Annotated in this window: 102 protein-coding genes and 2 pseudogenes (2 of these 104 running past the window's edge); 57 read left to right on the plus strand and 47 right to left on the minus strand. The window is 72.5% G+C overall.

What is annotated here, in order from left to right; all coding sequences use genetic code 11:
- The 7 genes in view from ccrA to FXF65_RS05895 are tightly spaced (at most 26 nt apart) and all read right to left on the minus strand, a layout consistent with a single transcriptional unit that may run on beyond the window.
- Positions 1-574: the 5' end (the start) of a crotonyl-CoA carboxylase/reductase gene (ccrA, locus tag FXF65_RS05865; RefSeq protein WP_148348662.1), read on the minus strand. 776 nt of this gene lie to the left of the window's left edge; only the first 574 of its 1,350 coding nucleotides appear in the window; its start codon is at positions 572-574; the stop codon falls past the left edge of the window.
- Between the two features lie 15 nt (positions 575-589).
- On the minus strand, positions 590-1,927 hold the full coding sequence (locus FXF65_RS05870; RefSeq protein ID WP_148348663.1) for an NAD(P)/FAD-dependent oxidoreductase: 1,338 nt from the start codon (positions 1,925-1,927) through the stop codon (positions 590-592).
- Positions 1,917-2,204: an acyl carrier protein gene (locus tag FXF65_RS05875; RefSeq protein ID WP_148348664.1), complete on the minus strand. Its 288-nt coding sequence runs from the start codon at positions 2,202-2,204 to the stop codon at positions 1,917-1,919. The genes FXF65_RS05870 and FXF65_RS05875 overlap by 11 nt, the downstream gene beginning before the upstream one ends.
- Positions 2,194-3,678 carry an amino acid adenylation domain-containing protein gene (locus FXF65_RS05880; protein ID WP_148348665.1) on the minus strand — a complete coding sequence of 495 codons (1,485 nt, stop codon included), beginning with the start codon at positions 3,676-3,678 and terminating at the stop codon, positions 2,194-2,196. The genes FXF65_RS05875 and FXF65_RS05880 overlap by 11 nt, the downstream gene beginning before the upstream one ends.
- Complete coding sequence (locus FXF65_RS05885) at positions 3,675-4,820, minus strand: acyl-CoA dehydrogenase family protein (RefSeq protein ID WP_148348666.1); 1,146 nt, start codon at positions 4,818-4,820, stop codon at positions 3,675-3,677. The genes FXF65_RS05880 and FXF65_RS05885 overlap by 4 nt, the downstream gene beginning before the upstream one ends.
- On the minus strand, positions 4,820-5,857 hold the full coding sequence (locus FXF65_RS05890) for a ketoacyl-ACP synthase III family protein (protein ID WP_148348667.1): 1,038 nt from the start codon (positions 5,855-5,857) through the stop codon (positions 4,820-4,822). The genes FXF65_RS05885 and FXF65_RS05890 overlap by 1 nt, the downstream gene beginning before the upstream one ends.
- Positions 5,858-5,883: 26 nt before the next feature.
- Complete coding sequence (locus FXF65_RS05895) at positions 5,884-7,113, minus strand: aminotransferase class I/II-fold pyridoxal phosphate-dependent enzyme (protein ID WP_148348668.1); 1,230 nt, start codon at positions 7,111-7,113, stop codon at positions 5,884-5,886.
- A gap of 192 nt (positions 7,114-7,305) precedes the next feature.
- Here FXF65_RS05895 and FXF65_RS43530 point away from each other — a divergent pair, with 192 nt between their 5' ends.
- Positions 7,306-8,652, plus strand: a complete 1,347-nt coding sequence (locus FXF65_RS43530; protein WP_187412116.1) for an NDP-hexose 2,3-dehydratase family protein — start codon at positions 7,306-7,308, stop codon at positions 8,650-8,652.
- A gap of 11 nt (positions 8,653-8,663) precedes the next feature.
- Here the strand turns inward: FXF65_RS43530 and FXF65_RS05905 are convergent, their stop codons facing one another.
- The gene (locus FXF65_RS05905) at positions 8,664-9,365 is read right to left on the minus strand and encodes a FadR/GntR family transcriptional regulator (protein ID WP_148348669.1); all 702 of its coding nucleotides are present in this window, start codon (positions 9,363-9,365) and stop codon (positions 8,664-8,666) included.
- A gap of 111 nt (positions 9,366-9,476) precedes the next feature.
- Here FXF65_RS05905 and FXF65_RS05910 point away from each other — a divergent pair, with 111 nt between their 5' ends.
- The 3 genes from FXF65_RS05910 to FXF65_RS05920 all read left to right on the plus strand — a co-directional run bounded on the left by FXF65_RS05910 (position 9,477) and on the right by FXF65_RS05920 (position 13,107).
- Positions 9,477-10,316: a fumarylacetoacetate hydrolase family protein gene (locus FXF65_RS05910; protein WP_148348670.1), complete on the plus strand. Its 840-nt coding sequence runs from the start codon at positions 9,477-9,479 to the stop codon at positions 10,314-10,316.
- A 90-nt stretch (positions 10,317-10,406) separates the two neighbouring features.
- On the plus strand, positions 10,407-12,158 hold the full coding sequence (locus FXF65_RS05915) for a protein kinase domain-containing protein (RefSeq protein WP_222868387.1): 1,752 nt from the start codon (positions 10,407-10,409) through the stop codon (positions 12,156-12,158).
- Positions 12,159-12,285: 127 nt separating this feature from the next.
- On the plus strand, positions 12,286-13,107 hold the full coding sequence (locus FXF65_RS05920) for an FHA domain-containing protein (RefSeq protein WP_222868388.1): 822 nt from the start codon (positions 12,286-12,288) through the stop codon (positions 13,105-13,107).
- Between the two features lie 9 nt (positions 13,108-13,116).
- Here the strand turns inward: FXF65_RS05920 and FXF65_RS05925 are convergent, their stop codons facing one another.
- Both FXF65_RS05925 and FXF65_RS05930 read right to left on the minus strand, forming a co-directional pair.
- Positions 13,117-14,937 (minus strand): serine/threonine-protein kinase, encoded by a 1,821-nt coding sequence (locus FXF65_RS05925; RefSeq protein ID WP_148348672.1) that lies wholly within the window; start codon positions 14,935-14,937, stop codon positions 13,117-13,119.
- Positions 14,867-16,432 carry a B12-binding domain-containing radical SAM protein gene (locus tag FXF65_RS05930; protein ID WP_246198378.1) on the minus strand — a complete coding sequence of 522 codons (1,566 nt, stop codon included), beginning with the start codon at positions 16,430-16,432 and terminating at the stop codon, positions 14,867-14,869. Before FXF65_RS05930 ends, FXF65_RS05925 begins: the two co-directional genes overlap by 71 nt.
- A gap of 105 nt (positions 16,433-16,537) precedes the next feature.
- Between FXF65_RS05930 and FXF65_RS05935 the strand changes: the two genes are divergently transcribed.
- Entirely contained in the window at positions 16,538-17,251 is a 714-nt protein-coding gene (locus tag FXF65_RS05935; RefSeq protein WP_148348673.1) for a response regulator transcription factor, read from the plus strand.
- Here the strand turns inward: FXF65_RS05935 and FXF65_RS05940 are convergent.
- The 10 genes from FXF65_RS05940 to FXF65_RS05985 all read right to left on the minus strand — a co-directional run bounded on the left by FXF65_RS05940 (position 17,178) and on the right by FXF65_RS05985 (position 29,645).
- Positions 17,178-18,425: a sensor histidine kinase gene (locus FXF65_RS05940; RefSeq protein WP_148348674.1), complete on the minus strand. Its 1,248-nt coding sequence runs from the start codon at positions 18,423-18,425 to the stop codon at positions 17,178-17,180. The two genes, FXF65_RS05935 and FXF65_RS05940, sit on opposite strands and share 74 nt — an antisense overlap.
- Positions 18,426-18,432: 7 nt before the next feature.
- Entirely contained in the window at positions 18,433-19,131 is a 699-nt protein-coding gene (narI, locus tag FXF65_RS05945) for a respiratory nitrate reductase subunit gamma (protein ID WP_148348675.1), read from the minus strand.
- A complete protein-coding gene (gene narJ, locus FXF65_RS05950; protein WP_148348676.1) occupies positions 19,128-19,643 on the minus strand; it encodes a nitrate reductase molybdenum cofactor assembly chaperone in 516 nt (171 codons plus the stop codon). The genes narI and narJ overlap by 4 nt, the downstream gene beginning before the upstream one ends.
- Positions 19,640-21,268: a nitrate reductase subunit beta gene (gene narH, locus FXF65_RS05955; protein ID WP_222868389.1), complete on the minus strand. Its 1,629-nt coding sequence runs from the start codon at positions 21,266-21,268 to the stop codon at positions 19,640-19,642. The genes narJ and narH overlap by 4 nt, the downstream gene beginning before the upstream one ends.
- Positions 21,268-24,984, minus strand: coding sequence for a nitrate reductase subunit alpha (locus FXF65_RS05960; RefSeq protein WP_148348677.1), 3,717 nt, complete (start codon positions 24,982-24,984; stop codon positions 21,268-21,270). Before FXF65_RS05960 ends, narH begins: the two co-directional genes overlap by 1 nt.
- Positions 24,985-25,069: 85 nt before the next feature.
- The gene (locus FXF65_RS05965) at positions 25,070-26,050 is read right to left on the minus strand and encodes an ABC transporter substrate-binding protein (protein WP_187412117.1); all 981 of its coding nucleotides are present in this window, start codon (positions 26,048-26,050) and stop codon (positions 25,070-25,072) included.
- A gap of 25 nt (positions 26,051-26,075) precedes the next feature.
- A complete protein-coding gene (locus tag FXF65_RS05970; protein ID WP_148348679.1) occupies positions 26,076-26,423 on the minus strand; it encodes a 4Fe-4S dicluster domain-containing protein in 348 nt (115 codons plus the stop codon).
- Positions 26,420-28,042: an FAD-dependent oxidoreductase gene (locus FXF65_RS05975; protein WP_148348680.1), complete on the minus strand. Its 1,623-nt coding sequence runs from the start codon at positions 28,040-28,042 to the stop codon at positions 26,420-26,422. The genes FXF65_RS05970 and FXF65_RS05975 overlap by 4 nt, the downstream gene beginning before the upstream one ends.
- Positions 28,039-28,785 carry an ABC transporter ATP-binding protein gene (locus FXF65_RS05980; RefSeq protein WP_148348681.1) on the minus strand — a complete coding sequence of 249 codons (747 nt, stop codon included), beginning with the start codon at positions 28,783-28,785 and terminating at the stop codon, positions 28,039-28,041. Before FXF65_RS05980 ends, FXF65_RS05975 begins: the two co-directional genes overlap by 4 nt.
- Positions 28,782-29,645: an ABC transporter permease gene (locus tag FXF65_RS05985; RefSeq protein ID WP_148348682.1), complete on the minus strand. Its 864-nt coding sequence runs from the start codon at positions 29,643-29,645 to the stop codon at positions 28,782-28,784. Before FXF65_RS05985 ends, FXF65_RS05980 begins: the two co-directional genes overlap by 4 nt.
- Before the next feature lie 598 nt (positions 29,646-30,243).
- On the opposite strand from FXF65_RS05985, the gene FXF65_RS05990 reads away from it, so the two are divergent.
- The 5 genes from FXF65_RS05990 to FXF65_RS06005 are packed head-to-tail and all read left to right on the plus strand — an operon-like array spanning position 30,244 to position 36,960.
- Entirely contained in the window at positions 30,244-31,674 is a 1,431-nt protein-coding gene (locus tag FXF65_RS05990; RefSeq protein ID WP_148348683.1) for a sulfatase family protein, read from the plus strand.
- Positions 31,675-31,720: 46 nt separating this feature from the next.
- Positions 31,721-33,424, plus strand: coding sequence for an ABC transporter substrate-binding protein (locus FXF65_RS05995; protein ID WP_148348684.1), 1,704 nt, complete (start codon positions 31,721-31,723; stop codon positions 33,422-33,424).
- A gap of 10 nt (positions 33,425-33,434) precedes the next feature.
- Positions 33,435-34,388 carry an ABC transporter permease gene (locus FXF65_RS06000; protein WP_148348685.1) on the plus strand — a complete coding sequence of 318 codons (954 nt, stop codon included), beginning with the start codon at positions 33,435-33,437 and terminating at the stop codon, positions 34,386-34,388.
- On the plus strand, positions 34,370-35,374 hold the full coding sequence (locus FXF65_RS44415) for an ABC transporter permease (RefSeq protein WP_222868390.1): 1,005 nt from the start codon (positions 34,370-34,372) through the stop codon (positions 35,372-35,374). Before FXF65_RS06000 ends, FXF65_RS44415 begins: the two co-directional genes overlap by 19 nt.
- A complete protein-coding gene (locus tag FXF65_RS06005) occupies positions 35,371-36,960 on the plus strand; it encodes a dipeptide ABC transporter ATP-binding protein (protein WP_222868391.1) in 1,590 nt (529 codons plus the stop codon). The genes FXF65_RS44415 and FXF65_RS06005 overlap by 4 nt, the downstream gene beginning before the upstream one ends.
- On the opposite strand, the gene FXF65_RS06010 is transcribed toward FXF65_RS06005, so the two are convergent.
- The 3 genes from FXF65_RS06010 to FXF65_RS06020 all read right to left on the minus strand — a co-directional run bounded on the left by FXF65_RS06010 (position 36,957) and on the right by FXF65_RS06020 (position 39,100).
- Entirely contained in the window at positions 36,957-37,451 is a 495-nt protein-coding gene (locus tag FXF65_RS06010) for a beta-class carbonic anhydrase (RefSeq protein ID WP_148348687.1), read from the minus strand. The two genes, FXF65_RS06005 and FXF65_RS06010, sit on opposite strands and share 4 nt — an antisense overlap.
- Before the next feature lie 119 nt (positions 37,452-37,570).
- Positions 37,571-38,440, minus strand: a complete 870-nt coding sequence (locus tag FXF65_RS06015; protein WP_148348688.1) for an LLM class flavin-dependent oxidoreductase — start codon at positions 38,438-38,440, stop codon at positions 37,571-37,573.
- 12 nt (positions 38,441-38,452) lie between these two features.
- On the minus strand, positions 38,453-39,100 hold the full coding sequence (locus FXF65_RS06020; RefSeq protein ID WP_246198380.1) for a DsbA family oxidoreductase: 648 nt from the start codon (positions 39,098-39,100) through the stop codon (positions 38,453-38,455).
- Positions 39,101-39,188: 88 nt separating this feature from the next.
- Here FXF65_RS06020 and FXF65_RS06025 point away from each other — a divergent pair, with 88 nt between their 5' ends.
- On the plus strand, positions 39,189-39,671 hold the full coding sequence (locus FXF65_RS06025; protein WP_148348689.1) for a MarR family winged helix-turn-helix transcriptional regulator: 483 nt from the start codon (positions 39,189-39,191) through the stop codon (positions 39,669-39,671).
- A gap of 7 nt (positions 39,672-39,678) precedes the next feature.
- Here the strand turns inward: FXF65_RS06025 and FXF65_RS06030 are convergent, their stop codons facing one another.
- Positions 39,679-40,242 carry a VOC family protein gene (locus FXF65_RS06030; protein WP_148348690.1) on the minus strand — a complete coding sequence of 188 codons (564 nt, stop codon included), beginning with the start codon at positions 40,240-40,242 and terminating at the stop codon, positions 39,679-39,681.
- 80 nt (positions 40,243-40,322) lie between these two features.
- Here FXF65_RS06030 and FXF65_RS06035 point away from each other — a divergent pair, with 80 nt between their 5' ends.
- The 20 genes and pseudogenes from FXF65_RS06035 (at position 40,323) to FXF65_RS06130 (ending at position 60,541) form a co-directional block, all read left to right on the plus strand.
- Positions 40,323-40,949 (plus strand): TetR/AcrR family transcriptional regulator, encoded by a 627-nt coding sequence (locus tag FXF65_RS06035; protein ID WP_222868392.1) that lies wholly within the window; start codon positions 40,323-40,325, stop codon positions 40,947-40,949.
- 127 nt (positions 40,950-41,076) lie between these two features.
- Positions 41,077-42,201, plus strand: a complete 1,125-nt coding sequence (locus FXF65_RS06040; protein ID WP_148348692.1) for an alpha/beta hydrolase — start codon at positions 41,077-41,079, stop codon at positions 42,199-42,201.
- Positions 42,198-42,752 carry a DoxX family protein gene (locus FXF65_RS06045; RefSeq protein WP_148348693.1) on the plus strand — a complete coding sequence of 185 codons (555 nt, stop codon included), beginning with the start codon at positions 42,198-42,200 and terminating at the stop codon, positions 42,750-42,752. The genes FXF65_RS06040 and FXF65_RS06045 overlap by 4 nt, the downstream gene beginning before the upstream one ends.
- 95 nt (positions 42,753-42,847) lie before the next feature.
- Positions 42,848-44,104 carry an ABC transporter substrate-binding protein gene (locus FXF65_RS06050; protein WP_148348694.1) on the plus strand — a complete coding sequence of 419 codons (1,257 nt, stop codon included), beginning with the start codon at positions 42,848-42,850 and terminating at the stop codon, positions 44,102-44,104.
- A gap of 17 nt (positions 44,105-44,121) precedes the next feature.
- A complete protein-coding gene (locus tag FXF65_RS06055) occupies positions 44,122-44,997 on the plus strand; it encodes a branched-chain amino acid ABC transporter permease (protein ID WP_148348695.1) in 876 nt (291 codons plus the stop codon).
- Positions 44,997-46,100, plus strand: a complete 1,104-nt coding sequence (locus tag FXF65_RS06060; RefSeq protein WP_148348696.1) for a branched-chain amino acid ABC transporter permease — start codon at positions 44,997-44,999, stop codon at positions 46,098-46,100. Before FXF65_RS06055 ends, FXF65_RS06060 begins: the two co-directional genes overlap by 1 nt.
- Positions 46,093-46,899 (plus strand): ABC transporter ATP-binding protein, encoded by an 807-nt coding sequence (locus FXF65_RS06065; RefSeq protein WP_148348697.1) that lies wholly within the window; start codon positions 46,093-46,095, stop codon positions 46,897-46,899. The genes FXF65_RS06060 and FXF65_RS06065 overlap by 8 nt, the downstream gene beginning before the upstream one ends.
- Positions 46,896-47,684, plus strand: coding sequence for an ABC transporter ATP-binding protein (locus FXF65_RS06070; RefSeq protein WP_148348698.1), 789 nt, complete (start codon positions 46,896-46,898; stop codon positions 47,682-47,684). The genes FXF65_RS06065 and FXF65_RS06070 overlap by 4 nt, the downstream gene beginning before the upstream one ends.
- Positions 47,685-47,704: 20 nt before the next feature.
- Positions 47,705-48,472 (plus strand): SDR family NAD(P)-dependent oxidoreductase, encoded by a 768-nt coding sequence (locus tag FXF65_RS06075; RefSeq protein WP_222868393.1) that lies wholly within the window; start codon positions 47,705-47,707, stop codon positions 48,470-48,472.
- Positions 48,469-49,254 (plus strand): enoyl-CoA hydratase/isomerase family protein, encoded by a 786-nt coding sequence (locus FXF65_RS06080; protein WP_148348700.1) that lies wholly within the window; start codon positions 48,469-48,471, stop codon positions 49,252-49,254. The genes FXF65_RS06075 and FXF65_RS06080 overlap by 4 nt, the downstream gene beginning before the upstream one ends.
- Positions 49,255-49,291: 37 nt before the next feature.
- Positions 49,292-49,807 (plus strand): VOC family protein, encoded by a 516-nt coding sequence (locus FXF65_RS06085; RefSeq protein WP_187412118.1) that lies wholly within the window; start codon positions 49,292-49,294, stop codon positions 49,805-49,807.
- Complete coding sequence (locus FXF65_RS06090) at positions 49,804-51,009, plus strand: acyl-CoA dehydrogenase family protein (RefSeq protein WP_148348702.1); 1,206 nt, start codon at positions 49,804-49,806, stop codon at positions 51,007-51,009. Before FXF65_RS06085 ends, FXF65_RS06090 begins: the two co-directional genes overlap by 4 nt.
- 56 nt (positions 51,010-51,065) lie before the next feature.
- Complete coding sequence (locus FXF65_RS06095) at positions 51,066-52,109, plus strand: phosphotransferase family protein (RefSeq protein WP_222868394.1); 1,044 nt, start codon at positions 51,066-51,068, stop codon at positions 52,107-52,109.
- Positions 52,110-52,153: 44 nt separating this feature from the next.
- Positions 52,154-53,683, plus strand: coding sequence for an AMP-binding protein (locus tag FXF65_RS06100; RefSeq protein WP_148348703.1), 1,530 nt, complete (start codon positions 52,154-52,156; stop codon positions 53,681-53,683).
- A 30-nt stretch (positions 53,684-53,713) separates the two neighbouring features.
- Positions 53,714-54,880, plus strand: coding sequence for an enolase C-terminal domain-like protein (locus FXF65_RS06105; protein ID WP_148348704.1), 1,167 nt, complete (start codon positions 53,714-53,716; stop codon positions 54,878-54,880).
- Positions 54,880-55,839: a ketopantoate reductase family protein gene (locus FXF65_RS06110; protein WP_222868395.1), complete on the plus strand. Its 960-nt coding sequence runs from the start codon at positions 54,880-54,882 to the stop codon at positions 55,837-55,839. Before FXF65_RS06105 ends, FXF65_RS06110 begins: the two co-directional genes overlap by 1 nt.
- A gap of 108 nt (positions 55,840-55,947) precedes the next feature.
- On the plus strand, positions 55,948-56,253 hold the full coding sequence (locus tag FXF65_RS06115; RefSeq protein ID WP_148348705.1) for a CU044_2847 family protein: 306 nt from the start codon (positions 55,948-55,950) through the stop codon (positions 56,251-56,253).
- Between the two features lie 10 nt (positions 56,254-56,263).
- A complete protein-coding gene (locus FXF65_RS06120; protein ID WP_148348706.1) occupies positions 56,264-57,136 on the plus strand; it encodes a S1 family peptidase in 873 nt (290 codons plus the stop codon).
- A 1,414-nt stretch (positions 57,137-58,550) separates the two neighbouring features.
- Positions 58,551-59,645 (plus strand): annotated as a pseudogene (rpsA, locus tag FXF65_RS06125) (30S ribosomal protein S1); the annotation flags it as partial.
- Positions 59,646-59,773: 128 nt separating this feature from the next.
- Positions 59,774-60,541, plus strand: coding sequence for a peptidoglycan recognition protein family protein (locus FXF65_RS06130; protein ID WP_148348707.1), 768 nt, complete (start codon positions 59,774-59,776; stop codon positions 60,539-60,541).
- A gap of 33 nt (positions 60,542-60,574) precedes the next feature.
- On the opposite strand, the gene FXF65_RS06135 is transcribed toward FXF65_RS06130, so the two are convergent.
- Positions 60,575-61,198, minus strand: a complete 624-nt coding sequence (locus FXF65_RS06135) for a class I SAM-dependent methyltransferase (RefSeq protein WP_148348708.1) — start codon at positions 61,196-61,198, stop codon at positions 60,575-60,577.
- A gap of 28 nt (positions 61,199-61,226) precedes the next feature.
- A complete protein-coding gene (locus tag FXF65_RS06140) occupies positions 61,227-61,961 on the minus strand; it encodes an SDR family oxidoreductase (protein WP_148348709.1) in 735 nt (244 codons plus the stop codon).
- Between the two features lie 229 nt (positions 61,962-62,190).
- Between FXF65_RS06140 and FXF65_RS06145 the strand changes: the two genes are divergently transcribed.
- The 7 genes from FXF65_RS06145 (at position 62,191) to FXF65_RS06175 (ending at position 70,005) form a co-directional block, all read left to right on the plus strand.
- Entirely contained in the window at positions 62,191-63,459 is a 1,269-nt protein-coding gene (locus FXF65_RS06145) for an ABC transporter substrate-binding protein (protein WP_187412119.1), read from the plus strand.
- Complete coding sequence (locus tag FXF65_RS06150) at positions 63,449-64,309, plus strand: carbohydrate ABC transporter permease (protein WP_222868396.1); 861 nt, start codon at positions 63,449-63,451, stop codon at positions 64,307-64,309. The genes FXF65_RS06145 and FXF65_RS06150 overlap by 11 nt, the downstream gene beginning before the upstream one ends.
- A complete protein-coding gene (locus FXF65_RS06155; RefSeq protein ID WP_148348711.1) occupies positions 64,306-65,142 on the plus strand; it encodes a carbohydrate ABC transporter permease in 837 nt (278 codons plus the stop codon). Before FXF65_RS06150 ends, FXF65_RS06155 begins: the two co-directional genes overlap by 4 nt.
- A complete protein-coding gene (locus FXF65_RS06160) occupies positions 65,139-66,191 on the plus strand; it encodes an SIS domain-containing protein (protein ID WP_148348712.1) in 1,053 nt (350 codons plus the stop codon). Before FXF65_RS06155 ends, FXF65_RS06160 begins: the two co-directional genes overlap by 4 nt.
- Positions 66,192-66,193: 2 nt before the next feature.
- Positions 66,194-68,230, plus strand: coding sequence for a glycoside hydrolase 5 family protein (locus tag FXF65_RS06165; protein ID WP_148348713.1), 2,037 nt, complete (start codon positions 66,194-66,196; stop codon positions 68,228-68,230).
- A 44-nt stretch (positions 68,231-68,274) separates the two neighbouring features.
- A complete protein-coding gene (locus tag FXF65_RS06170) occupies positions 68,275-69,084 on the plus strand; it encodes a GntR family transcriptional regulator (RefSeq protein WP_187412120.1) in 810 nt (269 codons plus the stop codon).
- Positions 69,085-69,165: 81 nt separating this feature from the next.
- A complete protein-coding gene (locus FXF65_RS06175) occupies positions 69,166-70,005 on the plus strand; it encodes a LysR family transcriptional regulator (protein WP_148348715.1) in 840 nt (279 codons plus the stop codon).
- Here FXF65_RS06175 and FXF65_RS06180 read toward each other — a convergent pair.
- Positions 70,002-71,174 carry an ROK family transcriptional regulator gene (locus FXF65_RS06180; protein ID WP_148348716.1) on the minus strand — a complete coding sequence of 391 codons (1,173 nt, stop codon included), beginning with the start codon at positions 71,172-71,174 and terminating at the stop codon, positions 70,002-70,004. The genes FXF65_RS06175 and FXF65_RS06180 overlap by 4 nt on opposite strands.
- 120 nt (positions 71,175-71,294) lie before the next feature.
- On the opposite strand from FXF65_RS06180, the gene FXF65_RS06185 reads away from it, so the two are divergent.
- The 5 genes from FXF65_RS06185 (at position 71,295) to FXF65_RS06205 (ending at position 76,428) form a co-directional block, all read left to right on the plus strand.
- The gene (locus tag FXF65_RS06185; protein ID WP_148348717.1) at positions 71,295-73,160 is read left to right on the plus strand and encodes a glycoside hydrolase family 9 protein; all 1,866 of its coding nucleotides are present in this window, start codon (positions 71,295-71,297) and stop codon (positions 73,158-73,160) included.
- 176 nt (positions 73,161-73,336) lie between these two features.
- Positions 73,337-74,134: a hypothetical protein gene (locus FXF65_RS06190; protein ID WP_148348718.1), complete on the plus strand. Its 798-nt coding sequence runs from the start codon at positions 73,337-73,339 to the stop codon at positions 74,132-74,134.
- Positions 74,131-74,457, plus strand: a complete 327-nt coding sequence (locus tag FXF65_RS06195) for a winged helix-turn-helix domain-containing protein (RefSeq protein ID WP_067898336.1) — start codon at positions 74,131-74,133, stop codon at positions 74,455-74,457. Before FXF65_RS06190 ends, FXF65_RS06195 begins: the two co-directional genes overlap by 4 nt.
- A gap of 106 nt (positions 74,458-74,563) precedes the next feature.
- Positions 74,564-75,628 carry a Dyp-type peroxidase gene (locus FXF65_RS06200; RefSeq protein ID WP_246198381.1) on the plus strand — a complete coding sequence of 355 codons (1,065 nt, stop codon included), beginning with the start codon at positions 74,564-74,566 and terminating at the stop codon, positions 75,626-75,628.
- Positions 75,625-76,428, plus strand: a complete 804-nt coding sequence (locus FXF65_RS06205; protein ID WP_148348719.1) for a family 1 encapsulin nanocompartment shell protein — start codon at positions 75,625-75,627, stop codon at positions 76,426-76,428. Before FXF65_RS06200 ends, FXF65_RS06205 begins: the two co-directional genes overlap by 4 nt.
- Here the strand turns inward: FXF65_RS06205 and FXF65_RS06210 are convergent.
- Genes FXF65_RS06210 through FXF65_RS06225 form a run of 4 tightly spaced genes read right to left on the minus strand, consistent with a single transcriptional unit; the run spans position 76,425 to position 82,134 of the window.
- Entirely contained in the window at positions 76,425-77,762 is a 1,338-nt protein-coding gene (locus FXF65_RS06210; protein WP_148348720.1) for an amidohydrolase family protein, read from the minus strand. The two genes, FXF65_RS06205 and FXF65_RS06210, sit on opposite strands and share 4 nt — an antisense overlap.
- 19 nt (positions 77,763-77,781) lie before the next feature.
- Positions 77,782-79,647 (minus strand): dipeptide/oligopeptide/nickel ABC transporter permease/ATP-binding protein, encoded by a 1,866-nt coding sequence (locus tag FXF65_RS06215; RefSeq protein ID WP_148348721.1) that lies wholly within the window; start codon positions 79,645-79,647, stop codon positions 77,782-77,784.
- Positions 79,644-80,588 carry an ABC transporter permease gene (locus FXF65_RS06220; protein ID WP_148348722.1) on the minus strand — a complete coding sequence of 315 codons (945 nt, stop codon included), beginning with the start codon at positions 80,586-80,588 and terminating at the stop codon, positions 79,644-79,646. The genes FXF65_RS06215 and FXF65_RS06220 overlap by 4 nt, the downstream gene beginning before the upstream one ends.
- 13 nt (positions 80,589-80,601) lie before the next feature.
- Positions 80,602-82,134 (minus strand): ABC transporter substrate-binding protein, encoded by a 1,533-nt coding sequence (locus FXF65_RS06225; protein WP_148348723.1) that lies wholly within the window; start codon positions 82,132-82,134, stop codon positions 80,602-80,604.
- Between the two features lie 540 nt (positions 82,135-82,674).
- On the opposite strand from FXF65_RS06225, the gene FXF65_RS06230 reads away from it, so the two are divergent.
- Positions 82,675-83,640 (plus strand): LysR family transcriptional regulator, encoded by a 966-nt coding sequence (locus tag FXF65_RS06230; protein ID WP_187412122.1) that lies wholly within the window; start codon positions 82,675-82,677, stop codon positions 83,638-83,640.
- Between the two features lie 5 nt (positions 83,641-83,645).
- Here the strand turns inward: FXF65_RS06230 and FXF65_RS06235 are convergent, their stop codons facing one another.
- From FXF65_RS06235 to FXF65_RS06260, 6 genes are read right to left on the minus strand one after another with little or no spacing between them, the layout of a single operon-like run.
- Positions 83,646-84,788: a CaiB/BaiF CoA transferase family protein gene (locus FXF65_RS06235; RefSeq protein ID WP_148348725.1), complete on the minus strand. Its 1,143-nt coding sequence runs from the start codon at positions 84,786-84,788 to the stop codon at positions 83,646-83,648.
- Entirely contained in the window at positions 84,788-86,491 is a 1,704-nt protein-coding gene (gene hutU, locus FXF65_RS06240) for a urocanate hydratase (RefSeq protein ID WP_148348726.1), read from the minus strand. The genes FXF65_RS06235 and hutU overlap by 1 nt, the downstream gene beginning before the upstream one ends.
- 33 nt (positions 86,492-86,524) lie before the next feature.
- Positions 86,525-87,403 carry an enoyl-CoA hydratase/isomerase family protein gene (locus FXF65_RS06245; RefSeq protein WP_148348727.1) on the minus strand — a complete coding sequence of 293 codons (879 nt, stop codon included), beginning with the start codon at positions 87,401-87,403 and terminating at the stop codon, positions 86,525-86,527.
- 12 nt (positions 87,404-87,415) lie between these two features.
- A complete protein-coding gene (locus FXF65_RS06250) occupies positions 87,416-89,701 on the minus strand; it encodes an acetate--CoA ligase family protein (protein ID WP_148348728.1) in 2,286 nt (761 codons plus the stop codon).
- The gene (locus tag FXF65_RS06255) at positions 89,691-90,842 is read right to left on the minus strand and encodes an ABC transporter ATP-binding protein (RefSeq protein ID WP_148348729.1); all 1,152 of its coding nucleotides are present in this window, start codon (positions 90,840-90,842) and stop codon (positions 89,691-89,693) included. Before FXF65_RS06255 ends, FXF65_RS06250 begins: the two co-directional genes overlap by 11 nt.
- Positions 90,839-91,696, minus strand: a complete 858-nt coding sequence (locus tag FXF65_RS06260) for an ABC transporter permease (RefSeq protein ID WP_148348730.1) — start codon at positions 91,694-91,696, stop codon at positions 90,839-90,841. Before FXF65_RS06260 ends, FXF65_RS06255 begins: the two co-directional genes overlap by 4 nt.
- A 98-nt stretch (positions 91,697-91,794) precedes the next feature.
- Between FXF65_RS06260 and FXF65_RS06265 the strand changes: the two are divergent.
- Positions 91,795-93,012, plus strand: a pseudogene (locus tag FXF65_RS06265) (RNA-guided endonuclease InsQ/TnpB family protein).
- Between the two features lie 8 nt (positions 93,013-93,020).
- On the opposite strand, the gene FXF65_RS06270 reads toward FXF65_RS06265, so the two are convergent.
- From FXF65_RS06270 to FXF65_RS43535, 4 genes are all read right to left on the minus strand, one after another.
- Entirely contained in the window at positions 93,021-93,890 is an 870-nt protein-coding gene (locus FXF65_RS06270) for an ABC transporter permease (RefSeq protein WP_187412123.1), read from the minus strand.
- 133 nt (positions 93,891-94,023) lie between these two features.
- Entirely contained in the window at positions 94,024-95,130 is a 1,107-nt protein-coding gene (locus FXF65_RS06275) for an extracellular solute-binding protein (RefSeq protein WP_148348733.1), read from the minus strand.
- 1 nt (position 95,131) lies between these two features.
- The gene (locus FXF65_RS06280) at positions 95,132-96,604 is read right to left on the minus strand and encodes an amidase (protein WP_148348734.1); all 1,473 of its coding nucleotides are present in this window, start codon (positions 96,602-96,604) and stop codon (positions 95,132-95,134) included.
- Positions 96,601-96,816 (minus strand): hypothetical protein, encoded by a 216-nt coding sequence (locus tag FXF65_RS43535; protein WP_187412124.1) that lies wholly within the window; start codon positions 96,814-96,816, stop codon positions 96,601-96,603. Before FXF65_RS43535 ends, FXF65_RS06280 begins: the two co-directional genes overlap by 4 nt.
- A 72-nt stretch (positions 96,817-96,888) precedes the next feature.
- On the opposite strand from FXF65_RS43535, the gene FXF65_RS06285 reads away from it, so the two are divergent.
- The gene (locus FXF65_RS06285) at positions 96,889-97,608 is read left to right on the plus strand and encodes an enoyl-CoA hydratase/isomerase family protein (RefSeq protein ID WP_187412125.1); all 720 of its coding nucleotides are present in this window, start codon (positions 96,889-96,891) and stop codon (positions 97,606-97,608) included.
- Between the two features lie 7 nt (positions 97,609-97,615).
- Here the strand turns inward: FXF65_RS06285 and FXF65_RS06290 are convergent, their stop codons facing one another.
- The 4 genes from FXF65_RS06290 to hutI all read right to left on the minus strand — a co-directional run bounded on the left by FXF65_RS06290 (position 97,616) and on the right by hutI (position 102,260).
- Entirely contained in the window at positions 97,616-98,596 is a 981-nt protein-coding gene (locus FXF65_RS06290; RefSeq protein ID WP_187412126.1) for a TauD/TfdA family dioxygenase, read from the minus strand.
- 31 nt (positions 98,597-98,627) lie between these two features.
- Entirely contained in the window at positions 98,628-99,614 is a 987-nt protein-coding gene (locus tag FXF65_RS06295; protein WP_187412127.1) for a TauD/TfdA family dioxygenase, read from the minus strand.
- Positions 99,615-99,763: 149 nt separating this feature from the next.
- Positions 99,764-100,927, minus strand: coding sequence for an acyl-CoA dehydrogenase family protein (locus FXF65_RS06300; protein ID WP_148348738.1), 1,164 nt, complete (start codon positions 100,925-100,927; stop codon positions 99,764-99,766).
- Positions 100,920-102,260: an imidazolonepropionase gene (gene hutI, locus FXF65_RS06305; protein WP_148348739.1), complete on the minus strand. Its 1,341-nt coding sequence runs from the start codon at positions 102,258-102,260 to the stop codon at positions 100,920-100,922. Before hutI ends, FXF65_RS06300 begins: the two co-directional genes overlap by 8 nt.
- A 148-nt stretch (positions 102,261-102,408) precedes the next feature.
- Between hutI and FXF65_RS06310 the strand changes: the two genes are divergently transcribed.
- The 8 genes from FXF65_RS06310 to FXF65_RS06345 all read left to right on the plus strand — a co-directional run bounded on the left by FXF65_RS06310 (position 102,409) and on the right by FXF65_RS06345 (position 109,379).
- A complete protein-coding gene (locus tag FXF65_RS06310; protein WP_187412128.1) occupies positions 102,409-103,113 on the plus strand; it encodes an IclR family transcriptional regulator in 705 nt (234 codons plus the stop codon).
- 19 nt (positions 103,114-103,132) lie between these two features.
- Complete coding sequence (locus FXF65_RS06315; protein WP_148348741.1) at positions 103,133-103,912, plus strand: hypothetical protein; 780 nt, start codon at positions 103,133-103,135, stop codon at positions 103,910-103,912.
- Entirely contained in the window at positions 103,905-104,735 is an 831-nt protein-coding gene (locus tag FXF65_RS06320) for an alpha/beta hydrolase (RefSeq protein WP_148348742.1), read from the plus strand. Before FXF65_RS06315 ends, FXF65_RS06320 begins: the two co-directional genes overlap by 8 nt.
- Positions 104,732-105,898, plus strand: a complete 1,167-nt coding sequence (locus FXF65_RS06325; protein ID WP_148348743.1) for a thiolase domain-containing protein — start codon at positions 104,732-104,734, stop codon at positions 105,896-105,898. The genes FXF65_RS06320 and FXF65_RS06325 overlap by 4 nt, the downstream gene beginning before the upstream one ends.
- Positions 105,895-106,371, plus strand: coding sequence for a Zn-ribbon domain-containing OB-fold protein (locus tag FXF65_RS06330; protein ID WP_222868397.1), 477 nt, complete (start codon positions 105,895-105,897; stop codon positions 106,369-106,371). Before FXF65_RS06325 ends, FXF65_RS06330 begins: the two co-directional genes overlap by 4 nt.
- Positions 106,372-106,545: 174 nt before the next feature.
- Entirely contained in the window at positions 106,546-107,094 is a 549-nt protein-coding gene (locus tag FXF65_RS06335) for a hypothetical protein (protein ID WP_148348744.1), read from the plus strand.
- A 90-nt stretch (positions 107,095-107,184) separates the two neighbouring features.
- Positions 107,185-107,796 carry a class F sortase gene (locus FXF65_RS06340; protein ID WP_148348910.1) on the plus strand — a complete coding sequence of 204 codons (612 nt, stop codon included), beginning with the start codon at positions 107,185-107,187 and terminating at the stop codon, positions 107,794-107,796.
- A gap of 77 nt (positions 107,797-107,873) precedes the next feature.
- Complete coding sequence (locus FXF65_RS06345) at positions 107,874-109,379, plus strand: amidohydrolase (RefSeq protein ID WP_148348745.1); 1,506 nt, start codon at positions 107,874-107,876, stop codon at positions 109,377-109,379.
- Here the strand turns inward: FXF65_RS06345 and FXF65_RS06350 are convergent.
- The gene (locus FXF65_RS06350; RefSeq protein ID WP_187412129.1) at positions 109,357-109,788 is read right to left on the minus strand and encodes a hypothetical protein; all 432 of its coding nucleotides are present in this window, start codon (positions 109,786-109,788) and stop codon (positions 109,357-109,359) included. The genes FXF65_RS06345 and FXF65_RS06350 overlap by 23 nt on opposite strands.
- Before the next feature lie 2 nt (positions 109,789-109,790).
- Positions 109,791-110,189, minus strand: coding sequence for a rhodanese-like domain-containing protein (locus FXF65_RS06355; protein ID WP_148348746.1), 399 nt, complete (start codon positions 110,187-110,189; stop codon positions 109,791-109,793).
- A gap of 100 nt (positions 110,190-110,289) precedes the next feature.
- On the opposite strand from FXF65_RS06355, the gene FXF65_RS06360 reads away from it, so the two are divergent.
- From FXF65_RS06360 to FXF65_RS06370, 3 genes are all read left to right on the plus strand, one after another.
- The gene (locus FXF65_RS06360) at positions 110,290-112,725 is read left to right on the plus strand and encodes an ATP-binding protein (protein WP_148348747.1); all 2,436 of its coding nucleotides are present in this window, start codon (positions 110,290-110,292) and stop codon (positions 112,723-112,725) included.
- 164 nt (positions 112,726-112,889) lie between these two features.
- Positions 112,890-114,926: a phosphocholine-specific phospholipase C gene (locus FXF65_RS06365; RefSeq protein WP_148348748.1), complete on the plus strand. Its 2,037-nt coding sequence runs from the start codon at positions 112,890-112,892 to the stop codon at positions 114,924-114,926.
- A 34-nt stretch (positions 114,927-114,960) separates the two neighbouring features.
- Positions 114,961-114,969, plus strand: the 5' portion of a protein-coding gene (locus FXF65_RS06370) for a class I SAM-dependent methyltransferase (RefSeq protein ID WP_148348749.1). 804 nt of this gene lie beyond the right edge of the window; only the first 9 of its 813 coding nucleotides appear in the window; it begins with the start codon at positions 114,961-114,963; its stop codon lies beyond the right edge, outside the window.

Genomic DNA, 114,969 nt, shown 5'->3' on the forward strand with positions numbered 1-114,969 from the left:
GCATGAGCTGGTTGGCCTTGACGAGGGCGATCTCCGCGAGGCCGCCGTAGTTCGTCTCGAACCCCCAGATCCGCTGCTCCGGGTCCAGCATGGTGTCGTCGTGCCCGTCCGGGCTCTGCATCTCCACGGACAGGCAGTGCGCCACCACCCGGTCCCCGGGGCGCCAGTCCTGCACCCCGGGTCCGGTCCGCAGCACCACGCCGGACAGGTCCGAGCCGACCTGGTGGTACGGCCGGTCGTGGTGCGAACTGAGCGGGGAGCGCTTGGCGTAGCGCTCCAGGAACGTGAACGTCGGAAGCGGCTCGAACAGCGCCGTCCACACGGTGTTGTAGTTGATCGCGCTCGCCATGACCGCGACGAGCGCCTCACCCGGCCCGACCGGGGGCAGCGGCACCTCCTCCAGCCGCAGCGACGCCCGGGGGTCCTTGTCCGCGGTCGCCTGACCGGCGAACATCTCCGTGTCGTCCCGGTGCACCGTCGCCGCCCGGTACGAGCCGGGCAGTGGCAGCGCCTCGAAGGCGCGCGGCGACGTCTCCCCGGCGAGGATCGCGTCCAGGAACTGCCGGACTGCCATGAGCGGACCTCCCGGTCAGACGACGGTGTTGATGCGCAGCGATCCCAGGTACGGGTGCCACAGGTGCTCGGGGTCGTTCTCGACGGCCTCGACCACCTCGCGCATGGCGGCGAGGGCCTTCGGCTCCTCCTCGTCGTAGACGTCGCCCTGCAGCATCTTCAGCACGTCGACGCGGTACTGCGGGTCCTTCACGAAGGCCGTGAACAGCACGTTCAGCCGGTAGTAGATCGTGATGAACTCGTACCAGTTGCGGACGGCGCGGCGGAGCCGCCGCTCGTACGTCGCGAAGCGCTCCTTGCTGAAGTCGTTCGCCTTGTGGGCCTCGATGATGTCGTAGGACGCGATCCGCGCGCTGTTGACGGCGACGCTCACCCCGCTGGAGAAGATCGGGTCGACGAACCGGGCCGCGTCCCCGATGAGGACGAACCGGTCGCCGCAGATCTCCTTCATGGAGTAGCTGTAGTCGCCCTCGGTCTTGAGCGGGCGGACCTGCTCGCACTTCTGGAGCTCCTTGTGCAGCTCCGGACGGCTCTGGATGTAGTCCCAGAAGAACGTGTCGCGGTCGACGCCGGACTCGCGGAACCGCTTCTTCTGCGTCACGACCCCAACGCTGGTGATCGTGTCGGTGATGGGGATCTGCCAGACCCAGCTGTCGTTGATGGGCAGGTAGTGGATGAAGATGAAGTCGGCCTCGGACGGGTCGGACGACAGCGCGTTCCGGTCCAGCCCGTCGAACCAGGCGTGCACGGCGTACTGGTCGAACACCGGGTCGGGGACCTTGACCTTCATCTGGCGGCCGAGCAGCGTCTGCCGTCCGGACGCGTCCACGACCATGCGGGACGTGAACGTCGTCTCCCGCGGCCCGATGCGCGTGGTGAGCGTGACGATCTCGGGGTCGGAGAAGTCGACGTTCAGGACGCGGACGCCGTTGAACACCCGCGCGCCGCGGCTCTGCGAGTGCTTCAGCAGGATGGAGTCGAAGCGTCCGCGGTCGACGTGGAAGGTGTAGTCGCGGTCGACGCCCGGCTGGTCGCGCTCGCTGAAGAGGATCTCCGCCGACCGGATGTGCTCGAGGTTCTTGGTGAAGTTCGTCCGCTCGGTGTAGCGGGACTCGGCCGTCGTCCAGGCCGCGCCGTACTTCTTCGGGAACTTCGCCTCCTCCAGCTTCTCCATGACGCCGATCTCGTTGAACACGGGCGTCGTCGCCGGGATCAGCGACTCGCCGACGTGCTCGCGGGGGAAGATCTCGCCCTCGAACACGACGACCGACAGCCCGGCGCCGGCGAGGTAGGAGGCGGCGGTCGAGCCCGCCGGGCCGCCGCCGATGATCGCGACGTCGAAGTCAGGCTCCATGGTGGGCTCCGTCCGCCTTGGCCGTCTGGGGGAGGTCGTCGATCATCTCGGCGATGCTGCGCACGTCCTTGAAGAACCGCGCGCTGACCTTCGCCGGGGGGATGGCGATGCCGAGGTCGTCCCGGATGTGGGTGAGCAGCACCGCCGTGTTGAGGGAGTCGAGCACGCCCCACTCCAGGAGCGGGGACGTCGCGGTCAGCTCGCCGCGCGGGTCGCCGGCGAGGAACCTGTCCCTGATGAAGGAGATCAGGTGCTCGGACAATTGATCATGTGACACTGACTGTCCTTTCGACGTGCCTTTCGACGAGCAGGGTCCGGTCGACCTTGCCGTTGCGCGTGCGCGGGAGTTCGGGCACGAGATGGAACCGGTCGGCGATCATGTAGCGGGGCAGTCGCCGCGAGCTGTGCTCCTTGAGTTCGAGGACGCCGGGCGCCCGCCCCGGCCCGGGCACGATGAAGGCGACGAGCCGCGCGTTCACGGCCGTGCCGGCGACGACGACCGAGACCTGGTCGACGTCGGGGTGGGCGGCGAGGGCGGCCTCGACCTCGCCGAGCTCGATGCGGTGCCCGCGGACCTTGACCATGTGGTCGCGGCGGCCGACGTAGTCGAACGCGCCGCCGGGCAGGACGCGGACGACGTCACCCGTCGCGTACGCCCCCCGCTGCGGTTCGCCGCCCCAGTAGCCGAGCATGACCGTGGGGCCGTCGACCATCAGCTCGCCCTCGTCGCCCTCGGCGGCGGGGGCGCCGTCCGGGCGGACCGCCCAGACGTCGTCGCCGCAGCTCGGACGCCCGATCGGGACGGGGCGGTCGCGGCCGAGGTCGGCGGGTTCGACCCGGTGGAAGGTGCAGACGTTGGTCTCGGTGGGGCCGTAGAGGTTGAACAGGGGCGCGCTCGTCCAGTCGGCGAGCCGCCGGACGTAGGGGATCGGGAACGGCTCGCCCGCGAACAGGACGGCCCGGAGCGCGGCCGAGGGCGCGCGGTCCAGCAGCCCGCCGTCGCGCATCATCAGGATCAGCACGGACGGGACGGAATACCAGACGGTGATCTCCCGCTCGTACAGCAGGTCGACGAGCTGCCCCGGCGCGTACCCGAGCGCGGCCGGGATGAGGTGCACCGAGGCGCCGACGGTGAGCGGCGCGTACAGGTCGAGCACCGACAGGTCGAAGGTGAACGGGGCGTGGTTGGCGAACCGGTCGGCGGACGTGGCGTCCAGCAGCCCGACCGCCCAGTCGACGAACGCGAGGGCGGCGCGGTGGCTGATGCACACGCCCTTGGGCGTCCCGGTGGAGCCGGACGTGTAGAGGATGAACGCGAGGTCGTCGGGCTCGCACGTCTCGTCCGGCGACGGGCCGTCCGCGGCGAGCGGAACGTCGAGGTCGAGGTATTCGGCGTCCGCGCCGAGCTCGGCGCGGAGCGCGCCGAGGCGGGCGTCGCCGACGCAGACGGCGCGCGCGCCGCAGTCCCGGGCGAGGGCGGCGACGCGCCCGGCCGGGGACGCGCCGTCCACCGGGACGTAGGCCGCGCCGAGCCGCAGGACGCCCTGCATCGCGGCCACGACGGCGGCGGACTTGTCCGCCCACAGCACCACCCGGTCGCCGCGCCGGACGCCGAGCGCCGCGAGCCGCCGGGCGATGGCGCCCGCCAGGTCGTCCAGCTCCCGGTAGGTGCGCGTGCCGGCCTCGTCGACGACGGCGGGCGCGTCCGGGCGCCGGGCCGCCGAGTCGATCAGCCGCCGGTGCAGGTTCACAGCCCGGCCCCCTTCGCGATGATCTCCCGCTGGATCTCCGACGTGCCGGAGAAGATGGTGCTCGGCACCGAGTCGCGGAGCTGCTGCTCGATCCCGGCGGGGCTGAGGTAGCCGGAGCCGCCGAAGATCTGGACGGCGTCGAGGCTGTTGGCGACGGACGCCTCCGACACCGACACCTTCGCGACCGCCGCCGCCGTGGTGGCGTCCCGCCCCTGGTCGAGGAGCCAGCACGCCCGGTAGAGCAGCAGGCGGCAGCCCTCGAGACGCTGCGTCATGGTGGCGAGCCGGTGCGAGACGGCCTGGAACTCGCCGATGCCGTGCCCGAACTGCCGCCGCTCCCGCGCGTGCTGGACGCAGTCGCGGAGCTGCCGGTCCATCAGCCCGACGTAGGCGGCGAACAGGCACGCCCGCTCCCAGCCCATCGAGTGCTGGAAGATCGCGCTGCCGTCGCCCTCCTCACCGAGCCGGTACCGCTCCGGCACCCGGCAGCGGACGAACTCGACCCGTCCGGCCGGGCAGCCGTGCAGGCCCATCTTCCGCAGCGGCGGCCCCACCACGACGCCGGACAGCTCGCGCGGGACGGCGAACGCGCTGATCCCGAGGAACCCCGCGGCCGGGTCGGTGACGGCGTAGGTGACGAACACGTCCGCGGCGGGGGCGTTGCTGGCGAACGACTTCACGCCGTGCAGGACGTAGTCGCCGCCGTCGCGCTCCGCCGTCGTCGCGAGGCGTCCGACGTCGGAGCCCGCGCCCTCCTCGGTCATCGCGTTCGCGGCGATGAGGCCGCCGCGGGCGAGGCCGCCGAGCATGCCGTCCCGGACCGGGGCCCGCCCGAAGTCGCGGACGGGCACCGCGCAGGCGAGCAGGTGCGCGGCGACCGCGAAGACGAGGCCGGTGTCGGCGCAGCCGCGGCCGAACGCCTCCAGGGCGAGCGCCGTGTCGAGCGCGCCGAGCCCGCGGCCGCCGTTCTCGGCGGGCAGGCACAGGCCGGTGAGGCCGAGGCGCCCCGCGGTGGCCCACTCGTCCGGGGCGAAGTGGTCGGCGGACGACTCCCGGCGGCGGGCCCCCGGCAGGTCCCGGGTGACGTCGGCGAGGATCCCGTCGTAGAGCCGCCGCTGGTCCGCGCTGAGGCCGAAGTCCATCAGGCCGCCCACGGGGGCGTGTCGACGACCTTCACGACGGCGGCCGAGAGGGTGATGCCGGGCGCGACGCCCATCATCAGCAGGTGGTCGCCCGGACCCAGCTCGCCCGCGGCGAGGAGGTGGTTGAACGACATGATCTGGTCGCACGTGCCGTGGCCGATGCCGCGTCCGAAGTCCCAGGTCGACTTCGACAGCGGCAGCCCGAGCGGCGCCATGATCCGCTGCTCGACCATCTCCCTGGAGAAGTTGTTGAACGCGACGCGGGCGAGGTCGTCGGGCTCGATGCCCGCGTCGGACAGGCAGCGGTGCACGATCTCCGTGGTCTTCTTCTGCACCTCGAACAGCGGGGCCGCGCCGTCGGGGTTGCCCCTGAGCGTCTCGCGGAACGACAGCAGGCGGCCGTTGAAGTCCACGGACCTGCCGACGGTCACGCTCGGCGGGAACAGCGGCTCGTCCCCGCGGTGGACCTGCTCGGCGGCGGCGACCGTCACCGTGCGGGCCGCGACGACCTGTGCGAACGAGGGCCGCTTCGTCAGGACCAGCGCGCTCGACCCGTCCGCCGGGACGTACCCGACGCCCGAGTTCCAGCGGTCCATCAGCGGCGTGCCGAAGTTGTCGGCGGTGACGACCAGCGCGCTGCGGCGCTCGTCGGCCCCGCGCAGGTAGCCGATCGCCAGCTCCAGCGCCGTGAACATCCCGTTGCAGCCCGAGCGCACCTCCACCGAGAGGCAGTCGCCGCCGAGGTGGTGCTGGAGGTAGGACTGCGGCAGCCAGCCGTCCGGGCCCTGGTGCCAGGAGTCGGCGTAGAGCTGGACGTCCAGCTCGGCCGCGGGCTGCCCGGCGCGGGTCAGCGCCTCCCGGGCGGCGTGCAGCGCCATCTCCGGGGCCGGGGTGTCACCGGCGACGTGCACCCCGAGCAGCCCGGCGCTCTCGGCCTGCTCGGCCGGGTAGCTCCCCTCGGCCACCGCGTCCGCGATGGAGACGATCGGCGGCTCGTACACCCCGACCCCCGAGATGAAGATGTCGTCTGCTGGCACGGAAGCCTCCTCGGTCTGGCTGCGGATCAGTGGTCTGCGCGGGCGGCGGTCAGGCGGCGGCCCGCGCGCACGGCGAGCCGGAGCACGTCGCAGACGCGGTCGACGTCGGCCGGCCGGACGGCCGTGCCCGTCGGCATCACGAGGACGCGGCGGCCCAGCGACTCGGTGCGGGGGAGCGGCGCCGGCGCGTGCGTCTCCGGCCGGTCCCGGTAGGGGGCCAGCCGGTGGCATCCCGGGTGGAAGTAGGTCTGGGCGAGGACGTTCTCCGCCCGCAGCGCGGCGAGCAGGTCGTCCCTGGGCGGGCCGCCCGGGTCGCCGGGATCGCGGGAGCCCTCGTCCAGCTCGACGACCGCGTACTGGAGGTTGTTGAGCTCGCCGGGCCCCGGCACGCGGACCGTGAGGCCGGGCACGTCGGCGAGCGCCTCCCGGTACCGGACGTGGTTGCGCCGGTTGGCGTCCATGACCTCGTCGAGGTGCGCCAGCGAGGTGATCGCCATCGCGGCGCAGATCTCGTTCATGCGGGCGTTGACGCCGACGCCGCGGACCGTCCCGGCGGCGTCGTTGCCGAAGTTGCGCATGGCGCGGATCCGGTCGGCGAGGTCGTCGTCGTCGGTGACGATCGCGCCGCCCTCGAAGGAGTTGACGGCCTTCGTCGGGTGGAAGCTGAAGGTGGCGGCGCGGCCGAGCGCGCCGACCGGGCGGCCGCGGAACCGGCAGCCCGCGGCGTGCGCCGCGTCGAACAGCAGCGGGATCCCGTGCTCGGCGGCGATCTCGTCCAGGGCCGGGACGTCGCACGGCCGCCCCCACAGGTGCACGCCCATGACGGCGCTGGTCCGGGGGGTGATCAGCGCGCGGACGCGGGCCGGGTCGAGGTTGCCGGTGGCGGCGTCGATGTCGCAGAACACCGGGGTGATGCCGTGCCACTGCAGCGCGTGGGCCGTGGCGACGTAGGTGAAGGAGGGGACGATCACCTCGCCGGACAGCCCGAGCGCGCGGGCGAGGACCTCGATCGCGACCGTCCCGTTCGCGACGGCGAGGCAGTGCCGCACCTCGGTCAGCTCGGCGAAGCGGCGCTCCAGCTCGGCGACCAGCGGGCCGCCGTTGGTCCAGTGCCGCCCGTCGAGCGACGCGGCGATGCGGCGGAGGGCCTCGTCCCGGGCGGGCAGGCTCGGCCTGCCGGTGACGAGCGGAGTGTCGAACGCCGGCGGCCCCCCGAAGATCGCCAGCTCGCTGACGTCGCTCTTGGCGGTCGGCATCCTCGCCTCACAGAGGGTCGATGGCCTTGTGTCGCATCGGCCATATGGGGGTTGCGGTGTCGGAACTCAGGCTCAGACGGGACGCTAAGCGGGCGCTGAACGACCGCTAAAGCATGTGATTTGTCGCCGCGTTGCCGGGAATTCAGCGGGCGGCGCTGGGGTGGGCTGAACCGAACCGAAGGAGTGCCCGCCATGCCCGGAGCGCAGTCCGCCGCGACCGACGCGAACCGCTCCGCGGGTGTCCGCGAATGGCTGGCCGACCGGGGCCGCGCCATTCGCTGCTCGGTGACCCGCGTGCCTTTCGCCGAGCTGGACGCGTGGGGATTCGACTCCGGCACCGGAAATCTCGTGCACGACAGCGGGCGGTTCTTCGCGGTGGCGGGCGTCCGGGTCGACGACGACAGCGGGCTCCGCGCCGCGCAGCCGATCTTGAATCAGCCGGAGATCGGCATTCTCGGCCTCCTGACCAGGGAGGCCGACGGCGTCCGGCGGTATCTCGTGCAGGCGAAGATGGAGCCGGGCAACATCAACACGCTGCAACTCGCGCCGACCGTCCAGGCGACGCGCAGCAACTACACGCGCGTTCACGGCGGCCGGAAGACACGTTATCTAGAGCATTTCCGAGGCGCGGGACGGGGCCGTCCCGTGGTCGACGTCCTGCAGTCCGAACAGGGCTCGTGGTTCCTGCGGAAACGGAACCGCAACATCGTCGTCGAGGCCGCCGGGGACATACCCGAGCATCCCGACTTCCGATGGATGACACGCGCCGAGATAGACGAACTGCTGGTCCTGGACAACGTCGTCGGCATGGATATCAGGACCGTCCTTTCCTGCCTTCCGACCGACGCGGACGACGGCGCTCCGCGCGACGAATTCACCGACGCGCTGCGCCGTTCCCACGACCGCGCGGCGGCGCTGTTCGGCCGGGCGGAGATCCTGAGCTGGTTCACCGAGGCGCGGAGCGCCTGCGACTGGCGGGTGGCGGCCGTCCCGCTGAAGGACGTCCCCGGCTGGACGGCGGGCCCCGACGAACTGGCCGCGGACGGCGGCGGCCCCTTCCGCGTCGTCGGCGCGCGGGTCACGGCCGGGAGCCGGGAGGTCGCCTCGTGGTCGCAGCCGCTGCTCGAACCGCTCGGCATCGGGATGTCGGCGTTCCTCGCGCGCCCGATCGGCGGCGTGCTGCACCTGCTGGCGCGGGCCCGGCCGCAGGCGGGGCTGCCCGACCTCGTGGAGATGGGGCCGACCGTCCAGCTGCCCACGGACGGCGAGCCCGGCCGCACCGCGCCGTTCGCCGCCGAGGCGGCGACCGAGGACCCGGCGCGGGTGCGGTTCGACACCGTCCTGTCCGAGGAGGGCGGGCGGTTCTTCCACGCGCAGACGCGGTACCGGGTGATCGACGTCGGCGCTGACTTCCCGCTCGACGTGCCGCCGGACTTCCGCTGGGTGACCGTCCGCCAGCTCATGGACCTGGTCGAGCACAAGCACTACCTCAACATCGAGGCGCGCACCCTGCTCGCCTGTGTCCACAGCCTCCGTTAGGACGGCGCCGTTCAGGAAGAGGGCTCGCCCGTCTTGTGGTCGTGGATCAGGTGCATCGCCGCGTCGCGGTCGTGGCGGGCCAGGGCGTCCACCAGATCGGTGTGCAGTCGGTGGCGTTCGCGCAGGTACGGGGGCAGCGGGCGGACGCCGTCCGGCAGGACGCGCAGCGTGTGGCCCTCGATGAGGTCCAGCAGGTTGGCGTAGAGGGCGCGGAGCAGGACGTGCGGGCTGACCGCCGCGATCCGCGCGTGCAGCCGCCAGTTGGCGCGGGTGAACGCGGTGGCGTCCGCGGCGTCGGCGGCGACGCCCATCTCTTCGAGGATCGCGCGCATGTCGGCGACGTCGGCGGGGGAGGCGTGCCACAGGGCGTCCTCGATGAGGAGCGGGTCGAGCGCGTCGCGGATGCGGATGGCCTCGGCGACGGACGTGCGGTCGGCGTTCAGGGACAGCATCGAGTTGCCGAGCCGCACCATCGGCGACTGCTCGGCGGCGAACAGCCCGCCGCCGGGACCCGGCCGGACCGACACCAGCCCGCGCGCCTGGAGCAGCCGCAGCGCCTCGTTGAACGTGCTGACCGAGACGCCGCACAGCGCGCGCAGCTCGTTCTTCGTGCCGAGCCGCGCCCCCGGCTCGGCGGACCGGACGAGGCCCGCGACGCGGTCGGCGGCCAGCTCCGCTCGCCCGCCGGCGGGTGAGGGGGTGTCAGCGCGCACGGAGTCCTCCTCCCCTTAATTCAGCATGGACATTATCAGGGACGGGGCTTGACGTCGTGTCTGATCAGGGAGCATTATCACCCTAATCATCATGACGAATTAGGAGGACGGGTGCGCGTCGGCAACCTCGAATGTCGCTCGGTCGTGATCGTCGCAGAGCGCGCGGTGGACGTGGAGACGGCGAGCGGCGGCCGGTTCGGCCCCGACCCGCAGGCCGTCTACCAGGACTGGGACGCCTTCCGCGATTGGGCGGCCACCGTCTCGGAGGCCGAGGGCGCGGCCTTCGACCCGGCGGATCTCGGCGCGCCCGTGCCCGAGCCCCGCCAGGTCTTCGCGATCGGCCTCAACTACCGCGACCACGCGCTCGAGTCGGGGTTCGACGTCCCGGACGGCCTGCCCCCGGTGTTCACCAAGTTCGCGACGAGCATCACCGGCCCGGTCACCGAGGTGGCCCTGCCGCCCGGCGGCGACACCGACTGGGAGGTCGAGCTGGTCGCGGTCATCGGACAACGGGCGCGCAACGTCCCGGCGGCGGACGCCTGGGACCACATCGCGGGCCTGACCGTCGGCCAGGACATCTCCGAGCGGGTGTCCCAGCTCGCCGGTCCCGCGCCGCAGTTCAGCCTCGGCAAGTCGTTCCCGGGCTTCGCGCCGACCGGCCCGTGGGTCGTCACGCCGGACGAGTTCGCCGACCCCGACGACCTCGCGCTCGGCTCGGCGATCAACGGCGAGGACGTCCAGAAGGCCCGCACCCGCGAGCTGATCTTCTCCATCCCGCTGCTGGTCGAGCGGCTGTCGGCGGTGCTGCCGCTGCTGCCCGGCGACCTCGTCTTCACCGGGACGCCCGCCGGGGTCGGCCTCGGCCGCTCCCCGCAGCGCTGGCTCGCCCCGGGCGACGAACTGGTCAGTTACGTCGAGGGCATCGGCGAACTCCGCCAGCGCTTCGTCTGACCCGGGGAGCCGAAGAGCCGGGGACGAGTGGTCGCCCGAATGCCGGACACTCCGGGCGTTTCGGGAGCCGCTCGTTCTAGGCTGTGCGCCGTGACGGCTGAGCGGGTGGTGATCGACGGGCGCTTCGAGCTGCGCGGACGGCTCGGCAGCGGGGGCATGGGCACCGTCTGGCGCGCCTTCGACCTCGCGCTGGAGCGCGAGGTCGCGCTGAAGGAGGTGCGCCTCGCCGACGCCGAGCCGTCCCACCAGGACCCGGGCGTCGCGGCGATGATGCGCGAGCGCGTCATGCGGGAGGCGCGGGCGCTCGCCCGCCTCGACCACCCCAACGTGGTGACCATCCACCACATCGTGGACTCGCCGGACATGCCGCACCCGTGGCTGGTGATGGAGCTCGTCCGGGGGAAGTCGCTGCAGGACAGGCTCGGGTCCGGGCCGCTCACGCCCGGCGAGGGCGCGGTCGTCGGACGCGGCGTCCTCGCCGCGCTGCGGGCCGCGCACGAGGCCGGGATCTGCCACCGCGACGTCAAGCCCGCGAACGTCCTGATGCGGACGGACGGCACGCCCGTCCTCACCGACTTCGGCATCGCGGTGCTGGAGGAGGCGTCCCGCGTCACCGCGACCGGCGGCCTCGTCGGGTCGCCGGAGTACATCGCGCCGGAGCGGCTGCACGGGACGGAGGGCGACCCCGCCTCCGACCTGTGGTCGCTCGGCCTCCTGCTGTACGTCGCGGTGGAGGGGCACAACCCGCTGCGCCGTCCGACCGCCGCCGCGACGCTCGCCGCCGTCATGACCGCGGCGATCCCGCCGCCGCAGCGCGCCGGGCAGTTGGCGCCCGTGCTCCAGGCGCTGCTGGTGCGGGAACCGGCGGCGCGTCCGGCGGCCGCGCAGCTCGACCGGATGTTCGCCCAGGCCGCCGACGCCGTCACCACCGCGCCGGGCCTGGCGTTCCCGCCGCCGCCCGCCTTCCCCACGCCGCCACCGCCCGGCCCCGGCACCAACCCGAACGCCCTGCACGCGCCACTGCCCGGCCCCGGCACCAACCCGAACGCCCTGCACGCGCCACTGCCCGGCCCCGGCACCAACCCGAACGCCCTGCACGCGCCTCCGCCCGGGCCCGGCACTCACCCGAACCCCTTCCACACGCCTCCGCCGCACACCACCACGGGCTCCATGCGGCGGCAGCGCCACAACGGGGCGCGGTGGCTGGTCGGGATCGCGGCCGGGATCGCGGTGTCCGCGGTCGTGGCGCTCATCGCGACGCTGGTCGTCGTCGTCCCGAAGATCATGGACGCGACCCGGGACACGGCCGCGGCCGGTCCCGGCGGCCGGACCGGGGCGGCGCCCACGACCACCGCCCGGGGGAGCGGGGGCGGCGGCGCGCGGGTCGCCACGCTGCTGACGCCCGCCGCGATCCGCGACGTGATCAAGAAGTTCGAGGCGGCGTCGGGCAGCACGAAGTTCGCCGAGTTCTCCGTCTATCCGGAACGTGCGTCCGCCGACGCGCCCGTCGCCGGGCGCCGCTCCGCCTTCGACAACTACACCTACGAGAAGGGCGCGGACGCGGCGGTGCGGAGCCGTCCGAGCGTCGCCATCACGACCGGCGACGCCAAGGTCGACCTCAAGACGTTCAACTGGGAGGCGCTGCCGTCCTTGCTGAACCGCGCCGCGCGCACACTGAAAGTGCCGAAGCCCACCAACCGGTACATCATCGTCCGGGCCGCCTGGACGTTCAACGGCGACGCCCCCACCATGCTCGTCTACCTCACCGACGACTACGGCGGCGGCTACCTCGCCGTGAACCTGAAGGGGAAGGTCATCAGCACCGTCCCCGCCAACTCCTGACCGCGCTCACCCCGGCGTCCGGGACGGCGTCGAGGGCGGGACCCCTCCCGCGGCCGGGGGTTACGCTGAGCGCGGACGCGCGTGCGGAGCGGACGCGCGGGCACGACGCGCGGAGAGGACGGGTCGCATGCCGATGACGACGCGCAAGCCGCCGGGCAAGGTCGACATCCTGCCGAGGGGTTTCGGGAGCCTCGCCACCGGCCTGCCCCCGGCCGAGCCCGGCACGTTGTTCGTCCGGGGCGCGAACGGCGGGATGCGGGTGTCCCCGGACTCCCGCTTCACCGTCGTGTTCGGACGCTGCGAGCCCGACGTCCACGTCTGCGTCGGCGGCGACGACAAGCGCGTCAGCCGCCGCCACGGCGTCATCACCCGCGAGCACTCGCGCTGGGTGCTGTACAACGAGGGCAAGCTCGCGATCCGGTTCCCCGGCGCGCGGCTCGTGCTCGGCGGGCACCGGGCGGAGTTGCCGGTCACGTACCTGCCGCTGTTCATCGTCGCGCCGGGGCGGGAGCACCTCCTCGAAGTGCGCATCGCCGCGGGGTCGGCGGGGGCAGGGCCGGTCGACGTATACGAGGTCGAGACCTACGACCCGCGGCTCGACCCGGAGGAGGAGCACGGCGGCATCCCCTGGTACCTGACCGAGCAGGAGAAGCTCGTCCTCGTCTGCCTTGCCCAGCGCTACCTGCGGCAGGAGCCGTGGCCGCAGCCGCTCACCTGGGCGCAGGTCGCCGACGAGCTCGGCCGCCTCCGCCCCGAGGAGACGTGGAACGACAAGCGGGCGGCGCGGGTCGTCACCGGCGTCCGGATGCGGCTCAGCCCGTACGTCGGCGGCCTCCGCGAGGAGGACATCCCGCCGCCGATCGGCAACGCGCTCAACCACAACCTGATCAACGTGCTGCTCGTCCACACGATGCTCCGCACGTCCCACCTGGACGACATCGGCGGGTAGCGGGCGGGTTCACGCGGGGAGCTGGGCGGCCGCCGCGTCGGCGAGGGTCGTCGCCATCGCGCACAGCTCCTTCACGGGCGGCGCGCCGCGCGCGACGAGGTACAGCAGCTCGGCCGCCTCGTCGCCGTGCTGGTCGGAGTAGGTCCGGTGCACGACGCGGACCACGCACGTCCCGTCCCCGTCGCCCTTCGGCTGGACGAACGCGGGACGCCCCCGCAGCCGGGTGGGGTTCCCGTCGTCGGCGGCCGTGGGCGGCTGGCCGCGGTCGAAGAACAGGTGGACGTCGATGTCGCGGGTGGTGCTCCCCCACTCGCAGCCCCAGCCGCCGAAGCCGACGTCCGGCTCCGCCGCGTCGACGCCGGGGACGATGTCGAGCGCGCCCGGCCCGATCATCGCGCAGGCGTTCCGGTGCGCCAGCGACCGCGCCGGGAACGGCGGCGACCGCCGCGCGAGCGGGGCGCGGTTCAGCGCCGCGACCGCGCGGACGGCGGCGGTCTCGGCGATGGGGCAGAGCGGCACGGGACGGCCCTGCGTCTGGTGCGCGTCGACCACGATGGTGGTGCCGGCGTCCGGGGGAGGCAGGACGAGGATCCGGCCGCAGAAGTCGTCCTCGGCGCGGTCCTCGACGACGCGGACGCGCCCGATCGTCCTCGCCGGTCCGGCCGTCTCCGGCCCGCCGCCGGTGTCGAGGTCGAACTTGACGTCGACCTCGCCGTCGCCGCCGGTGGACACGAGGACGTCGCACCGGTCGAAGTTGCCGTAGTCGTTGTCGAGCTCCGTCCCGCCGAACTTGCGAAGCGCGGACGGGTCGGTCAGCGCGCACGGGTCGGCGGTGCGCGGGTCGCCGATCAGCGACACGGGCTTCGGCTTGGGCTTCGCCGGGGCCGTGCCGCCGGACGACGGGATCACGATCGCGAGCGCGACCCCTAACGCGACGACCGCGCCCGCCGCCGAGACGGCCACCGGGTGCCGCCGCGCGAACGCCACCGGACGGCGCCACGGCTGGGTCGTCCGGACGGCGGCGGACGACTCGTCCTCGGTCGGGGCGGCGTAGCCGGGACGCTCCGGCTCGGCCGGGCCCGCCACCTCCTCCAGCAGCCGCCGCGCCTCGGCGGGCGCGGGCCGGGCGCCAGGCTCGGGCCGCAGCAGCGCCGCGACGACCCCGGCCAGCGGCCCGAGGTCGGCGGCGCGCGCCGCCGGGTCTCCGGGCGGCGCGCCGGTGACCAGCGCCTGGACGGTCGCGCCGAGCGAGAACACGTCCGAGGCGGGCTCGGGACGGCCGCGCACGACCTCGGGCGCGGCGTAGGCGGGCGTGTGGCTGACCGCCCCGTTCCGCGTGACCGTCTCCCGGCCGCCGAACCGGTAGGCGGCGCCGAAGTCGGTGAGCTTGGCCGTCCCGTCGTCGGTGACGACGATGTTGCCCGGCTTGACGTCGCAGTGCACGATGCCCTCGGCGTGCAGGGCCGACAGCGCCGACGCGATCTGCGCGCCGACGCGGGCCGCGCTCTCCGGCCGCATCGGGGGCCAGGCGTCCAGGCTGCCGCCGGGCACGTACTCAAGGACGAGCCACGACGTGTCCTCGTCGCCGGTGCGCACCCGGACGGCGTCGTACAGCGTGACCACGTGCGGATGGCTGAACCGCGCCAGCGCGCGGGCCTCCGACCGCAACCGGTCGAACGCGCCGGGCCCGACCCCGTCGAGCCTCGCCCGCTTCAACGCGACGCGGCGCCCGAGTTCGGGGTCGTCGGCGAGCCAGACCTCACCCGTCCCCCCGCGGATGGGCCCCTTGATCAGCCGGTACCGGCCGCCGACCTCCGCTCCGAGACGCACCGCGACTCCTCTCACCCGGCGACCCACCCGGCGATCCACCCGGCGACGCCCAGCGCCGCGCGCGGCCCAACCTACTGCGTGACGGCGCGGGCACACACCGTTCCTCGCCAATGGAATCGGCCGTTCGCGCGGGACGCGCGCCGAATCCCGAGAGGACCGCCTCCAGGATCGGCAGCGCGCGGCCCGCCCTTTTCGCGCGGATGACCAGGTCCCAGGCGGGTTCGAATTTCTTCCACCCCCCGGCGTAGGCGGCGTGCCTGGCCTTTGCGCGCAGCGTCGGCTTGGTCGCGGCGCCGCGCAGGATCGACCCCCACCGGTAGAAGTCGCGGTAGGCGCGCTGGTAGCCGTCCTCCAACTGCCGGGGGGTCATCTTCGCGGGCTTGAACACGACCGTCCGGGTGTCGTAACCGGACCAGTCGGAATGGAGGAGGCGGCCCGCCTTCGCCATGCGGTCGTAGAGCCGCGTGCCGGGGTAGGGCGTGAGGATGTGGAAGGTGGCCGTCTCGATCCCCTGGCCGACCGCCCATTCCACGGTGCGGTCGAAGACGCCGGGGTCGTCCTCGTCCATCCCGAAGACGAAGCTGCCGTTGACCATAACGCCGTTATCGTGCAGCCGGCGGACGACTGCGTCGTAGTCGCGGTCGATGTTCTGCCATTTCCGCTGCTCCGTCAGATTGGCGGCGTTGATCGTCTCGAAACCGACGAACAAACTGCGCAGACCCGATTCGACCGCCTTTTCGAGGAGGCCGGGGCGGAGCACGGCCTGCACCGTTCCCGCGGCCTGCCAGAGCCGTCCCATCCCGCGCATCCCGTCGAAGAGCGCGGACGCGAACCTGGCGTTGCCGAACAGGTGGTCGTCGAGGAAGTACAGGTGGCGTCCGGGCAGCCGGTCGATCTCGGCGAGCGCGGCGTCGACGGTCTGGGTGTAGAACGACTTCCCGCCCTCGAAGAACGCCTCCTTGTAGCAGAAGTCGCACACGTGCGGGCAGCCGCGCGACACGACGATCGAGTTCGGCACCAGGTACCGCTCGCGGGCGATCAGGTCGCGGCGGATCGGCGGCAGCGCGGCGAGCGTCCGCTCCGTCGACTCGTACCGCGGCGCCGGGCGCCCGGCGCGGAAGTCGGCGAGGAACCGCGGCCAGGTGTCCTCGCCGGGGCCGAGGAAGACGGTGTCGGCGTGCGCGGACGCCTCGTTCGGGAGCGAGGTGACGTGCAGTCCGCCCAGGCAGACGTAGGCGCCGCGGGCGCGGTAGAGGTCGGCGAGCTCGTAGGAGCGCCGCGCCGAGGTGATGTAGACCTGGATCACCACGAGGTCGGGCTCGTCGGAGGTGTCGACCCGCTGCACGTGCTCGTCGGTCAGCGTCACCTCGTCGTCCGGGTCGAGGTAGCCGGCCAGCGTGGCGAGGCCGAGCGGCGGGAACAGCGAATACTTGATCGGCCGGAAGAACGGCGAGGTCGCCTCGGTCAGGGCCGGAAGGATCATCTTCACGCGCATGCTCCATTGCACGCCGCCGCGCGTCCGAGCGGGCGTCCGTCCTGTGCGGATAGTGTGCGGATACCGTGTCGGTCGTCCGTAATTCAATCGTTCTAGAATGTCTTTGTGACCTACGGACTTCTGATCGTCGAAGACGATTTCGATATCGGTTCGGACTTGGTCGCCGTGCTCGGCGCGCACGGATACACCACGGCCCTGACCGCCAAGGGGGTCAGGGCGGTCCAGCTCGTGCGGAGCGACCCGCCGCAGATCGTCCTCGTCGACCTGGGGCTGCCCGACATGGACGGGCTCGCGCTGTGCCGCCGGCTGCGCTCGCTGCGTCCCGAGCTGGCGATCCTCGTGGTGACCGCGCGTTCCCGGGAGTTCGACGTGGTCATGGCCCTGGACGCGGGCGCCGACGACTACCTCACCAAGCCGTTCCGGATCGACGAGCTGCTCGCCCGGCTGCGCGCCCTGACGCGCCGGCGGAAGAGCCGTTTCGGTCCGGCCGTGGTGAGCGTCGGTGGCCTCAGCGTGAACCCGGCCGCGCGGCGGGTGCTGCTCGGCGGGCGCGAGGTGGGCCTGCGTCCCCGGGAGTTCGATCTGCTGGAGATGCTCGTGTCCCGCGCGGGTCAGGTGGTGTCGCGCGAGGAGCTGATGCGGGAGGTGTGGGGGACGGAGTGGCTCGGCGCGACCAAGACGCTCGACGTCCACGTGTGCGCGCTGCGCCGCAAGCTCGCGGTGTACGGGCACGACCCGCGGCGGATCACGACGCTGCGCAGGATCGGCTACCGGTACGAGGCCGAGGCGGCGGAGCGCTGGTCGGCAGCAGGAGGGTGAAGACGGCCGGGTCGGTCCGGCTGAGGTAGAGCCGCCCGCCCTCGGCGTGGGCGAGCGAGCGGGCGATCGACAGGCCGAGCCCGTGGGCCTCGCCGGAGCCCGTCGCCGGGCGCCGCTCGAACACGTCGTCGCCGGGACGCGGCCCGGGTCCCTCGTCCATCACGTCGACGGCGAGCGCGGGGTCGGAGTGGTAGGCGGTGACGGTGATCGTCCCCGCGCCGTGGGTCAGCGCGTTGTCGAGCAGGACGTCGAGGATCTGCGTGACGGCGGCGGACGACGCGACGACCGGCGGCAGCGGGCGGCGGACGGTGAGCGCGAGGCTCCGTCCCGCGGCCCGCACGTCCGGCTCGTGCCGGTCGCGGACCCGCTCCAGGACGCGCACGACGTCGAGGGGCTCGCGGTCGTCCTCGTCCCGGGCGAGCCGCAGCAGCTCCTCCACGGTGTCGACGAGCGCCCAGCCGCGGCCGATCGCCGTCCGGATCGCGGTGTGCGGGTCGTCGTCCGGCCGGTGCAGGCCCGCTTCGAGGCCGAGCAGGAGGCGGGTGAGCGGCGTCCTGAGCTGGTGCGCGACATCGGTGCTGAACGCGCGTTCCCGCGCGACGGCCTCGTCCAGCCGCCGCAGGGCCTGGGCGAGCTGCTCGACGGGACGCTGGGCGCGCCCGGCGATCCGGCGGGCCGCGACGGCGGCGAGCGCGAGCAGGGCGAGCGCGGCGAGCGCCGTCGCGGCCCAGGCCCGCTCGGTGCGATGGCGGATCAGCGTGCCGGGCACGCCGACGCGGACGACGGTCATCGTCCCGCGCGGGTGCACGAGCGGCGCGGTGGCGGTGAGCTGGCCGTCCTCGAACGTGTCGTGGATGTGCCCGTCGCCCGCGCTCGCCGCCGCCGCCGAGCTGGACGGCCCCTCGCCGAGCAGGCGCTGCCCGCCCGGCCCGTACAGCCCGACGATCCGGGACGCGTCCCCGATCACCGGCAGCCCGCCCCTGCCGCCGGCGGGCGGGGCGGTCTGCAACCCGCTCACCAGCCGGTCGAGGTCGGCGGTGGCCTCGTCCACGTAGAGGCGCCGCACGGTGAGGCCGAGCGGCACGGCGCACGCGAGGACGGCGAGCGCGGTTATCCCGACGATCCAGCCGAGGAGGTAGCGGTGCTGCGGGACCGAGCGATCGCGGGGACTCATCGATGCCTCACTGCCGTGAAGGGGCCCGGACGCCGCGCGACCGGTAGACCACGTACGGACGGACGACGTATCCGAGCGGCGCCGCGAACGCGTGCACCAGTCGGCTGAACGGCCACAGCGCGAACAATGCCATGCCGATGAGCGCGTGCACCTGGTAGACCAGCGGCGCGCCGTTCATCGCGTCGACGTTCGGGTCGAGGCCGAAGAGGCTGCGGAACCAGATCGAGACGCCGAGCCGGTAGTCGTAGGAGCCGCTGCGCGCCCCGGCGAACGTGGCGGCGAGCCCCGCGCCCAGCACGATCGCGAGGACGGGGTACAGCAGCCGGTCGCTGCGCTGGGACGACACCCGCACCGCGCGCGTCCGCAGCCGCCGCCAGATCAGTGCGGCGAACCCGAGGGCGGCGGCGACGCCCGCCGTCCCGCCGACGATCAGCGCGTTGGCCCGGTACACCGACTCGGGCACCTGGAGGCGCTCCGTCAGCGACTCGGGGACGATCAGCCCGACGACGTGCCCGGCGATGACCATCAGCAGGCCGAGATGGAACACCGGGCCCGCGACGCGCAGGATCCGGCTCTCGTGGATCTGGCTGGAATGGGTGGTGATCCCGAACCGGTCGTAGCGGTACCGCCACACGTTCCCGCCGACGAAGACGACGAGGGACAGGTAGGGCAGCACGCCCCACAGCGCGATGTGCAGGTGCTTCACCGTCGTCGTCCTTCCGGGACGGCGGCGCACACCGCGTCGAGGACGTGCTCGTAGTCGCTGCCGTACGCGCGCAGCCCGCGCCGGAGCATGTCCAGCCCGGGGCGGTGGTCGGCGAGGAGCGGACGTCCCGCGTCGGGGTCGCGCGCCGCGAACTCCAGCATCAGCGGGAGGAAGTCGGGCAGTTCGCGGTCGGGTCCGACCCAGCCGTGCCGGCGGTAGTACGCCTTGAGCGACGCGAGCCGCCCGCCGCGGGTGCGGGTGTCGCCGTCGGTGTAGTAGGTGAGGTACAGGGTCCGGCGCCGGGTCCGGTCGAAGGTCGCGACGTAGCGGGCGCCGAGGTCGAGGGGGGTGCCGGTCCCGGCGGCGCGCTCGCAGAACCGCGCCAGGGACCGCGCGGCCGCCCCGCGCACCGCCGCGAGCGACCGGCTGACCAGCGATAACGTCTCGGGCCAGTCGTCACTGGGATAGCAGAGCAGCAGCGACGCCGACTGGTAGACGATCCGGTCGGTCACGCTCCCTCCCCGGCCTGCTCGCTCTCCTCGGTCGGCTCGGGGAAGAGGCCCGAGGGGCGCCCGTGGCCGTTCCAGTTCAGGAGGTTGACTCGGCGGGGTTCGGTGTCGCGGCGCTCCATCATGCCGGGGCCGCCGGGGCCGTCCAGGCTGCATCCGCTGTGCGCGAGGGGGTCGGGGTGGTCGTGGCCGTTCGCCGTGTACGCGGTCGGGATGACGTACCGCTCCTCGTACTTGGCGAGGGCGAGCAGCCGGTACATGCCGCGCAGGTCGTCCACGCTCATGCCGACGCTGTGGGCGATCTCGGGGTCCTCGTCCTCGCCGAGGTTGACGCGGCGCATGTGCGCGCGCATCGCCGCGAGCCGGTGCAACGAGTACAGCACCGGGTCCGGGTCCCCGGCGGTGAACAGCTCGGCGAGGTAGGACACCGGGATCCGCAGCGACTCGATCGCGCCGAACAGGTTGCCCGCGTCCTCGCCGTCGTTGCCGGTGCCGGCGAGCGCGTCCACGATCGGGGACAGCGGCGGGACGTACCAGACCATCGGCATCGTCCGGTACTCCGGGTGCAGCGGCAGCGCGACGCGGTACCGGCTGATCAGCGCGTGGACGGGCGACCTGCGCGCCGCGCTCACCCAGTCGTGCGGGACGCCGGACGCCTCGGCGGCGGCGGCGACGTCCGGGTCGTGCGGGTCGAGGAAGCAGCCGAGTTGCGCCGCGTAGAGGTCCTTCTCGTCCTCCACGGACGCCGCCTCCCCGACCCGGTCCGGGTCGTACAGGATGACGCCGAGGTAGCGGAGCCGTCCGACGCACGTCTCCGAGCAGACCGTGGGCTCGCCCGCCTCGATCCGCGGGTAGCACAGCGTGCACTTCTCGGCCTTGCCCGTCTGGTGGTTGAAGTAGACCTTCTTGTACGGGCAGCCGCTGACGCACATCCGCCAGCCGCGGCACCGGTCCTGGTCGACGAGGACGATGCCGTCCTCGATCCGCTTGTACATCGCCCCGGACGGGCAGGCCGCGACGCACGACGGGTTGAGGCAGTGCTCGCAGATGCGCGGCAGGTAGAACATGAAGGCGTTCTCGTACTCCAGCCGCACGTCGTCGCTGACCTTGCGGAGGACGGGGTCGTTCGCGGCGTGCTCGGGGCCGCCGCCGAGGTCGTCGTCCCAGTTCGGCCCCCACGTGATCGCCGTCGGCCGCCCGTCGATCAGCGAGCGCGGCGGCGCGGTCGGGACGTCGTCGCCGAGCGGCGCGTTGGTCAGGTTCTCGTAGTCGTAGGTCCAGGGCTGGTAGTAGTCGTCCAGGCCGGGGAGGTCGGGGTTGGCGAACAGGCGGGCGAGCCGCGCGAACCGCCCGCCCGCGCGGGGGACGAGCCGCCCGTGCTTCAGCGCCCAGCCGCCGCGCCAGGCGTCCTGGTCCTCGTAGCCGCGCGGGTAGCCCTGGCCGGGACGGGTCTCGACGTTGTTGAACCACGCGTACTCGACGCCGGGCCGGTTCGTCCACGTCTGCTTGCACGTCACCGAGCAGGTGTGGCACCCGATGCACTTGTCCAGGTTCATGACCATGGCGACCTGGGCCATCACCCGGCGGGGCGGCGTCTTCGCGCGGCCCGCGCGCTTCGTGCGGGGCATCAGTAGCTGACCTCCTGGGAGCGGCGCCGGATGACGGTGACGGCGTCCCGCTGGTTGCCGGTCGGACCGTGGTAGTTGGGCGCGAACGACTGCTGGGCGTAGCCGCCGATGAGGTGCGTCGGCTTGATCAGGAGTTTGGTCAGCGCGTTGTGGACGCCGCCGCGCCGCCCGCCGGCCTGCGCCCGCGGGACGTTCACCAGCCGTTCCTGCACGTGGTACATGAACACCGTGCCGGGCGGCATCCGGTGCGAGACGATCGCGCGGGCGACGACGACGCCGTTGGCGTTCACCGCCTCGATCCAGTCGTTGTCGGCGACGCCGACCGCCGCCGCGTCCTGGACGCTCATCCAGATCACCGGCCCGCCCCTGGCGAGCGTCTGCATCAGCAGGTTCTCCTGGTACTCGGAATGGATCGACCATTTCGAGTGCGGGGTGACGTAGCGGACCGCGACCTCCCGGCCGTCCCCGGCGTCGTGCCGGCCGGGGCCGCTCTCGCCGAGCGCGGCGAGGTCCAGCGGCGGCCGGTAGATCGGGAGCTGCTCGCCGTACTCGATCATCCAGTCGTGGTCGAGGAAGAAGTGCTGGCGGCCGGTCAGCGTGTGCCAGGGCTTGGCGTGCTCGGTGTTGACGGTGAACGGCGAGTACCGCCGGTCGGGCGCCTCCTTGCCGGACCACTCGAAGCTCGCCCCCACCTGGACGGGACGGTCCTGCGTGTCGGAGAACACGACCCGGCGCTCGGCGACGGACGCGCCGAGCTCGTCCAGGCCCGACTTCGGGCCGCAGCGTTCGGCGAGCCGCGCGAAGCCCTCGGCGGCGATGCGGCCGTTGGTCGTCCCCGACAGCGCGAGGATGGCCTCGCACAGCTTGACGTCGGTGTCCAGGAGGGGGCGGCCCTCCGCCGGGCCGTGCGCGACGGTCCCGGCGCGGGCCGCGAGCCAGGCGTCCTCGTGCTCGGCCCCGACCGTGATGCCCTTGGTCGTCAGGCCCTTGTCGCGGGTGAGCGGCCCGAGGGCGGCGAGCCGGTCCGCGACGGCGGTGTAGTCGCGTTCGACCACGGCGACCTGCGGGAGGTTGCGGCCGGGGCGGGCCGGCCGGCCGTCCCGCCAGTCCGGCACGGTCCCGCCCGGCTGCGCGGTCTCGCCGGGCGAGTCGTGCTGGAGCGCCGTCACGACCAGGTCGTGGACGACCTCCAGCCGCCCGCGCGCCAGCTCGCCGAGCCTGCGCGCCAGCCCGTGGAAGATCTCGAAGTCGGTGCGGGCCTGCCAGGGCGGGTTGATCGCGGGGGAGAAGGCGTGCACGTAGGGGTGCATGTCCGTGCTGGACAGGTCGTGCTTCTCGTACCACGTCGCGGCGGGCAGGACGAGGTCGGCGAACAGCGTCGTCGAGGTCATCCGGAAGTCCAGCGCGACCATCAGGTCGAGCTTGCCGCGCGGGGCCTCGTCCCGCCAGGCGACGTCGCGGGGGCGGCGGCCGGACGGGGCCTCGCCCGCGGTGGCGGAGTCGTCCGCGCCGAGCAGGTGCCGGAGGAAGTACTCGTTGCCCTTCGCGGACGAGCCGATCAGGTTGGCGCGCCACACGGTGAGGACGCGCGGCCAGTTCTCCGGGGCGTCCGGGTCCTCGACGGCGAAGCCGAGGCGTCCCGCCTCGACCTCGTCGGCCACCCACTCCGAGGGGTCCCCGCCCGTCTCGTGGATCGTCCGGCCGAGGTCGATGGGGTTGCGCGCGAACGTCGGGTAGGACGGCATCCAGCCGAGCCGCGCGGACTGGGCGACGAGGTCGGCGGGGTGGCGTCCGGCGAACAGGCCAGGGCCGGTCGCGGACGACAGGGCGTCCGCCGAGTAGCTCTCGTACCGCCACTGGTCGGTGTGCAGGTACCAGTAGGGCGTGCCCGCCATCTGCCGGGACGGCCGCACCCAGTCGGCCGCCGTGGACATCTGCTGCCAGCCCGCCAGCGGGCGCACCTTCTCCTGCCCCACGTAGTGGGCCCAGCCGCCGCCGTTGACGCCCTGGCATCCGGTGAGCAGCAGCAGGGACAGGAACGACCGGTAGATGGTGTCGGAGTGGTACCAGTGGTTGGTGCCCGCGCCCATCACGATCATCGACCGGCCGCGGGTGCGCTCGGCGTTGTCGGCGAACTCGCGGGCGATCGCCGCCGCGCGGGCGGCGGGAACGCCGGTGATCTGCTCCTGCCAGGCGGGGGTGCAGGGCGTGCCGGGGTCGTCGTAGCCGTCCGGCCACTCGCCGGGGACGCCGGGACGCGGCACGCCGTACTGGGCGAGCAGCAGGTCGAACACGGTGGTGACCGTCCGGCCGGCGAACCGCCGCACCGGCACCCCGCGCCGGACGCTCTCCGCGCCCTCGGGCAGGTCGAACCGGGGCATCGCGATCTCGGCGTGCTCGCCCGACCCATGGAGCGTGAGGGCGGGCTCGATTCCGTCGAGGTCGAGGTTCCAGCGGCCCTCGCCCTCGGGCCCCCAGCGGTCGGCGAGCGTCCCGCCGGGCGCGACCGGCTCGCCGGTCCGCTCGTCGATCAGGAGCGGCTGCCACCGCCGGTCGTCCGCGGCCGCCGCCGTCTCCAGCCCGAGGTCGGCGGCCGTGACGAACTTGCCGGGGACCAGCCCGCCGGTCCCGTCGTCCCGCAGTTCCACCAGGAAGGGCAGGTCGGTGAACCGTTTGACGTAATCCTCGAAATAGGGGGTCGAGCGGTCGACGAAATGCTCGCGGAGAATGATGTGGCCCATCGCCATCGCCAGTGCGCCGTCCGTTCCGGGATGCGGATGAAGCCATTCATCGGCGAACTTCGTCGCGTCCGAGTAGTCCGGCGAGACGACCACGACCTTCTGCCCGCGATAACGTGCCTCGGTCATCCAGTGCGCGTCCGGAGTGCGCGTCACGGGGACGTTCGACCCCCACAGCAGGAGATATCCGGCATCCCACCAGTCGGCCGATTCCGGGACGTCGGTCTGGTCGCCGAAAACCTGCGGGGAGGCGACCGGAAGGTCGGCGTACCAGTCGTAGAACGACAGCATCGGCGCGCCGATCAGCGACATGAATCTCGCGCCCACCGCGTGCGACGCCATGGACATTGCAGGAATCGGTGAGAATCCCGCGACGCGGTCCGGGCCATAGGTCTGGATCGTGTGGAGATGGGCGGCGGCGGCGATCTCCAGGGCCTCGTCCCAGCCGATCCGGACGAGGCCGCCGTGCCCGCGCGCCGACTGGTACCGGACGCGCCGCTCGGGGTCGCCGGTGATCTCCGCCCAGGCGGCTACCGGGTCGCCGAGCCTGTCCCTGGCCTCCCGGTACATCTCCACCAGCACGCCGCGCGCGTGCGGGTAGCGCACCCGCGTGGGCGAGTATGTGTACCAGGAGAACGAGGCCCCGCGGGGGCACCCGCGGGGCTCGTACTCCGGACGGTCGGGCCCGACGCTCGGATAATCCGTCTGCTGGGTTTCCCAGGTGATCAGCCCGTCCTTGACGTATACCTTCCACGAACAGGAACCGGTGCAGTTCACCCCGTGGGTGGAGCGGACGACGCGATCGTGCGCCCATCTCTCCCGATACGGAGCGTCATTCACGCCCTGATCGTCGCGATACACGGCTCGCAAGTCGCTCGTCGTCGGCGTATTCCTCAGGAACCGTCCCGCTTCCAGCAGCCGGGCCTCGACCTCCGCCGCCGCGCGTTCGGCGCGCCCACGCTTTCCCCGTACGACCAAAACGCGCTCCTCCGCTGAGCCACGACGATCACACGAAGAAATTTCACGCGCCTTGACCAGTCAAGTCAATGGGTTTTGCCCAACGCTAACCTTGACGTGCTCCGGACTGCGGAGCGAACCACGAGTCGAGCGTGAAGTCCTTCCCGACGAGCTTTTGCTCGACGAGGAATGCCTTCGTCCCGTTGAGGAGCTTCAGCCCTTCCGGGGTGAACGGCGCGTCCGGAAGTTGTTCCTTCAACGTCGTCTTGACGGAGATGTCGGGCGCGTAGCCGCCGGTGCGCGCGACGAACGCGGTGTAGGCGGGCCAGTTCGCCTTCGCGACGGCGGCCGCCTTCGTCTCCGCCCGCTGCCACACCTTGACGATGTCCTTGTGCCCGGCCAGGTACTTCTCCGTCACCACCGTGGCGGACGTGCCGAGCAGGTCCGGGTGGTCGCGGGAGGCGACGTCGATCGACCGGTAGCCCTTCTTCTCCTCGGCCGCCTGGTCGGCGGAGACCAGGCCGCCCGCGTCGATCGAGTTCTTCTCCAGCGCCGCGATGATCGCGGGCGTGTACATGTGGATGATCTGCTTCGGCTTCACCCCCGCCTTCTGGAGCGCGCCGAGCAGGTAGCGGTGGATGTACGAGCCGGTCTGCACGCCGATCCGCTTGCCCTCAAGGTCCTTGAGGGACGCCGGCCCGCCGTCCTTCTTCGCGACGATCGCGGCGTCCAGCCGGACGGAGTTCAGCGACACGAGCCGGGTCGGCAGCCCCCGGCCCCGGCCGATGATCGCCGGGGTGTCCCCGTACATGCCGATGTCGAGGGACCCGCCGGCGAGCGCCTGGTTCAGGTCGGGGCCGTTCTGGAACGTCGCGACCTGGACCTTGCCGATCCCGGCCGCCTTCAGCTCGGGCAGCAGCTCCCCGCGCTCGTCGAGGAATCCGACGGCGCGGGTGAGCTTGTTGCCGACGCCCGAGCCGATCACGCCGACGCGGAGCGTCGCGGAGTCCCCGCCGCCCGCGGACGAGCCGCACGCCGTCGCGGCCAGGACGAGCAGGCCGGCGGTCAGGACCCGGGTGATTTTCACGATGATGCCTTTCTCGGAGGGGGTGTCAGGAGGTGAGGGGCGCGCGGGCGGCCCGGTCCAGGGACGGGCCGACCGCGAGCTTGGCGCCGGGGACGCGGCCCCGGCCCCAGCCGATCTGCTTGCGGTAGCTGCCGAGCAGGCCGTCCGCGGCGAGTTCCGCCTCGTCCGGCGGCTCGGGCAGCGGATGCGAGCGCGGGTCGACGAACAGGGCGTCGACCGGGCAGTACGCCTCGCACATGAAGCAGGTCTGGCAGTCGCTCTGCCGGTCGATCACCGGGATGCCGTCGGCGCCCCGGTCGAACACGTTCGTCGGGCACACCTCGATGCACTTGTCGCAGGCGATGCACCGCTCCCGCGAAACGATCTCGATCACGACGCCACCGCCAGTGCCTTCTCGGCGGGCGCGGCCTGCTCGGCGGGCGCGGCGGGGGCCGCTTCGGCGGTCTCCGGGCGGGTCCAGACGTCGTCGAGGCCGCCGGTGACGAGGCGGTGGTGCTGCGCCGGGTCCTGGTCGGGCAGGTCCTGGCGCTTGTGCATGCCGCGGGTCTCCGTCCGCGCGAGGGCGGCGGTGTACATCCAGCGGGCGTGCGCGGTCATCGCGGCGGCCGACCGCGCCCGGACCGCCCCGGCGCCGTCCTCCACGAGGGATTCGCGCAGGTCGCGCCACGTCCCGTCGAGGGACTCCAGGGCCGGCGCGAGGCGGTCGCCGTGCCGCAGCAGGTTCTTCTCGTACGGCAGCACCTCCGCCTGGACGGCGGCGACGTACTCCGCGTGCCCACCGGCCGGACGTCCGGCCGGGCGGATGCCCGCCTCGCCGAGCGGCCGCACGGACCGGCGTCCGGCCCGTCCGCCGAGCGCCGTCGCGTGCCGCGCCGCGCCCTGCCCGGCCCACGTCCCGGACGACATCGCCCACGCCGAGTTGTGGCTGCCGCCGCCGGTGAACCCGCCGCAGATCAGCTCGCGGGTCGCGGCGTCGCCCGCCGCGAACAGGCCGGGGACGGTCGTCGAGCAGTCCGGCCCGGTGATCCGGATGCCGCCGGTGCCGCGCACGGTCCCCTCCGCGAGCAGCGTCACCGGGAACAGGTCGTGGAACGGGTCGATGCCCTGCCGGTCGAACGGGAGGAAGAAGTTCGCCTGCGCGAGCCGCATCGCGAGCTGCTCCTCCGGCGTCGCCCGGTCGATGCGGCACAGGACGGGCTCGGTGAGCAGCGTCCGCGCGATGACCGACCGGCCGCGCTGGCTGCCCGCGCCCTCCAGGACCGTCCCGTCCGCGTGGTAGAAGGTGGCGAACGAGTAGAACGCCGTCTTCGTCACGGACGTGAACGCCGGGGCGATCGCGTAGGCGTTGGAGAACTCCATCCCCGACAGCTCGGCGCCCGCCTCGGCGGCGAACAGCGCGCCGTCGCCGGTGTTGACGTCGCAGCCGAGCGCCTTGCTGAGGAACGCGCAGCCGCCGGTCGCGAGCACCACCGCACCGGCCTTGACCTGGAACGGGCGGTCGTCGCGCAGATGGTGCCCGGCGGCTCCCGCGACGGCGCCCGAGCCGTCCGCGAGCAGCTCGGTGACCGGGCTGTGGTCGAGGACGCGCACGCCCGCGCGGCGCACCCGCACGCGCATCCGCCGCATGTACTCGGGTCCTTGCAGGCCGCGCCGGATCTGGCGTCCGTCCGCGTCCACCGGGAACGGGTACCTGGAGATCTCGGCCAGCTCGTTCATGTTCGCGTACGTCTGGTCGAGGACACGGGCCATCCAGTCCCGGTCGGCGAGGTAGCCGCCGAGCCCCTCCCGGCTGGCCATCGCCTTCTCCCGGTCCTCCGGCCGCGGCTCGACGTACCAGACGCCGGTGCCGCCGGACGCGGTCGCGCCGCTCGTCCCGAGGTAGCCCTTGTCGGCGAGGACGACGCTCGCGCCCGCCTCCGCCGCCTTGATCGCGGCCCACGCACCCGCGGGCCCGCCTCCCGCGACGAAAACATCGGTGGTCAGATCGGTCATCGTGCCTCCTTGGAAGTGACGGCTCGGGATGTCGCGACGGCGCGCACGCCGAGCCCGTCGAGCAGGTCGCGCCGCAGCGCGATGAACCGGGGGTCGTCCAGCGACCGGGGCCGGGGAAGGTCGACGACGTACTCCCGCGCGATCCGGCCGTCCGCGAGCAGCAGCGCGCGGTCGGCGAGCAGGAGCGCCTCCTCGACGTCGTGGGTGACGAGCAGGACGGCGGGCCGGTGCTCGGCCCACAGGTCGGCGACGAGCGCCTGGGCGGTGAGCCTGGTCAGCGCGTCCAGCGCGCCGAACGGCTCGTCGAGCAGCAGCAGGTCGGGCGTCCGGACGAGGGCGCGGGCGAGCGCGACCCGCTGCGACTCGCCGCCCGACAGGGTGAGCGGCCAGGCGTCCGCGTGCGCCGCGAGGCCGACCTCGCCGAGCGCGGCCTCGGCGCGTTTGCGCAGGTCCCGGCCTTGCAGTCCGAGGACGACGTTGTTCCACACCCGGCTCCACGGGAGCAGCCGGTGCTCCTGGTAGACGACGGCGCGCTTGTCCGGGACGTCGATCTCGCCGCCGCCCTCGCCGTCCAGCCCGGCGAGCGCCCGCAGCAGCGTGCTCTTGCCGGAGCCGCTCGCGCCGAGCAGCGCGACGAACTCGCCGGGCGCGATGTCGAGGTCCACGCCGTCCAGGACGGCCCGCTCCCCGAACACCCGCCGCAACCCGCGAACCCGCACCTCGTTCCGCACCGCCGTGGTCATCGGGCCACCAGCCCCCGCCGCCAGGCCAGGGCACGGCGTTCGATGAGGCGGACGAGCAGGTCCGTGGACACGCCGAGCAGGGCGTAGACGACGAGCACCAGGAAGACCGTGTCCATCTGGAGGAACTGGGTGGCCTGGTTGATGACGAAGCCGATCCCGCTCGCGGTCGCCGACTGCTCGACGACGACGAGCGTCAGCCACGCGACGCCGAGCGACAGCCGCAGCCCGACGAGGATCTGCGGCAGCGCCCCCGGCAGCACGACCTTGCGCACCAGCCCGAGCCGCCCGAGGCCGCAGGTGCGCGCGGACTCGACGAGCCGCTCGTCCACGCCCCTGATCCCGTGGAACACGTTGATGTAGAGCGGGAACACGACGCCGACCGCGATCAGCCCGACCTTGGACGTCTCGCCGATCCCGAACCAGATGATGAACAGCGGGACGAGCGCCAGGTGCGGCAGCATCCGGACGGCCTGGACGGGCGCGTCGATGACGTCCTCGCTGATCCGGAACAGCCCGGACAGCAGGCCGAGCACCAGCCCGAGCGGCAGCCCGATCGCGAGCCCCTTCAGCACGCGCAGCAGCGAGACGCCGAGGTTCTCGAACAGCTCGCCGGACGACGCCATCTCCCAGCCGCGCGCGGCGACGTCGCTGAGCGGCGGCGTCGTGCTGCCGAGCCAGCCCGCGCGGGCGGCGATCTCCCACAGCGCTAGGACGGCGACCAGCCCGCTGATCTTGCGGGCCCGGCGCAGCGGCCCGAGCGCGGCGGCCAGTACGGCGGCCGGGCCGGAACGCGCGGCGGGCGCCGGTTCGGCGAGGTCGGGAAGGGCGGAACGGGGCGGGTCGAGCAGGTCGGCGGACATGCGTCACCTCCGGAGGTGCGAGGGAAGAAGGGCAGGGGTCGTCCGGCAAAGGGCGGAAGTCGTCCGGCAGGCGGAGTCGTCCGGCGGGCGGGGGTCGTCCGGCGGGCAGGGATCGTCCGGCAGGGCAGGGGTCGTCCGGCGCCGATGCCGGTGACAAGGGGGGATGGGCGGCCGGTCAGCGGCCGCGAGCTGCGGAGGTGCGGGTCAACAGGACGCGCTGCACACGCGAAGCAGGTCGATGTGGCGCCTCGCCACCAGTGCCGCCGTCGCGTTCATGTGGTCCAGGATGCACACCGGACCGGCCGCTGTGAAGCCCCCGGAAAAGCCCGCTCGACCTGCGGAGACGTCCTCGGTGGCAGACAAAACATGTAAAACCTACCGATTTACCAGGGAATATGTCCTTTGCGGGCACCGCACGCGGACGGGTTCGAAGGTTACACAGATCACACTGTCCGGAAACCCTGATGTGGACGTTCTGTAATGCGTCCCGAACGGAGTGTCCGCGTCCTGACCTGGGCTCGACCTGGGTATGGACGAAGACCGCCAGATTCCATACTATTCCAGTCGGATTTACTTGATATCGAGAAGAGGCACACGGATGGCGGACGGACGCGGGCCCCAGGGCGGCGGGCTGAGCAGGCGGGAACTGGCCGGGGCCGGGGCGGCGGTCGCGGGCGGGCTCGCCGCGAGCGCGGCGCTGCCCGGCGGGACGGCCGAGGCGGCGACCAAGACGGCGGAGCGGGAGTTCCGGGCCGCGCCCGGCGGGCGGCGTCCGGCGCGCCCGAACGTCCTGGTCATCCTCGGCGACGACCTCGGCTGGGCGGACCTCAGCAGCTACGGCTCACCGAACATCCGGACGCCGAACCTGGACCGCCTCGCCCGCCAGGGCCTGCGCTTCACCCAGGCGTACTCCGCCGCCGCCGTCTGCTCGCCCACCCGTTTCGCGCTCTACACCGGCCGCTACCCGGGACGCCTGCGCGGCGGCCTCGAAGAGCCGATCGCGCGACCGGACGAGCTCGTGGGCATCCCGCCCGAGCACCCGACGCTCGCGTCCCTGCTCAAGTCCGCCGGCTACGCCACCGCGATGTTCGGCAAGTGGCACTGCGGCTTCCTGCCCTGGTACAGCCCGATCAAGTCCGGCTGGGACACCTTCTTCGGCAACCTGTCCGGCGCCGTGGACTACTACTCCAAGGTCTCGGGCACCACCGCCGACCTCTACGAGGGCGAGGTGCCGGTCGAGTCGCTCGACTACTACACCGACACGATCGCCGACCGGGCCGCCGCGTTCGTCCGGCGCGACCACGGCCGCCCGTGGCTGCTGAACCTCAACTTCACCGCGCCGCACTGGCCGTGGGAGGCGCCCGGCGACCGGGACGTGAGCGCCCGCATCACCGCGCGGGCCAAGGCGGGCGACTCCCGCGCGCTGTGGCACGACGACGGCGGCTCGCTCGACACCTACCGCAAGATGGTCGAGGCCTTGGACGCCGGGATCGGGCGCGTCCTCGCCGCGCTGCGCGCGAGCGGCCAGGAGAAGAACACGATCGTCCTGTTCAGCAGCGACAACGGCGGCGAGCGCTGGTCGTACCAGTGGCCGCTGTCGGGCGGGAAGGGCGGGCTGAACGAGGGCGGCATCCGCGTCCCGAACATCCTGCGCTGGCCCGCCGCGATCCGCGGCGGCCAGGTCAGCCACGTGCCCGTCATCACCCACGACTGGACGGCGACGCTGCTGGAGGCCGTGGGCGTGAAGCCGGGCGCCGCGCATGCGCTCGACGGCCGCAGCCTCCTGCCCTACCTCCTCGACGGCGCCCGCCCGCCGAAGCACGACCTGTTCTGGCGGACGAGGCAGGAGCGCGCCCTGCGCCGCGGCGACTGGAAGTACCTGCGCACGTCGTCCGGCGAGACGCTCCACAACCTCGTCGACGACCCGCGCGAGCGCGCCAACCTCGCGGCCCACAACCCCGGCCTGTTCGCCGAGCTGCGCTCGGCCTGGGAGAAGGTCGCCGCCGAACTGCTGCCCTACCCGTCCTGACCCGTCCTGACCGTCCAGAAACAAGACCGGAGAAGAGGCTCCCCCCATGGTGAAGAGAACGGTCGTCCTGCTCGGCGCCGCGTCGCTCGCGATCGCGACGGGCGCGGCGGCGTGCGGCGGCGGATCGGACGGCGGCGGAACGTCCGCGTTCGACCCCGGGACGTGCCAGGGCGGGACGCTCACCGTCCTCAACCAGGGCGGCCTGGACGAGTTCGACCCCGCCCGCCTCTACACGTCGGGCGGCGGCGCGCTGCCGACCCTCGTCTACCGGACGCTGACCACCCGCCAGCGCGTCGCGGGCGAGGCGGGGACGAAGCCCGTCCCCGACCTCGCCACCGACCTCGGCACGCCCAGCGACAACGCCAAGACCTGGAAGTTCACGCTCAAGGACGGCCTGCGGTTCGACGACGGCACGCCCATCACGTCCGCCGACGTCAAGTACGGCATCGAGCGCTCGTTCTCGCCCGACCTGCCCGGCGGCGCCCCCTACCTGCACGACTGGCTGGTCGGCGGCGGCTCCTACAAGGGCCCGTACAACGGCGGCGGCGACCTGAAGTCGATCGAGACGCCCGACCCGAAGACGATCGTGTTCAAACTGCGGCAGCCGCACGGCGACTTCTCCTACCTGGCGACCGCGACCCAGTTCGCCCCGGTGCCGAAGGCCAAGGACACCGGCACCAAGTACAAGAACGCGCCCGTCTCCAGCGGCCCGTACAGGGTGGACAAGTACGAGCCGGGCCGGAAGCTGATCCTCACCCGCAACCCGAACTGGTCGCGGACGCTGGACAACCAGCGCCTCGCCTGCCCAGACCGCATCGAGGTCACCTCGGGCCTCGACAAGACGGTCATCAACCAGCGGCTGGTGAGCGGCGCGGGCGCGGACGCCAAGGCGATCACCACGGACGCGACCGTCGGCCCCGAGCAGCTCGCGCAGCTCGGCAGCGACCCGAACCTCGCGAAGCGCGTGGCGCGCGGCGTCTTCGGCGAGACGAAGTACCTCGCCTTCGACGCGACGAAGAAGCCGTTCGACGACCCGCGCGTGCGGCAGGCGTTCGCGTACGCGATCAACCGGCAGTCGGTCGTCAACGCGGTCGGCGGCAGCGCGCTCGCCACCCCCGCGACGACGTTCCTGCCCGAGGGCAAGGCGTTCGGCCAGCAGCCGTACGACCATTTCCCGGCGGGTCAGACGGGGAATCCGGGCAAGGCGAAGGAGCTGCTCGCGCAGGCCGGGCACGCGAACGGCCTGACGGTCGAGCTGGCCTTCCCGAACTCCGACGCCGAGGGCTACGGCCCGAAGGTCGCGGCGGCGGTACAGGACGCGCTCAAGCAGGCGGGCGTCACCGTCAAGCAGAAGCCGCTCGGCGAGGAGGACTACCGCACGGTCATCGGCAAGCCCGCGACCCAGCCGCCGCTCACCCTCCAGTCGTGGGGCGCGGACTGGCCGGCGGGAGGCCCGTTCCTCATCCCGATCTTCGACGGCCGGCAGATCCTGCGCGACGGCGGCAACTTCAACCTCGCGCAGCTCGACGACCCGGCCGTCAACAAGGAGATCGACGCGATCAGCGAGCTGACCGACCCGGCCGCCGCCGCGCCGCGGTGGGGCGCGCTGGACGCCGAGATCGGGAAGAAGGCGCTGATCGTCCCGCTGTACCACCCGAAGGCCGTCGCGCTGTACGGCAAGGACGTCAAGAACGCCTACGTCGACCAATGGCGCGGCTGGTACGACGTGGCCGCGGTCTCGGTGAAGTGACCCTCCGGCCGTGACGGTGCTGGAGACGGACGTCGCCCCCGGGGCGGAGCCGGTTCGGGACGCTCCGCCCCGGGGACGGCAGGTGTGGCGGCGGTTGCGCGCGGACCGTCCCGCGATGGCCGGGCTCGCGACCGTCGTGCTGATGGTCGCGGTCGCGCTCGCCGCGCCGCTGCTGTGCGCGATCGAAGGGCAGGACCCGACGACGTTCCACAGCGACCTGCTCGACTCGGCGCGCGGCGGCGTGCCGCACGGCTCGTTCGGCGGTGTCAGCGCGGACCACTGGCTCGGCGTCGAACCCGCCACCGGCCGGGACGTGTTCGCGCGCGTCGTGCACGGCGCCCGCGTCTCGCTCGGCGTCGCGCTGGGCGCGACCGTGCTGGAGCTGCTGGTCGGCATCGCGGTCGGGCTCGGCGCCGGGTTCGGCGGACGCCGGGCCGACGCCGTCCTCAGCCGGTTGATCGAGCTGTCGCTGGCGTTCCCGTCGTTCCTGCTGGCGCTGGCGCTGATGGCGATCGTCCCGCAGTCGATGCCGCGGCCGCTCCTGCTCGCCTGCGTCATCACGGCCGTGAGCTGGGGGAACGTCGCCCGCGTCACGCGCAGCCAGGCATTGTCGCTGCGCCGCCGCGACTACGTGGACGCTGCCCGGATGAGCGGCGCGCGGCCGAGCCGGATCGCCGTCCGGGAGGTGCTGCCGGGGCTGACCGCGCCGCTGCTGGTGCTCGCCGCGCTCAAGGTGCCGCTCAACATGGTCAGCGAGGCGGGGCTGTCGTTCCTCGGCGCGGGCGTGCGGCCGCCGACGCCGTCCTGGGGGCAGATGCTGTCCACCGCGACGACCTGGTTCAGGGCCGACCCGACGTATGTGATCGTCCCGGGCGGGCTGCTGTTCCTGACGCTGCTGGCCTGCACCGTCCTCGCCGAAGGGGTGCGCCGGGCGATGGACCCGCGGTGGGGCGGCCGGTCATGATCTGGTTCCTGCTGCGCCGGGTGGGCGCCGCCGTCGTCGTCCTGCTCGCGCTCTCCGCGATCGTGTACGCGCTGTTCTACCTGACGCCCGGCGACCCGGCCGTGCTCGCCTGCGGACGCGGCTGCAACGCCGAGCGCCTCGCCCAGACCCAGCAGAAACTCGGCCTGGACGACCCCATCTACGTCCAGTACTGGCATTTCCTCGAAGGTCTCGTCGTGGGCCGCGACTATTCGGCGGGCCCGGACGTCGACCACTGCGCCGCGCCGTGCCTCGGATACTCCTTCCAGACCGACCAGCCCGTCACCGCGATGCTGATGGAACGGCTGCCCGTGTCGGCGTCCCTCGCGTTCGGCGCGGAGGCGATGGCGCTGCTGCTCGGCGTCTCGGCGGGGCTGCTGTCCGCGCTGCGCCGGGGACGTCCCGCCGAACGGATCCTGACCGCCGTGACCCTGCTCGGATACTCGACGCCCGTCTTCCTCATCGGGCTCGTCCTGCTGCTGGTGTTCTGCGCCTATCTGCAATGGCTGCCGTTCCCGGCGTACGTGTCGCTGACGCGGAACCCGGGGGAGTGGGCGCGGAACCTCGTCCTGCCGTGGCTCGCGCTCGCCCTCATCCAGGCGGCGGTCTACGCGCGCATCACCCGCGCGGGCGCGCTGGAGACGCTCGTCGAGGACCACGTCCGCACCTTCCGCGCCTACGGGCTGCGGGAGCGCCAGGTGATCGGGCGGCACGCGCTGCGCGGCGCGCTGGCCCCGCTCGTCACCCTCACCGCCGTGGAGGTCGCGCAGGTCATGACGGCCGCCGTGCTCACCGAGACGATGTTCGGGCTGCCCGGCGTCGGCAAGCTCACCGTCGAGTCGGTCAACTCGGTCGACCTGCCGGTCGTGGTCGGGGTGACCGTGCTCGCGGGGACGGTCGTCGTCCTCGCCAACACCGTCGCCGACCTGCTGCACGCGGCGGCCGACCCGCGGGCGAGGCCCGCGTGAGCGCCGTCCTGCGGGTGCGCGACCTGCGCGTGTCCTACGGCGGGTTCGAGGCCGTCAAGGGCGTCTCGTTCGACCTCGCGCCGGGCCGCGCCCTCGGCGTCGTCGGCGAGTCGGGCTCCGGCAAGAGCACCCTCGCCGCGTCGCTGCTCCGGCTGACCGAGGGCGCGGACGTCACCGGCGAGATCACCGTCGCCGGGACGGACGTCCGCACCGCCCCCGAGCCGGAGCTGCGGCGGCTGCGCGGCGGCCGGATCGCGATGGTCTTCCAGGACCCGCTTTCGTCCCTCGACCCGTACCTGCGCGTCGGCGACCAGATCGCGGAGGTCTACCGCGTGCACACGGGCGCGTCCCGCAAGGCGGCGCGGGCCAAGGCGGTCGAGGTGCTCGACCGGGTCGGCGTCCCGGACGCCGAGCGCCGCGCCCGCGCCCACCCGCACGAGTTCTCCGGCGGCATGCGGCAGCGCGCGCTGATCGCGATGGCGCTCGCGCTGGAACCGCGCGTCCTCGTCGCGGACGAGCCCACGACCGCGCTCGACGTGACCGTCCAGGCGCAGATCCTCGCCCTGCTGACCGACCTGCGCGCCGAGACCGGGATGGCGCTGCTGCTGGTCAGCCACGACTTCGGGGTGATCGCCGGAAGCGCCGACGAGGTGCTGGTGCTGCACGGGGGCGAGGCGGTCGAGCACGGCCCGGTGAGCGAGGTGCTCCGCGAGCCGAAGGCCTCCTACACGCGCGAGCTGCTGGCGGCGGTGCCGAGGATCGACTCGCCGCGCCCGGCGCGTCCGGCCCGGCGCGGCGAACCGCTGCTGCGCGTGACGGACCTGCGGCGCGACTTCGTGTCCGGGCCGCCGCTGCGCCGCCGGACGATCCCGGCCGTGGACGGCGTCACGTTCGACGTCCGGCGCGGCGAGACCCTGGGCGTCGTGGGCGAGTCGGGCTCGGGCAAGAGCACCCTGGCGCGGCTGGTCGTGCGGCTGCTGGAACCGACGTCCGGCAAGATCGAGTTCGACGGGCACGACCTGTCCGGCATGCCGGAGCGGCGGCTGCGGCGGCTGCGCCGCGACCTCCAGATGGTCTTCCAGGACCCGGGGTCGTCGCTGAACCCGCGCCGCCCGGTGGGGGAGAGCGTCGCCGACCCGCTGCGCGTCCAGGGCGAGCCCGCCCCGGCGAAGGCCGCCCGCGCGCTGCTCGCCCGCGTCGGGCTGGACCCGGCGCGCTACGACGACCACCCGCACGAGTTCTCCGGCGGGCAGCGGCAGCGGATCGGGATCGCCCGCGCGCTGGCGCTGCGCCCGCGCCTGCTGGTCTGCGACGAGCCGGTCACGGCCCTCGACGTCTCGACGCAGGCCGCGATCCTGACGCTGCTCGCCGACCTCCAGGACGAGCTCGACCTGACGCTGATCTTCGTCTCGCACGACCTGGCCGTCGTCCGCCAGGTCAGCGACCGGGTCGCGGTCATGCGGGACGGCCGGATCGTCGAGCTGGCCGACACGGACACGGTCTTCGACTCCCCGGCGCACGCCTACACGCGGAGCCTGCTGAAGGCCGTGCCCGTGCTGGACCCGGCGGCCGTTCGCGGCCCCTAGGGAAGGACTTCGCGGAGGCGGCCCGTCTTCACGTCGTAGACGAAGCCCCTGACCTGGTCGGTGTGCGGGATGAACCGGTCGGCCTTGATCCGGGCGATGGACTGGCGGACGTCGGTGTCGAGGTCCTCGAACGCCTCCGCCGCCCAGTCGGGCTTCACGCCGGTCTCCTCCTGGATCTGCGTCCGGAAACCGTCGTCGGTGAACGTCAGCATCCCGCAGTCGGTGTGGTGGATCAGGATGATCTCGGTCGTGCCGAGGAGCCGCTGGCTGATCGCGAGGCTGCGCCGCTCGTCGGCGGTCACGACGCCGCCCGCGTTCCGGATGACGTGCGCGTCGCCCTCGCTCAGGCCGAGCAGGCCGTAGGGGTTGAGACGCGCGTCCATGCAGGCCAGCACGGCGACGCCCTTCGCCGGGGGCAGCGGCAGGTCGCCCTTGTCGTGCTCGGCCGCGTAGCGCTCGGCGTTGGCGATCAGTTCGTCGGTGACGCTCATCGTTCGACCTCCAGGGCTCCGGCATCGGCGTCTGACCTGAATATATCCAATTGCCTACCTGATTAGTAGGTATTAGATCACGGTCCGTCGCGATGAATTCGGTAACGGTTCTTGGCCGCCTAGCCGCCGAGCTCGGTGGAGAGCGCGTCGGCGAGCAGGTCCACCTGGGCCGGGTCGGGGTCGTTGCCGGTGAAGACCAGCTCGTCGCAGCCCGCCCGGCGGAAGTCGGCGACGGCCTCGCGGACCTGCTCGGGCGTGGTCAGCGCGGTGGCGATCCCGTGCTCGGCCCACTCGGCCCCGGCGAAGGCGTAGTAGGGCCCGATCGCGTCGGCCACCGCTGCGCGGGCGTTCGGGCCGAGCGCGAACATCGCCGAGACGACGACCCGCGGGGCGCCGGTCCGTCTGGCGGCGTCCCAGGCTTCGCGGAGCCGCGGGGTGAACTCGGCGATGTCCTCCACCGAGCTGGTCCCGGCGACCCAGCCGGCGCCGCGGGCGGCGATGCGGTCGAGGGTCGCGGCCGACGTCCCGCCGAACAGCAGTTGCGGGCCGCCGGGCGTGGCGGGGATCAGGCCGGTCCGGGTGTCGTCGCGTCCGGCCGCCGCCAGTTCGTCGAGCAGGGCGGTGAACTGCTTGCCGCGCGTCGCGTAGTCGACGCCGCTCTCGGTGAAGTCGTCCCGCCGGAACCCGGCGACGAGCCCGAGCCGCAGCCGGTGCGGGCCCGCGAGCCGGTCCAGCGTGATCGCGGACTTGGCGAACAGCAGGTGGTTGGTGCGCAGCGGGGCCAGCACGACGCTGGTCAGCAGCTTGATCCGGGACGTCGCCCCGGCCGCGGCCGCCAGTGCCGTGAGCGGCTCGGGCGTCGGCCACAGCAGCCGGTCGCTGGTCGCGAGACCGGCGAAGCCGCGCGCCTCCGCGCGGCGCGCCCACTCGACGAGGAGGCGGCCGTCCGTCCAGGGGCCGTGGCCGGGGAGGCCGATGCCGATGTCCATGGGTGAACCTTCCTAGGGGCGGGACGACGCGGGCAGCGCGTCCGCGAACAGTTGCCGGAGGACGTGCGCGCCCTGGACGCCCGGCACCGGCCGCCCGCCGTCGATCACCAGCGACGGCACTCCGGTGACGCCCAACTGACCGGCCCGCCGCTCGTCCGCTCTGACGTCGTCGGCATGGGCGTCACCGGCCAGGACGGCGCGGACCTCGGCGGCGTCCAGCCCGGCCTCCGCGCCCAGCCGCTCCAGGACGCCGTGGTCCGCGATGTCCGCGCCCTCGGAGTGGTAGGCGAGCAGGAGCCGCTCGGCGGTCGCGTCGCCCAGGTCGCGGGCGTACCCGAACTGGATCAGCCGGTGCGCGTCGAAGGTGTTCACCGGCCGGGCGCGGTGCAGGTCGAGGTTCAGCCCCTCGACGGCGCCGAGCCCCCGGATCCGGTCGATCCGGGACGGCGCCTCCGCCCCCCACCACGACGGGTCGGCCATCTGCGCGGCGGCGCTCTGGCCGGGGACGCGTGGCAGGTCGGGGCCGAGCTCGAAGGCGCGCCACCGCACGTCGATGGATTCCCGCCCGTCGAGCCCTTCGAGCGCGGCGGCGAGCCGCCGCTTCCCGATGTAGCACCACGGGCAGAGCACGTCGGCGTACACGTCGATCCGCACGCTCACTCCAACAGTTGACACGTGAATCGTTGACTCGTGCACGATATGCGGAGACGATTCACACGTCAATCGTTGCCGACTAAACTCCGGGGCCATGACGACCGAGTCCGCGCGCGCGACGGACGACCAGCTCACCGCCTGGCGCGCGCTGTACCGCGCCGACTCGCTGCTGTTCGCGCACCTCAACAACCTGCTGCGGGACAAGGCCGGGATGACCTACTTCGAGCGCGAGGTGCTCGGGGCGCTGGAGCGCGCGGGCGGGCGGCTGCGGATGGCCGCGCTCGCCGAAGAGTTGATGATCTCCCGCAGCGGCGCGACGCGGCTCGTCACGAAGCTGGAGAGCAAGAACGGGTGGGTGCGGCGCAGCCTGTCCGCGTCCGACCGGCGGGCGACCTGGGCGGAGTTGGCCCCGGCGGGGCGGCGGGCGCTCGAAGCCTCCCACCCAGTGGTCGACGCCGTCGTCGCGACGTACTTCGCCGACCACGTGAGCCCCGCCGACCTGCGCCGGATGGCCGACGCGCTCAACCGGCTCGCCGACGCCAACCCCGGCACGTCGGACTTCGACTGCGGGCTGTGACCCCGGCTCAGGAGATGGGCGCGTGCCGGTCGGCGGCGGTGCGGGGCGCGTGCCGGACGTCCTCCGGCGTGAACTCGCGCAGCCAGCACGCGAACTCCAGCAGGATGCCGTCCGGGTCCTGGAAGTAGAACGAGCGGACGTAGACGCCGGGGTGCATGTGCTCGGCGACCTGCGTCTCGCTGTCGTCGTGGTTGACGATCGGCGCGACCTTGACGCCCCGCGCCTTGAGCCGCGCCCGGTACTCCTCGAACTTGTCGGCCGGGACGTCGAACGCCACGTGGTTGAGCGAGCCGATCGCGCTGATCCACTCGCCGAAGCCGGGCACGGCCACCGGCGCGGCGACGCCGGGCGCGGCCTCGGGGGAGTCGGGGAACCAGAAGAACGCGAGCGAGTTGCCGCCGCCCGCGTCGAAGAAGAAGTGCTGGCCCATGCCGTCCGGCAGGTCGATGGTCTTGATCAGCGGCAGGCCGAGGACGCCGCCGTAGAAGTCGACGGTGCGCCGCATGTCCGAGCAGACGAGCGCGACGTGGTTGAAACCGCGGACGCGGAAGACCGGCTCCTCGTTACCCATGATCAGCTCCTCGGGGGTCCAGGGATAATATTCGATGCTAACATCAGATTCATATCTGCCCCGCGATGTTAGGTTCAGGTGTGGAGAAGGTGCAGACCCCCCGTCCGACGCAGCGCGGGCGCAAGACGCTCGCCGCCATCGAGGCCGCGGCCCGCCGGATCATCGCCCGCAAGGGCTTCCTCTCGATGACGGTCGCGGACATAGCGCAGGAGGCCGGGCGCTCGCCCGCCTCCTTCTACAACTACTACGACTCCAAGGAGGACCTGCTCGCCCACTGGGCGGACGACTTCCGCGCGGAGGCCAAGGGCCGCGCCCTCGCCGCGTACAAGCACGGGGTCCCGCACCGCGAGCGCGTCCAGGAGTCGGCGCGCGCCCACTGGGAGACCTACCGCGAGCGGCTCGCCGAGATGGTCGGCGTCTTCCAGCTCGCCATGATCAACGACGAGTTCGCCGGGCACTGGCGCGAACTGTGCGACGACGCCGTGCAGAGCATCGCGGACGGCGTCCGCCGCGCGCAGCGCGAGGGCTACTGCCCCGGCGCCGACCCCGAGCTCACCGCCCGCGCGATCGTCGCGATGCTCAACCAGTTCTGCTACGACCTCCTCGCCGGGGCGGGGGAGGACGCCGACATCGACGACGAGGCGGCCGTCCGCACCCTCGCCGAGATCTGGTACCGCGCGATCTACTGGCGCGCCGACGAGGACTGAGCACCCTCCGAACGCCGGGTCGTCGCGGACGGCCCGGCTTTGATCTCCCCAGGTCGACGTATGGACATCCCTTTTGCCGCCAGCTAGGGTCCGAATCCAACGTCAGATTTATATTTGGGAGATCACCATGGCGGTGGAGCGCCTCTTCGTCGGCCTCGACTCCCCCACGGCCGCCCGTGCCGGCGCCGGGGGACACCCGTGTCAGGGGGTGTACCACCGCCCGTCCGGCCGGTCCCCGAAGATCGCGTTGATCGCGACGCACTACTCGGTCGACTTCTCCGAGCACTACCTCGCCGACTTCGTCGCCGAGCGCGGGCTCGGATTCCTCGGCTGGAACACCCGGTTCCGGGGGGCCGAGAGCCATTTCCTGCTCGACCACGCGCTCGTCGACATCGGCCGGGGCGTCCGGTGGCTGCGGGAGGAGGCGGGCGTCGAGCACGTCGTCCTGCTGGGCAACTCGGGCGGCGGGTCGCTGATGGCGGCCTACCAGTCGCAGGCCACGGAGCCCAACGTCACGCCCCTGGACGGGATGCGTCCCGCGCGCGGGGTGGACGACCTCCCGGCGGCGTCCGCGTACGTCTCGACGGCGGCGCACCTGGGGCGTCCCGAGGTGCTCACGGCCTGGATGGACCCGTCGGTCGTGGACGAGTCCGACCCCACCTCGACAGACCCGGCGCTGAGCCTGTTCGACCCCGGCAACCCGGCGCCGTACTCGGACGAGTTCCTCACCCGCTACCGTGAGGCTCAGACGGCGCGCAACCACCGCATCACGCAATGGGTGAGCGACGAACTCGTCCGACTGCGGGAGGCGGGCTTCCGCGACCGGATGTTCAACGTCCACCGCACGTGGGCCGACCCCCGCATGGTGGACGCCACCATCGAGCCCACCAAGCGCAAGCCCAACTCCTGCTACGCCGGTGACCCGGCCCGCGCCAACGCGTCCGTCTTCGGCATCGCGGCCAGTTGCACCCTGCGGACCTGGCTCAACCTTTGGAGCCTGGACGATTCCCAGACCCGCGCTACGCCGCATCTCGCCCGCATCAAGGAACCGTCCCTCGTCGTGAACGCCGACATGGACACGGGCGTCTTCCCCAGCGACGCCGACGCGATCCTGGGCGCCCTCGGCTCGGCGGACAAGGAGTCCCACGTCATCGAGGGCGACCACTACTTCCGTCGCGAGGGAGACGGCGGTGCGGCCCGCGCCGAGTTGGCCGACCTGGTCGTCGCCTGGACGACGGCGCGCCTGACATGACCGGCACGTCGGCCGATCTCGGGCTGCTCGCGCTCCGGCTCGTCTTCGGGCTCTACCTCGCCGGTCACGGACTCCAGAAGTTCGGGCTGCTCGGCGGGGCCGGACTGGCCGCGACTTCACAGGCGTTCGACAAGGGCGGGTTCCGTCCGGGACGGCTCATGGCGGCCGTCGCCGCGACCCTGGAGACCGGGTGCGGGCTGGCGCTGGTCGCCGGGCTCGCCACTCCCGCCGCCGCGGCGACCGCCGTCGGCGTGATGCTAGTGGCCTGCTCGCTGCACGTCCCGAACGGGCTGTGGGAGAGCCGGAAGGGCGTCGAACTGCCGGTCCTGTTCGCGGCCGCCGCCCTCGGCCTGCTCTTCACCGGGCCCGGACGCGTCTCGATCGACCATCTCGCCGGGATCGGCGCGCTCGATCTCCGCGTCACGTTCCTCCTGCTGGCCGTGGTCCTCGTCGGCGTCGCCGCGACCCTGGCCCGGCGCGCCGCGCACCGGCGCGCCGCGAGCCCGCCGGCCGGCGCCGGTTCCCGCGAAGAGCGCCCGGCCAACTCTTGACACTGACCTCAGATTCATAAAAGCTAAGCGAACCTGAGGTCAGCATCACATTCCACCCCCCTGGCAGCCTTCAGCGCGATTGACGAGGTACCGCCTTGAAAACACGATTCGCCTGCATCTCCGTGGTGGTCGCCGCCGCGCTCGTCGGCGGCTGCGCCAACGCGGGCACGTCCACGAGCAAGGACGGCGTGCGGGTCGACGCCGGAGTCACCGACGACCAGATCAAGATCGGCCTCTTCAACGGCTACACCGGGCCCGTCGCCGCCGGGGCCATCGCGGGCGCCGCGGGCTTCGACGCCCGGCTCGCGAAGGCGAACGCGGCGGGCGGCGTCTGCGGGCGCAAGCTCACCTCGGTCCGCGCCGACACCAAGTACGACCCGGCCGTCGCCGTCCAGGCGTACCGCGCGAACGTCAAGGACATCGTCATGATCGGGCAGCTGCTCGGCGCGACGAGCATCTACGGGCTGAGCCAGCAGATCGCCCGCGACGACATCGCCACGCTCGCCGCGACCAGCGCCGCCGAAGTGATCAAGCTGGAGAACGTCTACCTGTTCACCACCCCGTTCCCGATGTATGTGATCAACGGGCTGGACTGGGCGAAGAAGGAGCAGGCCGGGTCGGACGGCAAGCTCAAGGTCGGCGTCATCTACCAGGACGACGCGTTCGGCCAGGAGGGCCGCAACGCGGTCCGGTTCGTCGCGAAGAACGACCCGGACGTCAAGGTCGTCGCCGAGGCCGGGTACGACGTCAAGGCCGAGGACTTCACCGCGCAGGTCCTGAAGATGAAGAAGGCGGGCGCCGAGAGCGTCTGGATCCACGGCATCGCCTCGAAGACCGCGCCGATCCTCAGCCAGGCGTCCCAGCTCGACTTCGCGCCGCAGTGGCTGACGGTCGACTCCGGCTACGAGTCGAGTCTCGCGCCGCAGCTCGGCCGCCTGCTCGACAAGCTGCACGTGGTGACGAGCAGCGTCCTCTACACCGAGAACGTCCCGGCGATGGCCGAGGTGAAGCAGAACGTCGAGAAGGTCGCGCCCGGCACGAAGCCGGACCAGCTCGTCATCGCGGGCTGGGTCGACGCCTCCGTCGCGGTCGCCGCGCTGGAGAAGGCGTGCAAGGAGAAGGACCTCACGCAGAAGGGCGTCGTGGCCGCGATGTCCGGGCTGACCGTCACGACGGACGGGCTCAGCCCCGACCTCGAGTACGGGACGGGCGACGCCGACTCCCGCATCCCGTCCCGCGAGACCCGGGTCAACCAGATCGACGTGAAGAGCGGGGTGCTGGCGCCGGTCACCGGCTTCGGCACGACCGACCTCGCGTCGCGGTGGAAGCTCGCCGACGGCGCGCAGAGCTGACGGGCACCGAGGCGATCATGGACAACTTCCTCCAGCTCACCTTCCAGGGCATGGCCCTCGGCTGCGTCTACGCGCTGATCGGCCTGGGCTTCGTCATGGTGTTCAAGAGCTCCGGCGTGTTCAACTTCGCGCACCCGGTGTTCGTGATGATCAGCGCGTACATCGTCGCGGCGCTCGTCCCGCACGGGTTCGGCTGGGGCGTCCTGGTCGCGCTCGTGTGCATGGCGGCGCTCGCGATCGTGTGCGAGAAGATCATCCTGCGGCGGCTCGCCGGACGCTCCCTCTACGTCGTGATCATGGCGACGCTCGGCCTGTCGGTGATGGGCCAGGCGGTGGTCGCGATGGCGTGGGGCGTCAACCCGCGCGGGTCCACCGAGGGGCCGATGGGACGCGGCGTCCTGCGCGTCGGCGGCGTCGCCCTCCCCTGGACGGGCGTGTGGATCATCACCGTGTCGCTCGTCCTGCTGGCGGTGCTCTACCTGTTCTTCCAGCGGACCCGGTACGGCCTCGCGCTGCGCGCCGCCGCCGACCACCACGAGGCGGCGCTCGCGCAGGGCATCAACATGCGCTGGGTCCAGACGATCTCGTGGGGGATCGCCGGGGTGCTGGCGGTGGCGGCCGGGGTGTTCCTCGGCGCGTTCCCGCGCCGCGTCTCCCCGGACATGGTCGACACCGCGCTCGGCGCGCTGCCCGCGCTCGTCATCGGCGGGTTCGGCTCGCTGGCCGGCGCAGTCGTCGGCGGGATGAGCGTCGGGCTGCTGCTCGTGCTCGGCTCCGGTTACCTCGCCGAGTACGGGGGCGTGCACGTCGTCCTGCCGTACGTGGCGATGCTGCTGGTGCTGACGCTGCGGCCGTCCGGGCTGTTCGGGCACCACGAGGCGGAGCGGATCTGATGGCGTCGGTCGTGAACGCGCCTCCGGGCGAGGGCGTCGTCGCCGGGCCGGGCCCGGCCCGCTCCGGGTGGACGTCCCGTGCCGCGCACATCATCGTGATCGTCGCGCTGCTGGCCGTCCCGCTGGTCAGCACGCCGCAGTGGCAGGCGATCGCCGTGTTCGCGGCGGTCTCCGCGATCGCCGCGCTCGGGCTGCACGTCCTGACCGGGCTCGCCGGGCAGGTGTCGCTCGGGCACTCCGCGTTCGTCGCGGCGGGCGGCTACACCGCGATCTGGCTGGGCGCCGACAAGGGCCTGCCGATCTGGGTGTGGCTGCCCACGGCGGGGCTGGTCAGCGCGGCGGTGGGGCTGCTCGTCGTCCCGTTCGCGGCGCGGCTGCGCGGGCTGTACCTCGCGGTCGTCACGCTCGCGGTCCTGTTCGTCGCCGAGTACCTGTGGGACCTCTGGGACGGCGTCACCGGCGGCTCGAAGGGGCGGGCCGCGCAGCCGGTCGTCCTGTTCGGCCACGACCTGCTGGACGACGTGATCGCGGGCCCGTTCATGCTGACCGGCGACCAGCAGTTCTTCTACCTGGCCTGCGCCGTCCTCGCGGTGGCGGCGATCGCGGCCCGCAACCTGAGCCGGACGCGGACCGGCCGCGGCTTCGCGGCCATCCGCGACCGGGACCTGACCGCAGGCGTCGTCGGCGTCCCGGTCGCGCGGATGAAGAGCGCGGCGTTCGCGGTCGCGGCCGGGTACGCGGGGATCGCCGGGGCGCTGCTCGTCTCGTACCAGACGTACGCGATCCCCGACCAGTGGGACCTGATGCTGTCGGTCGAGTACCTCGCGATGATCATCATCGGCGGCGTCGGGTCGCTGCGCGGGGCGATCGCGGGCGCGGTGTTCGTGACCGCGATCCCGCAGGTGGTGACGCTGATCGCGAAGGTCGTCCCGGGGATCAGCACGACGCCGTCGGCGGGCGGCGGGGTGTCGGTGGACGTCCTCGCGAACTGCCTGTACGGGCTCGCCGTCGTCGCGGTGCTGGTCTTCGAGCCGCGCGGGGTCGCCGGGATCTCCGAGCGGGTCGTCGCGGCGGTGCGCCGGAAGGGGCGGTCACATGCCTGAGAAGGATGTATCGGCGGCGGCGGGCCTCGCCGTCGATGGGCTCACCGTGGGCTACCGGACGGGCGGCCTCGTCCTGTCGGAGGTGTCGCTGACGGTGCCCGCCGGGCAGATCGTCGCGCTGGTCGGGCCGAACGGGGCCGGGAAGACGTCGCTGCTGCGCGCGGTGTCCGGCCTGCTCAAGGCCCATCAGGGCGTGATCCACAAGGGCCGGGTCACGCTGGACGGCGACGCCATCACGGGCGCGGACGCGTCCGCCGTCGTCCGGCGCGGCCTCGCGCAGGTGCTCGAAGGGCGGCAGGTGTTCCCGAACCTCACCGTCCGGGAGAACCTGCTGACCGGCGCGCACACCCTGCGCCGCGACGACTCGCGGCGGCACGCGACGTTCGAGGAGATCCTCGACCTGTTCGGCGTCCTGCGGCAGCGGCTCGGGCAGCGGGCCGGGTTCCTGTCCGGCGGCGAGCAGCAGATGCTCGCGATCGGGCGGGCGCTGATGACGCAGCCGCGCCTCCTCGTCCTGGACGAGCCGAGCCTCGGCCTCGCGCCCCGCATCGTGGAGGAGATCAGCCGGGTCGTCCAGGCGATCAACGCGAAGGGCACCACGGTCCTGCTGGTCGAGCAGAACGCGCTGCTGGCCTTCCGGATCGCCGAGTACGGCTACGTGCTGGAGGGCGGGCGCGTCATGTTCGGCGGCCCGGCCGCCGAACTGGCCGGGGACGAGCGCGTCGCCCACTACTACCTGGGCGGACAGGACATGAGCGGCCGCCGCGCCCGGCGGACGGCGGAGAGGACGGGCCGATGACCGCCACCACGGTCCTCGAACTCGCGGACGTCACCCTGAACTTCAGCGGGGTCAGGTCCCTGGACGGCGTCTCGCTCGATGTCCGCGAGGGCGAGGTCTTCGGGATCATCGGGCCGAACGGCGCGGGCAAGTCGTCCCTGTTCAACTGCGTGTCGGGCGTCTACCGGCCGCAGCAGGGGTCGATCCGGCACCGCTGCCGGGAGATCCGCGGCGCGCGGCCGGACCGCATCAACGCGCTCGGCATCGGCCGGACGTTCCAGAACGTCGAGTCCTTCCCCACCATGACCGTGCTCGACAGCGTGCTGCTCGGGCGCATCAGCAAGCAGCGCGTCGGCGTCCTGCGCGGCATGCTCTGGTACGGCTGGGCCGCGCGCGAGGAACGCGAGAGCCGGGCGAAGGCCGAGGAAGTGCTGGAGATGTTCGGCCTCGGCGCGCTCCGCGACACGCGGGTGGGCGAGCTTCCCGGCGGCACGCAGCGCCAGGTCGAACTGTGCCGCGCATTGGCCGCCGAGCCCGACGTGCTCTTGCTGGACGAGCCGGTCGCCGGAATGACTCACGACGAGGTCGAGTCGATGGTTTCCGCCATTCTCGACGCCAATGAGCGGCTCGGTCTCACGGTGGTGCTGATCGAGCACAACATGGGCGTGGTCATGGACATCTGCGACCGGATCGCCGTCCTGGACTTCGGACGGCTCGTCGCGGTGGGAACGCCCGCCGAGATCGGCGCGAATCCCGACGTCCTCGCCGCCTATCTCGGCAGCGGCGCTCAGGCGGACGGCGCGTGAACCAGGAAATGGAGCATCGCGTGGCGGAGCCCGATCTGTTCGATCTCACCGGGCGAGGGGTGGTCGTGACCGGCGCCTCGTCCGGGCTGGGGAGGCGGTTCGTCCGGTGCCTGGCCGGGCGCGGCGCCCGCGTGGTCGCCGCTGCGCGGCGCACCGCGGAGCTCGAAGAACTGGCGCGTGAGCTGGGCGAAGACCGCGTCCTGCCGGTGACGGCCGACGTGACGGTGGAAGACGACGTGCGCGCCCTCATCACCCGTGCCCAGGAGTGGACGGGGCGCTTGGACGCCCTTGTCAACAACGCGGGAACGACCCATGTGAAAACCGTCGCTGAGGAGACCACCGAGGATTTCCGCCGCCTTCTGGACGTCAACCTCGTCGGGCTCTACACCTGCGCTCGATACGCCGGGCTGGCAATGGTCGAGCAGGGCAGGGGCAGCATCGTCAACATCGCGTCCGCGCTAGGACTGGTCGGCTCGAAGCGGATCCCGCACGCGGGCTATTGCGCCAGCAAGGCAGGGGCCGTCAACCTCACCCGCGAACTGGCCTCGCAATGGGCGCGGACGGGCGTGCGCGTGAACGCCATCGCGCCCGGCTATTTCGAGTCGGAGATGAGCCAGGAGCTGTTCTCCACCGACGAGGGCCGCGCCTATATCCGCCGCACCATTCCCATGGGCCGGGGCGGGCGCGCCGACGAACTGGACGGCGCGCTCGTCTACCTGCTGTCGGACGCGTCCAGCTATGTCACCGGCAGCACGCTCTCCGTCGACGGCGGCTGGACGGCGGTATGACGGGCGATACGACGGCGGTGCTGGTCGAGGACGTGGACGCCGTCCGGATCCTCACGCTCGACCGTCCGGCGAAGCGGAACGCCTTCACCCTCGAATCCATGGCCGCGTTGCAGGACCGGCTGGACGAAGGGATCGCCGATCCAGGCGTCCGCGCGTTCGTCCTCACCGGCTCGGCCGGGACGTTCTGCGCCGGGGTCGACCTCGCCGTCCTGCAAAACGCGACCGTCGCCGGGACCCACGCCAACCTGCTCGCGCTCCACCGGACGGTCCGCACGCTCGCGGCGGGCCCGAAACCGGCGGTCGCGGCGGTGGAGGGACACGCGGTCGGGGCGGGGCTGTCCCTCGCGCTGGCCTGCGACCTGGTGGTCGCCGCCGAGGACGCGACGCTCCGCTGCGCCTTCCCGCGCCTCGGCCTGATGGCCGACCTGGGCCTGCTGTGGTCGCTGCCGCAGCGGGTCGGCCACGGCATGGCCCGCCGGATGCTCCTGCTGGACGAACCCGTGCGCGGAACCGAGGCCGTCGACATCGGCCTCGCCGACTACCGGTCGGCGCCCGGCGAGGCCCTGGAGATCGCCATGGACGTCGCCCGCCGGTCGGCGGCGCAACCGCCGCTGGCGGTGGGCTTCACCAAGGCGATGCTCGCCGCCGGTCCCCGCGACCTGGACGCCGTGCTCCGCCAGGAGGCCAGCGACCAGGCGTTGCTGCACGGCACGTCCGACTTCCACGAAGGCTTGCTCTCTTTCACCGAACGACGAGACCCCGATTTCACCGGCCGCCGCTGAACCGCGCCCGGCCCATTCTCGACTTGGAGGTACGCCCGTGCCCGCTCCCGGAATCCACCACGTCGCCTACGCTTGCCGCGACCTTGAGGCGACCACGCGTTTCTACGAAGACCTGATGGGCTTTCCGCTCGTCCACACCGAGGTCGCGGCGGGACCCAACGGCGGGTTCTTCCGCCACACCTTCCACGACACCGGCGACGGCAGTTGCATCGCCTTCTTCGACCTCCACGAGGCGGGGGAGCGGGAGGGCTGGAGCTCGGAGATATCCACCGGCAACAACCTGCCCCGCTGGGTGAACCACATCGCCTTCAACGTCACCACCGGAAAAGTGGACGAAGTGCGGGCCCGAATGCAGGACGCCGGAGTCAAGCCCTACATGGAAGTGGACCACGACTACCTGCACTCCCTTTACTACATCGACCCGAACGGCATCATGGTCGAGTTGTGCGTCGACACGCCCGGCTTCGAGGCCGACCCTGCGGAGGCGCATCGCCTGCTCACCGCCACCCTGGACGACGTCGACCACAGCGAGCACAAGTCGATGGTGAAATGACGCCGCCCACGAGCGCGTTCTCGGTCCCCGAGCACGTGGTGCCGGTGCGGAAGGCCGTGCACCGGTTCCTGACCGAGCGCGTCGAACCCGTCGAGCACGCGCTGGACTTCCGGAGCGACGAGTCCCGGGAACTGCTCGCCGAATTGCAGGCCCAGGCCAAGCGGGAAGGGCTGTGGGCGCTCGGACACCCGGCCGAGATCGGCGGCGGCGGAATGCCGTTCCTCGACTACGTCTACGTCAACGAGATCCAGGGCCGCTCCGATTTCGGGCAGTACGCGCTCGGCACCTGGACGCTACAGGACTCGCTGATGCTCAGCCGCCACGCGACCGGCGAATGCCGCGACCGGTTCCTCGGCCCGCTCGTCCAGGGAAGGGTGTGGCCGAGCTTCGCGATGACCGAGCCGGACGTCGCGTCGTCCGACCCGACGCGGCTCACGACGTCCGCGCGGATGGACGGCGATGAATGGGTCCTGAACGGCCGGAAATGGTTCATCACCGGGGCCGGGGACGCGGCCTTCACCACCGTCCTCTGCCGGACGGAGCCGGACGACGCGCCCCCGCACCGCGCGTTCTCGCTGATCGTCGTCCCGACCGACACGCCCGGATACCGGATCGTCCGCGAGACGCCCGTGCTCGGCATCGCGAGCGGGCACTACGAGCTGACCTTCGACGACGTGCGCGTTCCCGCCGGGTACCTGCTCGGCGAGCGCGGCGCCGGGTTCGCGATCGCGCAGGAGCGGCTCGGCCCGGGGCGCATCTTCCACTGCATGCGCTGGCTCGGCCAGGCGCAGCGGGCGTTCGAGCTGATGTGCGACCGGTTGAACACCCGGACGCTGCGGGGCGCGCCGCTCGGCGAGCAGCAGTTGATGCAGCGGCACGTGTTCGAGAGCTGGGCGCAGATCCAGTCGTGCCGCCTCCTCACCCTGGACGCGGCGAGCAGGATCGACCGGGGCCGGGACGCGCGGGTCGAGATCGGCGCGATCAAGGTCGTCGGGGCGCGGATGCTGCACGACGTCATCGACCGGGCCATTCAGGTGCACGGCGCGGCCGGGCTGACCGACGACACCCCGCTGAGCCGGATGTACCGGGCGGCCCGCGCCGGACGGATCTACGACGGCCCGGACGAGGCGCACGTCGTCAACGTCGCGCGGCGGCTGCTCCGCGAGTTCCAGCGCGGAGACGGCTGGGATTTCGGGTCGTGAACGACGATCAACCGGGTGAACGACGATCAAGCGGATGGAGCGATGGGAGGTCCAGCGTGACGATCGAGCGGGACGCCGGATGGGACGCACTCGTCCGTCCGGATCGGCTCGGCCCGGCCTTGGCGGACGCCACCGGCGACGCCGGTTGGACCGGGTTGACCGCGACTCTCGTGGCGGGCGGGAAATCGAACCTGACATTCCTGTTGAGCAGTTCGGCGGGCGAACTCGTATTGCGCCGCCCGCCGTCCGGGGAATTGCTGCCGAGCGCGCACGACATGGGACGGGAGGCGCGGGTGCAGCGGGCGCTCGCGTCGTCCGCCGTTCCCGTGCCGCGGATCGTGCTGAGCGATGACGGTTCGATCATCGGCGCGCCGTTCTATGTGATGGAGCGCGTCGAGGGCCGCATCATCCGCGACGAACTGCCCGGCGGTTACGCCGATGGGCCGGGCGAGCGGGCGAGGCTGGCGTTCGCGCTGGTGGACGTGCTGGCCGCCCTGCACCGGGTCGACCCGCGGGCGGTCGGCCTGGACGGCTACGGCAGGCCGGACGGCTTCGTCACCCGCCAGGTTCGCCGCTGGAACGACCAATGGATGCGGTCCCGTAATGAGCCCGTGGCCCCGGTCGAGGAACTGGGGCGCCGGGTCTCCGAAAGGATTCCGGAATCGGGGCGCGCGTCGATCGTCCATGGGGACTTCCGGCTCGACAACTGCATGATGGACGCGCAGGACCCGGGACGGGTCCGCGCCGTTCTCGACTGGGAGATGTCCACGCTCGGCGACCCGCTGACCGATCTCGCCCTGTTGCTCTTCTATTGGCAGGAGCCGGGCGAACCCGGATTGCAGTTGACCCCGGCCGTCACCGCGCTCCCGGGTTTCCCGGGCCGGGTGGAGATCGCCGCCCGCTACGCACGCCAAGCGGACGTCGAACTGGCCGATCTCGCCTTTTACGAGGCGCTCGCGCATTACAAATGCGCGGTCATCACCCAGGGCGTCGCCGCCCGCGCGCGGGCGGGCGCGATGGCGGGCCAGGAGTTCGGCGACCTCGACGGCGAGGTCCGCGCGATCGCCGAACGCGGGCTGGCCCGGCTCGACTTCCGGTGACGGCCGTGATATTCAATTCAGACTTTGTGTCCGGAGGCGCATTCATGGGAGACCGCGGTTTCACCGGCTCACTGGCGGACATGGCCGACCACTGGGCGCGGGTCGCGCCCGACCGTCCCGCGACGGGGAACGCGGGCGGCAGGCGGCTCGACTTCCGCGCGCTGGCGGACCGGTCCGCGCAGGTCGCGGACGCGCTCGGCGACACCGCCGGGCCGGTGGCCTACCTCGGCCGCGACTCCGCCGTGTGGGCCGAGCTGATGGTCGGCGCGAGCAGGCGCGGCGTTCCGGCCGTTCCGCTGAATTGGCGGCTCGCGCCCGCGGAACTGGCGCGCGTCCTCGAACACGCACGGCCCTCGGTAGTGGTTTGTGACGCCGCTTTCCTCCCTTCCTTGGGGCTGGAAAGGGAATTCGAGGAAACGGTCGTCGTGCTGAATGGCGGCCTGGTTTTCGTCGGGGAATACGACGCATGGCTCAGCGGGCGGCCCACGACTATCGAGCGGCGTCCGGCCGATCCCGGCGCCACGGCCCTTCTCGTCTACACGTCCGGGACGTCGGGCCGTCCGAAAGCCGTGCAATTGACCAACGGCAATATCGCGGCGAATCTGGCTTCGTCCGCGCCGTGGGAAGTCGGTCCGGGTTCGGTGGTGTGCGTCCCCACCCCGCTCTTCCACGTCTCCGGGACGGGCTGGCTCTTCTACTGCCTCGGCCGGGGCGCCCGGTCGGTCTTCCTCACCGACGCCTCGCCCGAGGGCGTGCTCCGGGTGCTCTCCGAGGTCGGGGCCACGCACATGCTGAGCGTCCCGGCGGTCGTCCAGACGCTGGTCCAGAGCCCGGCCGTGGCCGGCGCCGACCTGAGCAGCCTCCGCACGCTCATCTACGGCGGGTCCCCGATGCCGCCCGCCGTGATCAAGGAAGCGGCGGCGGCGCTCGGCTGCGACCTCGTCCAGAGCTACGGCATGACGGAGGCGTGCGGGCCCATCACGTTCCTCGACGCCGACGACCACCGCCGCGGCGGCCCCCGGCTCGCCTCCGCCGGACGCGCCGCCGACGGCGTCGAGATCAGCGTCCGCGACCCAGCGACCGGGGCGGACGCGCCCGCCGGGACGACCGGCGAGGTCTGGATGCGCAGCGCCCTGCTGAGCCCCGGCTACCTGGGCGACGAGGGCGACAACGCCCGCGCGTTCGGCCCGGACGGCTGGTTCCGCACCGGCGACGCCGGGCACCTGGACGACGGCGGCTACCTGTTCCTGACCGACCGCGTCACCGACATGATCATCACCGGCGGCGAGAACGTGTACCCGGTGGAGGTCGAGAACGTCCTCGCCGACCATCCGGACGTGGCGGAGGTCGCCGTCGTCGGCGCCCCGCACGAGCGCTGGGGCGAGACGGTCGTCGCGCTGGTCGTCGCGCGGCCGGGGACGGCGCCCGCCGTGCCCGAGCTGATCGCGTTCTGCCGCGAACGGCTCGCGCACTACAAATGCCCGACCCGGGTCGACATCGTCGGCGAGCTGCCCCGCACGCCGAGCGGAAAGGTGCTGAAACGCCGGCTCCGGGAGCCGTCCAGCGCGGTATGAGCGCGGTTTGAGCGCCGCATGAGGAGGACAATGCAGATCGTCGACATCCGGGAAGTGGCCGTTCCGCTCGAGGGGAACGTGACCAATTCCGTCGTCAGTTTCGCCGGGCACACCGTCTCGCTGGTCGCGGTGGTCAGTGACGTGCGCAGGAACGGCCGTCCGCTCGTGGGAGTGGCGTTCAACTCCATCGGACGGTTCGCGCAGGGCGGCATCCTCCGCGACCGGATGATCCCGCGCGTGCTGGACGCCGACCCGGGCTCCCTCCTCGCGCCGGACACCGGGCTGCTCGATCCCGGCCGCGTTCTGGAACGTGCCATGAAGGACGAGAAGCCCGGCGGCCACGGCGATCGCGCCGCCGCGGCCGCCGCCCTCGAACTCGCCTGCTGGGACCTGCTCGCCAAGCACGCGGACGAGCCCGCCCACGCCGTGATCGCCAAGGCGCACGGCCGCGCCCCCGACCTGACCGGCGCCCCCGTCTACGCGGCGGGCGGCTACTACCGTCCAGGCGAGGGGATCGCGGAACTGGAAGCCGAACTGCGCGGCTATCAGGACGACGGATATCCGGTCGCGAAAATCAAGATCGGCGGCGCCCCTCTCGCCGAGGACCTCCGCCGGATCGAAGCCGCGATCGAGGTGACGGGCGACGGCGGCGCGATCGCCGTCGACGCGAACGGACGGTTCGACTGGACGCAGGCGCTCGACTACGCGAAGGCGATGTCCGGCTACGGCCTCCGCTGGTACGAGGAGGCGACGGACCCGCTCGACTTCGACCTCAACCGGCGCCTAGCGGAGGTTTATCCCGGCCCCATCGCGACGGGCGAGAACCTTTTCTCCGTCCAGGACGTGAAGAACCTGCTGAACTTCGGCGGCGTCCGCGCCGACCGGGACGTCTTCCAAATGGACGCGGGCCTCAGCTATGGCCTGACCGAGTACGCGCGAATGATCGCGCTGATGGAAGAACGCGGAATCGACCGCCGCTCGGCGTTCCCGCACGGCGGGCACATGATCAACCTGCATATCGTCACCGGGCTCGGACTCGGCGGCTGCGAGGCGTATCCCGGCGTGTTCCAGCCGTTCGGCGGCTACACCCCCGGCTGCCGCCTGGTGGACGGCCGGATCCACCCCGCCGACGACCCCGGCTTCGGCCTCGAAGCGAAACCGGGCCTGTCGGAGCAGATCGCGAAGCTGGTGGGCTGATGGAGACTCCGGACCTGATGGAGACCATGAAGATCGCCGTCGTCGGCTGCGGCGCGATGGGCTCGGTCTACGCCGGGCGCCTCGCCTCGGCGGGGCACGACGTCCTCGTCGTCGACCGGTGGGCCGACCACATGGCGGCCATCGCCGCGCACGGGCTGCTGGTCGCCGGGCCGGACGGCGAGCTGCGCGTCCCGGTGCGCGCGTACACCGAGCCGCCGAGCGAGCAGGTCGACCTCGTCGTCCTCGCGGTGAAGGCGGCGGACGTCGCGTCCGCCACGGCGCAGGCCCGTCCGCTGCTCGGGCCTGGCACGGTCGTCCTGACGATCCAGAACGGCCTCGGCTCCGCCGACGTCGCCGCCGCCGAACTCGGCGCGGACCGCCTCGCCGTCGGCGTCGCGAGCGGCTTCGGCGCGTCCGTGCGGCGGGCGGGCGAGGTCCACCACAACGCGATGCGCGCGATGCGGTTCGGCGGGTACGGGACGATCGACCCGTCCGAGGTCGAGCGCGTCGCCCGCGCCTGGCGGCTCGGCGGGTTCGACGCCGAGGCGGTGTCCGACATCGCGGCCATGCAGTGGGAGAAGCTGATCTGCAACGTCGCCTACAGCGCCCCGTGCGCGCTCACCGGCATGACGGTCGGCGAGGTCATGGACGACGAGCACCTCGGCCCGGTCAGCCGCGCCGCCGCCGAGGAGGCGTGGCAGGTGGCACGCGCCCGCGGCGTCGGCATCGCCGTCACCGACCCGGTCGAGTTCGTCCGCGACTTCGGCGGCCGGATGCCCGCCGCGAAACCGTCCGCGCTGCTCGACCACGAGGCCGGACGGGTCAGCGAGATCGCGTTCATCAACGGCGCGATCCCGCGCGAGGCGGCGAAGGCCGGACGCGACGCACCGGTCAACGCCATGCTGACCGCCCTCGTCCGCGCCCGCGAAGCCTCCTGGACGAAACCGGACCCGGCCTGACCATTGGCCGGTTGCGGCGCGTGCGCCGTCGTTCGCGGTCCGAACGGCGGCCGTCCCCATAGACTGAAAACCGGTTTATGGCGGTGATCTGCCGAAGGGGGCCTTTTGATGTCCGATTCCGTGGTGCGGGTCGAGACCGTGAGCATCGACCGGGCGGGCTCCCGGCAGATCCGGAGCAAGGACCGCGCCACCGAGTCGCTCACCGACCGGCGCGAGGAGATCCAGGCCGCGATCGAGGAGGCGTCCGCCATTCTGCAGGAGGCGGCGGCGAAGTCCCCCGACACCGCCGGATGGCAGGTGAAGACCCTTGAGGCGACCTTCGGCCTGACCATCGCGGCCGAGGCGGGAATCGTCGTCTCCAAGGCATCGGCCGAGGCGTCCTTCGAGGTCACGATCACGATCGAGCGCGCCTGAGGGACGGTCCATGGCCGGCGAGTACTGGGTCGAGATCCGCCAGGACGATCGGCCGCTGGGCGGCGGCTTCATCCTCGCCCGGCGCTATGTCCTGACAGCTCTGCACTGTCTCGACAAAATGACGCCCGGCGACGACGACGTCACGGTGTGGGTCGAGGGAAACGGGCCGCCGATATCCGGCAGGGTCCTCGAACGCGCGACGGACGCCGACCTCGCCATCATCGAGATCCTCGATCCGGTGCGAATGCCGCTGATGGTCCCGGCCGCCGACCACAGCGCGCCGGACGACGTGTGGCGCGGCCCTTACCGCCCGACCGTGACCGACCCTTATCTGGACGGCGTCATCGCCAGGGAGGCGATGAAATACGCGTGCGAGGGCGGCGCGGTCATCGAGGCGCTCCAGCTCACCTGCAACCAGAGCATCGGCGACTACTCCGGATATTCGGGCGGCCCGGTCGAGCGCGTCTGCGACGAACGCGGAAGCGCGGTGGTCGGCGTCCTTCTCGAACAGCACCACGAGCGCTATCGCCCGCGGGACGTCCGCCATGGCGAGGAGCGCGCGTCCGGCACGCTTTTCGCGGCGGCGATCAGCGAGGCGACCCGGCGGTTCAGCTGCCTGGACGTCGGCAACCTCATCGACGTCCTCCGGCCCAGGGACGCCGAGGAGACCGACCCTCCACCGCGCGCCGCCCGGAAGCCGTCCGCCGGGTCCGGCAGCCATTCCGAACTCGAAGCCCTGCTCGCGGAGAAGGAACTCAAACTGCGGGCGCTCACGCAGTGGGAGAAGGAAGGGCTGCTGAACGCGGCGACGGTCGACGTCCTGAAACTGCGCATCGCGGAAGACCTGATCACCGGCGGAGTAACGGAGCTGTCCCGTGATTAGGGATTGGCCCGAGGTGGTGGAGCTCGTTGAGCAGGCGGTGCTCCGGCGGCGGCCCGCACTTCCGGACGGGTTCGAGGAATGGGTCGCCGCGCATACCGAGCAGGACGGGCCGCTCGATCTGACGCCCGCCGAACGCGGCCATCTCGCCGTCCTCGCGCGGCATCTCGGGCGGCCCGACCTCGGCCGCCGCCTCCTGCGCGGCGCCGAACAGGCGGAACTGCGGCTGCTGAGCGGCGTGCTCGCCGCGTCCGAGGCCGGTGGCGCGACGGAAGCCTCCGACGAATTCGAAACGGCGCTCTACACCGCCACGGACGGCCTCACCCGTGCCAAGGCCCTGGCCAATCTCGCCGCGCTCGCCGTCAACGCGGGCGACCTCGAACGCGCCGAAAGGCGCGTCGCCTCGGCCCGTCAGGTTCTCCGGGACTCCGAATCGAATGCGCCGCCGGTGGCCCTTCTGCTCGCGACGATCGGCGCGGCCCTGGCCCGGATGGAGGGCGACCCGCGGCGGCTCCGGTGGGCCACGGACGAACTCGCCGAAGCGTCCCGGGAATGCGTCGCCGAACTCGACCGGGGCGACCCGCGCAGCTACATGGTCCTCGGGAATCTGGCCGCGTCCGAACTCGACCTGGCGCGGATGGAAGCGTCGCCCGAGCGGATGTCCAGGGCCGCGGAAGTGCTGGAGGTGGCCGTCGGCGGCATCGCCGCCGTTCTCGGCCGCGACCATCCCGAGGCCCTCACCGCCCTGACGAATCTCGGCGCCGCCGAACTGGAACTGGCGTGCGCGGCCGAGTCGGGCGAACGGATCGCGCACGCCGCCGTTCTTCTGGACGAAGCGGCCGAACGATACGGCGCGATCTATCCTTCGGACCATCCCGCGGTGCTGGGCAGCCGCATCAACCGACTGCTCGCGGTGCTCGAAGTGGCCCGCGCCCGCCGGAACACCCGCCTGTTCGATGACGCCACCGGCAAACTCGCGCGGAAATGCGAGGAGCTGGCGGAGGTGATGGGGGAGCGGCACCCGGCCATCATTCTGGCCATGGTCGATCTCGCCTCGGCGCAACTCGACCTCGCCCGGACGAGGCGCACGGACCAGGGCATCAGGGAATGCGCATGGCAGGCCGTCCGGACCCTGGAAAGGGTCAGCGCGAACGCCGCGCGGACTTACGGGGGCATCAACCCGATCACGAGGCTCGCCCAGCGCGAACTGCTCGCCGCCCAATCGCTGGCGCACGGCGACACCGAAATGGACGACGGCACTGCGGCGGGCGTCGGCGTGGCGGTGTCCGCGCGGACGGCGACCTTCGTCGGCTGGTCCTTCGATTCGCGGTTCCTGCAGTTCGACCTCGCGGCGCGGCGGGCGGCCACCACGACCTTCACCGAACTGCGACCGCCGACGCGTTCCCAGACGCCGCTGATGGCCGTGAACGACATCGGGTCCGAGGAGGAGTTCCTCGCCGCGGTCGACGAGACCATCAAGTACTTCAACGATGGCGACATCGTCGAGGGCACCATCGTCCGGGTCGATGAGGACGAAGTCCTCGTCGACATCGGTTACAAGACCGAAGGCGTCATTCCGGCACGCGAACTCGCCGTCCCGCGCGACGTCGACCCGCGCGACGTCGTCTCCGTAGGCGACCATGTCGAGGCCCTCGTCCTTCAGAAGGAGGACGCGGAAGGCCGACTGATCCTGTCCAAGAAACGTGCGCAGTACAAGAGCGCCTGGTCATTGATCGAGAGGGTCAAAGACGAGGACGGCATCGTCACGGGCACGGTCATCGAGGTCGTTAAAGGCGGCCTCATCCTCGACATCGGGCTGCGCGCCTTCATGCCCGCCTCGTTGGTGGAGATGCGCCGCGTCCGCGATCTCCAGCCCTATCTGGGACGGAAACTCGAAGCCAAGATCATCGAGGTGGACCAGGCCCGGAACAACGTGATCCTGTCCCGCCGCGCCTGGCTGGAGGAGACGCGGGACGAGATCCGGGAGACGTTCTTCGCCACTCTGCGAAAGGGCCAGGTCCGTACGGGCGTGGTCTCCTCGATCGTCGACTTCGGCGTGTTCGTCGATCTCGGCGGCGTGGACGGCCTGGTGCACCTTTCCGAGCTTTCATGGACGCACATCGACCACCCGTCGGAGGCTGTCGAGGTCGGCCAGCAGATCACGGTCAAAGTGCTGGACTTCGACAGGGAACGCGACCGGGTCTCGCTGTCGTTCAAGGCGACGCAGGAAGACCCGTGGCAGCGGTTCGCCCGCACCCACCGGATCGGCGGATCCATTCCGGGACGGGTGACGAAGCTCGCGCCCTTCGGCGCGTTCGTCCGCATCGCGGACGGCATCGAGGGCCTGGTGCACATCTCGGAACTGTCCGACCGGCACGTGGAGCGCCCAGAGCAGGTCGTCCAGGTCGGCGACGAGATCTCCGTGAAGATCCTCGACATCGACCTCGAAAGGCGGCGGATCAGCCTGTCGCTCAAGCAGGCCAACGAGGCCGTCGACCTGTCGGAGGACGACGACGAATAGCCCCACCGGCCGCGTCTGGAACGGGTTGGGTGGGGGCCGTGCTTTCACGGTGGGCCGCCCTTGGTTATCTTCGTGATCAACCCCCGGCCTGACCAACTCGTCGTCTGGAAGGAACCGTCATGCCGGGAGAGGTTCGGCTCACTCGCAGGGGCCTGATCGGAGGGACCGCCGCCGTGGTCGGCGGGGCGCTGCTCGGCCCGCTGTCCGGCCCGCAGGGCGCCGCGTCGGCGCAGGCCGCGCCCCGTATGTACGCGCGCGTCGCCTGGGAGGCGCGTCCGCCCAAGGTTGCCGCGACCGTGCTGAACCGCGCGCCCGACCACATCGTCGTCCACCACACCGCGTCGGCGAACACCGTCGACCCTTCGCTGGAGCAGGCGTTCGCCCTGTCGCGGTCGATCCAGAACTTCCACATGGACACGAACGGGTGGGCCGACTCGGGCCAGCAGCTCACGATCAGCCGGGGCGGCCACCTCATGGAGGGGCGAAACCGCAGCCTGGAGGCGGTCCGCGCCCGGCGTCACGTGGTCGGCGCGCACACCTTCGGGCAGAACGACCACACGATCGGCATCGAGAACGAGGGCACCTACATGACGGAGATGCCCACCGACGCGCTGTGGGCGAAACTCGTCCAGACGTGCGCGTGGCTGTGCGACGCCTACGGTCTCGGCCCGCACGAGGCGATCGTCGGGCATCGCGACTACAACCAGACGTCCTGCCCCGGCGACGCCCTCTACGCCCTGCTGCCCGACCTGCGCGACCAGGTCGCGGGCGCGCTCGGCCAACGGCGCACCGCGGCGCGCTCGCGCGTCGGGCCGAGCGGCCTGCCCGGACCGCGCCACACCTTCGACCACGGCCCGGCGCTCGCCCCCGGCGAACTCGCCCGCTGAGCCGCCATCAGGCCGGACGATCAGGCCGGACGATCAGGCCGGACGCCGCGCCCAGAACAGCGCGTGCCCGCTGTCGCCCTCGGGGACGAACTCCCGCGAGACGACGTCGAGGCCCGCGTCCCGGAGCCAGGCGTCGTAGGTGTCGGCGTCCGCCTGGCTCCACCACATCGCCGCCGGTCCGCCGAGCCAGCCGTCCTCGGTGCCGGTCCAGGCGTCCCAGCCCGTGGTCGCGAGCAGCCAGCCGGAGGGACGCAGCCATCCGGCGATCCGCTGGAGGAGGCGGGGCTGCTCCTCCAGCGGCATGTGGATGAGGGCGTAGAGGCAGACGACGGCGTCGAACGAGTCCGGCGGAAACTCGACCTGGGTCGCGTCTGCCCGTCGGAACGTCGCGGCGGGCACCAGGCGGCGGGCGCGTTCGATCTGCACTTCGCTGATGTCCACGCCGGTGACCCGGTGCCCGGCGGCGGCCAGCGACCGGGCCACCGGCACACCGCAGCCGCAGCCGAGATCGAGCACCGGTCCGTCAGCGGGGATACGGGTTTTGAGGGCGGTCAGCCAGGGCGCGTAACCGCCCTCGCCCGCATCGTCGTCCCGATAATGGCGCGAAAGGACGTCGTATCCGCGCTGGACCATTCCGGTGCCGCCATTTTCGCTCATGCCGGACGTTATCCCGGAATTCCGCCGGTCACCAAGGCACGACCCCGGCGTCCTCGAAGAACCCGCCGGTCGGGCCGTCGTCGGGGAGCGTCGCGAGCCGGATCGCGATCTGCGCGCCCTCCCGCGCGGTGCGGACGCCGCGGAACTCGTTGAGGTCCGTCGCGCAGAATCCCGGGCACCCGAGGTTGATCAGGATGTTCGTGCCGCGCAGTTCCTTGGCGTATTGGACGGTGACGGCGTTGAGAAACGTCTTGGACGGCGAATAGGCGGCCGACAACGGCCCCGTCGCGTTGAGCGCGGCGCCCGGTTCGGTCTGCCGCGTGAGGGACCCGACGCCGCTGGACATGTTCACGATCCGCGGCGACGCCGCCCGGCGCAGCAGCGGCAGCATCGCATTGGTGACCCGGATGACCCCGATCACGTTGGTCTCCACGGCCGTCCGCACGGCCGCGAGGTCGACGGAGGTCGGCTCCTGCGGCATGCCACCGGTCACGCCCGCATTGTTGACGAGCACGTCGAGCCGCCCGCCTCGCTCCTCCAGCAACCTCACGGCGGCGGCCACGCTCGCGTCGTCGGTCACGTCGAGCGGAACCCCGAAAGCGTCCACCCCGTCCGCCCGCAGCTTCGCGACGGCGACGTCCCGATTCCTCTCGTTCCGCGCGCCGACCCCGACACTCCATCCGAGCTCACCGAGCCCGGCCGCGATCTCAAATCCGATTCCCTTGTTCGCGCCGGTGACCAGCGCAATCTTCTCTCCGCTCATGCTTCGACCCTGCCCGGCGCTCCCGCCCGACCTCCAACACCGTCTAGGTGGCCTCCGATACCCCCCAGGTATCACCGCAGGTCACACGCCAGGCTGTGGCCGTGCCAGAGGACAGCCGTCCTGTAGGCGGTTCGCCTGCCGGTCGTGGCCATGGGGGTTGACAGGGGGTGGGGAGGCGCGAACGCTAAAGCTCATAAGCTTCTAATCAATCATGCCCGGAGGGGGCGTCATGGGGCGTGGGACGCGGTTAGCGGGTGGCGGGCTGGTGGCGGTGCTGCTGGCGCTGGCGGGCTGTGGGGGCGGCGGGGCCGGGCGGGCCGAGGGGACGATCACGGTGTGGGACTACTACGGCGGGTCCACGCCGATCAAGCCGGTCATCGCCGAGTTCGAGCGGGCCAATCCGAAGATCAAGGTGAAGTACGAGGCGTACGACTACGACACCATGCGGGAGAAGTACGCGACCGCGGTGGGGGCGCGGACCGCGCCGGATCTGGCCACGCTCGACATGACGTGGATCTCGACGTACGCGGCCACCGGCACGCTCGCCGACCTGTCGAAGCTGTCCGGCGGGAAGATCAACGGGGAGCCGGTCGAGGGGCAGTACGCGCGGGGCGCCCTGGCCGCGATGAAGTACAAGGGGCGGTACGTGACCGCGCTCTACGACTTCGACGCCTATGCGCTGTATTACCGCCGTGACATCTTCAAGAAGAACGGCATCGCGGTGCCGGGGAACTGGGAGCAGTTCAAGGCGGCCGTGGCGAAGCTGGCCGCGACCGCGCCGTCGCCGGGAAAGCAGCGGTTCCAGGTGCTGCCCGACACGTTCCACTTCGCGCAGTTCCTGTTCCAGGGTGGCGGGGAGATCCTCAATGGTTCCGGGAAGTCGGCCTTTGCCGGGCCGGCCGGTATCGGGGCGCTGACCTTCTATCGGGATCTGCTGAAGTCCGGCGGCGTCTACTGGGGCGAGGACCAGGGGGACACCAGCGGCATGCCCGGAATCAAGGACGGGCGGATCGCGATGTTCCTCAACGGCCCCTACATGATGGGCGTCCTCAAGGACGGCGCGCCCGAGCAGAAGGGCAAGTGGGCGGTGGTTCCGGCGCCGGTCGGCGTCCAGCAGGGGAGTTATCTCGGCGGGACCGGGCTGTCGATTCCGGTGACGTCCAAGCACAAGGCGGCGGCCTGGAAGTTCGCGCAGTTCCTGTTGCGGCCCGAGCAACAATTGTTGGTGGCGAAGCAGGCCGGGGCGGCGCCGGCGACCACGGCGGCGTTGAACCGGCCGGAGCTGACCGCGCCGGATCCGTACTTCGGGGGAGACGCGCCGTTCAAGGTCTTCCTGGCGGCGATGACCACGGCGCGGCCGTTCCCGTACGTCAAGAACTGGACCGACGTGGACAAGGCCATTTCGGACGGTGTCACGGCGGCGCTGCTCGGCAAGAAGGCACCCGATCGCGCGCTTGGCGACGCGGCGCGGGAGGTGGACGGGCTCCGTGAAGGCTGAGGCGAGGTCGGCGCTGGCCGGGTACGGGTTGGTCGCTCCGGCGGTGCTGGCCGCTGTCGCGTTCCTCTACATACCGATGGCGGTGTCGGCGTACTGGAGCTTCACCGACTACAACGGCGTTGACGCACCTCAATGGACCGGCCTCGCCAATTATTCGGACCTGGCGGGCAGCGACCGCTTCCATCAGGCGTTCACGAACACGGTGGTGTTCACGGTGGTCGGCATGAGCGTCGGGCCCGCGCTTGGACTGGTCACGGCGCTGGCCCTCAACCAGAAGATTCGGATGGTCGGGTTCTTCAGGTCTGTGTACTTCTTGCCGGTGACCACTTCTCTGGTCGTCACCGGGACCGTTTGGAAGATGCTCCTCAATGAGAATGGCGTGCTGAACAGTGCGCTCGGACTCTTCGGGTTGCCCGGGCATGCTTGGCTGGCCGACCCGGGCACCTCGCTGCTGTCGGTGACGGCGGCGAGTGTCTGGCAGGGGTTCGGATTCGAGACCGTGGTGTTCCTGGCGGCGCTCCAGTCGATTCCCAAGGAGCTGTACGACGCGGCGAACGTGGACGGCGCCGGGTTCTGGCCCCGGTTCCGCCACGTCACCCTGCCGGGGTTGCGGCCGTCGATCGTGTTCGTGTTCGTGTTCGGGCTGATCGGCAGCTTCCAGGCGTTCGACCAGATGTTCGTGATGACGCGTGGCGGGCCGGTCGGGTCGACCACGACGCTCGTCTACTACCTCGTCGAGCGGTTCCAGGAGCTTGACCTGGGCGCCGCCTCCGCCGTCGCCTACGTCCTCTTCGTGATCTTGGCCGCGCTGTCCTACGCGCAGCTCCGGGCGTCCAGGGAGCGCGCGTGAACCTGCGGCGGGCGGTGCTCTACCTGGTGCTCTGCGGCGTCGGGGTCACCATGGCCTGGCCGTTCTTCTGGATGCTCACGACGTCGCTCAAGCCGCCGGCGGACGTGTTCGCGTCCCCGACGAAATGGGTCCCGCACCCGGTCACCCTGGACGCGTACCGGCACGTGTTCACCGATCAGCCGTTCGGGCGGTACCTGTCCAACAGCCTGATCGTGACGGTGGTCGTCGTGGCGGCGAACGTGCTGTTCGGCACCGCCGCCGCGTACGCCTTCGCGAAGCTGCGGTTCCCGGGGCGCAATGTCATCTTCTTCGGGTTGCTGCTGACGCTGATGGTGCCGTTCCAGGTCAACCTCATCCCGCTCTACCGGATGATGGTGACGCTGCACGAATGGTCGCCCTACCTGGGCGTCGACACCTACACCGGGCTGATCGCGCCGAACGCGATCCAGGTGTTCGGCGTCTTCCTGATGCGCCAGTACCTCCAGACGATCCCGGACGCGGTACTGGAGTCGGCCCGCCTGGACGGGGCTTCCGAGCTGCGCATCCTGCGTTCGATCGTGTTCCCGATGGCGCGGCCCGCGATGGCCGCGCTGGCGATATTCACGTTCCTGAACGCCTGGAACGACTTTCTCTGGCCGATGATCGTCACAAGCTCGCAGGACATGCGGACCCTCCCCGTCGGGCTCGCCCTGCTCGCCCGCAAGAACAACGTGAGCTGGCCCGACACGATGGCCGGCGCCGTCGTCACGATCGCGCCGATGATCGCCGTGTTCGCGGTGCTGCAGCGCCGCTTCGTCGAGGGACTCACCGCGGGCGCGGTGAAGGACGGGTGACCGTGGACGACTTCCACACCGAGATCATCGCGCAGCCCGCCGCGCTGGAGCGCGCGGCGGCCGCCATGGCGGAGCAGGCGGCGGAGCTGGACGCGCTGCGCGCGCTGGCGGCGCGGCGGCCGATCGTGCTGACCGGGATGGGCGCGTCCTACCACGCCTGCCTGGCGGCGGCGAGCACGCTCGGCCGGGCGGGCGTCCTGGCCACGACCGTGAACACCGCCGAGCTGACGCATTTCCGGATGCGCGCGCTGGCGCCGGGCACGGTGGTGGTGGCGATCAGCCAGTCCGGCCGCAGCGCCGAGCTGGTGCGGCTCAGCGGCGCGCTCGACCGGCGCACGCGGCTCGTCACGATCACCAACGGGCTCGGCAACCCGCTCGCGGAGGCGGCCGACATCGCGTTCGACACCCGGGCCGGGGCCGAGCACGGCCCCTCGACCGGGACGTTCGCGGCCACGTTCCCGCCGCTCGCGGCGCTGGTCCGCACGCTCGGCGGGGAAGCCGGGTCCGGCGCGGTGATCGAGGAGGTCGCGTCGCTCACCGCCACCGCGGCCGAGCAGGCGCGGCGGGTGCTGGGCGGCGAGGCGGCGCTGACGGACGCGGTGTCCGGATGGCTGGGCGACCGGACCGGCGCCGTCCTGGTCGGACGCGGCACCGGTCGGGCCGCAGCCGACCTCGGGGCGCTCGTCCTGAAGGAGGCCGCGCGGCTCGCCGCCGAATGCCTCGACGCCGCCGAGTTCCGGCACGGCCCCCTGGAGCTGGCGGGGCCGGAGCTGGCGGCCGCCGTCATCGCCACCGAACCCGCGACGCGCGACCTGGACCTTGCGCTCGCCGCGGAGCTGGCGGTACTCGGCGGCCCGGTGCTGCTGGTCACCGCGGAGGGCGCCGCGCCGTACGGCGTGACCCCGGTCGCGGTCGGCGCGGTCGATCCGCTCCTCGCCCCGGCCGTCGCCGCGATCCCGTTCCAGCTGCTGGCCTGGGCGCTCGCCGTCGCGGGCGGGCGCGAGCCGGGCCGGTTCACCATCGGATCGAAGATCACGACGAAGGAGTAGGGATGGCGACGGTCCGCCGCGGGCGGCACTTCCTCACGGTCGGCGGGCGCGCGCACGTCCCCGTCGGAGCGCACGTCGTCCCGCCCGAGGGGCCGGACTGGCCGTGGCGGGTCGGTCCCGAGTCGTTCGCGCGGGAGTTCGGACGGATGGCGCGGCTCGGCCTCGACACGGCCCGGATCGACGTGCTGTGGGCCGCGGTCGAACCCGAACCGGGCCGCTACGACGAGAAGCACCTGGCCGTCCTCGACGAGGTGCTCGCCGCCGCCCGCCGCGCCGGACTGCGGCTGCACCCGGCGCTGCTGGTGGGAGGCGAGGTCGGCGACGCGTTCTGGGACGTCCCCTGGCGCGGCGACCGCAACCCGCACGCCGATCCGGAACTGCGCGAACTGCAGGCCGCGCACGTCGCCATGCTCGCCCGGCGCTGGGCGGACGACCCGGCGATCCTCGCCTGGGACCTGACCGACGAGCCGCCGTTCTGGGCCGTCACCGGCACGACCGACGACGACGCCCGCGCCTGGACGAGCGCCCTCGCCGCCGCGCTGCGCGAGGCCGACCCCGAGCATCTGGTCACGGTCGGCACCGCGTCGCAGGAGGTCGACGGCGGGCCGTTCCGCGCCGACGTCGTCGCGCCGGACCTGGACTTCGCCTGCGTCCACCCGTATCCGATCTACTCGCCCGAGCTGTATCCGGACGGGCTGCTCGACCCCCGCATGACGCACTCGGCCGCGTTCGAGACCGCGCTGGCGGCGGGCGCGGGACGTCCGGTGGCCGTGCACGAGTTCGGGGCGTCCTCGGCGCAGTACGATCCCGAGCGCATCGCCGCCTACGACCGGCTGCTGTGCTGGTCGAGCTTCGGCCGCGGCGCGGTCGGCTTCTGGGCGTGGTGCTGGATCGACGCCGAGCCCGCCGCGTACGGGCGCGTCCCGTACGTGCGGATGCCGCACGAGACGCAGTTCGGCCTGCTGGACCACACCGGCGAGCCCCGGCCGCGCGCCCGCGAACTCGCCCGCCTCGCGGCCACCCTCAGGGCCGTCGATCTCGACGCCCACGCCTCGCACGGGCCCGCGCCGCGCGCCGCCGTGGTCGTCCCGTACGAGTACGCGCGGGCCTACGACCCGGCCGGGTACGGCCTCGGCGCCGCGGCGGCCGGCCCGTACGTCCCGGCCGAGCGCACCTGGAACCCCGAGCCCGACGTGAAGCCGCTGGTCCGGGCGTGGCTGAACGCGTTCGTGCTCGCCGCGCGGGCCGGGACCGCCGTCCGCTTCCCGCGCGAACGCCTCGACGGGACCTGGCCGGACGACGCGCGGCTCCTGCTGCTCCCGGCGCCGCTGGCCTCGACGACCACGTCCCTCTGGCACGTCCGGACGTCGTACTGGCGCGGCGCGCCCGCGTTCCACCGGCGCGGCGGGACGCTCTACGTCTCGCTCTCGGCCGACGTGGCGATCCCGGAGATGGAGGCCGTCGCGGGCTGCCGCATCGTCGACCGGGCACCGGCGCGCGACACCGTCACGTTCCGCTTCACCGCCCGGTGGGGCCCGTTCCGGCCGGGCGACGTCCTCGAACTGCCCGGAGCGCCGGGCGACCTGGCGACCCGCGGCGCGCGGATCGAGACCGCCGACGCCCGGACGATCGCGGTCGACGCCGACGGAGAACCCGTGCTCGTGGTCGCGGGGCGCGCCGCCGGGCACACCGTCATCTGCGCCGAACCGGTCGAACTGCTGCTCGCCCGCATCCCGGACGCGCACCGCCGCCACGCCGCCTGGCACGGCCTGTACGCCGGACTCGCCGACCTCGCCGGCGCCCGCGAGGACGCCCATGCCGACCATCCCGACGCGACCACCGGAACGCTGCTCGGGCCGGAAGGCGGGCTCGTGACGGTCACCAACCACTCCGGCGCGGACGTGACGACGCGAATCCACATCCCTGAGCACGAGCGGGCATGGATCGCCGATCCCGGAGGGCCGCGTCCCATCGAGGACACGGCACTGTCCCTGGGGCCGTACGAGACCGCCTTGATGATCTGGCACAGGTCCCGCTAATAAACTTCTAATCAATGACCGGGTGTCTTCGATCGGTGGCGCGCGTGACAACACGAACGGACCTGTTCCGCGGGGGACACGTCGAGCTGACCACCGGCCCGGTCCCGCTCCACTACCAGGTCTACCGGCACCTGCGCGACGCGCTGGCCGCGGGGCGACTGCGTCCCGGCGACCGCCTCCCCGGCGAACGGGAGCTGTGCGACTTCTACGGGTGCAGCCTCGTCACGGTGCGCCGGGCGCTCGACGAGCTGGCCCGCGAGCGCCGCCTCGTCCGCGAACGCGGTCGCGGTACGTTCGTCACCGAGCCGCCCCTCGACCGCAACCTCGCCCTGCTCGGCAGCTTCACCGAGGAGATGCGCGCCCGCGGCCTCGATCCGAGCACCCGGGTCCTCGCCGCCGCCCGCGAGCCCGCGCCACGCGCGATCGCCGACGCGCTGCGCCTGCCCGAGGGCGCCGACACCTACCTCCTGGAACGGCTGCGCCTGGTCGGAGGCAAACCGCTGCTGCTCGAAGAGGTGCACCTGTCCGCCGACCGCTTCCCCGGCCTTCTCGACTTCGACTTGGCGAACGAGTCGCTGTACGAGCTCCTCTCCCAGCGGTACGGCGTCCGCCTGGAGCACGCGCAGGAGACCATCGAGCCGATCGCGCTTCCCACCCGCGAGGCCGAACTCCTCGACCAGCGCCGCGGCCGCCCCGCGCTGCTCGTCGAACTCGTCGCGTTCGACCAGGACGACGAACCGGTGGAGCACTGCCGCAGCGTCGTCCGCGGCGACCGCGCCCGGTACCACGTCAGGGCCCGGGGAGCGCGCGCCGAACTCCTCGTCCTCCCGAACGCGGAGATCACAACGCACTGACCCGCGCGCTCCGGGCGGGAGTGGTGGTGCAGGTGGTCGTGCCAGGTGGGGTGGTGCGGGTTGGCGGGTAGTTTGGGGGGCGTGGAGACGCGGGAGCTGCGGTATTTCGTGGCTGTTGCCGAGGAGCTGCATTTCGGGCGGGCGGCGCGGCGGCTCGGGATCGCGCAGCCGCCGCTTTCGCGGGCGATCGGGCAGCTTGAGCGACGGCTCGGGTTGACGTTGCTGGAGCGGACCAGCCGCGGCGTCGTGCTCACCGAGGCCGGGGCCGTCCTGCTTCGGGAGGGACTGGCGGCGTTGGACGCGGTCGACGCCGCCGCCCGCCGTACCCGGCGCGCCGCCGCAGGCCGGCAGAGTCTGGTGCTGGTCACCAAGGCGGGGGCGTCCAGCGAGTTGCTGGCGAAGCTGCTCGACGCCTACGCCGCCGAGCCCGGCGCCGTCGCCGTCGACGTGCAGTTGTGCGGGCCCGGCGAGCAGGAGCGGCTGCTGCGCGACGGCCGGGCCGACGTCGCGCTGCTGCACCGCCCGTACGACTCGACGGTCGGGTTCGACACCGAGGAACTGGCCACGGAGGGGCAGGTCGTCGTGCTGCCCGCCGGGCATCCGCTCACCGTCGAGGCGCGGGTGCGGATGGCGGACGTCGCGGATTTGCCCGGGTTGCCGATGCCGCGCTGGCCCCGTCCCGACGGCACGTACCCGGAGGGCGCGGGCCCGGCCGTCCGGGACCATGTGCAGTTGCTCCAGCTCATCGCGCTCGGGCGGGCCTCGGCCGTCCTGCCCGACTCGGTGCGCCCGCTGCTGCGCGATGACGTCGCCGTCGTGCCCGTCGTGGACGCGCCGCGGGTCACGACGGTGATCGCGTGGCCGCCGCACAGCCGGTCCCTGGCGCTCGCCGGGCTCGTCCGGACCGCGACCGGCCTCTAGCGGACGGTGAAGAGCCGCCGCTCGACCTCGTCCAGGGCGAGGCGGGCGGCGCCGAACGCCACCGCGTGATCGCCCAGAGTCGACAGCGCGAGCGTCGGACGGACGAGCGTCCGCCCGTGCAGGTGCCGTTCGATGGCCTCCAGCAGCGGCGGCCCGGCGCGGACGACGCCGCCGCCGATGACGACGAGGTCCGGGTCGAGGATCAGGACCAGCGGCGCGAGGCCCTCCACGAACCGCGCGGCGACCGTGTCGATGACCCGCAGCGCCGTGGGGTCGCCCGCGCGGGCGGCGGTCAGCGTCGCGCTGGCCGGGTCGTCGGGGGTGGCGTCGTCGTTGGCGAGTTCCGCGATCGCGGTCGTGCCGACCCGGCGCTCGAACGGTCCAAGCGTCGCCGCGCCGATCGGCGGGCCCTGCGCGGCGGGCAGGAAGCCGACCTCGCCCGCCGCGCCGTGCGCGCCCCGCAGCAGCCGGTCGCCGACGAGGATCCCCGCGCCGACCCGGCTGCCCCACTGCACGGCGACGACGATCCCCGCGTCGGGGCCGTCGCCGCGCCAGCGCTCGGCGAGGACGGCGAGGTTCACGTCGTTCTCCACCATGACCGGGCAGCCGACCGCCGGACGGAGCCGGTCGGCGAGGTCGATCGACGTCCAGCCGGGCATGTCGGGCGCCCGGACGACGACGCCGTGCTCGGCCTCGACGATGCCGGGCGTGCCGACGCCGACCGCGCGGACCGTTCCCGGGTCGACGCCGCCGCGGGCGAGGGTCTCGTTCACCTGCGTGCGGACGTGGGCGAGCATCTCGTCGCTGCTGTGCAGGCGGCTGCTGTCGCCCCGGTCCTCGGCGACGATGCGGCCGGTGAGGTCGGCGACGACGGCGAGGGTGCGGTGCGGGCCGATGTCGATGCCGACGACGTGCGCCGCGTCCGGGCGCAGCCGGACCAGCCGCGCCGGACGGCCGGGGGAGCGCCGCCCCGACTGGTCGTCCTCGACGTACTCGACCAGGCCGTCGTCCACGAGGGACGCGACGACCTGCGCGATCGTCTGCCGGGACAGCTCCGTCCGGTCGCTCAGGTCACCCAGCCGCAGCGGCCCGGCACGATGCAGCCGCGCCAGCACCGTGCTCTCGTTGATGCGCCTCAGCAAGGCCGGTCCGCCGCCGCCGTCGATCATCTCGCCGTCCCCCTCTTGACCTTCGCCCCGAGATCACAGAATATTGCAACGTTCTTAACCAAATTACATCTGAAGGTCGGACGCATCGGGGACTCCAACGGCACAAGGATGGTGCGAGGCATGCGCACACGGCACTCGAACGGCAGCGGGAACGAAGCGGGCGCGGCGCCGGAGACGGGCGTGGAACCCGAGGTCGGCGGGCAGGGGCGGCGGCGCTTCCTGATCGGCGCGGCGACGGTCGGCGCCGGGTACACGGCGGCCTCGGTCGTCGGGGCCCCGGCGGAGGCGGCCGCGCCGCCCGAGCACGACGACGCGACGACGCGGGTCTTCGCCAACAACGTCGGGTACGACCCCGGCGCCCCGAAGCGCGCCGTGGTGACCGGGCGCCGGTCGCCCGGACGGTTCCGGCTGGTCGACGCGGTCACCGGGCAGACCGTCCACAGCGGCAGACTCCAGCGCGCGGGAAACGTCGCGGACTGGGACGGCACCGACTACTGGACGGCCGACTTCTCGCGCGTCGACCGGGCGGGCGACTACTACCTGGCCGTGGGCTCGGCCCGGTCGGCGCAGTTCAAGATCGAGGCGACCGTGCTCGAGCGCTACACGCTCGCGCACGTCGTCCGCCACTTCAAGGGCTGGCGGTGTTCGGGCCAGTTCGACAAGTTCGACCACCATCTGCCGCTCGGCAACACCGGCAAGACCTTCGACGCGCACGGCGGATGGTACGACGCGACCGGCGATTTCGGCAAACACTTCACGCAATTGTCGGCGCTCTCCTATTTCAACACGCTGCAGATTCCGCTGACCGCTTGGTCGCTGCTGATCTCCTACCGCGAACTGACCGCCCGCAAGAACGACGACTTCACCCAACTGCGGACCTGGCTCCAGGACGAGGGCCTCTTCGGCGCCGACTACATCCGCCGCGTCCACGTTCCAGGCCAGTCCTTCTACAGTTCCGTAGGCCAGCCCGGCCCGCCGAAGGACCCGGTCAAGCGCACCCTCGGCGCCGCGCAGGTCAACTTCCGCGAGGGCGGCGGCGTCGCGATCGCCGCGCTCGCCATCGCGAGCACGCACGACGTCTCCGGCGACTACGAGAGCTCCGAGTACCTGGCGGCCGCCAAGGACGCATTCGCCTATCTTGACGCGAACAACGTCCGCCTCACCAACGATGGAAAAGAGAATATCCAGGACGACTACAACGCTCTCCTCGCGGCCATCGAACTGTATCGCGCGACCGAGGACGACACCTACAAGAAGGCCGCCGACAAGCGCGCCGCGAACCTCTCCGCCCGGCTCGTCTCCTGGCACGGCTACCGCGACTACTGGCGGGCGGACGACGCGGACCGCCCGTACTTCCACCCGTCCGACGCCGGGCTCCCCGTCGTCGCGCTGCTCGCCTACGCGGGCATCGCGGACGGCGACGCCAAGCAGAAGGCGCTCGACGCGGTGCGCCGGTCGATGACGTTCGAGCTGGCGGTCACCGAGGAGGTCCGCAACCCGTTCGGGTACGCGCGGCAGCTCGTCCAGGACGCGACCGGCGCCCGGGCCAGCCGGTTCTTCTTCCCGCACAACGTGACCCCGCGGACGAAGGACCAGTGGTGGCAGGGCGAGAACGCCCGCATCGCCTCGCTCGCGACGGCGGCCCGCCTCGCCGCGCGGCAGTTCTCCGACGACCGCGCGTTCGCGGCGAAGCTGCGCTCCTACGCGGCGGACCAGCTCAACTGGATCCTCGGCGTCAACCCCTACGACGTCTGCATGCTGGACGGCTCCGGGCGCAACAACCCGCAGTACCTGTGGCTCGGGTCGTGGCAGTTCCTCCAGACGTCCGGCGGGATCGTCAACGGCATCACCGGCAAGAACGTGGACGGCAGCGGCATCGCCTGGGACGAGGGCTACGCCAAGACCGGCAAGGACGACGACTGGCGCTGGGGCGAGCAGTGGCTGCCCCACACGAGCTGGTACCTGAACGCCATCGCCCTCGGCTGACCGGCGCCCCTCCGCACGCGAAACCGCCGCACGCGAATCCGCCGCACGCGAAACCCCCGCAGGCCCCTGTTCTGCGGGGGTTTCGCATGTCCGGGCGCGGCGTCCTCCCGCGCTCTTGACAGGAGAGTACTCGCAACCGCAAAGTAATCTCCATAGCCAAGAGAATCGGAGAAGAGATGCAGGAATCCCCTGCCGCCGTGCTCGACGAGATCGGACGGCTACGGCGGCTCACCCGGGCGCGGGTCCACGGCGCGGCGGTCCCGCTCGTCGTGTTCGCCGGGCTCACCCTCGCCTCGGCGCTGCTCTACCGGCACCCGTTCTTCCGCGTGCCGGCGGAGGGCGGCACGCTCGACTTCAGCCACGACCCGTTCTTCGTCCCGGGGAACGCGGGCGGGGGCTTCGCGGTCGATCCAGGCCCGGTCAGCGGCTACGCCGGGCTCTACTGGGCCGACTGGTCCGCCGCCCTATCGATCCTGTTCTGGCTGGTCGTGGCGCCGCTGTGCTACGCGGGCTGCGCGTTGTGGTACCGGCGGCGCGCCGAGAGCATCGGCCTCGCGCTGCGCTGGCGGACCTGGCTCTACGCGGGCGCCGGACTGATGGGCCTCATGGTGGTCGTCCTCGCCCTCCGGCAGGAAGGGCCCGACGAGTACCACGGGAGCCTGGCCGACCATCCGCCGCTGATGGCCCTCAGCCCGCTGCTCGCCATCGCGCTCGGCCTGCTCGGGCTGGCGTGGGTCGAACGCAGCTGGGGCGCCGGCGCCGTCGCCGTCGTGTACGGGGTGCTGGCGGCCGTGATGAGCATGTATCCGCTCGGCGAGCAGCCGTTCTGGATCATCCCGCCGTCGGGGGGCTCGATCGACCTGCTCATGGCCCCCGGCTACAACCTGCTGATCCTGACGTCGGTGCTGCTGGCCGGGGCCGCCATACTGCAACTACGCACGGCCGCACGCAGGCGAAAGGCTTCCAGGGCATGAGCGAGGGCGCTCCCCATCCGACGCAGGGGCTGAACGACACCGTCCACCACCGGAGCAGGCTCGGCATCCTCGCCGTCCTCCGCGAGGTGGACCGGGCGGAGTTCGGCTACCTCCGCGACGCGCTGTCGCTCAGCGACGGGAACCTGTCCCGGCACCTGCGGACCCTGGAGGAGGCCGGTTACATCGAGATCCACAAGGGCTACCACGGGCGGCGCCCGCGTACCTGGGTGACGCTGACCGGGGCCGGGGCCAAGGAACTCGACCTGGAGATAGCGGCCCTGCGCGCCCTGGTCGCCCGGCTGGACGAGCCGCCGCCGTCCTGACCCCGGCTTTCCCGCGCCGCTTTCCGCGATCATGTTGCGGACGATCTCCGACGGGGCATCTCCCAAGGGGCGTCCCACCGGGACGCGGGGTGCGGAGGTGAAGCCGGTGGCAGGACGTGGCGAGTCGCAACGGGTGCTGATGCCGCCCGCGCAGGCGGCGATCTTCCTCGTCGTGACGGTGCGGGCGGGCGCGGAGGAGGCCGTCCGGGAGCTGTTCGCCGACATCGCGGGGCTGACCCGGTCGGTCGGGTTCCGCGTCCCGGACGGCGAGCTGAGCTGCGTGACCGGGATCGGCGCCGGGCTCTGGGACCGGATGTTCGACGGGCCGCGCCCCGCCGGGCTGCACCCGTTCCGGGAGCTGGCGGGCGCGGCGCACACCGCCGTGTCCACCCCCGGCGACCTGCTGTTCCACCTGCGGGCCTGCCGGATGGACCTGTGCTTCGAGCTGGCCGCCCGGCTGATGGAGCGGACGGACGGCTGGGCCGAGGTCGCCGACGAGGTGCACGGCTTCAAGTACTTCGACGAACGCGACCTGCTGGGCTTCGTCGACGGCACCGAGAACCCTGACGGGGCGGCGGCCGAGGCGGCGGTGTGCATCGGCGACGAGGACCCGGAGTTCGCGGGCGGCAGTTACGTCATCGTCCAGAAGTACCTGCACGACCTCAAGACGTGGGACGCGCTGCCGGTCGAGGAGCAGGAGCGCGTCATCGGCCGGACGAAACTGTCCGACATCGAACTGCCCGACGCCGTGAAACCGACGAACTCGCACGTCGCGCAGACGACGATCGTCGACCCGGACGGCACGGAACGCCAGATCGTCCGCGACAACCTGCCGTTCGGGACGTTCGGCTCCGCCGAGTTCGGCACCTATTTCATCGGCTATTCCGCCACGCCCGACGTGATCGAGCGGATGCTCCGCAACATGTTCATCGGCAATCCTCCGGGCAATTACGACCGCATCCTCGATTTCTCCACTGCGGTGACGGGCTGCCTGTTCTTCGTGCCCACGGCGGACTTCCTCGACGATCCCCCCGCGCGCGACGCGCTCGCCGCCGCCGTCCCGGCGCCAGCGCCCGAGGCCGAACCCGCCGAACCCGCCGAACCCGCTGCGTCGCCGGTCAGCGACGACTCTCTCCACATCGGCAGCCTGAACAGGAGCACCGCACGATGAACAATCTCCATCGCGAGCTGGCCCCGATCTCGGACGCGGCGTGGGCCGACCTTGAGGCGGAGGCGCGGCGCACCTTCACGAGCCATGTCGCGGGACGGCGGGTCGTCGACGTGACCGGGCCGGACGGTCCGACGCTCGCCGCCGTCGGGACCGGGCACGTCCGCCCGCTGGACCCGCCCGCCGACGGGGTGCTGGCGTCGCGGCGGGAGGCGCGGCACCTGGTCGAGCTGCGGGTGCCGTTCTCGGTGGAGCGGCGCGCCGTGGACGCGGTCGAGCGCGGCGCGCAGGACGCCGACTGGCAGCCGGTCAAGGACGCCGCCAAGAAGATCGCGTTCGCCGAGGACCGCGCCGCCCTGCACGGCTGGGCGGACGCGGGCATCGCCGGGCTCGCGCCGAGCAGCTCGAACAGCCCGCTGCCGCTGCCCGCCGACGTCCGCGAACTGCCCGCCACGGTCGCGCGGGCGGTCACGGCGCTGCGCGAGCAGGGGGTCGGCGGCCCGTACGACCTCCTGCTGTCGGCCGCCTCGTACACGGCGGTCGCGGAGAGCACCGACCACGGGTACCCGGTGTGGGACCACCTCGTGAAGCTCGTCCCGGAAGGGCAGATCATCTGGGCGCCCGCGCTGGACGGCGCGCTCCTCGTCTCGACCCGCGGCGGCGACTACGAACTGCGCCTCGGCCAGGACCTGTCGATCGGCTACCTGGCGCATGACGCGGAGCGCGTCCAGCTCTACTTCCAGGAGTCGCTCACGTTCATGGTGCACACGGCGGAGGCGAGCGTGGCGCTGCCGCCGAGCTAGTCCGGGGGCGGCTCCGCGGCGAGCACGTGGCTTCGGGCGCGGTCGACGAGGGCCGTGAGAAAGCCGGGGTCGACGCCGGTCAGGCGGCCTCCGCGCTTGCGGACCCGCCCCGCGACGAGCACGGTGTCGACGTCCTGGACGCCGCTCTGCAGCAGCAGGTGGGCGGCCGGGTCGCACAGCGACGTGCCGAACTCCGGTGCCCGCAGCAGGACGACGTCGGCCTGCTTTCCGGGGGTGAGCGAGCCGATCCGGTCGTCCAGGCCGAGGGCTCGCGCGCCCTCGATCGTGCCGTGCCGCAGCACGTCGCGCGCCGTCAGCGTCGGGACGCCGGGACGACGCCCGCTGCGCCCCTCCGCGCGCTCGGCGGCTCCGTCCAGGAAGTTCTGCACCTGGTGCGCCAGCCGCATCTGCGCGATCAGGTCGGAGTTGGTGAAGCTGGGGATGTCGCATCCCCACCCGATCCGAACGCCCCGCCGGATCGCCCGTCCGAGGACGGTGAACGGGGATCCGAGCCCGATCTCCACGCCGGGCGTGACGGAGATCGCCGCCCCGGCGTGGGCGAGCATGTCCAGCTCGCGGTCGGTGACCACGTTGCAGTGGACGAGGAGGAGGTTCGGCCCGAGCAGCCCAGCCTCGTGCATGGCCGTGACCTGGCCCGGGAAGTTGGAGTGGATCGTCATGCGGAGCCCCAGCTCGCGCGCCTGCGCGACCTCGCGGGCGCAGGTCGGGACGTCCACGGTCTCCAGGTCGCTGAGCGCGAGCATCAGCCCGACCCTGCCCTTGCCGCGCGCGGCGATCTCGCCGTTCAGCCGGACGGCGTCCGCCGACCGCTGGTCGTGCGTCGTGAAATGGCCGGGCGGCTTCGCGCGCAGGCTGTAGCCGTGCACCCCGCGCAGCCCGGCCGCGACCAGCCCCGCGACGGCCGCGTCCGCGTGCCCCGGCGAGACGATGCAGTGGCAGAAGTCCAGCGCGGTGGTGACCCCGTTCGACAGCAGCTCCAGTCCGCCGACGTAGCCGCCCGCGTAGACGTCGTCGGGACGGAACCGCGCCCGGTAGGGGAGCACCCGCTCGAAGTACTCGCCCGTCCACAGCTCGGACGCCATGCCGCGCAGGACGGTCTGCCACAGGTGGATGTGCGTGTCCACCAGGCCCGGCAGGACGATCATCCCGCTCGCGTCGATGACCGCGTCGGCGTCACCCGCCGCACCCGCCGCGACGACGGCGGCGATCACGTCGTCGTCGATGAGCAGGTCGCCGGACGGGAGGTCGCCCAGCGTGTCGTCCATGGTGACTAGGTGGCCGCCTCTGATGAGCGTCCGCCGTCCGTTCGCCATTCCGTCTCCTTTCCAGGGCCTATTCGCGCCCGAGAACCAGTTCGTCGCGGCGCAGGCAGCGGGCGCCGTCCGCGAACGGGACGGGCCCGGCCGCGCACGCGCCGACCGCGAACGCGCAGCGCGGCCGGAACCGGCATCCGGCGGGCCGCGCCCCCGGCTCCGGGACGGTCCCCGGCAGCGTCCGCAGCGCGCCCGCGACCTGCTCCGTCGCGCGCGGCGTGGCGGCGAGCAGCGCCGCCGTGTACGGGTGGCGCGGCGCCGCGAACAGCCGTGACGCGGGCGCGGTCTCCACGATCTGCCCCGCGTACATCACCGCGACCCGGTCGCACACCTCCGCCACGACGCCGAGGTCGTGGCTGATCAGCAGGATGGACGTCCGGAACCGTTCGCGCAGGTCGAGCAGCAGATCGAGGACCTGGCGCTGCACCGTCACGTCCAGCGCGGCGGTCGGCTCGTCCGCGACGAGCAGGCGCGGATCGCAGGCGAGCGCCTGCGCGATCATCACGCGCTGCGCCATCCCGCCGGAGAACTGGAACGGGTAGTCGTCGAGGCGGCGGCGCGCGTCCGGGACGCCGACCTGTGCGAGCAGCTCCGCCGCCCGCTCCCGCGCCGCCCTCCGCGACAGCCCGGCGTGCGTGCGCAGCGGCTCCGCGATCTGGCGCCCGACCGGATGGACGGGCGACAGCGCGTCCCACGGGTCCTGGAAGACCATCGCGATGCCGGGGCCGCGGACGCGGGCCAGCTCGGCGTCGGAGCGGCCGGTCAGCTCGCGCCCGTCCAGGCGGACCGCGCGCGCCCCGATCGTGCCCGGCGCGGGGACGAGCCCGGCGACCGCCAGCGCCGTCATCGTCTTCCCCGACCCGGACTCGCCGACCAGCCCGAAGACCTCCCCTTCGGCGACGTCGAAGGACACGCCGTCCACCACGGCGACCGGCCCGTCCTCCGAGGGGAAGCGGACGTCGAGCCCGCGCACCGTCAGCAACGCCATCCTCGATACCGCGCCGCCGGTCGCGTGGATGACGGGACGGCGGCGCGAGCGTCCCCACGGGAGGCCGGTGTCGCCCGCCCGGCCGAGCGCGTCGCGCAGCCCGTCGCCGAGGAGGTTGAACGCGAGGACGGTGCAGGTCACGGCCAGGCCGGGGAACACGGGGAGCCACGGCTGCTCCGCCGCGTACGTCCGGGACCTGTCGAGCATCTGGCCCCAGCTCGCCGTCCCGGTGCCGACGCCGAGCCCGAGGAAGCTCAGCATCGCCTCGAACAACTGCGCCACCCCAAGGAAGATCGACGCCTGGACGACCAGCGGCCCGGCGACGTTCGGCAGGATCTCCCCGACCATCGTCCGGAACCGGCCGAGCCCGAGGACGCGCGCCGCGTCGACGTACGCCCGCTCGCGCTCGACGAGGACGGCCCCGCGCGTGACGCGCAGCAGGTTCAGCGCGAACACGATCGAGATCGCCAGCATCGCGTTGGTCAGCCCCCGGCCGAGCGCCGCGATGATCGCGAACGCGAACAGCAGGGTCGGGATCGACCCGGCGACGTCCGCGAGGCGCATCGCGACGCGGTCCCACCAGCCGCCGAGGTAGCCGACCAGCAGGCCGAGCGGGACGCCCGCCGCCAGCCCCAGCGCGACCGCCTCGAACGACGCCGCGAGCGCGACCCGCGCGCCGAACATCATCCGGGAGAGCTGGTCGCGGCCGAGTTCGTCGGCGCCGAGCCAGTGCGCCGCGCTCGGTCCGGTGAGCCGGACGGAGAGGTCCACCCTGTCCGGCGGGTAGGGGGCGAGCACCGGTGCGGCCACCGCCGTCACGACGAGCACCAGCAGGTAGAGTGCGCAGGCCACGGTCACGGGCCGGGCCGGAGGCCGCCGCCGGACGTCCGCGTTCACCGCGGCCTCACCTTCGGGTCGAGGAGCCCGTAGCCGACGTCCACGGCGAGGTTGACGAGGACGACGACGCAGGCCACGAGCACGACGCCGCCCTGGACGACCGGGATGTCGTTGCGGACGACGCCGTCCAGCAGCAGCGTCCCGATCCCCGGCACGCCGAACACCCGCTCGATCACGAAGCTCACCGCGATCAGCGTCGACAGCTCCCAGCCGATGACGGTGAGCACCGGCGGCATGGCGTTGCGGAGCGCGTAGCCGGTCACGATGCGGCGGCGGGACGTCCCGGTGGCGCGCAGCGCCCGCACGTACGTCGCGCGCAGCGTCTCGGCCAGCGCGCCGCGCGCCTGCCGGGCGATCACCGCCGCCGAGGGCGCGCCCAGCGCGACGCCGGGCAGGACGAGCCCGCGCGCCCACGCGGCCGGGTCGTCCGAGAACGGCGTGTACCCGACCACCGGGAACCAGCGCAGCCGCACCCCGAACGCGAGGACGAGCAGCAGCGCCAGCCAGAACCCGGGCGTCGCCAGGGCGAGCGAGGCTAGGCCGGTCACCGCGCGGTCGACCGCCGACCCGGCGCGCAGCGCGGCGAGGATCCCGGCCGGGAGGCCGGCGGCCACGGCGACCAGCAGCCCGCCCGCGACCAGGCCGAGCGTCGCGGGCAGCCGCTCGCCGAACGACGCGAGGACGGCCCGGTCGGTGAACAGCGACCGGCCGAGGTCGCCCCGGACGGCGGCGCCGAGCCACGTCCAGAACTGGACGGCGAGGGGCCGGTCGTAGCCGAGGGCGTGCCGCAGCTCGGCCCGCTGGGCGTCGCTCGCGCCGTCCCCGAGGACCTGCCGCACCGGGTCGGTGTCGGTCGCGCGCACCAGCAGGAACACGAACGCCGACACCATCAGCAGCATCGGGACGAGCGCGAGCGCCCGCCCGAGGAGGAGCCTTCCCATGCCGTCCACCGGGTCAGCGCCGGGGGGTCGCTTCCCAGTAGCGGAAGACCGAGGGCGCGAAACGGGTGGGCACGATGTTCGACACGTTCTTCGGATCCCACGCGAGCACGATCGGGTAGCTGAGGAAACCGCAGTCGAGCGCCTGGTCGTTGATGAGCTTCGTCATCTGCTGCCAGACGGCGGTCTGCTTTCCGGGGTCGCTCTCGCCGAGGCCCTGTTCCGCCAGCCGGTCGAGTTCCGGGGTGCGCGCTTTGTAGGGGTTGCCGGAGCCCTGGGGGCTGAACCTGTACCGGTAATAGTCGTAGGGGCCCGCGTCCTCGCTCGTGCTCGTGTTGTACGCGGCGGCGTATTTCCCGGTGTCGAACGTGCTGAAATACTGCGCGGTCGACATCTTCTCGACTTTGACGGTCGCGCCCGCCGCGCCGAGTTGCGACCGGACGAGTTCGCCCAGCAGGTCCGTGCCCGGGAAGACAGGCAGCGTGAAGCTCACGTTCTTCCCCGCGAGCAACGACTTCGCCTGGGCCGGATCATGCGAATACCCCTGGACGAGCGGGTCGAAGCCCGGCTGGCCCCGGTCGAACCGCTGGCCGTAGGTCTCGCCGAGACCGTCGAACTGGCCGGTGAGGATCGCCTTGGTGTCGAGCGCCTGGCAGATTCCCTGCCGCACCTTGGGATCGGCGAAGGTCTTCTTACGGTCGAAGAACAGGAAGTGGTAGCGCAGCGCCGGATACCAGAGCGTCTTGAATCCTTGCGCCTCCGCCCGCCTGCGCATCTCCGGCAGGATGGAGGCCACGTCCACCTTGTTCGTGGCGAGCGCGTTGAAGCGTGACTCGTCGTCCCCGATCGGGTAGATCTCCAGCTTTTTCGCGCCGACTTCCTTGGGCGCGTAGTACTCGCGGAAATAGGCGAGCACGACCTTCGAGTCGCGGACGGACGCCGAAGTGTCGAACGCCCAAGGCCCGGTCCCCACCGGCTTTTCCTTGAACGTCCCAGCCTTGATGGACGCCGGACTCAGCATGTATCCGCCGCGATCGGCGAGCTGGGCGACCAGCGTCGGGGCGGGACGCTTCAACTTCAAGGTCACGTGCGAAGCGTCGTCGGCGACGACGTCGGAGACCGGTTCCAACATCGCCTGGTATTGACTCGGCTCTTTGCGGACGCGGTCGAGATTCGCCTTCACCGCCGCCGCGTCGAACGGCGTGCCGTCGTGGAACACCACGCCCTGCCGGAGGGTGAAGGCGATCTCCGTCGGGGTCTGCTGCCAGGACGCGGCGAGCCGCGGCCGCAGCGCGACGCCGTCCGCCGCCCTCTCCACCAGGGTCTGGTAGACGGTCGAGAGGTAGGTCGTGTTGGGCTGGGTGAGGTTGTCCCAGTTGTCGAGGGTGATGCCGACGCCGAACCGGAGCGTCCCCCGCGGGCCCGACGCGTCCTCCCGTCCCGGGACGGCCGGCTCGTCGCTGGCGGAGCAGGCCGCGAGCGCGGCCGACGCGGCGAACACGGAGACGGCGGAGACCAGGGCCACGAGGACGGGCGATCGCTTCTTCATCGCCGCCGAGTCTCCATTTCGGCCGCATTTAGTGTCAATCGTTCGACCCGCCGATTGATCATCGACTTATGGGACCGGTCCATTTCCCCTGCTGGCCGTCAATGGCCGCGCCCAACCGGCGATAAGGGACGGATATATAGGCCGCCGACCGGCCGGAATGGGCCGGCACCGCACCGGCGGCCGGGGGGCACGGCCGGTGCGGCACCGGCGCGGGCCCGGCGACCTCCCCCGCCGAGGAAGGCCGAGCCTCCTCTCGTCCGGGACCCACGGGAGAGCCGTCCCGGACGAGAGCGTCCCCGCGGCGCGCCTGCCGCCGGGCGGGCCGTCCCGCGGGGAGGCGGGACGACCCGGGGCATGTCGACGCCGATGCCACCGCGGACGGGAGCGGTCCGCCGTGCGGGCCGGCGCGGAGGAGGCTGTGCACGAGATCTCCAGGTCCGGAAGCCCGCATCGGGTGGTGCGTCGTGGTGCCCGACGCAGAGAAGAATGGCATCGGGAACGCTCTTGCGGCTCCCCCCAAACAGGCATAACTTCCCGGCTATGCAAGTTGAGTTGCGGCATTTACGGGTGCTCACCCAGTTGGCCGAGACGGGCAGCATCACCCGCGCGGCGGCCACTCTCGGCGTTTCACAGCCGACGCTGAGCAACCAGTTGCGGCGGATCGAGAAGGCGTTCGGCGGGCCGCTCTTCGTGCGCGGCGCGACGGGCATCACGCCGACCCCGCTGGGACGGCACGTCCTGGCGCGGGCGCGGGGCGTGCTGGCCGACATGGACGACCTCCTGGCGACGCTGCCGGGCGGCGGGTCCCGGTCCGGGATCCGGCTCGGCACGCACCCGCACATCCTGCTGGGCGAATGGCTGCGCAGCCTGGAGAGCGAGCTGCCGCACCGCGCGATGACGACGAGCCTGGACTTCTCCGGCGCGGTGCTGACGCAGCTGCTGGCCAACGACCTGGTCGACGTGGTGTTCATGGGACGCGTCGCCGACCACCACGCGCCGCCGTGCCCGCCGGGCACGACCGAGCGGGTGATCACGGTCGAGCCGTGCGGGATAGCGCTCGCCTCGTCCCACCCGCTGGCCCGCCGGAGCCGGGTCTCCCTGACCGACCTGGCGGGGGAGACCTGGATCCCGCCGCAGGGCGGCGACGACGGCGGCACCGCCATGCTCCGCGCCGCCTGCGAGGCCGCCGGGTACACGCCCCGCTTCCGCTACGCGGGCATGGACATGGGCAGCACGGTCGGGTTCGTCGCCGCCGGGTTCGCGATCACCCTGGCGTCTCCGACCTGGCAGCCCGGCGACGGCATCACGATCGTCGCGCTGTCGGGCCATGCGACCGACTCCTACCGCGTGCTGCGCTGGCGGACGTCCACGGTCCCGGCGAACGAGATCGACATCCTGCACCGCACCTACCACGAGCTGTACAAGCCGGTCGTGCAGCGCAACAGCGTCACGCTGCCCTGGCTCGCCGACAACCCGGACGCCCGCCCGCGCACCATCGACGTCTGATCGGTCTATGTGGCCCCGGACGGGTCGGGGTCGAGGATCTCGTCGGTGTGCTGGCCGATCGACGGCGGTCCGGCGGCGAACGCCTTGTCGACCACCGGCAGCGGCGACCCCGGCACGAACACCTCGCCGGGGCCGCTCTCCAGCGGGATCGACCGCACCATGCCGCGATGCCGCACGTGCGGGTCGTCCACCAGCCGCTCCACGCTGAAGATCGGGCTGCACGGGACGCCGACCTCGCCCATCCGCGCGACGACCTCGTCCACCGTGTGCGCGCCGGTCCACGCCTCGATCACGCGGTCGAGGTCGTCGCGGTGTTCGAGCCGGGTGTCGGCGGCGGTTCCGGTGAAGTAGGAGAGCAGCTCCGGGGCGTCCACGACGCCCGCGAGCGCCGTCCACATCCGCAGCGTCATCGGCGCCATGTAGACGTGGCCGTCCGCCGCCGGATACGTCCCGGCGTACGACCGCCGCACCTTGCTGCCGACCCGCATCGGGCTGACGCCGAGCTGGAGCACCTCCGCCAGGCACGGGCCGAGCAGCGACATCATGCTGTCGAGCATGCTCAGGTCGGTGAACGAGCCCTCGCCCGTGCCCTGCCGCTTACTCAACCCGAACATCACCGCGAGCGCCGCGTAGAGGCCCGTCACGTGGTCGGGGACGAAGAGGCCCGCCTGCATCGGCGTCCCGTCCGGCTCCCCGGTCAGGTGGACGAGCCCCGACATCGCCTGGATGATCCCGTCGAACGCCGGGCGCTTCGCGTACGGGCTGTCGTTGCCGAACCCGCTGGCGTGCACGTACACGAGGCCCGGGTTGACCTCCCTGGCCTGCGCGTATCCGAAGCCGAGCCGCTCGGGGATGCCGACCGCGTAGTTGGTGACCACCACGTCCGCCGACCGGAGCAGGGTGACGAGGGCCTCCTGCCCGGCGTCGGTCTTCAGGTCGAGCATGACGCTGCGCTTGTTGCGGTTCAGCGCGTGGAAGTAGACGTCGTTGTACGACAGGGTCTCGGTGCCCCGGCTGGCGTCGCCCTCCGGCGGCTCGATCTTGATCACGTCCGCGCCCTGGTCGGCGAGGATCTGGCCGCAGAACGGCCCGGCGATGTAGTGCCCGAACTCCAGTACGCGGATGTCGCTCAGGGGCGCGGCGTCCATCAGGTCCCCTCTCCAGCGCCGTGGCCCTCGCGGGCCGCGGCGGCGTTCAGGCTCGGCATGCGGATGCCCTGCTCGGCGGCGAACTCGACGGCGCGCCGGTACCCGGCGTCGGCGTGCCGGACGACGCCGGAGCCGGGGTCGTTGGTCATCACCCGGTCGACGCGGAGCGCGGCCTGCGGCGTGCCGTCGGCGACCACGACCATCCCGGTGTGGATGGACCGTCCGACGCCCGTCCCGCCGCCGTGCTGCACGCCGACCCAGGTCGCGCCGCTCGCGGTGTTCAGCATCGCGTTCAGCACCGGCCAGTCGGCGATGGCGTCGCTGCCGTCGATCATGGCCTCGGTCTCCCGGTACGGAGACGCGACCGAGCCCGAGTCGAGGTGCTCGCGCCCGAGCACGACGGGCGCGCTGACCTTCCCGTCCCGGACCAGGTCGTTGATCAGTTTGCCCGCGCGGGCGCGCTCGCCGTAGCCGAGCATGCAGGTCCGCGCGGGCAGCCCCTGGACGCGGACGTGCCGCGCCGCGAGCCGCAGCCACCGGGTGACCGACTCGTTGTCGGCGAACTCCGCCAGCATCGCCGCGTCGATCGTCGCGATGTCGGCCGGGTCGCCGGACAGCGCGATCCACCGGCAGTGCCCCTTCGCCTCGCAGAACAGCGGGCGGATGTAGGCGACGATGAAGCCGGGGAAGTCCAGGGCCCGCTTGAACCCGCCGAGGTCGGCCTCGACGCGGATCCCGTTGCCGTACTCGAACACCTCCGCGCCCCGGTCGAGCAGCGCGCACAGCGCCTCGACGTGGTCGGCCATGGCGGCGCGGGCGTGCAGGACGTAGGTCTTCGGGTCGTGGACGCGCATGTCGGCGGCGTCCCCCGGAGACAGGTCGGGCACCGCGTAGAGGAGCGGGTCGTGCGCCGACGTCTGGTCGGTCGCGATGTCGACCGGGACGTCGCGGGCGACGATCTGCGGCAGCACCTCGGCGGCGTTCGCGAGCAGCCCGATCGACAGGGCGCGCTTCTGCTCCCGCGCCGCGAGCGCCAGGGACAGGGCGTGGTCGAGGTCCTCGGCCTGGGTGTCGAGGTAGCCGAGCCGCATCCGCCGGTCGATCTTGTCCTGGTCGACCTCCAGGCACAGGGCGACGCCGCCGTTCATGGCGATCGCGAGGGGCTGCGCGCCGCCCATCCCGCCGAGTCCCGCCGTGACGGTGAGGGTCCCGGCGAGCGTGCCGCCGAACCGCTTGGCCGCCACCGCCGAGAACGTCTCGTAGGTGCTCTGCAGGATGCCCTGCGACCCGATGTAGGCCCATGAGCCAGCCGTCATCTGGCCGAACATGGTGAGGCCCGCGTCCTCCAGGCGGCGGAACTCCTCCAGCGTCGCCCACTCCGGGACGATCATCGCGTTGGAGATCAGCACGCGCGGCGCCCACTCGTGCGTCCGGAACACCGCCACCGGGCGGCCCGACTGCACGAGCATCGTCTCGTCGTCCGCCAGGTCGCGCAGCGTGGCGACGATGGCGTCGAAGTCCTGCCAGGACCGCGCCGCCCGGCCGTTGCCGCCGTAGACGACCAGGTCGTCGGGGCGTTCGGCGACGTCCGGGTCCAGGTTGTTCATGAGCATGCGCAGGGCGGCCTCCTGCGCCCAGCCCCGGCAGGTCAGTTCGACGCCGTGGGGCGCCCTGACCGTCCGCGCTCCTGCCGTCCTTGCCATCGACTCTCCTCCGATCACGTGGGAACGCCCGCCCTATTCGCCGGGCTCGGCGTCGCCGGGCTTCGCGGCCCGCGGCCCGAACGGCTCGGGGCGGAACGGCCCGTCGCGGGCGTCGAGGAACGCGCGGAGCCCGCCCTCGGCCTTCGCCGCGTTGAGCCGTTCGCGGCCCGGCCCGTAGGAGGAGTGGGCCATCGCGTTGAGCGCGCCGTTCAGCAGCAGGCCGCTGTCGATCCCGGCGGCGCGCAGGCCCTGCATGGTGATCGCCTTGTTCAGCCGCACCGACGCGGCCGGGACCAGCGCGATCCGCCGCCCCAGCGCCCGCGCCGCGTCCAGCAGCTCGTCGGCCGGGACGACCTCGTTCACCACGCCGATGCGCAGCGCCTCGGCGGCGTCGAAGTGGTCGCCGGTCAGCGCGTAGCGGTTGGCGTTCTTCCACCCGCACAGCGCGGCGAACAGGAAGATGGAGCTGGACGTCATCCGCACCTCGGGCTGCGCGAACACCGCGTCCGCCGAGGCGATGGTGATGTCGCAGGCCAGGCCGTACCAGAACCCGCCGCCCATGCACCAGCCGTTGACCGCCGCGATCACCGGCTTCGGCAGGCTCCAGATCTCCCGCAGGTGGTCGAGCTCGCCGCTGTTGCGGTCGTACCACCCGCCGATCACGTCCTCCGGGTACCGGGACGCCGGGTCGGACGCCCCCTCGACCGCGCCCATGTCGTAGCCGGAGCAGAACGCCCGCCCGGCCCCGGTCAGGACGATCGCGCGGACGTCCGGGTCGGCCCCGGCGGTGCGCAGCGCGTCGTGCAGCTCCCGTTCGAGCTCGGCCGACAGGGCGTTCATGACCTCCGGGCGGTTGAGGGTGATGGTGGCGACGGCGTCGTCCACCTCGTACAGGATCGTTGCGTAGTCCACGATGGAGCGTTCCTAACGGGTCTGCGGACGAGGGAGCCGGACGGTCTTGGATGCGGCGCTGTTCGAGGCGGCGCTGTTCGAGGCGGCGACGATCCGGAGGTCGAGCACCCGCACGCCGCGCCCCCGAGGCAGGACGGCGACCGGGTTCAGGTCGATCTCCACCGCCGCCTCGCGCAGGTCGGCGGCGAGCCGCGCGACGCGCGGGACGAGGTCGGCGAACGCGTCGGCGTCGGCGGGCGGGGCGCCGCGATAGCCCGCGAACAGGCGGGCGAGGGGCGTCCCGGCGACCATGCGGCGGACGTCGTCCGGCGACACGGGCGGCAGCGCCAGCGCCGGGTCGGGCTGCAGCTCGACCAGCGTCCCGCCCGCGCCGAGCGCCAGGACCTGCCCGAACACCGGGTCGGGCACGCAGCCGACGAACGCCTCCACGCCGCCCGCGACCAGTTCCTCCACGACGACCTGCGGGGCGGGCTCGCCGAGGTGGCGCGCCACCGACGCCGTGACCGCCTCGTACGCCGCCCGCACCTCCGCCGGAGTGGACGGCCCGACCACGACCCCGCCGACGTCGCTCTTGTGGACGACCTTCGGCGACGCCGTCTTCACCACGACCGGGAACCCGATCGAGTCCGCCGCCGCGACCGCCTCGTCCGCCGACTCGGCGACGATCCGCTCAGGCAGCGGCAGCCCGTACCGCTCGGCCAACTCGGCGAGCACGTCCTGGGAGACCTGCCCTCTCGCCTCCAGCGCGGGCAGCACGTCCCGCAGGGCCGCCGGGTCCGGACGCGGCGGCTCCGCCACGGCGACCGGGTTGTGCGTGGCGGCGGCCGTGACGGCGGCGATCGCGGCCATCCCGGCGCGGGTGCCGTGCACGACGGGGATGTCGGATCCGGCGAGTGCCTCGGCGGCGAACGGGTGCAGCCCGCCGCCGTAGTTGGACAGCACCATGACCGGCGTCCCGGACCGCTCCCGGACGCCCGGCAGCGTCGCCAGCAGCCGGGAGTAGGACGTGGCGAGCCGGTCGCCCAGCGCGGGCGGCGCGTCCAGGATCACCGTGACGAGGTCGACGCCCGGGTCTCCGGCGACGGCCGCCGCGAGCCGTCCGAACCGGTCGGGGTCCCCGACGAGTTGGCCGGTGCCGTCGAGCGGGTTGGCGATCGTCGCGAAGTCCGGCAGGATCTCCGCGAGCTCCTCGCGAGTGCCCGCTGCCAGGTCGGCCAGCCGCACCGCCCCGTCTTCCGTGTTCTCTGTGGAGGGACGACCCCCCACGCCCCCCGGAGCGCCCTTGTGAACGCCGAAGTCCGCCGCCATATCCGAGACGAGCCCGATCTCGCCGCCGGACAGGCCGACGAACGCGACCCGGTTCCCCTTCGGACGGGTGTGCAGGGTCGACAGCGCGACGAGCGCCTCCGTCAGCTCGTCGAAGTCGGTGACCGGCACGATCCCGGCCCGGCGGCAGAACGCCGCGTAGGCCCGCGCGTCCCCGGCGATCGCGCCGGTGTGGGACGCGACGTTCCGCGCGCCGAGTTCCGTCCGGCCGACCTTCAGCGCGACCACGGCGACGCCGTTGTCGTGGCCCTTCCGCACCGCAGCCAGGACGCCTTCGGCGTCGCTGAGGCCCTCGACCACGATCCCGACCGCGCGGGTCGACGGGTCCTGGACGAAGTAGTCCAGGTAGTCGGCCAGCCCGGTCACGGTCTCGTTGCCGCTGGACACGACGTAGGAGAACCCGAGCCGTCCCGAGCCCGCGAGCAGGATGCAGCCGGAGCCCGACTGCGACACGACGGCGACCGGGCCGGGCCGCAGGTCCGCCCCGAAGTCGGTGCCGGTGAGCCACAGGTCGCGGCCCGGGTTGAACGCGCCCAGGCAGTTCGGGCCGACCAGGCTCATGCCGTGCCGCGCGGCGAGGCCGCGCAGCTCGGCGGCCCGCGCCGCGCCGTCCGCGGTCTCCTCGAACCCCGAGGCGAACACGACCGCGCCCCGGCAGCCCTTCTCGCCCGCCTGCCGGACGACCTCGGTCACCGTCCCGGCGGGCGTGCAGACCAGCGCCACCGACGGGGTGTCGGGGACGTCGGCGAGCGTCGGGTACACGGGGACGCCGTCGACGTCCCGGCCGCTCGGATGCACGCCGTACACGCCGCCGCCGAACCCCGACCGGCGCAGGTTCGCGAGGATCCGGCCGCCGGTCGAGCCCGGTCGCTCCGACAGCCCGACGATCACCACGCTCTTCGGGTTCAGCAGGTCGTGCAGGGCGGGCTGGCGGTACGTCCCGTCACCGGTCCCGCCGCCGTCACTTCTCATGGGGCACCGCCGCCACCTGGGTGGTGTCGAGGTAGGCGGTCAGCGTCCCGCCGTGCCGGATCGCCTCGCGGGCGTCGCGCGGGAGGGTGGCGCGCAGCGTCACGCCCTCGGCCGTGCGGACCGTGACCCGGACGGAGTTGCCCAGGTACAGGTCGTCGAGCACCACCAGTTCGAGGCGCGCGGGCGCGGCCCCGGCGGGCACCAGGCTCAGCGCCTCCTCGGGGATGCTGAGCCCGACGCGCTCGGCCCGCTCCAGCGGCTGCCCGCACACGACGTCCATGTCGCATCCGGCGAACGCGACCCGCGCCCGCTCGCCGCTGACCTCGGACAAGGCCGCCTCGGCGACGTTGTGCCCGCCGAAGAAGCTCGCGACGAACCCGGTGCGCGGACGGGTGTACAGCTCCTCGGCCGTCCCGACCGCGTCGATGCGCCCGTCGTGCATGATGACGATCCAGTCCGAGAGGGTCAGCGCCTCCTCGCGGTCGTGCGTGACGTAGACGGTCGTCGCCGCGGCCTCCTGGTGCAGCCGCCGCAGCTCCACCGCCATGCGCATGCGCAGCTCGCGGTCGAGGGCGCCGAGCGGCTCGTCCATCAGCAGGAGCTGCGGCCGGAACGCCAGCGCCCGCGCCACCGCGACCCGCTGCTGCTGCCCGCCGGACAGCTCGCGCGGGAGGCGTCCGCCCAGCTCGCCGAGGCCGACGAGCTCCAGCATCTCGGCCACCCGCCGCGCGCGGTCGGCCTTCGGCCAGCGGCGCATCTTCAGCCCGTAGGCGATGTTGTCCGCGGCCGTCATGTGCGGGAACAGCGCGTAGTTCTGGAACACCATCCCGATCTCGCGCGACGCGGGCGGGACGCGGGTGACGTCCCGGCCGTCGATGAGGATCTCGCCCTCGTCGGGCGCGAGGAACCCGGCGACGAGCCGCAGGATCGTCGTCTTGCCCGACCCGCTCGGCCCGAGCACGGTGACGAAGTTGCCCCGGTCGGCGACCAGGTCGATGCCGCGCAGCGCCTCCGTCCCGCCGAACCGCTTGATCAGCCCGCGCAGTTCCAGCCCGGCCCGCGCGGGCGGGGCGGCGGCGCCGGAGGTCCCGGGCTCCGCCGCGACCTCCGGCCGCGGCTCCTTGCGTGCCCTGACGTTCATACCTTCCTCCGCAGCAGGAATGCGAGCGAGCCGACGACACCGGTGCCCGCCATGAGCAGGGTCGCGATCGCGGTGATGTTGGGATCGAGTCCCGTCTTGACGTTGTCGAAGATGGCCTTCGGGAGGGTGACCGTCCCGGGGCCGCCGAGGAAGTTGATCAGTACCGCCTCGTCGAAGCTCGTGATGAACGCGAAGATGTAGGACGCGCCGATCGCGGGCAGCAGCAGCCGCAGCGTGATCCCGACCATCGCGCGCGGCCGGGACGCGCCGAGCGTCATCGCGACCAGCTCGGTCTCGGCGGGCAGCCGCGCCATCGCCGACCCGAGGATCAGCAGGACGAACGGCAGCCCGTGCACCGCGTACGTCAGCACCAGCGCCGCCATGTTGCTGGTCAGCCTGAACTGCACGAACAGCGTGTACAGCGCCACCGCGTACGCGACGCCGGGGATCACCAGCGGGCTCAGCCCGATCGCCTGGAGCAGCCCCTTCAGCCGCAGCCGCGACCGGTGCAGCGCGAACACCGCCGGGATGCCGATCAGCAGCGCGAGCGCCGCCGACACGGTCGCCAGCTTGAACGACAGCACCATCGCGTCGATCCAGGTGTCCGAGCCGAGGAACGACCGGTACTGGCGCAGCCCCCACGACTTCGGCGGGAACTGGAGCACCTCCGCGTTGGAGAACGACAGCACGACGACGCACACGATCGGCACGCCGAGGAAGAACACGGCGAGGCCGCGCACGACCAGGTCGGCGGCGCGCATGCCGCGGGCGAGGGCCCGGCGTCCGACCGTGTCGAGCACGACCCGCGCCGGCGCGGCCCGCGCGGTGGACGAGGACAGGGTGTCGGTCGTCATCGTTCTCCTTGAAGCGTGGAGACCCCCGCCTTCAGGCGTGGGGAGGAAACGCGGCACGGTGCCGCGGGGATGCGAACATGTGTGCGATCCTTGACCGCGTGGCGCAGGTCGTGAAGCGGGCGTACAAGTACCGCTTCTACCCGACCCCCGAGCAGGCCGGAGAGCTTGCCCGGACGTTCGGTTGCGTCCGCCTCGTCTACAACATGGCGCTGGAGGAACGGTCTCGCGCCTACACCGCCGAAGGGCGAAAGGTCTCCTATGCGGAGACCTCGGCGATGCTGACGGCCTGGAAGAGAATCGACAGGCTGGCGTTCCTGTCCGAGGTGTCCTCGGTCCCGTTGCAGCAGGCCCTGCGGCACCTGCAAGCGGGGTTTGTGAACTTCTTCGCCAAGCGCGCCGGGTACCCGGCGTTCAAGTCCCGCAAGAAGTCCCGGGCGTCGGCGGAGTACACCCGGTCGGCGTTCCGCTGGCGGGACGGGAGGCTGACGTTGGCGAAGATGGACGGGCCGCTGGACATTCGCTGGTCCCGCCGGTTGCCCGAGGGTGCGCAGCCCTCCACCGTCACGGTCAGCCGGGACGCCGCGGGCCGCTGGTTCGTGTCCCTCCTGGTGGAGGAGACGATCAGCCCGCTGCCTCCCGTCGAGGCGAAGGTGGGCGTGGACGTGGGGATCACCGCCCTGGTGGCCCTGTCCACCGGGGAGAAGGTCACCAATCCCCGGCACGAGCGGCGGGACCGGCGCAAGCTGGCCAGGGCCCAGCAGGCGCTGTCGCGCAAGGCGAGGGGGTCGAAGAACCGGGACAAGGCCCGGTGCAGGGTCGCCAGGGTGCATGCCCGGATCGCCGACCGGCGGCGGGACTTGCTGCACAAGTTCACTACTCGGCTCGTCCGTGAGAACCAAACGGTCGTGATCGAGGACCTGACCGTCGGCAACATGCTCAAGAACCATTCGCTGGCCCGCGCGATCTGCGACGCCTCTTGGCGCGAGATGCGCGGCATGCTGGAGTACAAGACCGCCTGGTACGGCCGTGAACTCGTCGTGGTGGACCGGTGGTTCCCCAGTTCGAAGCTGTGCAGCGGGTGCGGGGCCCGGCAGGAGGCGATGCCGCTGGGCGTGCGGTCGTGGGCGTGCGCCTGCGGCGCGGTCCACGACCGGGATGTGAACGCAGCCCGCAACATCCTCGCGGCCGGGCTGGCCGAGAGGTGAAACGCCTGTGGAGCTGGTGTAGGACCCCAAGGGCGCACGCCCGGCGGGCAACTGGCTGTGAAGCAGGAAACCCGACCCGCGAGGGTTGGAATCCTCCGGCTTCAGCCGTGAGGAGGAAGTCAACCGATGGCCCTCCGCATCCGCTCCTTGCCGACCAGCCGCAGCCCGCCGAGGATGACCAGCCCGGCGACGACCAGCAGCAGCACCGAGGCGACCGCGGCCTGCGCCGGCTCGAACAGGTTGAAGATGTCGTCGGCGATCAGGCTCGCCGTGAACGGCGCCGTGGCGCCGCCGAGCAGGACCGGCGTCAGGTAGTACCCGATGCAGATCACGTAGACGATCACCGTGGAGGCGAGCAGGCCGGGCAGGGCCAGCGGCGCCACCACGTCCCGCAGCGCCCGCGTCCGCGACGCGCCCATGCTCTCCGCCGCCTGGATCAGGTTCATGTCGATCGTCACGTACACCGCGTACAGCGGCAGCACCGCGTACGGCAGCATCTGGTAGACCATGCCCGCCACCACGGCGAACTGGGTGCGCAGCAGGTGCATCGGCTCGTCGATGACGCCGAGCCAGGTCAGGGTCCGGTTCACGACCCCGAACCGCTCGAACAGGACGGTGAAGACGTAGATCTTCATCACCGCGCCCATCCACAGCGGCACGAACACCGCCAGCGCGATCGCCATCCGGGTCAGCCTGCTCTTCGTCGCGCGCAGCGACCAGGCCAGCACGGCGCCGACCGACACGACGATCACCGTGACGATCAGCGAGGTGAGGCAGGTCGTCCACAGCGTGCGGCGCGCGGCCGGGCTGTGGAAGAAGTCGCTGAAGTTGCCGAACCCGTCGGGCTCGCCGAACGCCGTCCGCAGCAGCTCGACGAACGGGTAGAGGATGAACACGCCGGCGACGACGAGGAACGGCGCGATCAGCCCGAGCCCGGTCAGGCCGGAGAACGTCGACTGCCATCCCCTGGCTCGTGTCGGTCGCCTCATCCGAAGCATGGGCTCATCTCCTGCTCATCTCCCTGCTCATCTCCTGGTCATCTCCCATCAGTGCTCGTGGCTGGACCGGTGGGCGGGACGCGCCGGCGGCCGAAGGGGGCCGCGGCCGCCGGCGCGCCCGCGGTCAGCCGACGAGGATCTCGCGGAGCTCCTTGCCGAGCTCCTGCTGCTGCTTGGCCCCCGCCTTGCCGTCGACGAGCGTGACGCCGGTCTTGTTGATGGGCAGGTTCTCCAGCACGTCGGGCGACAGGTACTTCTGCATGTCGCGCCCGCCGGTGCCGCTGTAGATCTTCTCCGTGAACTTGGCCTGCGCCTCGCGGTGCTGCGCGTACCACTTGACGAACTCGAACGCGGCCGTCTTGTTCTTCGCGCCCTTGGGCACGCACCAGCCCTCGTCGAAGAGGAGGCCGCCGTCCCAGAAGAGCTTCAGGTCGGGGACCTGCTTCTTCGCCGAGACGAGCACCGTGTTCGGGGCCTGCATGATGCCGACCTCGCCGTCCACGACGGCCTGCTGCATCTGCGCGGGGCTGGTCGACCAGACCTGCACGTTCGGCTTGATCTTCTTGAGCGCGTTCATGGCGCGGTTCACGTCGACCGGGAAGAACTGCTTCGGGTCGACGCCGTCGCCCTCCAGCGCGAACAGGCTCGTGAAGATCGGGTTGTTCGCCGTGATGCCGCGCGTGCCGGGGAAGTTCTTCACGTCGAAGAACTCCGACGGCTTCGTCGGACACTTCTTCACCAGCTTCGTGTTGCAGCCGATGAGGTTCACCGTTCCGCCGTGGTCGAGGTAGTACGGCTCGGACGCGCTCGGACGGATCGCGCCGTCCGCCACCAGCGGCGTGATCGTGTCGATCAGCGACTGCGGGAACTTCTCGAGGTTGCCGTCCAGGACGAGCTTCGAGGTGTCGCCGCCGGGCGCCTCCAGCAGGTCCCACTCGATGTTGTTGCCCGCGCGCTGCGCCGCGACCTTGGCGGCGAACCCGCCGCCGGGCGTCGCGATCGTGACCTTGATCCCGGTGTCCTTCGTGAACTGGTCGTAGAAGAACTCCTTGTTCGCGGCCGTGAACGACCCGCCCCAGCCGGCGACGACCAGGGTCTTGGAGTCGCCGCCCGAGCCGGAGTCCGAGCCGCCGCAGGCGGCGGCGCCGGTCGCGACCATGGCGAGGGCGATCAGCGCCGCGAGCCGTCCGCGGCGGTGCCCCGTGGGGGGACGCATTCGCTGGGAAGACATGTCATCCTGCTCCTTCTCGTGCTGTATGCGATGACCGCTCGCCCCCCGGGTGTGCGACTCCGTCGCGCGCGGCCGGCGGCACCCTCAGGTGAAAGTCGGTGTGCCGTTGGTAGGTGTCGGCGACGCGGAGCACGGTGCTCTCGCCGAACGGTCGTCCGACCACCTGGACGGACAGCGGGAGCCCGGACGCGGCGGACCCGCAGGGCATGGCCGCCGCCGGGAGCCCGGCCGCGTTCCACAGCGCCTGGAAGCCCGGCCGGAGCAGGGCGGCGGCGAAGTCCGCCGTCGCGACCGGGGCGGGCGGGGTGAGCGCGACCGGGGTGAGGAGCACGTCGACCTCGGCGAAGACGTCCGCCAGGGCCCGCCGGAACAGGGCCCTGACCCGCTGCGCCTGGACGTAGTCGGCGCCGGTGAAGAACGCGGCACGGGCGAGCAGCTCGCGCGTCGTCCGGCCGTAGTCGTCCCACCGGTCGATCAGGTCGCTCCGGTGGTAGGCGAAGCACTCGCAGAGGAACGTGACGTTGTTGGCGTCGTTCGCCTCCTGCGCGTACGGGACGGCGACGTCGGTGATCGTCGCCCCGGCCCGCGCCAGCTCGTCGGCGGCGCGCAGCACGCCGTCGCGGACCTCGCCGTCGAGCAGCGGCGAGTCGAGGAAGTACCCGGTCGGGACGCCGATCCGCAGCCCCTCGACCCCGCCTTCCCCGCGTGTGCCGTCGGCGTAGCGGTCCGCGGGGAGCGGCGAGGAGTGCGGGTCGCCGGGGTCGTGCCCGGCGACGGCGTCGAGGATCAGCGCGCAGTCGTAGGCGCTGCGCGCCATCGGCCCGACCGTGTCGAGCGTGAACGCGCACGGGACGACGCCGCTCTTCGGGACCCGTCCGAACGTGACCTTCAGCCCGGTGCAGCCGTTCGCGCCGGACGGGCCGCGCACCGACCCGCCCGTGTCCGTGCCGAGCCCGCCGAGCGCGAGGCCCGCGCTGACGGCGATCGCCGTCCCGGAGCTGGAGCCCATCGCGGTGTGCTCCGGGTTCCACGGGTTGCGCGGGAACGGGAAGCGGGACGGCCGCTCGGGCAGGCCGCACGCGAACTCGTTCGTCGTGGACTTGCCGAGCAGGACGCTGCCCGCCGCCCGCAGCCGCGCGACGGCCGGGGCGTCGGCGCCGCCGCCCCAGCCCGGCGCGAGGACCTCGCTGTTGGCGCGGGTCGGCGCGTCGCGGGTGGCGATGAGGTCCTTGACCACCAGCGGGACGCCCTGGAGCGGCGACCGGTCGATCCCGCGCGCGAAGTCGGCGTCGGCGTCGGCCGCCGCCGCGAGGGCCGCGTCGGCGGTCACGGCGACGTACGCGCCGAGCGCGCCGTCGAGCCGCGCGATCCGGTCGAGGACCGTCCGGGTCAGATCATGCGAGGTCACCGCGCCGGAGCGGAGGGCCTCGGCGGCGTCCTCGATGGTGAGGGGCAGGGTCAGCGGCAACGTCATGGGCCGTCCTCGCCGGGGAGGGCGCGGGTCCGCGCGATCGCGACCGGGTCGACCGGCTCGACGTCGCGCAGGTCCAGCTCGGACAGCGCGTCGGCCTTCGCGCGCAGGCCCCGGCGGCTGGACGCGATCCGCGCGATCTCGTCGGCGGAAAGCTTGAGCCCGGCCGCGCGCAGCGCGTGTACCGTCGCGTGGACGTCCGTCACTTCGTCCACCTGCGTGCCTTCCCTTCGGTTGTGCCGTGGATACGATCGGCCGCACCGCCCGACCCTGATGAGGAGCAGCGCGTGAGTGCCGAACCCCTGCGCATCGACGTGACCGGCCCGGTCGGGCTGGTCGAGATCCGCCGCCCGGACCGGCGCAACGCCATCGACTCGGCGACCGCGACCCTCCTCGTCGAGGCGGTCGCGCGCCTCGACGCCGACCCGGCCGTGACCGCGATCGTGCTGTGCGGCCAGGGCGGCGACCTCTCCTCGGGCGCCGACATGGCCGAGCCGGCGCCGGACCCGGCGGACGTCCCGTGGCGGCGGACACCTCACGCGCGCCTCCTGCGCGCCGTGCGGACGAGCGCGCTGCCGGTCGTCGCGGCCGTCGAGGGCTGGGCGCTCGGCCTCGGGGTGGGGCTCGTCGGGGCGTCCACGTACGCGGTCGCGGGCAGCTCGGCGCGGTTCGGGCTGCCCGAGGCGCAGTTCGGCTTCTTTCCGATGGGCGCGGCGCCCAACGCGGTGCGCCGGGTCCGGCCGGACGTCGTGCTCCGCTGGGCGCTCACCGGCCGCCGCTTCGACGCCGCCGAGGCCGCGGCGCACGGGCTGGTCACCGACGTCGTCCCCGCCGGGGAGGCGCTGACCGCCGCCCGCGAACTGGCAGCCGAGCTCGGGTCCGCGCCCCGGCACGTCGTCACGGCGGGCATGGCGTGGCTGCGGGAGTGGGCCGGGCACGCCGTGGGGCCGCTGGACGACTGGTCCGAGGAGAACATGACCTTCGCCGAGCCATCGCCGGGGGAGTGACGGGCGCTCATGCGATCCCGGCCCGCCACCGTCGCAGCGCGGGCACCAGCGGACGGCCGTCCGCGCCCCGGCTGATCCACAGCCGCTCCAGCTTCCGCCGGTACGCCGGGTCGGCCGGGTCGTCGACGAACCCCGTCCGCGAGTGGATCACCGCGTAGTTGTTGACGAACTCCAGGTCCCCGGCCCGCGGCTCCACGTGGACGGCCGTCCCCGGACGGCGCAGCAGCGAGTCCAGGTACATGAGGAAGGTCATCTCCTCGGCGCTCAGCCGGGGGACGTCCTCGAACCGCATCGCGCTCATGATCCGCTTGGTGGCCAGCGAGCAGCTCAGCGCGCCGTCCGCGACGGAGAAGATCGGCCGCGGGCTCCAGCCCGGCTCGCCGGACGGCCCCTCGCCCTCCCAGTCGGTGGCGTACTCCTTGGAGACGAGCTCCAGCCACTCCGGGTGCTCGCTCACCAGCGCGTTGTAGACGGTCGCCGCGCTGGCCACCACCCGCGCGCCGCCGCTCCGCGCGGGCGCGAGGCAGAGGTAGCTCGCGACGTCGGTGGGGTCGGTGTGGAACGGCGCCCCGGCCTTGCTGTGGTAGGTGCCGCTGGCCTGCTCGGGGTGGCGGGCGTCTTCGAGGACGCGCACCAGGTCGCCGCTCCCGTTCTGCGGGACGATCTCGCCGAGGCACCGGGCGATCGTCCAGTGGGCACGGGACGCCCGTTCGGGCGTGTACCGCGTCCCGAGCGGGAGGCCGCGCAGGACGGCGTAGCCGTGGCCGCCCTCCAGCCGCTCGACCAGCTCGGAGACCAGGCCCTCCAGGCCGGGGACGGGGGCGTCCCGCCGCGCCGGGGCGCGGTCCGGCTCGGCGTCGAGGACGGCGTCGAGCGCGTCCAACTCGGCGTCGGTGAGATGCCGCACGTACGGCTCGCCGGACTGGAGGTCGGCGGCGGTCCACACGCTCGGGCCGGTCACCGGCCGGTTCAGAACCTCTGTCGTCACGATGTGCTCCTGATCGCTGTCGGCCGGGGGATCACGCGGACCGCGCCCACTCCAGGCGCGAGATCCCGCTGCGCCAGTAGTGGTATTCGGGGCAGACGACCCGTCCGGTGTCGGGACGGCTCACCCACAGCCGCAGCAGGTGCCGCTGGAAGTCCGGGTCGTCGGGGTCGTCCACGAAGCCGGTCCGGCTGTGCACCGTCACGAAGTTGTTGACGAACTGGATGTCGCCGACCTCCAGCGTCATGTCGAGCGCGACGCCGGGCCGGGTGGGGATCTCGTCCAGGAACAGCAGGCACTCCACCTCGCGGGCGGTGAGCCTCGGCACGTCCGGGAACCGGGTCGCGCTGAGGATCCGGCCGGTGCGGTAGGCCGCCGACAGCAGGCCGTCCACGTAGGAGTAGAGCCGCGAGTAGTACCAGCCGGGGCTGCCGGGCGGCTCCTCGCTGACCCAGTCGGTGGGGAACCGCTTGTAGAGGATGTCGAGCCACTCAGGGTGCTCGTCCAGGACGATGTTGTACGCGGTCATCGCGCTCGCGACCAGGCTGATCCCGCCGCTGCGTGCCGGGTGCAGGCACATCAGCCCGACGACGTCGGTCTGGTCGGTGTGGAACGCGGCGGCCGAGGCGGTCGCGTAGCCGCGCGCGTTGTGGCCCTTCGCGCCGAGGTTCCGGATGTTGCCGATCAGCTCGCCCCTGCGGTTCTGCGGGACGAGTTCGCCCATGTGCAGGCCGATCGCCCAGTAGATCTTGGTGGCCTCCTCGACCGTGTACCGGTCGTGGATCGGCAGGCCGCGCAGCAGGACGAACCCGGTGCCGTGCTCCAGGTCGTCCACGACGTCGCGGACCTTCTCCGCGAAGCCGGGCAGCGGGAAGTCGCGCTTCGACAACTCCTGCGCGGTCTTGTCCTGGACGCGGGCGAGCGCCCGGTCGAACTCCAGGAGGTCGTCCTCGGTGAACCTCCGGGCATAGGAGTCCTCGGCGCCGATGTCGGCGGCCGTCCAGACGCTGCGTCCGGTCACCGGTTCTCTCAGGATGTCTACCATCACACGAACTCCAAATAGAGGCGTCGGCCTTTTGCGTGCCGAGCCGCGCGTCATGTCGTGGGTCGATGGGGTGTGTCGGTGGCTGTAAAGGAAAGGGGAATGGGAACCGGTGCCGCTCGTGGCGGCTACACCACGGTCCCGTGCCGGTCGTGCTGCCTGGCCAGCAGTTTCGCGACGGTGAGCAGCTGGATCTGCGAGGTGCCCTCGTAGATCCGGAAGATCCGGCAGTCCCGGTAGAGACGCTCGATCTCGCTCTCTTTCACAAAGCCGTAGCCGCCGTGAATTTGGAGTGCCTTGTCGACGGACTGGAAGCAGTTCTCACTCGCGACGTATTTGGCGAGCGAACCGGCCCGCCGGACGTCCTCGTCCCGGTCGCGGAGGGCCGCCGCGTGGTAGGCGTGCAGCCGCCCGGACTGGACGAGCGCGTCGATCTCGGCGAGCAGCATCTGGATCGCCTGCAGCTCGCGGATCGGACGGCCGAACTGGACCCGCGTCGCCGCGTATCCGGCGGCGAGGTCGAGGGCGCGCATCGCGACCCCGTTCGCCAGCGCGGCCACGTCGATGCGGGCGCTGTTGAGCACCTCCAGCGCGATGCGCCCGCCGCCGCCCGGCTCGCCGAGCACGGCGTCCGCGCCGACCCGGACGTCGTCGAACGCGACCTCGTAGGCGTGCTCGCCGCGCAGGCCGAGCTTCTCGATGGGTGCGGAGAAGCCGACGCCGTCCGCCCCGGTGGGGACGAGGAAGGCGGTGATGCCCCGGATGCCCGCGTCCGGGTCGGTCATGGCGAAGACGGTGAGCGCGTCGGACTCGCGGGCATTGCTGATGAAGGTCTTGGTGCCTGTGAGTGTCCAGCCGTCCGGCCCGGGGGTCGCGCGGGTCCGGATGCGGGAGATGTCGGAGCCCGCGTCGGGCTCGGTGAGGGCGAAGGCCACCCGGAACGTTCCGGTGGCCAGACCGGGCAGGTACCGCTCGCGCTGGTCGGACGACCCGAACTGGCGCAGCGTCTCCATGCCGAGGTAGTGGCCCGCGAACACCGACCCGAGGGAGGCGTCCGCGTAGGCGATCTCCTCCATCGCGAGGACCTGGGTCCTCATGTCCAGGCCGAGGCCGCCGAACTCCTCGGGGACGGTGATCCCCATGAGGCCCATCTCGGCGAGCCGCGCGAACAGCTTCGCCGGGTACTCGGCGGCGGCGTCGCGGTGCGCCGCGCCCGGCATCACCTCCCTGCGGCAGAACTCCCGCAGGGTGTCGCGGAGGTCCCGCGTCTGGTCGTCGAGCGGCTCAAGCATCGCCGTCCTCCCGTCGGGCCGGGGCGCGCACGGCGCCGTCCTTGATCACCGACGCCACGAGGTTGGCGCCGAACCGGTTGACGACGTGCTCGTGGGACGGAACGTTCCAGATCACGACGTCCGCCCGCTTGCCCGCCTCCAGGCTGCCGATGTCGGCGTCCCGGCCGAGCGAGACCGCGGCGTTGATCGTGCTCATCTGCCACACCTCGCCGTAGCCGAGCCGGTAGAGCCGCGCCGCGAGCTGCAGGACGGTCTGCATCGACAGGTTGGGGCTGCTGCCCGGGTTGTAGTCGGTCGCGAGCGCCACCAGCGCGCCGGAGTCGACGAGCCGCCGGTAGCGCTCGGCCAGCCGCGGGCGGCGCGGATCGGACCAGCCGTCCCCGCCGGGGCCGGGGACCATGTCCATCAGGTGGTAGCTGACGCCGGGGAGCAGCGTCGCGACCGTGTCCGAGTCGGCGAACATCCCGATCGCCCGGTCGGTGACGTGCTCCAGATGGTCGGCGGACGCGGCGCCCGCCTCCACCGCCGTCTCCGCGCCCTCGCCGTGGCCGGTCTGGTCGGCGTGGACGCGCAGCCCGTAGCCGTGCTCGTCCGCGGCGCGCGCGATCTTCAGGCACTCGTCGGGGGTGAAGCCCACCGGGTCGCAGGTGACGTCGCAGAACTCGGCCAGGTGGCGTACCTCGCCGAGCTGCGCGATGACGTCGTCCACGTGCGCGTCGCGGGGCGCTCCCGGCGGCGGGACGTGCGCGCCCAGGAACGTTCCGACGACGTCCACCGGATGGTCGAGGGCCGCGACGACCTGGAGCAGCCGCCGCTCGGCCGCCGCCGTCAGCCCGTATCCGGACTTCGCCTCGGCGGTGGTCGTGCCGTGCGCCAGCATCGTGTCGAGCCGGGACAGCGCGCCGTCGCGCAGCCGCTCGAACCCAGCCGCGCCGGTCGTGCGGGCGGTGTGCCCGATGCCCGAGGCGAGCGTGCCGCCCGGCGTGCCGAGCACCTTGCGCCCCCACTCCTCGTGCCGGAATCCGTCGTGGACGAGGTGGGTGTGCGTGTCCACGAAGCCGGGCGTGACGAGCCGTCCGGAGGCGTCGAGCACCTCGCGTCCGGTGTGCCGCGCGAGCACCTCGGCGGACGGGCCGACCGCCACGATGCGGCCGCCGTCGATCGCGAGCGCGCCGTCCGCGATCCGCTCGGGACGGCCGAGATCCGCGCCGCGGACGCCCCGTCCGGACGGCGGCCGGCACGTCAGCACCTCGGCCGCGTGGGCGATCACGAGATCGACCTCAACCGGTGTCTTCTGGCTGGACAGCCCGCCGCTCATCTGCAACCCTGTCATCTAGTAAAAATCGAAGGTCACTAGATGAAAGCATATGGTCGGGGGCGAGGCAAGCACTCGGCGCAAGACGACCATCCGGCTGACCACCCCACCGACCACCGCAGATCACGGCCCAGAACACGGCTCAGACGACATGGAGGACCAGAGGGTGTCGACAGAGAACGGGCGGGCGCCGACGCGCACCGTGGAGCGGGCTCTCACGCTGCTGGTGGAGGTCGCGACCAACGACGGCCTCGGCCTCGTGGACCTCGCGCGGCGCGTCAACCTGTCGCCCGCGACGGCGTCCCGGCTGCTGCGCACGCTGGAGGCGACGGAGTTCGTCCGGCGCGACGGCGACGGCGCGTACCACGGCTCCAGCAGGCTGATCCAGGTGGCGGTGACGTCGATGAGCAGCGTCCCGCTGTACCGGCTCGCCGAGCCGCATCTCGCCGAGCTCCGCGACGAGGTCGGGGAGAGCTCCTACCTCGGCGTCGGCGGCCCGCAGGACACCGTGCTGTACGCGCGGATGGCCGAGAGCGGCAAGTCGATCCGGCACAGCGGGTGGCTCGGCCGGACCGTCCCGCTGAAGGACACCGCGATCGGCACCGCGCTGCGCGGCCGCTGCGGCGACCTCGGCTACGTCAGCGCGAGCCACACGCTGGAGGACGGCGTGACGGCGATCGCGGCGACCGTCCGCTGGCCGGACGGCAGCCCCGCCGCCGCGCTCAGCGTCGTCGGCCCGACGTACCGGATCCCCGACGAGCAGGTGCGCGCGATCGGGGAGCGCGTCGCCGCGCACGCCCAGGCCCTGTCCCGGGAACTCGGCATGCCGGACCTCGACGCCGACGCGGCGTCGCGCCCGGCCGATCGCTAGCGAAGAAGGAGAGGACCTGATGGCCGACGATGCCGGATTGGTGGTGGGCGCGCGTTCGCGCAGCGCCCGCCATGTCGCGGAGGCCCGCGACGCCACGGCGTACCCCGCCGAACTGTCGGTTCTGCTGCGCATGCTGGACGAGGTGCGCCCGTCCGGCGGCGCGGAGCTCGTCTCGCTGCGCTGGGACCGGCGGCCCCCGCCGGATTCCCCTGACGGCGGCGCGGGCCTGCGGCTGGAGGCGACCGTCACGCGGCGGGTGCCGGGCGAGGAGCGCGCGACCATCCACCAGTCGGTGCGCGTCCTGGACGACCACGACCGCGAGCGGTGCCGCTCGACGGTGGCCTGGAGCGCGCCCGTCGAGCTGAGCCGGAGCGAGGCCGCCGCCTGGAAGGACGCCGACTTCGCGTCCGTCCGGTGGGGCGAGCGGCTGCGCGACCGGCTCGCCGCCGACCCGCGCTTCGCCGCCGCCACGCGCAGCTTCGACGGGGCGATCGCGTTCGCCGTGCCCGACCGGCAGGTGCACTTCCGGATCTACCGGGGGACGGTGATCGACGTCGCGCGCAAGTCCCTGGACGGCGCGACGTTCGCGGTCGAGGGCGCGGACCTCGCGTGGGTCGAGCTGCTCGGCGCCGCGTCCAACGACTTCATCCGCCGGACGAGTGACGGGCACTTCCGCGTCCAGGGCAGCGGCTACCAGTACCTGCGCATGATCAAGGCGGTCATGATCATGATCGACCAGGCCCGCGCGTTGACACGCGACCCGGCCGTGGACACCAGCTTGGAGGCGACCGGTGCATAACGCCGAGTACCTGGAGTTCGACGGGCGGCTGGCGTTCGTCGAGACCTGGCCGGGCCACCGTCCGACCGTGCTGTGCGTCCACACGGCGGGGCAGAGCGGCGTGCAGTACCGGCACGTCGCGCCCGGCCTGGCGGAGCTGGGCTTCGGGGTCGTCGTCGCCGACCTGCCCGGCCACGGCCGGTCCGAGCCCGCGCCGGGCGGGCCGATCAGCGACCTGTCCTGGTACGCGGAGTGGTGCGTGCGGCTGATCGCGAAGCTCGGCCTGGAGCGGCCGTACCTGCTCGGCTGCTCGATCGGCGGGAGCATCGCGCTGGACGTCGCCGCCCGCCTGCCCGGCGAGCGGCTGTCCGGCGTCGTGGCGCTGGACCCGTCCGGGGTCCTCGGCAGCGACGGCCGGCCGCCGCCGCCCCCGCTGCTGGAGGACACCGCGTCCCCGAGCATGCGCGACCGCACCTACTTCGGGACGATCGAGGCGTGCGGCAAGTCCGTCCCGGGCGAGCGGGCGGAGCTGATCGCGCAGATGCACTGCCGCGAGGACTGGCACGTCACCGTCAGCGACATCCACGGCGCGCTCACCCACGACATCCGCGCGGAGCTGGCCCGGATCACGTGCCCGGTGCGGATCCTCACCGGCGAGGACGACTACTTCGTCCCGCCGAGCCGGGTGCGGCGCGTCGCGGACCTCGTCCCGCACGCCGCGTTCGAGGTGATGCCGGGCATCGGGCACTACCCGATGGAGGAGATCCCCGACTTCGCGGAGCGCTTCGACCGCTGGGTGCGGGAGTTCGAACCGGCCGCCGAGCTCGACGGGGCGGCGCCGTGACGATCCGCGGCAAGGCGTTCGTCGTCGGCGCCTACGAGCATCCCCGCCGCGACATCCCCGACCTGTCGGTGGCGGAGATCCACGCCGAGGTGGCGCTCGCGGCGCTGGCCGACGCCGGGCTGTCGCCGTCCGACGTCGACGCCTACTTCTGCGACTCCGACGCTCCCGGCGTGGGGCCGCTGTCGATGTCGGAGTACCTGGGGCTGCGCTGCCGGTACCTCGACACGACCGAGACGGGCGGCGCGTCCTACCTCTCGCACGTCGGGCACGCCGCCGCCGCGATCGCGGCCGGGAAGTGCCGGGTCGCGCTGTGCGTCATGGGCGGACGGCCGCGCACCCTGCGGATCGCCGCCGGGCCGAACCTGTCCGGGGCGCCGGAGACGGACTACGAGACGCACTGGGGGATCACCGACACCGTCCACAACTACGCGCTGGCCGCCATGCGGCACATGCACGAGTTCGGGACGACGAGCCGCCAACTCGCCGAGGTGAAGGTGGCCGCGTCGCTGCACGCGCAGCACAACCCGAACGCGTTCCTGCGCAAGGCCGTCACCGTCGAGGACGTGCTGTCCTCGCCGATGATCAGCGACCCGCTGCACCGGCTGGACTGCTGCGTCATGACCGACGGCGGCGGCGCGGTCGTCATCGCGAGCGCGGAGGTCGCGCGGCGGCTGCCGCGCCGGTCGGTCGCCGTCCTCGGGCACGGCGAGGCCGCGAAGGGGACCGGCACGGGACGACCCGACCTGAGCCACACGGCGGCGGTGTGGTCGGGACCGGCGGCGTTCGCCGAGGCCGGGGTGACGCCCGGCGACGTCGACTACGCCTCGATCTACGACTCCTTCACCATCACCGCCCTGCTGGCGCTGGAGGACCTCGGGTTCTGCGAGAAGGGCGAGGGCGGACGGTTCGTCGAGGACGGCGCGCTCGTCGCCCCGCACGGACGGCTGCCCATGAACACCGACGGCGGCGGCCTGTGCAACAACCAGCCCGACAACCGGGGAGGGATGGCGCGGATGATCGAGGCGGTCCGCCAACTGCGCGGTGAGGCCGCGCCGGAGGTGCAGGTGCCGGACTGCCGCCTCGCCGTGGTGCACGGCTCGGGCGGACGGCTCGCCACCCGCAGTTCGGCGGCCACCCTCGTCCTCGGCCGGGAGGACGCGTGAGCACGCGGGGAGAAGGCACACAGCGGGAAGGCGCGAGCACGCCGCTGCCGCGCGCCGACTTCACCCCGTCCGGCGCGGACGAGACGTTCTGGGCCGCGACCGCCGAGGGGCGGCTGCTGCTGTCCCGCTGCGAGTCGTGCGCGACGATCGTCTGGTATCCGCGGCCGTTCTGCCCGCGCTGCGGCGGACGCGGCATCACGTGGTTCGCGGCGTCGGGCGAGGCGACCGTCTACACCTACACGGTGGTGCGGAAGGCGCGCGGCGCATACCGCGAGCTGACCCCGTACGTCGTGGCCTACGTCGAGCTGGCCGAGGGGCCCCGGATCCTCACCAACATCGTCGGCTGCGACCCGGCCGAGGTGCGGATCGGCCAGCGGGTGACGCTCGTCTTCGACCCGCCCGCCCCGGCCGGGGACGGGGAGGGCGAGGGCGAGGTGCGGGCCCGGCTCTACCGGTTCCGGCCGAGCGGCTGAAATGTGACGGCTATCACTCCAACTTTCCGCCGCGAATTCCGATCATGACCGTTTCGATCCGACCTTGAAATTCCTCGAACAAAACAAGGGCGGCGCCCATCGTATGAAGGCATAAGAGGGCACGGGTTCACGAGCTGAAAGTCGAGTAAGCCACCGTGTCGTAACGGAGTGGACATGCGATTCGGAAAGGCGACCGTCTTCGGTCTCGTCGTCGGCGCCATGACGGTCGGGCTCGCCGCCCCCGCGATGGCGGACGCCGGCGACGTGATCGTCCAGCCGAAGCAGGCCCGTCCCGGCGACAAGGTGACCGTCGTGGGGAAGAAGTGCGTGACCGACGGTGAGGCGGGCTCGCTCGCGTTCGTGGGCGGGGCCGTCCCGCTGAACGGCGCCGAGGAGGTCGACGGACGGTCCGGCCTCGCCACCATCAAGGCCGACACCGTCCCCGGCACCTACACGGTGCAGGTCAGGTGCGGCGGCCACCGCTCGGTCGGCGAGGTCGTGGTCATCGAGAAGAAGGCGCCGCCGAAGACGCAGCAGCCGACCACCCTTCCCGGCCACCCCACCGCGAAGGCGACCCCGCACGGCGGGCCCGCGACGGGCTTCGGCGGCGGGAGCGGCGGCAGCGGCGGCACGGCGCTGCTGGCGGGCGGCGGGGTCCTGCTGCTCGGCGGGTTCGGACTCGGCGCCATGGCCGTCCGCCGGCGCGGCGGCGCGGCCGCGTAATGGCGGATTTCCGGTGGCCGTCCTTTCCAGGCGGCCACCGGAGCCATTCCTGAAGAGTCGACGATTCGCCGTGGGCGGGTGAAAGGGATCATGCGCGGGGTGTGGGTTCTGGCGGCCGTTCTGGTGGCGGCCGGTCTCGTCCTGGTGGGGCTCGGGCTGCGCGGCCCGGCCGGTCCGCCGCAGCCGCCCGCGTGGGCGGCGCAGACCCGCCCGGTCGACCATCGCGGTCCGGTGCTGGCGCGCTCGCTGCCCGTCGAGGTGGCGATCCCGTCGATCGGGGTCCGGGCGCCGCTGGCCCGGCTGGGACTGGACGCGGACGGCGCCGTCCAGGTGCCGCCCGCCGGACGTCCGGACGAGGCGGGCTGGTACGACCGCGGTCCCACGCCGGGCGAGCGCGGCGCGGCCGTGATCCTCGGCCATGTCGACTCCGCGAAGGGCGCCGCCGTCTTCTACGACCTCGGGCGGCTCCGCCCCGGCGACCGCGTCGAGGTGGCGCGCGCCGACGGCGGGAAGGCCCTGTTCACCGTCGAGTCGGTGGAGCGCGTCCGGAAGGACGAGTTCCCGACCGAGCGCGTCTACGGACCGCTCGACTACCCCGGCCTCAGGCTCGTGACCTGCGGCGGGACGTTCGACCGCGCCAAGCGCAGCTACCGCGACAACATCGTCGTCTTCGCCGCGCGGACGGCCGTCTCCCCGGCCTGAGCCGCCCCGCGCCGGGGGTCGACAAGCCCGCCGGGCTCCTTCACATTGATCATGACCCGATCTGTGAAGGGTGTGCCATGGACTCCCGAATGACCCGCCGCTCCGCCCTCGTCCTGACCGGAACCGCCGCCGCGGGGACGATCGCCGCCGGACGGCCCGGCGACCAGGCCGACCTCCAGGCCGACCCGCAAGCAGGCCCACGGGCTGACCTCGTCCTGCACTCCGGCGTCGTCTGGACCGGGGACGGCACCGCCGAAGCGGTGGCTGTCCGAGGGAAACGGGTCGTCGCGGTCGGCTCCGACCACCACGTCCTCCGCTGGGCCGGGGACCGCACGCGCCGCGTCGACCTGCGCGGAGCGTTCGTCGGCCCCGGGTTCCGGGACCAGCACACGCACCTCATCACGCGCGCGCTGACCGGCGTGGGACCGGAGGCGTACCGGCCGGTCTACAAGCCGTACGACGAGAAGGAGGCGTTCGAGTCGCGCAGGCGCACCGGCCAGCGGCACGTGGAGATCCACGCGCGCGGCGAGACGCCCGTGGACGTCGGCGCCCACAGCCCGGTCACCGAGAAGATGAAGAACGACCTCCTCGTCATGCAGGAGGAGGTCGCCAAGCAGGGCGTCACCACGGTCGTCGAAGCGGGCCTGCGCGACCTCGGCGCGTTGGAGGCCCTCTTCCAACTCGCGGAGGAAGACAAGCTGAAAGTGCGCTTCCTGGTGCGCGTCGCCTGGGGCTGCATGGAGGAGGCGGCCAAGCTCGGCTGGAAGACCGGCGTGGGCAACGACTGGGTGAAAGTGCTGGGCGTGAAGCTGTATTCGGATGGCTGGCTCGGCCCCCGAACGTCCGCGCTGCGCCGCCCCTACGCCGACGACCCGTACGGGTTCCCGCGCAAGGGGATCCTCTTCCTGGAGCAGGAGCGCGCGAACCGCGACGTCGCCCGCGCCCGCGAACTGGGCTTCAACATCACCACCCATGCCATCGGCGATCGCGGGCTCAAGGTGACGCTGAACGCCTACGAGCACAACGACGTGTCGCCGCGCGACCGGTGGGCGATCGAGCACGTCCAGGTCGTGGAGGACGACCTGCTGGAGCGGATGATCCGGGGCGGCGTCATCGCGAGCATCCAGCTCAGCTTCGCGACGTCCGACCAGCGGTTCGCCGAGAACGCGCTCGGCCGCGACCGGCTGCGCCACGCCTACCGGTGGCGCGACATGCTGCGGGCGCGGCTGCCGATGGTCGGCGGCACCGACTTCGACATCGAGGCGCTCGACCCGATGTGGGGGCTCCAGCGCGTCGTGACCCGCACCGAGTTCGACGGCACCCCGCCCGGCGGCTGGCGGCCCGACCAGCGGCTGGACGTCCCCGCCGCGATGCGGCTGATCACCTCGCGGGCGGCGTTCGCGTCGTTCGAGGAGCGCGAGCGCGGCACGGTGGAGCCCGGCAACTACGCCGACCTCGTCGTCCTCAGGGAGAACCCGCTGACGATCCCACCGGACCGGCTCGCGTTCACGACCCGGCTGATGACCGTCGTCAACGGCAGGATCGCGGCCGAGGGACCGGTCAGTTACCCGCCCACGGCATAGGCTCGGCGGGCGGCGCGGTCGGGGCGTCCGCGCCGCCCCCGCAGAGCGGACGGAACCCGGAGCACATCAACCGGAGCCACGGGATCCGGCCCCGGTCGACGGCGTAGTACACCTGCTGCTCGACCAGGTACAGGACGTCTCCCGTGCGGACGCGCAGCCGGTACGCGAGGTGCTCGCGGTCCGCCATGGCGCCGGTGGTGACCTGGACGAGGGCCTCCACGCGGTCGTCGGGGCCGAACCAGTGGCCGAGGATGATCCCGTCCACGACCTCGACCGACTCCGTCGCCTCCCAGGGCCGGCCGGGGGTGAGGGCCCGGAAGTCGATCCGGGGTTCGAGCAGGGCGAGGAGCGCGCCGCGGTCCTTGCCCGCGACCGCGCGGGCGAACTCCTCGCCGATCCGTCCGTTCATGGTCAGGTGCCCTCCGGCGGCTCGAACGTCACCGGACGGCCCTGCTCCTGCCATGCCGCCAACCCGCCGTCGAGATGGCCGACGTCCGTGTAGCCGAGCTCCTGGAGCGCGAGCGCGGCGAGCGCCGAACGGCCGCCGGACGCGCAGTACAGAATGGTCGGAGTCGCGGGGTCCAGTTCGGCGCCATGGTACGGGCTTGAGGGGTCGGCGCGGAATTCCAGTATTCCGCGCGGCACCTGGACGGCGCCCGGAATGCGGCCGTCGAGCGCGACCTCGGCGGGTTCGCGGAGGTCGACCAGCGTCACTCCGCCGTCCTCCAGCGCCAGTGAGACCTCGGCGACCGTGAGGTTCCGAACCCGCGTGCGGGCGTGGGCGATCATATCGGTGACGGAAGTTCCCATCGGTGTCCTTTCTCGGAACCATTCGTGGGGTGCTCCGCCATTTCACAACCCCGGACGGGGTCGGCGCATCCGTGCTCGGTACGGAATTTCGGGAGGCGCGATGAGCGGGGCCATGCCGGGGGAGCTGCGGGACGCCGGGGTCACCCGCCGGGAGGCCGAGGTGTTCTGGCTGGTCGGAGACCGGCTCGGCAACCGGGAGATCGCCGACCGGCTGCGGCTGTCGGAGCGGACGGTGGAGAGCCACGTGTCGGCGCTGCTCCGCAAGTTCGGCGCGGGCACGCGGAAGGCGCTGGTCGAGCGCGCCGGGCGGCTGCGGCTCCGGGACCGCGCGCTGCCGCTGCCGCTGTCGTCCTTCGTCGGCCGGGAGCGCGAACTCGGCGAGCTGGCCGGGCTCGTCGCGAAGCACCGGCTGGTGACGCTCACCGGCCCGGCAGGGATCGGCAAGACCCGCGTGGCGCTGCACCTGGCGCACACGACGACCGCGCTTCCGCGCGCCGTGCTCGTCGACCTGGCGTCGGTGCCGCCCGGCCATGCGGTGGAACGCTCCTTCGCGGACGCGCTCGGCGTGGAGGGCGGCGGCCGGGGGATCGGGCCGCTGATCCGCGCCGCGGTGCGGGCGCGGCCGTACTGGCTCGTCGTCGACAACTGCGAGCACGTCACGGCGCCGACGGCGGCGCTGGTCGCCGGGCTGCTGGCCGAGGCGGGAGAGCTGCGCGTCCTCGCGACCGGGCACGGGCCGCTCGGCGTGGCGGGGGAGGTGGTGTACGAGGTCCCGCCGCTGTCGTCCGGGGCGGCGGACGACGACGCCGACGCGGTTCTGGCCGCGCCCGCCGTCCGGCTCTTCCTCGACCGGGCGACGGCCGCCGCGCCCGGATTCACCGGCACTCGGGCGGACGCCGCCCGGATCGCGCAGATCTGCCGGGGCCTGGACGGCCTGCCGCTCGCCATCGAACTCGCCGCCGCGCGGATCAGGGCGTTCACCCCGGCCGAGCTGCTCGACCGGCTGGACGACCGGTTCGCGCTGCTGACCGGCGGGGCGCGTCCCGGCCGGCACCGCACCCTGGAGGAGGCGCTGCGCTGGAGCCACGACCTCCTCGACGCCGACGAGCGGCTGCTCCTCGAACGCTGCTCGGTGTTCCCGCACGAGTTCGACTACGACACCGCGCTCAAGGTGCTGGCCTGGCCGCCGCTGACCGAGGACGACCTCGCGCGGGTCTTCCCCCGGCTGCTCGACCGGTCGCTCGTCGCGCTGCGCCGCCGCGGCGACACCACCCGGTACCGGCTGCTCGACAGCGTCCGCCGGTTCGCGCGGCGCGGCCTCGCCGAGCGCGGCGAGGACGCCGAGGCCCGTGACCGGCACGCGCGCCACCACCTGGAGCACGCCGTGGCGCTGGTCCCCGACCTGCGCGGCCGGGACCAGCACGCCGCGCTGCGCTGGTTCGACCACCGGTGGACCGACCTGCGGACGGCCGTCCGCCGCACCCTCGACGCCGGTGACACCGCCGCCGCCTGGCGGTTCCTCGCCGGGATCGGCACCGGCTGGGAGGTGCTCGGCGCGCGCGGCGAGCTGTTCGACTGGCTGGACGCGCTGCTCGACCGCCCGCTCCCGGACGGCGCGGCGGGCGCGCGTGCCGCCGTCGCCTGCTGCGTCCTGTTCTGCTACCAGGACACCGGGCGGGCGCGCGAGTTCGCCTCGCTCGCGTCGGCCCGCGCCGCGGACGGCGAGGACCGCGCGCTCGCCGACCTCGTCCTCGGCTGGACGGCGATCCACGGCAGCGACCGCGACGCGGCGGCGGAGCACCTGGAGCGCGCCGTCGCGGGCTTCGCGCGGCTGGGCGACGAGTGGCACCGGGCGCTGCTTCTGTCGTTGCTCGGGCTCAACGCGTCCGACACGCGGACGTCGGTCGACCTGCAGAGCGCCGCCGCCGACCTGTTCGGCCGCCTCGGAGACCACGTCAAACGCGCCAACTGCCTCAACCACATGGCGCACACCGTCATCCAGGACGGCGCCCGCCTCGACGAGGCCCGCGCCTGGCTGGACGAGGCCGCCGAACTCGCCCTGCGCGCCGGAAACGAGCACGAACGCCTGCACGCCGAGCTGCACCGGACGAGCCTCGCCCGGCACCGCGCCGACCACGCGGCGGCGGAGGCCGGGTTCACCGAACTGCTGCCCGACTTCCTGCGGATCGGCGACCTGCGCTGCGCGACCCGCTGCCACTTCGGCCTCGGCCTGACCGCCGCGGCGACCGGCGACCACGCGCGGGCGCGGACGCTGCTGCGCGCGGGCGCCGCCACCGGCCTCGCCACCCGCGACCAGCGCCTCATCGGGACGGGCCTGCGGCTGCTCGCCGGGACCGAGCACGCGCTCGGACGCCCCGTCCGCGCCGCCGAACTCCTCGCCGCCGCGCCGGACCCCGCACCGGACGACCCGCTCCTCGCCGCGCTGCGAACCGAACTCGGCGAAGCGGCGTTCGCGGCGGCCACGGCCACCGGGCGGCGGACGCCCGTCCCCCGCCTCCTGGAAGCACTGAGCTGACGGCCGCCGTCGCAACGGTTCGGCGTTGACGCGCTCGGCTGGAACCGGTTGGCGCGAGAGCTTCGGCGGGCGTTCCGGCCGCGTATACGCGGCCGCCACCGGCGGCCATGACGATCTTTCGGGATTCGGACGCCCCGAACCGTCTCGTCGCCGGGAGGCACGGTATGAGCGAGGTCAGCCGCCGGAGGTTCCTGCAATTGGCCGGGGGGATGACGGCGCTCTCCGCGCTGCCCCAGAGCATCGCGCGAGCGGTCGAGATCCCGGCGGACCGCCGCACGGGCACCCTCCGCGACGTGGAGCACATCGTCGTCCTGATGCAGGAGAACCGCTCGTTCGACCACTATCTCGGGACGCTCGCGGGCGTGCGCGGCCTCGGCGACCCCCGGCCGGTCGTCCGGCCCGACGGGAAGCCGATCTTCCACCAGCCGGACGGGACGGCGGACGTCCTGCCCTTCCACCCCGAGGTGGACGACCTCGGGATGCGCTACCTGTACGGCCTCCCGCACGGCCGGAACGACGGGCACCAGGCGTTCAACAACGGCAAGTACGACCGGTGGATCGCGGCGAAGTCGAAATACACGATGGCCTATCTCGACCGGGACGACATCCCGTTCCACTTCGCGCTGGCCGACGCGTTCACCGTCTGCGACGCCTACCACTGCTCCTATCTAGGCGCGACCGACCCGAACCGCTATTACATGCTCACCGGCCACACCGGAAACGACGGCGCGGGCGGCGGTCCTGTCCTCGGCAACGAGGAGAAAGGGTACGGGTGGACCACCTATCCGGAGCGCCTGGAGAAGGCGGGCGTCTCCTGGAAGGTCTACCAGGACGAGGGAACCGGCCTGGACGCCGCAGGCGGTTGGGGCTGGACCGGCGACGCGTTTATCGGCAACTACGGCGACAACTCGCTGCTGTACTTCGACAACTACCGCAACGCCCGCCCCGGCGACCCGCTCTACGAGAAGGCGCGCACCGGCACCAAGGCCGCCAAGGGCGAAAGCTACTTCGCCATTCTCGAAGACGACGTGAAGAAGGGGCGGCTCCCGCAGATCTCCTGGATTCCCGCGCCTGAGGCGTACAGCGAGCACTCCAACTGGCCGTCCAACTACGGCGCCTGGTACATCGCCAGGGTCCTGGACGCGCTGACCGCGAACCCCGAGGTCTGGAGCCGGACCGTCCTGATCGTCACCTACGACGAGAACGACGGCTTCTTCGACCACGTCGTCCCGCCGTACCCGCCGCTGCCCGGCACCGCGAGCGCGTCCACCGCCGACACCGCCACGGAGCACTTCCCCGGCGGCGGCGGATACGTGGCCGGGCCGTACGGGCTCGGCCCGCGCGTGCCGACGTTCGCCGTCTCGCCGTGGAGCAAGGGCGGCTGGGTCTGCTCGCAGACCTTCGACCACACCTCGATCCTCCAGTTCATGGAACGCCGCTTCGGGGTGCGCGAACCGAACATCTCGCCCTGGCGCCGCGCCGTCTGCGGCGACCTGACCAGCGCGTTCGACTTCTCCCGCGCGCAGCCGCGGCCCGCCGGGCTGCCCGGCACCGACGGCTACCTCCCGCCGGACCGCGACCGGCACGCCACCTTCTACCCGGCGGTTCCGGGCACCGCGCAGCCGCTCGGGCAGGAGCGCGGCCGCCGCTACACCCGTCCGCTGCCGTACGACCTGGACGTCGGCGACACGGTCGCGGCGGGCCGCGTCACCCTGCGGTTCGCCGCCAAGGCCGGAGCGGGCGCGTGCTTCTACGTCACCGCCGCCGGCCAGGACCCGCGCACCTACACGGTCGAGCCCGACCGCGCCCTCACCGGGACGTGGACCGGCGACGCCTACGACATCTCCGCGCGCGGCCCGAACGGCTTCCACCGCCGTTTCGCCGGACGGACGGACACCCCGCTCGCCGTCGAAGCGCATATCGAGAACGACTGGATCCGGCTGGCGCTCCTCAACAAGAGCGCGAAACCGGTCGAATTCACGATCGGCGACGGATACGGCGACGGACATGGGGCCCGGCCCAAGAAGGTCAGGGTCCGGCCGGGCGGGCGCGCGAACCACCGCGTGCCGACCGCGCGCAGTTCGCACTGGTACGACCTCACCGTCACCTGCGACGCCGACGCCGCCTTCGTCCGCCGCCTGGCCGGTCACCTGGAGACCGGTCGCCCCGGCCTCACCGACCCGGCCGTCAAAATTCGCTAACTCCGGAAGCCACCGGCGACTTATTCTCGCCACCATGACCGAA

This window comes from Actinomadura syzygii (genome assembly GCF_008085905.1).
Classification (GTDB): Bacteria; Actinomycetota; Actinomycetes; order Streptosporangiales; family Streptosporangiaceae; genus Spirillospora; species Spirillospora syzygii.

What these genes read in the sequence shown, in the direction of transcription:
- FXF65_RS05870 (WP_148348663.1), bottom strand. Translation starts at nt 1,927, where the DNA reads ATGGAGCCTGACTTCGACGTCGCGATCATCGGCGGCGGCCCGGCGGGC.
- FXF65_RS05885 (WP_148348666.1), bottom strand. Translation starts at nt 4,820, where the DNA reads ATGGACTTCGGCCTCAGCGCGGACCAGCGGCGGCTCTACGACGGGATC.
- FXF65_RS05895 (WP_148348668.1), bottom strand. Translation starts at nt 7,113, where the DNA reads ATGCCGACCGCCAAGAGCGACGTCAGCGAGCTGGCGATCTTCGGGGGG.
- FXF65_RS43530 (WP_187412116.1), top strand. Translation starts at nt 7,306, where the DNA reads ATGCCCGGAGCGCAGTCCGCCGCGACCGACGCGAACCGCTCCGCGGGT.
- FXF65_RS05920 (WP_222868388.1), top strand. Translation starts at nt 12,286, where the DNA reads ATGCCGATGACGACGCGCAAGCCGCCGGGCAAGGTCGACATCCTGCCG.
- FXF65_RS05930 (WP_246198378.1), bottom strand. Translation starts at nt 16,432, where the DNA reads ATGCGCGTGAAGATGATCCTTCCGGCCCTGACCGAGGCGACCTCGCCG.
- FXF65_RS05940 (WP_148348674.1), bottom strand. Translation starts at nt 18,425, where the DNA reads ATGAGTCCCCGCGATCGCTCGGTCCCGCAGCACCGCTACCTCCTCGGC.
- narH (WP_222868389.1), bottom strand. Translation starts at nt 21,268, where the DNA reads ATGCCCCGCACGAAGCGCGCGGGCCGCGCGAAGACGCCGCCCCGCCGG.
- FXF65_RS05975 (WP_148348680.1), bottom strand. Translation starts at nt 28,042, where the DNA reads ATGACCGATCTGACCACCGATGTTTTCGTCGCGGGAGGCGGGCCCGCG.
- FXF65_RS05980 (WP_148348681.1), bottom strand. Translation starts at nt 28,785, where the DNA reads ATGACCACGGCGGTGCGGAACGAGGTGCGGGTTCGCGGGTTGCGGCGG.
- FXF65_RS05985 (WP_148348682.1), bottom strand. Translation starts at nt 29,645, where the DNA reads ATGTCCGCCGACCTGCTCGACCCGCCCCGTTCCGCCCTTCCCGACCTC.
- FXF65_RS05990 (WP_148348683.1), top strand. Translation starts at nt 30,244, where the DNA reads ATGGCGGACGGACGCGGGCCCCAGGGCGGCGGGCTGAGCAGGCGGGAA.
- FXF65_RS05995 (WP_148348684.1), top strand. Translation starts at nt 31,721, where the DNA reads ATGGTGAAGAGAACGGTCGTCCTGCTCGGCGCCGCGTCGCTCGCGATC.
- FXF65_RS06010 (WP_148348687.1), bottom strand. Translation starts at nt 37,451, where the DNA reads ATGAGCGTCACCGACGAACTGATCGCCAACGCCGAGCGCTACGCGGCC.
- FXF65_RS06015 (WP_148348688.1), bottom strand. Translation starts at nt 38,440, where the DNA reads ATGGACATCGGCATCGGCCTCCCCGGCCACGGCCCCTGGACGGACGGC.
- FXF65_RS06025 (WP_148348689.1), top strand. Translation starts at nt 39,189, where the DNA reads ATGACGACCGAGTCCGCGCGCGCGACGGACGACCAGCTCACCGCCTGG.
- FXF65_RS06030 (WP_148348690.1), bottom strand. Translation starts at nt 40,242, where the DNA reads ATGGGTAACGAGGAGCCGGTCTTCCGCGTCCGCGGTTTCAACCACGTC.
- FXF65_RS06040 (WP_148348692.1), top strand. Translation starts at nt 41,077, where the DNA reads ATGGCGGTGGAGCGCCTCTTCGTCGGCCTCGACTCCCCCACGGCCGCC.
- FXF65_RS06045 (WP_148348693.1), top strand. Translation starts at nt 42,198, where the DNA reads ATGACCGGCACGTCGGCCGATCTCGGGCTGCTCGCGCTCCGGCTCGTC.
- FXF65_RS06055 (WP_148348695.1), top strand. Translation starts at nt 44,122, where the DNA reads ATGGACAACTTCCTCCAGCTCACCTTCCAGGGCATGGCCCTCGGCTGC.
- FXF65_RS06060 (WP_148348696.1), top strand. Translation starts at nt 44,997, where the DNA reads ATGGCGTCGGTCGTGAACGCGCCTCCGGGCGAGGGCGTCGTCGCCGGG.
- FXF65_RS06065 (WP_148348697.1), top strand. Translation starts at nt 46,093, where the DNA reads ATGCCTGAGAAGGATGTATCGGCGGCGGCGGGCCTCGCCGTCGATGGG.
- FXF65_RS06070 (WP_148348698.1), top strand. Translation starts at nt 46,896, where the DNA reads ATGACCGCCACCACGGTCCTCGAACTCGCGGACGTCACCCTGAACTTC.
- FXF65_RS06080 (WP_148348700.1), top strand. Translation starts at nt 48,469, where the DNA reads ATGACGGGCGATACGACGGCGGTGCTGGTCGAGGACGTGGACGCCGTC.
- FXF65_RS06090 (WP_148348702.1), top strand. Translation starts at nt 49,804, where the DNA reads ATGACGCCGCCCACGAGCGCGTTCTCGGTCCCCGAGCACGTGGTGCCG.
- FXF65_RS06100 (WP_148348703.1), top strand. Translation starts at nt 52,154, where the DNA reads ATGGGAGACCGCGGTTTCACCGGCTCACTGGCGGACATGGCCGACCAC.
- FXF65_RS06105 (WP_148348704.1), top strand. Translation starts at nt 53,714, where the DNA reads ATGCAGATCGTCGACATCCGGGAAGTGGCCGTTCCGCTCGAGGGGAAC.
- FXF65_RS06110 (WP_222868395.1), top strand. Translation starts at nt 54,880, where the DNA reads ATGGAGACTCCGGACCTGATGGAGACCATGAAGATCGCCGTCGTCGGC.
- FXF65_RS06115 (WP_148348705.1), top strand. Translation starts at nt 55,948, where the DNA reads ATGTCCGATTCCGTGGTGCGGGTCGAGACCGTGAGCATCGACCGGGCG.
- FXF65_RS06120 (WP_148348706.1), top strand. Translation starts at nt 56,264, where the DNA reads ATGGCCGGCGAGTACTGGGTCGAGATCCGCCAGGACGATCGGCCGCTG.
- FXF65_RS06130 (WP_148348707.1), top strand. Translation starts at nt 59,774, where the DNA reads ATGCCGGGAGAGGTTCGGCTCACTCGCAGGGGCCTGATCGGAGGGACC.
- FXF65_RS06135 (WP_148348708.1), bottom strand. Translation starts at nt 61,198, where the DNA reads ATGAGCGAAAATGGCGGCACCGGAATGGTCCAGCGCGGATACGACGTC.
- FXF65_RS06140 (WP_148348709.1), bottom strand. Translation starts at nt 61,961, where the DNA reads ATGAGCGGAGAGAAGATTGCGCTGGTCACCGGCGCGAACAAGGGAATC.
- FXF65_RS06145 (WP_187412119.1), top strand. Translation starts at nt 62,191, where the DNA reads ATGGGGCGTGGGACGCGGTTAGCGGGTGGCGGGCTGGTGGCGGTGCTG.
- FXF65_RS06165 (WP_148348713.1), top strand. Translation starts at nt 66,194, where the DNA reads ATGGCGACGGTCCGCCGCGGGCGGCACTTCCTCACGGTCGGCGGGCGC.
- FXF65_RS06180 (WP_148348716.1), bottom strand. Translation starts at nt 71,174, where the DNA reads ATGATCGACGGCGGCGGCGGACCGGCCTTGCTGAGGCGCATCAACGAG.
- FXF65_RS06185 (WP_148348717.1), top strand. Translation starts at nt 71,295, where the DNA reads ATGCGCACACGGCACTCGAACGGCAGCGGGAACGAAGCGGGCGCGGCG.
- FXF65_RS06190 (WP_148348718.1), top strand. Translation starts at nt 73,337, where the DNA reads ATGCAGGAATCCCCTGCCGCCGTGCTCGACGAGATCGGACGGCTACGG.
- FXF65_RS06195 (WP_067898336.1), top strand. Translation starts at nt 74,131, where the DNA reads ATGAGCGAGGGCGCTCCCCATCCGACGCAGGGGCTGAACGACACCGTC.
- FXF65_RS06205 (WP_148348719.1), top strand. Translation starts at nt 75,625, where the DNA reads ATGAACAATCTCCATCGCGAGCTGGCCCCGATCTCGGACGCGGCGTGG.
- FXF65_RS06210 (WP_148348720.1), bottom strand. Translation starts at nt 77,762, where the DNA reads ATGGCGAACGGACGGCGGACGCTCATCAGAGGCGGCCACCTAGTCACC.
- FXF65_RS06220 (WP_148348722.1), bottom strand. Translation starts at nt 80,588, where the DNA reads ATGGGAAGGCTCCTCCTCGGGCGGGCGCTCGCGCTCGTCCCGATGCTG.
- FXF65_RS06225 (WP_148348723.1), bottom strand. Translation starts at nt 82,134, where the DNA reads ATGAAGAAGCGATCGCCCGTCCTCGTGGCCCTGGTCTCCGCCGTCTCC.
- FXF65_RS06230 (WP_187412122.1), top strand. Translation starts at nt 82,675, where the DNA reads ATGCAAGTTGAGTTGCGGCATTTACGGGTGCTCACCCAGTTGGCCGAG.
- FXF65_RS06235 (WP_148348725.1), bottom strand. Translation starts at nt 84,788, where the DNA reads ATGGACGCCGCGCCCCTGAGCGACATCCGCGTACTGGAGTTCGGGCAC.
- hutU (WP_148348726.1), bottom strand. Translation starts at nt 86,491, where the DNA reads ATGGCAAGGACGGCAGGAGCGCGGACGGTCAGGGCGCCCCACGGCGTC.
- FXF65_RS06250 (WP_148348728.1), bottom strand. Translation starts at nt 89,701, where the DNA reads ATGAGAAGTGACGGCGGCGGGACCGGTGACGGGACGTACCGCCAGCCC.
- FXF65_RS06255 (WP_148348729.1), bottom strand. Translation starts at nt 90,842, where the DNA reads ATGAACGTCAGGGCACGCAAGGAGCCGCGGCCGGAGGTCGCGGCGGAG.
- FXF65_RS06260 (WP_148348730.1), bottom strand. Translation starts at nt 91,696, where the DNA reads ATGACGACCGACACCCTGTCCTCGTCCACCGCGCGGGCCGCGCCGGCG.
- FXF65_RS06270 (WP_187412123.1), bottom strand. Translation starts at nt 93,890, where the DNA reads ATGAGGCGACCGACACGAGCCAGGGGATGGCAGTCGACGTTCTCCGGC.
- FXF65_RS06275 (WP_148348733.1), bottom strand. Translation starts at nt 95,130, where the DNA reads ATGTCTTCCCAGCGAATGCGTCCCCCCACGGGGCACCGCCGCGGACGG.
- FXF65_RS06280 (WP_148348734.1), bottom strand. Translation starts at nt 96,604, where the DNA reads ATGACGTTGCCGCTGACCCTGCCCCTCACCATCGAGGACGCCGCCGAG.
- FXF65_RS06300 (WP_148348738.1), bottom strand. Translation starts at nt 100,927, where the DNA reads ATGCTTGAGCCGCTCGACGACCAGACGCGGGACCTCCGCGACACCCTG.
- hutI (WP_148348739.1), bottom strand. Translation starts at nt 102,260, where the DNA reads ATGACAGGGTTGCAGATGAGCGGCGGGCTGTCCAGCCAGAAGACACCG.
- FXF65_RS06315 (WP_148348741.1), top strand. Translation starts at nt 103,133, where the DNA reads ATGGCCGACGATGCCGGATTGGTGGTGGGCGCGCGTTCGCGCAGCGCC.
- FXF65_RS06335 (WP_148348744.1), top strand. Translation starts at nt 106,546, where the DNA reads ATGCGATTCGGAAAGGCGACCGTCTTCGGTCTCGTCGTCGGCGCCATG.
- FXF65_RS06340 (WP_148348910.1), top strand. Translation starts at nt 107,185, where the DNA reads ATGCGCGGGGTGTGGGTTCTGGCGGCCGTTCTGGTGGCGGCCGGTCTC.
- FXF65_RS06345 (WP_148348745.1), top strand. Translation starts at nt 107,874, where the DNA reads ATGGACTCCCGAATGACCCGCCGCTCCGCCCTCGTCCTGACCGGAACC.
- FXF65_RS06350 (WP_187412129.1), bottom strand. Translation starts at nt 109,788, where the DNA reads ATGAACGGACGGATCGGCGAGGAGTTCGCCCGCGCGGTCGCGGGCAAG.
- FXF65_RS06355 (WP_148348746.1), bottom strand. Translation starts at nt 110,189, where the DNA reads ATGGGAACTTCCGTCACCGATATGATCGCCCACGCCCGCACGCGGGTT.
- FXF65_RS06360 (WP_148348747.1), top strand. Translation starts at nt 110,290, where the DNA reads ATGAGCGGGGCCATGCCGGGGGAGCTGCGGGACGCCGGGGTCACCCGC.
- FXF65_RS06365 (WP_148348748.1), top strand. Translation starts at nt 112,890, where the DNA reads ATGAGCGAGGTCAGCCGCCGGAGGTTCCTGCAATTGGCCGGGGGGATG.